The organism is Candidatus Thiodictyon syntrophicum (assembly GCF_002813775.1).
Classification (GTDB): Bacteria; Pseudomonadota; Gammaproteobacteria; order Chromatiales; family Chromatiaceae; genus Thiodictyon; species Thiodictyon syntrophicum.
Map to the genome: position 1 here is coordinate 114,435 of NZ_CP020370.1, position 115,343 is coordinate 229,777.

The 115,343-nt window shown below is 66.3% G+C and carries 88 protein-coding genes and 4 pseudogenes (2 of these 92 cut by a window edge); 45 read left to right on the top strand and 47 right to left on the bottom strand.

Going from position 1 to position 115,343, the window contains the following annotated elements; translation table 11 throughout:
* From THSYN_RS00515 to THSYN_RS00530, 4 genes are all read left to right on the top strand, one after another.
* Nucleotides 1–431, top strand: partial view of a TrkH family potassium uptake protein gene (locus THSYN_RS00515; RefSeq protein WP_100917408.1) — the 3' portion only. Its footprint begins 1,024 nt before the window's first position; only the last 431 of its 1,455 coding nucleotides appear in the window; its start codon lies off the left edge, out of view; it ends in the stop codon at nt 429–431.
* 267 nt (nt 432–698) lie between these two features.
* Entirely contained in the window at nt 699–1,943 is a 1,245-nt protein-coding gene (locus THSYN_RS00520) for an ATP-binding protein (protein ID WP_100922247.1), read from the top strand.
* Between the two features lie 408 nt (nt 1,944–2,351).
* Nucleotides 2,352–2,642, top strand: coding sequence for a type II toxin-antitoxin system Phd/YefM family antitoxin (locus THSYN_RS00525; protein ID WP_100917409.1), 291 nt, complete (start codon nt 2,352–2,354; stop codon nt 2,640–2,642).
* Nucleotides 2,639–2,935, top strand: a complete 297-nt coding sequence (locus THSYN_RS00530) for a type II toxin-antitoxin system RelE/ParE family toxin (RefSeq protein WP_100917410.1) — start codon at nt 2,639–2,641, stop codon at nt 2,933–2,935. Before THSYN_RS00525 ends, THSYN_RS00530 begins: the two co-directional genes overlap by 4 nt.
* Nucleotides 2,936–2,989: 54 nt before the next feature.
* On the opposite strand, the gene THSYN_RS00535 is transcribed toward THSYN_RS00530, so the two are convergent.
* Nucleotides 2,990–5,629 (bottom strand): tetratricopeptide repeat protein, encoded by a 2,640-nt coding sequence (locus THSYN_RS00535; protein WP_100917411.1) that lies wholly within the window; start codon nt 5,627–5,629, stop codon nt 2,990–2,992.
* A 186-nt stretch (nt 5,630–5,815) separates the two neighbouring features.
* Complete coding sequence (locus tag THSYN_RS00540) at nt 5,816–7,390, bottom strand: AAA-like domain-containing protein (RefSeq protein WP_100917412.1); 1,575 nt, start codon at nt 7,388–7,390, stop codon at nt 5,816–5,818.
* A gap of 366 nt (nt 7,391–7,756) precedes the next feature.
* Here THSYN_RS00540 and THSYN_RS00545 point away from each other — a divergent pair, with 366 nt between their 5' ends.
* The 4 genes from THSYN_RS00545 to THSYN_RS00555 all read left to right on the top strand — a co-directional run bounded on the left by THSYN_RS00545 (nt 7,757) and on the right by THSYN_RS00555 (nt 12,987).
* The gene (locus THSYN_RS00545; RefSeq protein WP_418219900.1) at nt 7,757–8,572 is read left to right on the top strand and encodes a lytic transglycosylase domain-containing protein; all 816 of its coding nucleotides are present in this window, start codon (nt 7,757–7,759) and stop codon (nt 8,570–8,572) included.
* Between the two features lie 110 nt (nt 8,573–8,682).
* The gene (locus THSYN_RS00550; RefSeq protein ID WP_100917414.1) at nt 8,683–9,060 is read left to right on the top strand and encodes a nuclear transport factor 2-like protein; all 378 of its coding nucleotides are present in this window, start codon (nt 8,683–8,685) and stop codon (nt 9,058–9,060) included.
* Between the two features lie 287 nt (nt 9,061–9,347).
* Nucleotides 9,348–10,001, top strand: coding sequence for a P-loop NTPase family protein (locus THSYN_RS34685; RefSeq protein ID WP_172965212.1), 654 nt, complete (start codon nt 9,348–9,350; stop codon nt 9,999–10,001).
* A 4-nt stretch (nt 10,002–10,005) separates the two neighbouring features.
* Nucleotides 10,006–12,987, top strand: coding sequence for a tetratricopeptide repeat protein (locus THSYN_RS00555; RefSeq protein ID WP_172965213.1), 2,982 nt, complete (start codon nt 10,006–10,008; stop codon nt 12,985–12,987).
* 269 nt (nt 12,988–13,256) lie between these two features.
* On the opposite strand, the gene THSYN_RS00560 is transcribed toward THSYN_RS00555, so the two are convergent.
* From THSYN_RS00560 to THSYN_RS00580, 4 genes are all read right to left on the bottom strand, one after another.
* Nucleotides 13,257–17,924, bottom strand: a complete 4,668-nt coding sequence (locus THSYN_RS00560) for a PAS domain S-box protein (RefSeq protein WP_100917416.1) — start codon at nt 17,922–17,924, stop codon at nt 13,257–13,259.
* Nucleotides 17,925–18,006: 82 nt separating this feature from the next.
* Nucleotides 18,007–18,405 (bottom strand): response regulator, encoded by a 399-nt coding sequence (locus THSYN_RS00565; protein ID WP_157817375.1) that lies wholly within the window; start codon nt 18,403–18,405, stop codon nt 18,007–18,009.
* 543 nt (nt 18,406–18,948) lie between these two features.
* Entirely contained in the window at nt 18,949–20,169 is a 1,221-nt protein-coding gene (locus tag THSYN_RS00575) for an EAL domain-containing response regulator (RefSeq protein ID WP_100917419.1), read from the bottom strand.
* 383 nt (nt 20,170–20,552) lie between these two features.
* The gene (locus tag THSYN_RS00580; RefSeq protein WP_100917420.1) at nt 20,553–24,062 is read right to left on the bottom strand and encodes a response regulator; all 3,510 of its coding nucleotides are present in this window, start codon (nt 24,060–24,062) and stop codon (nt 20,553–20,555) included.
* A 449-nt stretch (nt 24,063–24,511) separates the two neighbouring features.
* Here THSYN_RS00580 and THSYN_RS00585 point away from each other — a divergent pair, with 449 nt between their 5' ends.
* Both THSYN_RS00585 and THSYN_RS00590 read left to right on the top strand, forming a co-directional pair.
* A complete protein-coding gene (locus THSYN_RS00585; RefSeq protein WP_100917421.1) occupies nt 24,512–25,240 on the top strand; it encodes a response regulator transcription factor in 729 nt (242 codons plus the stop codon).
* 22 nt (nt 25,241–25,262) lie between these two features.
* A complete protein-coding gene (locus THSYN_RS00590; RefSeq protein ID WP_236848759.1) occupies nt 25,263–26,459 on the top strand; it encodes an ATP-binding protein in 1,197 nt (398 codons plus the stop codon).
* A gap of 90 nt (nt 26,460–26,549) precedes the next feature.
* Here THSYN_RS00590 and THSYN_RS00595 read toward each other — a convergent pair whose 3' ends face one another.
* The 13 genes from THSYN_RS00595 to THSYN_RS00650 form a co-directional block, all read right to left on the bottom strand.
* On the bottom strand, nt 26,550–26,909 hold the full coding sequence (locus THSYN_RS00595) for an HVO_A0114 family putative DNA-binding protein (protein ID WP_100917423.1): 360 nt from the start codon (nt 26,907–26,909) through the stop codon (nt 26,550–26,552).
* Entirely contained in the window at nt 26,891–27,178 is a 288-nt protein-coding gene (locus THSYN_RS00600) for a toxin-antitoxin system TumE family protein (RefSeq protein ID WP_100917424.1), read from the bottom strand. Before THSYN_RS00600 ends, THSYN_RS00595 begins: the two co-directional genes overlap by 19 nt.
* 415 nt (nt 27,179–27,593) lie before the next feature.
* Nucleotides 27,594–31,409, bottom strand: coding sequence for a protein kinase domain-containing protein (locus tag THSYN_RS00605; RefSeq protein WP_100917425.1), 3,816 nt, complete (start codon nt 31,407–31,409; stop codon nt 27,594–27,596).
* Nucleotides 31,410–31,447: 38 nt separating this feature from the next.
* Nucleotides 31,448–31,978: a toll/interleukin-1 receptor domain-containing protein gene (locus THSYN_RS00610; protein ID WP_157817376.1), complete on the bottom strand. Its 531-nt coding sequence runs from the start codon at nt 31,976–31,978 to the stop codon at nt 31,448–31,450.
* A 326-nt stretch (nt 31,979–32,304) separates the two neighbouring features.
* Complete coding sequence (locus THSYN_RS00615) at nt 32,305–32,505, bottom strand: PIN domain-containing protein (RefSeq protein WP_100917427.1); 201 nt, start codon at nt 32,503–32,505, stop codon at nt 32,305–32,307.
* A 36-nt stretch (nt 32,506–32,541) separates the two neighbouring features.
* The gene (locus THSYN_RS33290; RefSeq protein ID WP_157817377.1) at nt 32,542–32,724 is read right to left on the bottom strand and encodes a PIN domain-containing protein; all 183 of its coding nucleotides are present in this window, start codon (nt 32,722–32,724) and stop codon (nt 32,542–32,544) included.
* Nucleotides 32,705–32,953, bottom strand: a complete 249-nt coding sequence (locus THSYN_RS33295) for a hypothetical protein (protein ID WP_157817378.1) — start codon at nt 32,951–32,953, stop codon at nt 32,705–32,707. The genes THSYN_RS33290 and THSYN_RS33295 overlap by 20 nt, the downstream gene beginning before the upstream one ends.
* A 223-nt stretch (nt 32,954–33,176) precedes the next feature.
* On the bottom strand, nt 33,177–33,497 hold the full coding sequence (locus tag THSYN_RS00625) for a PIN domain-containing protein (protein ID WP_157817379.1): 321 nt from the start codon (nt 33,495–33,497) through the stop codon (nt 33,177–33,179).
* Nucleotides 33,498–33,549: 52 nt separating this feature from the next.
* A complete protein-coding gene (locus tag THSYN_RS00630; RefSeq protein WP_100917430.1) occupies nt 33,550–33,969 on the bottom strand; it encodes a type II toxin-antitoxin system VapC family toxin in 420 nt (139 codons plus the stop codon).
* Between the two features lie 12 nt (nt 33,970–33,981).
* On the bottom strand, nt 33,982–34,215 hold the full coding sequence (locus THSYN_RS00635) for an antitoxin (protein WP_100917431.1): 234 nt from the start codon (nt 34,213–34,215) through the stop codon (nt 33,982–33,984).
* Nucleotides 34,216–34,472: 257 nt separating this feature from the next.
* Entirely contained in the window at nt 34,473–34,820 is a 348-nt protein-coding gene (locus THSYN_RS00640; RefSeq protein WP_100917432.1) for an HVO_A0114 family putative DNA-binding protein, read from the bottom strand.
* A complete protein-coding gene (locus tag THSYN_RS00645) occupies nt 34,817–35,182 on the bottom strand; it encodes a toxin-antitoxin system TumE family protein (RefSeq protein WP_100917433.1) in 366 nt (121 codons plus the stop codon). The genes THSYN_RS00640 and THSYN_RS00645 overlap by 4 nt, the downstream gene beginning before the upstream one ends.
* Before the next feature lie 118 nt (nt 35,183–35,300).
* Nucleotides 35,301–37,598 (bottom strand): response regulator, encoded by a 2,298-nt coding sequence (locus THSYN_RS00650; protein ID WP_100917434.1) that lies wholly within the window; start codon nt 37,596–37,598, stop codon nt 35,301–35,303.
* A gap of 894 nt (nt 37,599–38,492) precedes the next feature.
* Between THSYN_RS00650 and THSYN_RS00655 the strand changes: the two genes are divergently transcribed.
* Entirely contained in the window at nt 38,493–39,416 is a 924-nt protein-coding gene (locus THSYN_RS00655; protein WP_100917435.1) for a DUF1186 domain-containing protein, read from the top strand.
* Nucleotides 39,417–39,821: 405 nt separating this feature from the next.
* On the opposite strand, the pseudogene THSYN_RS00660 reads toward THSYN_RS00655, so the two are convergent.
* Both THSYN_RS00660 and tnpA read right to left on the bottom strand, forming a co-directional pair.
* Nucleotides 39,822–40,001, bottom strand: a pseudogene (locus tag THSYN_RS00660) (endonuclease); the annotation flags it as partial.
* A gap of 433 nt (nt 40,002–40,434) precedes the next feature.
* Nucleotides 40,435–40,647: pseudogene (gene tnpA / locus THSYN_RS00665) on the bottom strand (IS200/IS605 family transposase); the annotation flags it as partial.
* A gap of 200 nt (nt 40,648–40,847) precedes the next feature.
* On the opposite strand from tnpA, the gene THSYN_RS35580 reads away from it, so the two are divergent.
* Nucleotides 40,848–41,108: a transposase gene (locus THSYN_RS35580; RefSeq protein ID WP_236849002.1), complete on the top strand. Its 261-nt coding sequence runs from the start codon at nt 40,848–40,850 to the stop codon at nt 41,106–41,108.
* 48 nt (nt 41,109–41,156) lie between these two features.
* Here the strand turns inward: THSYN_RS35580 and THSYN_RS00675 are convergent, their stop codons facing one another.
* Nucleotides 41,157–42,128, bottom strand: a complete 972-nt coding sequence (locus tag THSYN_RS00675; protein ID WP_100917436.1) for an HD domain-containing phosphohydrolase — start codon at nt 42,126–42,128, stop codon at nt 41,157–41,159.
* A gap of 448 nt (nt 42,129–42,576) precedes the next feature.
* On the opposite strand from THSYN_RS00675, the pseudogene THSYN_RS00680 reads away from it, so the two are divergent.
* Nucleotides 42,577–43,009 (top strand): annotated as a pseudogene (locus THSYN_RS00680) (HAD family hydrolase); the annotation flags it as partial.
* A gap of 52 nt (nt 43,010–43,061) precedes the next feature.
* On the opposite strand, the gene THSYN_RS00685 reads toward THSYN_RS00680, so the two are convergent.
* Nucleotides 43,062–44,699: a SagB/ThcOx family dehydrogenase gene (locus THSYN_RS00685; RefSeq protein WP_100922248.1), complete on the bottom strand. Its 1,638-nt coding sequence runs from the start codon at nt 44,697–44,699 to the stop codon at nt 43,062–43,064.
* Nucleotides 44,700–45,079: 380 nt separating this feature from the next.
* Between THSYN_RS00685 and THSYN_RS36925 the strand changes: the two genes are divergently transcribed.
* The 6 genes from THSYN_RS36925 (at nt 45,080) to THSYN_RS00720 (ending at nt 54,333) form a co-directional block, all read left to right on the top strand.
* The gene (locus THSYN_RS36925) at nt 45,080–46,186 is read left to right on the top strand and encodes an HAD family hydrolase (protein ID WP_216644652.1); all 1,107 of its coding nucleotides are present in this window, start codon (nt 45,080–45,082) and stop codon (nt 46,184–46,186) included.
* A 350-nt stretch (nt 46,187–46,536) separates the two neighbouring features.
* A complete protein-coding gene (locus THSYN_RS00700; RefSeq protein ID WP_100917437.1) occupies nt 46,537–47,691 on the top strand; it encodes an ATP-binding protein in 1,155 nt (384 codons plus the stop codon).
* A 175-nt stretch (nt 47,692–47,866) separates the two neighbouring features.
* Entirely contained in the window at nt 47,867–48,610 is a 744-nt protein-coding gene (locus THSYN_RS00705; RefSeq protein WP_100917438.1) for a transporter, read from the top strand.
* Between the two features lie 11 nt (nt 48,611–48,621).
* On the top strand, nt 48,622–49,941 hold the full coding sequence (locus tag THSYN_RS00710) for a sensor domain-containing diguanylate cyclase (protein ID WP_100917439.1): 1,320 nt from the start codon (nt 48,622–48,624) through the stop codon (nt 49,939–49,941).
* A gap of 355 nt (nt 49,942–50,296) precedes the next feature.
* Nucleotides 50,297–52,918 (top strand): golvesin C-terminal-like domain-containing protein, encoded by a 2,622-nt coding sequence (locus tag THSYN_RS00715; protein ID WP_100917440.1) that lies wholly within the window; start codon nt 50,297–50,299, stop codon nt 52,916–52,918.
* Between the two features lie 359 nt (nt 52,919–53,277).
* Nucleotides 53,278–54,333 (top strand): peptidoglycan-binding protein, encoded by a 1,056-nt coding sequence (locus THSYN_RS00720; protein WP_157817381.1) that lies wholly within the window; start codon nt 53,278–53,280, stop codon nt 54,331–54,333.
* Between the two features lie 274 nt (nt 54,334–54,607).
* Here THSYN_RS00720 and THSYN_RS00725 read toward each other — a convergent pair whose 3' ends face one another.
* The 7 genes from THSYN_RS00725 to THSYN_RS00755 all read right to left on the bottom strand — a co-directional run bounded on the left by THSYN_RS00725 (nt 54,608) and on the right by THSYN_RS00755 (nt 62,517).
* Nucleotides 54,608–55,324, bottom strand: a complete 717-nt coding sequence (locus THSYN_RS00725) for a hypothetical protein (RefSeq protein WP_100917442.1) — start codon at nt 55,322–55,324, stop codon at nt 54,608–54,610.
* Between the two features lie 120 nt (nt 55,325–55,444).
* A complete protein-coding gene (locus THSYN_RS00730; protein WP_100917443.1) occupies nt 55,445–56,425 on the bottom strand; it encodes a hypothetical protein in 981 nt (326 codons plus the stop codon).
* A 196-nt stretch (nt 56,426–56,621) separates the two neighbouring features.
* Entirely contained in the window at nt 56,622–57,311 is a 690-nt protein-coding gene (locus tag THSYN_RS00735; RefSeq protein WP_236848760.1) for an endonuclease III domain-containing protein, read from the bottom strand.
* Nucleotides 57,312–57,347: 36 nt separating this feature from the next.
* The gene (locus tag THSYN_RS00740) at nt 57,348–57,641 is read right to left on the bottom strand and encodes an EF-hand domain-containing protein (RefSeq protein WP_100917444.1); all 294 of its coding nucleotides are present in this window, start codon (nt 57,639–57,641) and stop codon (nt 57,348–57,350) included.
* A 39-nt stretch (nt 57,642–57,680) separates the two neighbouring features.
* Nucleotides 57,681–58,358 carry a DUF6946 family protein gene (locus THSYN_RS00745; protein ID WP_100917445.1) on the bottom strand — a complete coding sequence of 226 codons (678 nt, stop codon included), beginning with the start codon at nt 58,356–58,358 and terminating at the stop codon, nt 57,681–57,683.
* 255 nt (nt 58,359–58,613) lie between these two features.
* A complete protein-coding gene (locus THSYN_RS00750; RefSeq protein ID WP_100917446.1) occupies nt 58,614–61,688 on the bottom strand; it encodes a CHAT domain-containing protein in 3,075 nt (1,024 codons plus the stop codon).
* A 37-nt stretch (nt 61,689–61,725) separates the two neighbouring features.
* The gene (locus THSYN_RS00755; protein WP_100917447.1) at nt 61,726–62,517 is read right to left on the bottom strand and encodes a caspase family protein; all 792 of its coding nucleotides are present in this window, start codon (nt 62,515–62,517) and stop codon (nt 61,726–61,728) included.
* Between the two features lie 307 nt (nt 62,518–62,824).
* On the opposite strand from THSYN_RS00755, the gene THSYN_RS00760 reads away from it, so the two are divergent.
* From THSYN_RS00760 to THSYN_RS35590, 3 genes and pseudogenes are all read left to right on the top strand, one after another.
* Nucleotides 62,825–63,070: a type II toxin-antitoxin system Phd/YefM family antitoxin gene (locus tag THSYN_RS00760; protein ID WP_100917448.1), complete on the top strand. Its 246-nt coding sequence runs from the start codon at nt 62,825–62,827 to the stop codon at nt 63,068–63,070.
* Nucleotides 63,067–63,453 carry a type II toxin-antitoxin system VapC family toxin gene (locus tag THSYN_RS00765; RefSeq protein ID WP_100917449.1) on the top strand — a complete coding sequence of 129 codons (387 nt, stop codon included), beginning with the start codon at nt 63,067–63,069 and terminating at the stop codon, nt 63,451–63,453. The genes THSYN_RS00760 and THSYN_RS00765 overlap by 4 nt, the downstream gene beginning before the upstream one ends.
* 204 nt (nt 63,454–63,657) lie before the next feature.
* Nucleotides 63,658–64,755: pseudogene (locus THSYN_RS35590) on the top strand (cysteine desulfurase family protein).
* A gap of 68 nt (nt 64,756–64,823) precedes the next feature.
* On the opposite strand, the gene THSYN_RS00775 reads toward THSYN_RS35590, so the two are convergent.
* From THSYN_RS00775 to THSYN_RS00795, 5 genes are all read right to left on the bottom strand, one after another.
* Nucleotides 64,824–67,772 carry a DEAD/DEAH box helicase family protein gene (locus THSYN_RS00775; RefSeq protein ID WP_100917450.1) on the bottom strand — a complete coding sequence of 983 codons (2,949 nt, stop codon included), beginning with the start codon at nt 67,770–67,772 and terminating at the stop codon, nt 64,824–64,826.
* On the bottom strand, nt 67,757–68,368 hold the full coding sequence (locus tag THSYN_RS00780; protein WP_100917451.1) for a class I SAM-dependent DNA methyltransferase: 612 nt from the start codon (nt 68,366–68,368) through the stop codon (nt 67,757–67,759). Before THSYN_RS00780 ends, THSYN_RS00775 begins: the two co-directional genes overlap by 16 nt.
* A 271-nt stretch (nt 68,369–68,639) precedes the next feature.
* Nucleotides 68,640–69,650: an IS1 family transposase gene (locus THSYN_RS00785; RefSeq protein WP_100917404.1), complete on the bottom strand. Its 1,011-nt coding sequence runs from the start codon at nt 69,648–69,650 to the stop codon at nt 68,640–68,642.
* A 521-nt stretch (nt 69,651–70,171) separates the two neighbouring features.
* Nucleotides 70,172–71,329, bottom strand: coding sequence for an IS91 family transposase (locus THSYN_RS00790; protein WP_100917452.1), 1,158 nt, complete (start codon nt 71,327–71,329; stop codon nt 70,172–70,174).
* Nucleotides 71,322–72,170, bottom strand: a complete 849-nt coding sequence (locus THSYN_RS00795; protein WP_100917453.1) for a tyrosine-type recombinase/integrase — start codon at nt 72,168–72,170, stop codon at nt 71,322–71,324. The genes THSYN_RS00790 and THSYN_RS00795 overlap by 8 nt, the downstream gene beginning before the upstream one ends.
* A gap of 578 nt (nt 72,171–72,748) precedes the next feature.
* Between THSYN_RS00795 and THSYN_RS00800 the strand changes: the two genes are divergently transcribed.
* Together THSYN_RS00800 and THSYN_RS00805 are read left to right on the top strand one after the other, a co-directional pair.
* On the top strand, nt 72,749–72,979 hold the full coding sequence (locus tag THSYN_RS00800) for a UPF0175 family protein (RefSeq protein WP_100917454.1): 231 nt from the start codon (nt 72,749–72,751) through the stop codon (nt 72,977–72,979).
* Nucleotides 72,972–73,211 carry a DUF2442 domain-containing protein gene (locus THSYN_RS00805; protein ID WP_100917455.1) on the top strand — a complete coding sequence of 80 codons (240 nt, stop codon included), beginning with the start codon at nt 72,972–72,974 and terminating at the stop codon, nt 73,209–73,211. Before THSYN_RS00800 ends, THSYN_RS00805 begins: the two co-directional genes overlap by 8 nt.
* Before the next feature lie 688 nt (nt 73,212–73,899).
* On the opposite strand, the gene THSYN_RS00810 is transcribed toward THSYN_RS00805, so the two are convergent.
* Both THSYN_RS00810 and glgB read right to left on the bottom strand, forming a co-directional pair.
* On the bottom strand, nt 73,900–74,361 hold the full coding sequence (locus THSYN_RS00810) for a YaiI/YqxD family protein (RefSeq protein ID WP_100917456.1): 462 nt from the start codon (nt 74,359–74,361) through the stop codon (nt 73,900–73,902).
* Between the two features lie 54 nt (nt 74,362–74,415).
* Nucleotides 74,416–76,740, bottom strand: a complete 2,325-nt coding sequence (glgB, locus tag THSYN_RS00815) for a 1,4-alpha-glucan branching protein GlgB (RefSeq protein WP_100917457.1) — start codon at nt 76,738–76,740, stop codon at nt 74,416–74,418.
* Between the two features lie 361 nt (nt 76,741–77,101).
* Here glgB and glgC point away from each other — a divergent pair, with 361 nt between their 5' ends.
* Complete coding sequence (gene glgC / locus THSYN_RS00820; RefSeq protein WP_100917458.1) at nt 77,102–78,373, top strand: glucose-1-phosphate adenylyltransferase; 1,272 nt, start codon at nt 77,102–77,104, stop codon at nt 78,371–78,373.
* Between the two features lie 281 nt (nt 78,374–78,654).
* The gene (gene malQ, locus THSYN_RS00825) at nt 78,655–80,151 is read left to right on the top strand and encodes a 4-alpha-glucanotransferase (RefSeq protein WP_100922250.1); all 1,497 of its coding nucleotides are present in this window, start codon (nt 78,655–78,657) and stop codon (nt 80,149–80,151) included.
* Nucleotides 80,152–80,316: 165 nt separating this feature from the next.
* On the opposite strand, the gene THSYN_RS37115 is transcribed toward malQ, so the two are convergent.
* Complete coding sequence (locus THSYN_RS37115) at nt 80,317–80,550, bottom strand: FitA-like ribbon-helix-helix domain-containing protein (RefSeq protein WP_100917459.1); 234 nt, start codon at nt 80,548–80,550, stop codon at nt 80,317–80,319.
* Between the two features lie 112 nt (nt 80,551–80,662).
* Complete coding sequence (locus THSYN_RS00840; protein ID WP_236848761.1) at nt 80,663–81,775, bottom strand: glycosyltransferase; 1,113 nt, start codon at nt 81,773–81,775, stop codon at nt 80,663–80,665.
* Between the two features lie 365 nt (nt 81,776–82,140).
* On the opposite strand from THSYN_RS00840, the gene THSYN_RS00845 reads away from it, so the two are divergent.
* From THSYN_RS00845 to THSYN_RS00870, 6 genes are all read left to right on the top strand, one after another.
* Complete coding sequence (locus tag THSYN_RS00845) at nt 82,141–82,878, top strand: (Fe-S)-binding protein (RefSeq protein WP_100917460.1); 738 nt, start codon at nt 82,141–82,143, stop codon at nt 82,876–82,878.
* Nucleotides 82,868–84,283 (top strand): lactate utilization protein B, encoded by a 1,416-nt coding sequence (locus tag THSYN_RS00850; RefSeq protein ID WP_100917461.1) that lies wholly within the window; start codon nt 82,868–82,870, stop codon nt 84,281–84,283. Before THSYN_RS00845 ends, THSYN_RS00850 begins: the two co-directional genes overlap by 11 nt.
* Nucleotides 84,284–84,480: 197 nt before the next feature.
* The gene (locus THSYN_RS00855; RefSeq protein WP_100917462.1) at nt 84,481–85,821 is read left to right on the top strand and encodes a heterodisulfide reductase-related iron-sulfur binding cluster; all 1,341 of its coding nucleotides are present in this window, start codon (nt 84,481–84,483) and stop codon (nt 85,819–85,821) included.
* A 78-nt stretch (nt 85,822–85,899) separates the two neighbouring features.
* On the top strand, nt 85,900–86,478 hold the full coding sequence (locus THSYN_RS00860) for a DUF3501 family protein (RefSeq protein WP_100917463.1): 579 nt from the start codon (nt 85,900–85,902) through the stop codon (nt 86,476–86,478).
* Between the two features lie 14 nt (nt 86,479–86,492).
* On the top strand, nt 86,493–87,314 hold the full coding sequence (locus tag THSYN_RS00865; RefSeq protein WP_100917464.1) for an HAD-IIA family hydrolase: 822 nt from the start codon (nt 86,493–86,495) through the stop codon (nt 87,312–87,314).
* Nucleotides 87,315–87,475: 161 nt separating this feature from the next.
* A complete protein-coding gene (locus tag THSYN_RS00870; RefSeq protein ID WP_100917465.1) occupies nt 87,476–87,925 on the top strand; it encodes a coiled-coil domain-containing protein in 450 nt (149 codons plus the stop codon).
* Nucleotides 87,926–88,244: 319 nt separating this feature from the next.
* Here THSYN_RS00870 and THSYN_RS00875 read toward each other — a convergent pair whose 3' ends face one another.
* The 4 genes from THSYN_RS00875 to THSYN_RS00885 form a co-directional block, all read right to left on the bottom strand.
* On the bottom strand, nt 88,245–89,861 hold the full coding sequence (locus tag THSYN_RS00875; protein WP_100917466.1) for an NAD+ synthase: 1,617 nt from the start codon (nt 89,859–89,861) through the stop codon (nt 88,245–88,247).
* Between the two features lie 241 nt (nt 89,862–90,102).
* Entirely contained in the window at nt 90,103–91,245 is a 1,143-nt protein-coding gene (locus THSYN_RS00880) for a hypothetical protein (RefSeq protein WP_100917467.1), read from the bottom strand.
* A 59-nt stretch (nt 91,246–91,304) separates the two neighbouring features.
* Entirely contained in the window at nt 91,305–91,457 is a 153-nt protein-coding gene (locus THSYN_RS34690; protein WP_172965214.1) for a DUF5989 family protein, read from the bottom strand.
* On the bottom strand, nt 91,457–91,861 hold the full coding sequence (locus tag THSYN_RS00885; RefSeq protein ID WP_216644655.1) for an SxtJ family membrane protein: 405 nt from the start codon (nt 91,859–91,861) through the stop codon (nt 91,457–91,459). The genes THSYN_RS34690 and THSYN_RS00885 overlap by 1 nt, the downstream gene beginning before the upstream one ends.
* Nucleotides 91,862–92,147: 286 nt before the next feature.
* On the opposite strand from THSYN_RS00885, the gene THSYN_RS00890 reads away from it, so the two are divergent.
* Nucleotides 92,148–93,245, top strand: coding sequence for a hypothetical protein (locus THSYN_RS00890; RefSeq protein WP_100917469.1), 1,098 nt, complete (start codon nt 92,148–92,150; stop codon nt 93,243–93,245).
* A 96-nt stretch (nt 93,246–93,341) separates the two neighbouring features.
* Here the strand turns inward: THSYN_RS00890 and sucD are convergent, their stop codons facing one another.
* Both sucD and sucC read right to left on the bottom strand, forming a co-directional pair.
* Nucleotides 93,342–94,217 carry a succinate--CoA ligase subunit alpha gene (sucD, locus tag THSYN_RS00895; RefSeq protein WP_100917470.1) on the bottom strand — a complete coding sequence of 292 codons (876 nt, stop codon included), beginning with the start codon at nt 94,215–94,217 and terminating at the stop codon, nt 93,342–93,344.
* A gap of 10 nt (nt 94,218–94,227) precedes the next feature.
* A complete protein-coding gene (gene sucC / locus THSYN_RS00900; RefSeq protein ID WP_100917471.1) occupies nt 94,228–95,397 on the bottom strand; it encodes an ADP-forming succinate--CoA ligase subunit beta in 1,170 nt (389 codons plus the stop codon).
* A gap of 233 nt (nt 95,398–95,630) precedes the next feature.
* On the opposite strand from sucC, the gene THSYN_RS00905 reads away from it, so the two are divergent.
* The 11 genes from THSYN_RS00905 (at nt 95,631) to THSYN_RS00960 (ending at nt 114,019) form a co-directional block, all read left to right on the top strand.
* Nucleotides 95,631–97,289, top strand: a complete 1,659-nt coding sequence (locus THSYN_RS00905) for a sensor histidine kinase (RefSeq protein WP_100917472.1) — start codon at nt 95,631–95,633, stop codon at nt 97,287–97,289.
* A gap of 141 nt (nt 97,290–97,430) precedes the next feature.
* Nucleotides 97,431–98,777: a sigma-54-dependent transcriptional regulator gene (locus tag THSYN_RS00910; protein ID WP_100917473.1), complete on the top strand. Its 1,347-nt coding sequence runs from the start codon at nt 97,431–97,433 to the stop codon at nt 98,775–98,777.
* Between the two features lie 22 nt (nt 98,778–98,799).
* A complete protein-coding gene (gene argA / locus THSYN_RS00915) occupies nt 98,800–100,188 on the top strand; it encodes an amino-acid N-acetyltransferase (RefSeq protein ID WP_100917474.1) in 1,389 nt (462 codons plus the stop codon).
* Nucleotides 100,189–100,296: 108 nt separating this feature from the next.
* Nucleotides 100,297–102,024, top strand: coding sequence for an OmpA family protein (locus tag THSYN_RS00920; protein ID WP_100917475.1), 1,728 nt, complete (start codon nt 100,297–100,299; stop codon nt 102,022–102,024).
* 293 nt (nt 102,025–102,317) lie between these two features.
* A complete protein-coding gene (locus THSYN_RS00925; protein WP_100917476.1) occupies nt 102,318–103,877 on the top strand; it encodes a glycosyltransferase family 39 protein in 1,560 nt (519 codons plus the stop codon).
* 392 nt (nt 103,878–104,269) lie between these two features.
* A complete protein-coding gene (locus tag THSYN_RS00935; protein WP_100917478.1) occupies nt 104,270–105,190 on the top strand; it encodes a DUF4007 family protein in 921 nt (306 codons plus the stop codon).
* Nucleotides 105,187–108,702, top strand: coding sequence for a hypothetical protein (locus tag THSYN_RS00940; protein WP_100917479.1), 3,516 nt, complete (start codon nt 105,187–105,189; stop codon nt 108,700–108,702). The genes THSYN_RS00935 and THSYN_RS00940 overlap by 4 nt, the downstream gene beginning before the upstream one ends.
* Nucleotides 108,695–109,489 carry a phosphoadenosine phosphosulfate reductase family protein gene (locus THSYN_RS00945; RefSeq protein WP_100917480.1) on the top strand — a complete coding sequence of 265 codons (795 nt, stop codon included), beginning with the start codon at nt 108,695–108,697 and terminating at the stop codon, nt 109,487–109,489. The genes THSYN_RS00940 and THSYN_RS00945 overlap by 8 nt, the downstream gene beginning before the upstream one ends.
* An 81-nt stretch (nt 109,490–109,570) precedes the next feature.
* Nucleotides 109,571–111,214: a DEAD/DEAH box helicase gene (locus tag THSYN_RS00950; protein ID WP_100917481.1), complete on the top strand. Its 1,644-nt coding sequence runs from the start codon at nt 109,571–109,573 to the stop codon at nt 111,212–111,214.
* Nucleotides 111,207–113,060, top strand: a complete 1,854-nt coding sequence (locus THSYN_RS00955) for an ATP-binding protein (RefSeq protein ID WP_100917482.1) — start codon at nt 111,207–111,209, stop codon at nt 113,058–113,060. The genes THSYN_RS00950 and THSYN_RS00955 overlap by 8 nt, the downstream gene beginning before the upstream one ends.
* A gap of 17 nt (nt 113,061–113,077) precedes the next feature.
* Nucleotides 113,078–114,019, top strand: coding sequence for a phospholipase D family protein (locus THSYN_RS00960; protein WP_100917483.1), 942 nt, complete (start codon nt 113,078–113,080; stop codon nt 114,017–114,019).
* A gap of 67 nt (nt 114,020–114,086) precedes the next feature.
* Here the strand turns inward: THSYN_RS00960 and THSYN_RS36600 are convergent, their stop codons facing one another.
* Nucleotides 114,087–114,221, bottom strand: a complete 135-nt coding sequence (locus THSYN_RS36600; protein ID WP_257791215.1) for a hypothetical protein — start codon at nt 114,219–114,221, stop codon at nt 114,087–114,089.
* 36 nt (nt 114,222–114,257) lie between these two features.
* Here THSYN_RS36600 and THSYN_RS00965 point away from each other — a divergent pair, with 36 nt between their 5' ends.
* A complete protein-coding gene (locus THSYN_RS00965) occupies nt 114,258–114,581 on the top strand; it encodes an STAS-like domain-containing protein (RefSeq protein WP_100917484.1) in 324 nt (107 codons plus the stop codon).
* Nucleotides 114,582–114,870: 289 nt separating this feature from the next.
* On the opposite strand, the gene THSYN_RS00970 is transcribed toward THSYN_RS00965, so the two are convergent.
* A protein-coding gene (locus THSYN_RS00970; protein ID WP_100917485.1) for a 2-hydroxy-3-oxopropionate reductase crosses the window boundary here: on the bottom strand, nt 114,871–115,343 show its 3' portion. 403 nt of this gene lie beyond the right edge of the window; 473 of the gene's 876 nt are visible here — the last part of the coding sequence; its start codon lies beyond the right edge, outside the window — the gene reads right to left on this strand; the stop codon is at nt 114,871–114,873.

A 115,343-nucleotide genomic window follows, 5' to 3' on the forward strand; every position in this document is an offset into this window, starting at 1 on the left:
TGACCGCCAGTTCCGGGTCTACCGGCGGCGGTATCAAGATGATCCGCACCCTGATCCTGGTCCGCCAGTCCTCACGCGAGGTCGCCCGTCTGATTCACCCCACCATGGCCGCACCGGTCACGGTCGGCGGGTCCCAGATCCCCAACAGCGTGGTCTTCGCGGTCCTGGGCTTCATCTTTCTCTACTCCATGAGCATCATCGGGATGACCTTCCTGCTGATCTTCGGCGGGCTGGACTTCATCTCCGCCTTCACCGCCGTCATCGCCTGCATCAACAACGCCGGGCCAGGCCTGGGCGTGGTGGGGCCAGCCACCAATTACGGCGGCTTGACCGACTACGAGATCTGGGTCCTGAGCTTTACCATGCTGCTCGGGCGCCTCGAGGTCTTTTCGTTGCTGATTTTGTTTACGCCGCAGTTTTGGCGCAGGTAGGGGGCGAGGATGAGGGATGAGGGATTAAGGAGGAAAGCTGGGTTTATGGGGCGGGGTTGGCGCAGGTGGCGGCGGTCCCGTCAGGATTGGGTGTCCGCGAATGAACGCAAATGGGGACGATGGCGTTTGATGAGCAACGCGGGCTTGATCATCGTTGCGCAGGCGATCCATCAGGCCGCAAACTTTCAACTGGACGAGTCTGAAAGTTTCAAATGGACGAACCGATAACTTTCAATCAGCCGAGGTTCTGGCTTACACTTGGCCGCCATGAGCCCTCCATCTCTGCACCCCCGCTACCTGAGCCGCGCGCTGACCGAGGCCCTCACCGACACCCCGGTGGTGCTGGTGCATGGCCCGCGCCAGTGCGGCAAGACCACGCTGGCGCGCCTGGTGGGGGATGCCGCCGGCTACACCTATCTCAGCTTCGATGATGAGGTGCTGTGCGCCGCGGTTCGGGCCGACCCGGCGGGCTTTGCAGCCGACCTGCCGCAGCGCGCTGTGCTCGACGAGGTCCAGCGGGTGCCGGAGTTATTCACCTGCATCAAGTCCCTGGTGGATCGTGATCGGCGCCCGGGGCGCCTGATCCTCACCGGTTCGGCCAATGTCTTGCTGGTGCCGCGCCTGGCGGATTCGCTCGCGGGGCGGATGGAGGTGCTGCGCCTGCACCCGCTGGCCCAGGTGGAACTGGCGGCGAGTCCACCCCAGTTCCTGGATCGGCTCTTCGGTGGTGGGTTCCAGATCGACACCAATGCGCGTCTGGGTCCGGAATTGGCCGAGCGGATCCTGGCCGGCGGCTATCCGGCGGCCCTGGCCCGTCCATCCGCCCGGCGGCGAGCGGCCTGGTATCGCGACTATATCGAGACCCTGGTGCAGCGCGATGTCCGTGACCTCCAGCGCATCGCCTCGCTCGACGCCCTGCCGCGCCTGCTCAATCTGGCGGCGGGACAGACGGCGCGCCTGATCAATATCTCGGATCTGGCCGCCCCCTTTGCGTTGAGCCGCCCCACCATCCGCGACTATGTCACCCTGCTCGCGCGCGTCTTTCTGCTGGAGGAGTTGCCCCCCTGGCACAGCAACCGCTTGAGCCGCCTGATCAAGACCCCGAAGCTTCACCTGGGTGACACCGGCTTAGCCGGCGCCCTGCTGGGCCTGGATGGGCCGACCCTGGCCGCGGACCGGCCCCTCCTGGGGCAATTGCTGGAGACCTTCGTCTTCCAGGAGTTGCGGCGGCAGGCGAGTTGGCGGGAACTGCCGATCAGCTTCCATCACTTTCGCGACAAGGACGGTGCCGAGGTGGACCTGGTGCTGGAGTCCGGCCAGGCGCTCGCCGGGGTTGAGGTCAAGGCCTCGGCCACGGTGACGACGGCGGATTTTCGGGGCCTGCGCAAGTTGCGGGAGGCGGCCGGCACGCGCTTCAAGGCCGGCGTGGTGCTCTACGACGGCGAGGCGACGGCGCCATTCGGCGACGGACTGACGGCGGTGCCGATGCGCGAACTGTGGGAATCCCGGTAGCCCGCGCATCACCCTGGGACCGTTGCATGACCAGATCGCCGCAGACAGCCCGGCCGCGGGGGTGCGATCAGAACTGATGTGGTGACCGAGATCCCGGGTCCGTTGTCGTTGTCGTTGTCGTTGTCGTAATCGAACAATCCGACCACGATTACGACAACGACAACGACAACGACAACGACGCCCGGTCCGTGGGAACGTCCGGTAGCTGTAGCTGTAGCTGTAGCTGTAGGGTACGCATCGCGTACTGGGCTCCGGCGGTCGCCGCAACTTGGCGGGCACGCGGTGCGTACCCTGCGAAATGTGCGTTAACACATCAGTTCTGATCGCACCCCGCCCGCGGGTTCTGCTTGCGGCCAGGTCTGGATCGGCCTATTTTGAGCGAAATAGACCAATCTCTCTGAAATAATTATGCAAAACGTTTCCGCCCACGACGCCAAGGCCCGCTTCGGCCAACTGCTGGAGACGGCCCGGCGCGAGCCCGTGGTCATCGAGCGCGACGGTCGAGCCGTCGCTGTCGTGGTCTCCAAGGAGGAGTACGACGCGTTGAACGCAATCAAGCTCCAGCAGCTCCGCGCGGAGATCGACCTGGGGCTCGCGGATCTGGAGCGCGGTGCGTGCACCGATTATGAGGCTGAGGACCTGCCGACGCTCGCCGCGCGGATCAAGGCCGCTGGCCGCGAGCAGCTCGCCAAGAAGTGATCTATCGGCTTTCGTCCAGGGCGGAAGCGGATCTCGCCGAGATCTGGGGCTACTCCGCCGAACAATGGAATCTTGATCAGGCCGATCGGTACGTCGATGCCTTGGTGAGCCGTTTTGACTGGCTCTGCGATAACCCTTCGCTGTGGAAGGCTCGGCCGGACATCGCCGATGGGCTCTATAGCTACCCGCAGCAGAGCCATGTGATCTACTTTCGCGCCTCTGGCGATGCGCCACGGTTGATCGAGATCGTGCGCCTGCTACACGGGCGGATGGAGCCTCACGGGTACGTCTGAAGCGGGCAGACCAGCCACGCCGCCCCGCGGTCTGGCGAGAGCGGCGCTCACCCGCTACTCGGCTGGGGGGATGGCGTCGAATTCGGCCTGGGTGCCATGCTCGCCCTGTAGCCAGGCGGTTCGGAGCTTTTTCAGCGCCGGGGCGATATAATTCCGGAAATAGAAGGGGAAATCCACATCGGTCCAGACGCCCGCCGCCGCCCGTACCGAGGCGATAGCCAACCCCAGGTCCGACCGGCCGCCGCCCAGGTCTGCCCGGTACCCATAAGCCAGGCCGAGGTTTAAGCGGCTCCCGGCCCAGTCCGCCGGGTGGGCCTCGCGGGTGCGAACCTCCAGGGCCAGCCTGCAGGCCGCGATGGCTTTGCCGAGGTTCTCAACCCGGTCGCCGGTCGGCATGTGCGCCCAAGCGTTGCCGAGGTTGTTCTGGGTCATGGCCCAGTTCGCCGCGTGGGCCTCGCGGGTGCGGACCTCCAGGGCCAGTCCGTAGGCCGCGATGGCCTTGCCTATGTTCTCCGCCCGGTCGCCGGTGGGCATGTTCCGCCAAGCGATGCCTAGGTTGTTCTGAGTCGAGGCCCACTCCGCCGGGTGGGCCTCGCGGGTTAGGACCTCCAGGGCCAGCCCGTAGGCCGCGATGGCCTTGCGGAGGTTGTCCGCCCGGTTGCCGGTGGGCATGTCTCGCCAGGCGTTGCCGAGGTTGATCTGGGTCCCGGCCCAGTGCGCCGGGTGGGCCTCGCGGGTGTAGACGTTCAGGGCCAGCCCGCAGGCAACGATGGCCTTGCCGAGGTTCTCCGCCCGGTCGCCGTTGGGCATGTTCGCCCAGGCGGCGCCGAGGTTGTTCTGGATCATGGCCCAGTCTGCCGGGTGGGCCTCGCGAGTTTGGACCTCCAGTGCCAGCCCGAAGGCCGCGATGGCCTTGCCGAGGTTCTCCGCCCGATTACCGGTGGGCATCTCTGTCCAGGCGCGGCCGAGGTTGTTTTGGGTCCCCGCCCAGTCCGCCGGGTGGGCCTCGCGGGTATAGACCTCCAGGGCCAGCTCGTAGGCTGCGATGGCCTTGCCTATGTTCTCAGCTCGGTCGCCGGTGGGCATGTTCCGCCAGGCGATGCCTAGGTTGTTCTGGGTCGCGGCCCAGTCCGCCGGGTGGGCCTCGCGGGTTAGGACCTCCAAGGCCAGCCCGTAGGCCGCGATGGCTTTGCCGAGGTTCTCCAGCCGCTCGCCGGTGGGCATTTCCGCCCAAGCGTTGCCGAGGTTGCCTTGGGTCTTGGCCCACTGCGTCGGGTGCGCCTCGCGGGTCCAGGTACTCTGGGCCTGGGTCAGGAGCGCGATGGCCTTGCGCCGGTGGGCAGCGATGTCCCCCAGCCGGGCCTGCAAATGGGCGAGGGCAGCGTTGTAGATGGCCTGGGGGTCTTCGGGCCGCAGCGCAAGTGCCTGCTCATAGGGCCCGATGGCCCGATCGTATTCGCCCGCGTTGTACCAATTGTCGCCCTCCAGGGTCAGGAGCCGGAATGCCTCGGCCAGGGGCTCGCACTTCAGGTCCTGGACGATGCGGTCGGCCTCCTCGTGGTCTTTCAGCTCGATGGCGGCGCGGGCCTTCTTCTCGCCTTGGCCCCGCTCGTAGAGATCCCGGACCTTGGCCATCAGCTCGGGGGAGAGGGGCTCCTGCTCCGGGGTTTCACCGACTGTCTTGGGCGCCTGGCGTTCTCGCAGGAGCGCCAGGATCTCCTCCTGTCCGTCCTTAATCGCGGCAAGGTCGGACCTAGTCGATAGGCCGTCCTCCCGAACCGCCTCCCGATTCCGTACGCCCTCCTCCCGCACGATCTGCTCAATGCCGGTCAGCCGCTTGGCCAGGTCTGCGATCCCCGCGCCGATCTCGATCCCCTGGGCCGCCAGCCGGGGCAGCAGTTCGTCGAGCGTCTCCCGCACTGCCGCCAGGGCGGCGGCGTTCTCCGCGTCGCGCTCCAGGTTGGCGGCGGCCACGGTCAGCACCCGGTTGGCGATGTCGAGCTGCATGGCGTAGGCGGCGTGGCCGTCCAGGGCGGCGTCCTGCTTGAGCGCCTGGCGCACGGATTCGCTGAAGCGGGTCGCCAGGGCCCGGCGGACCCGCGATTCGGCGATGGCCTCTTCAAAGTTGGGTGACGTACCCGGCCGTTCCGGGTTGAGGCAGGCCAGCAGGGCGAGGGTCTGGGCCGGCGTCAGGGCGGGGCGCTCGGGCCTGGCGACGAACTCCACCAGTCGGCGCTCGTCGATGGAGCCGAGCCACCGCTTGGCACTGTCGGTGAGGGCGATCTCCGCCCAGTGCGACTCGGCCCGGTCGGCCAGGTGGCGCACCAGTGCGGCGTCCTGCGAGCCGAGATCGGGTGCGACGGCGCGCAGCACCATGCCGATGGACCGGCCCACCAGTTGGGCGAGGTCGTGATTCCGGAAGAAGTCCCGGGCCGCCAGTGCCTGGCGTTCCCAGTCGAGATAGCGCTCGGAGGCGACGTTGACCAGGATGCCGGAGATGGCCCCAACGACGGGCAGCAGCAGCCAGTCGGGGAGCCACTCCCCAAGGTTGTCGAGCATCGCCTTGCCTGGGTCCCCCGCCAGGGCCAGGGCGCCAAGTGTCAACAGCGCAAGCAGCAGCCCCGGCAGGGCCCCGACGCAGAGGCGCAACCAGCGGGGCTGATGGGCAATCCGGCGGTCGATGCGCGACGGCATTTACGCTCCCAGGCGGCGCGGGGCCGCATCCTCGGTGGGCGGGTAGGGTTTCGTCATTATGCCGGGTTGGGGCTGGGGTTGCAGCGGGCGTTGGGCTGAATGTGTTGCGGTTCCGGTGCCTGGCGGCTTGGGTAGTGGCGGATCGCCCTGCGGGCATCCGCCCGGCCTGGGCGGTGCGGCGCCGCCTCAGGCGCGCACCACCTGGATGCGGCGGCCCGCGGGGCTTGTGACCTCGCGGCTGCCGGTGCGCTCAGCGATCGGCGGCTGACCGCTGCGCCGGTCGAAGACCACCAGCCAGCCGGTGTCGAGACCCAGGCCGGCGAGGTAGCCGTCAAGTTGCTCCAGACCCTCAGCCAGCGGGTCCGGGGCGCCGTCGCGCCAGACCTTGAGTTCCATCCCGAGCGTCAGCGGACCATAGCGCAGACAGAGATCCATGCGCCCGGCGCCGATGGCGTACTCGCGCTCCAGGGTGCCGTCGCCGTTGACCACGCGGTGCAGAAAGGCCATCAAGACCAGGTGCGGGGCGATCTCGTGGTAGGGGGCGCTGCCGAGCAAGGGCTGGCCGTGGCGGCGCCAGAAGGCCAGGAAGGCGTCGAGCAGGCGCGGCGCATTGAGCGTCCCGTCGGGATCGAGCCAGGTGGGACTGATCCGGGGCAGCGAATCCTGCGGGCCGCTCGCCAGGGTGCGCGGCAGGACCTCGCGGTAGATGGGATTGGCGACCACCAGGCCGCCCGCACCGTCGCGACGCAACAGGCCCAGGTCAATCAGATAGTCGCGGTCCTCCTCGGCGACGACGGCCGGCACGGTGCCGGCCAGCATCGGCTCGATGATGCGCCGCACCCGTTCTTCGCGCAGTTTGTCGGCGAGTTGGTCCAGGTGGGTGACCCGATTGACGATCAGGTATTCCTTGGCCTCGTCGATCAGGGCCGCGGTGATGGGGCGGGTGCGGTCGCGGCCCGCGCGCATCTCGAAGCAGGCGTGGTAGGCGAGTGCGTTGACCAGCCAGGGCTGGCCCTGGGTCAGGTCCCAGACGCGCGCCAAGGCCTCCGGGGTGAAGGGCTGGCCGGTTTCCTTGGTGTGCTCAAGGAGCAGCGCGCTCGTCTCCGCGGCATCGAAGTCGCCCAGGCGCAGCGACTTGGCCTTGATGTTAAAGGCACTGCCGCCGGTAATCGGGCTCGCCTCGGAGCGGGCATGGATGCGGTAGTCCCGCAGATCGCGCACCCCGCACAGCACCACCGTTTGCGGAAAGTGGTCGGGACGCTGGGTGTAGCCGGCGCGCAACTGGCGCAGCAACGACACCAGGGTGTCGCCGACCAGTGCGTCCACCTCGTCGAGCAGGAGCACGGCCGGTCGCGGGTCCGCGGCAGCCCAGGACTCCAGCAGGCGGAGCAGCCGTTCATCCGCTGGGACCTCGGCGCCGCCGTCCCGATACCAGTCGGCCAGGCGCCCATCCTGGAGATAGAGCCGCGCCGAGCGCCCCAGCGCGCTGCACATGGCCGCCATACCCCGGTCGACATCCTCGCGCGCGGTCTGGGCGGTCTCCAGGTTCGTATAGAGCGCCCGGTAGCGGCCCTCGTGGTTCAGGTACGCCATCAGGGCCAGCAGGCAACTGGTCTTGCCGGTCTGGCGGGGGGCGTGGAGCAGGAAGTACTTTTTGCGCTCGATCAGTTCCAGTACCGCCTCGAGGTCCCAGCGCCCCAGGGGCGGCAGGCAGTAATGGTCTTGGGGCCGAACCGGACCCTCGGTATTGAAAAAGCGCATGGGGCGACTCCTGGAACCACGCGGGCTGGCCGCGCATCGGTAAGATGCCTGTCACAGTCGGCCAGCCGCAGACGGGCAAGTCGGCGCCGTAGCGGTTGACGATCGTTGCTTCAAAGTAGCATGCCCTTGCGGGCGAGGCTGCCAAGAGCGATCGAAAAATTCTTACCATTCCTTGGCGTGCGTAAACCCCGAGTCCGCGTATATTTCGCGGAATCGTTTAATTTTTTGACGAAGGCAGTTGAAATTACGACGCAACTGTCGTCTGATCCGCACCGGTGCTGGCACCACCCGCACCGGTGTCCCGGCCAACCGGTCCGACGCCGCCGGCGCCCAGCGTCTTCACCAAGCAAGAGTTCCTCCGGAGTCATGATGAACCCTGTCGCGATCCGCCCCCTGTGGCTGTTGGTCCTGCTGCTGCCGCTGGCCTGTCCCGCCGCGCCGGTCGCGAATGCGCGGGCGGCACCGAAGAAGGTCCCTGAGTTGACGGCGCCGCCGGCCCCCGCCGCGGTTGCTGCCCCGGCGCCCGCCAAGGCGCCGCGGCCCAGTGCGCCCGGCGGGGTCACGCCGAGCCGCGACCAGGTCCGGACCATGATCGACGAGGTGGCCAGGCAATACGGGGTCGAGTCGAAGCTGGTGCGGGCGGTCGTGGCCGCCGAGTCCAACTTCAACGCCAACGCCGTCTCCCGGGTGGGGGCCGTGGGCCTGATGCAGGTGATGCCGGCGACCGCGGGGGACTACGGGGTAACCTCCACCGCGGCCCTGTTCGACCCCAAGACCAATCTGCGCACCGGTACCCGTCACCTCAAACGGCTGCTGGACAAATACAAGGGCGACTATGGCCGGGTGATCATGGCCTACAACGCCGGGGAGGGCGTGGTGGACCGTACCAACAACCATGTCACTTATCAGGAGACGCTCGACTACACCGAGGCGGTGATCGGCCACTACCGCAACAACGGCGGCTCCGCACCCACCACGGGCGCCCTGGCCAAGGTCCAGGTCCTGCGCGGCATGCGTAACCGCGGCCAGGCCAGGCGCCTGCTCAAGAAATATCTGGACCCTTCGCTGTTGTCGCTGAAGGTGAAGCCGACCCTGGCCCTGCGCGCACTCAACCCCGCCCTGCACGCGGTCGGTCCGGAGAGCCGCCCGATGTTCGAGTTGGATATGCAGGCGATGCGCTGAAACCGCTGCCGCTCGCGGCGGCCGTTACGGTTCGGGTCGCGGCGTGCTGGACGAACGCGGGAAAACCCTGCACCATCGACGCACCGCACCCGAACCCCAGGAGTTGCACCTTGTCCGCCGCCCCGCTCGCCGTCGTCGAGGCCTTTTTCGCCGCCCGGGACGCCTTTGACTTCGAGCGGGCGCGCGCGCTGCTCGCCGACCAGGGATTCAGCTTTCGCAGCCCGATCGCCGCGTTCGACTGCGCCGACCAGTTTATCCAGTACGGCGCCCACGCGAGCGCAATCGTCCAGTCCGTGCAGGTCCGCAAGGTCTTCGTGGACGGCCCGGACGTCTGTCACTTCCTCACCTACCGCATCCAGATCTCGGAGAAGCTGTCCGTGAACGCCGTCCAGTGGAGCCACGTCGAGCAGGGCCGCATCCTGCGTATCGAGACGCTGTTCGACGCCTCCGTCTATCGCGAACTGTTTCCGGGTCCGGTGGTCGGCTAAGGCGAACTCCGGATAACTTTGTACCCGCACAACAAACCGGAGGTCGATGCTTCAGCCGGATGCGGCACCGCTTCGCGCTGAAGCGTCGGCCTCCGGTGGAGTCGGCCCGGCCAGCGTAGGTCGAGCCTTCACGGTACGGCGTTCTTCGGAAATCGCCTTAGCATCCGCCGCGTCGGCAGCGGGCCTGTCGCACCCAGACAGCAAAAACATATCAACAATGTTTTAAGACGCTAGCGTTTTATAGACACTCCGCCTATATTATGGACTCCAACCCCTGGGAGTCCGCCATGCCCCTCGACTTCGCCACCGCCCCCTACGGCCGCCGGGCCGAAACCGACGCCATCTTCCGTCGTTTCGACGCGGGCAAGAACCTGCTCATGCCGGGACCGCGCCGCCTGGGCAAGACCTTCGTGCTGCACCGCCTGGAGGAGCGGGCCGCCGCCCAGGGTTATGTCGTCGTCAGCTTCGATGTCTCACATCGTCAACTGGTCAGCGATCACGAGGCCGAGGCCATCGTCGCCGCCTCGGGTTGGCTGTCCGCCTATTACCTGGAGGCCTTCGGCAAACAGTTGCAGGGCCCCCCGGCCGCGGATGTCGATACCGCGCGTGAGCGGGTGGTGGAGGCCCGCAAGCGCTTGCTGCAACCGGTCAACCGCAATTACTTTGAAACCTGGCCGGAACATATCCGCAAGAACTTTGCCGAGCCGACCAGCGCCCGCCTGTTCGCCCTCCTCGCCTGTCTGGCCGAGTTCGAGACCGGCCTGTCCGCCGACGGCCTGCTGCCCGCACTGAACGATGCCGCACTGCCGCGCCGGGACCTGCTGCGCCTGCTCAATACGCTGGAAGAGGACGGCTTCATCGTCTGCAACCGGGAGGCCGACAGCTACCGCTTCCGGATGGAATTGTTGCGCCTGTGGTGGCAGCGGTATCTGCCGGAGTAAGGCGATGACCGCGATCGATGTCATCGCCGTTTATGACCCGGGTAATCTCACCCCGGCGGACCTGGTTGCCGGCTTCGTGGCGCGGGAACGCACCCTTGCCTATTTCATCAATGAACTGCGCCACCAGACCACGGCCGGGGCCAGCCCGCGCCATCATCTCATCGTCGGTCAGCGCGGTATGGGCAAGACCACCCTGCTGCTGCGCCTCGCCGTCGCCATCAATGAGGAGGCGGGGCTGGCCGCACATCTGTTGCCCCTGACCTTCCGCGAAGAACAATATAATGTCATCAACCTGCACGTATTCTGGCGCAACGCCATCGAATCGCTCCTGGACTGGCTGGAGCAGCAGGGCCGCACCGACGAGGCCGCGGCACTGGAAGCAGCACTGAACGCGGCCGAGACCGCCTATGAAAAGGACCGTAAGGGGCAAGGCGACGGCGCTGCCGCGTGGCGCGTCTTTCAGCGTGCCGCCGAGCGCCTGGGGCGGCGGCCGGTGCTCTTTCTCGATAATCTGAACCTGATCCTGGATGCCCTGAAAAAGCACGATTGGGGTCTGCGCGACCTGCTCCAGCAGGTCGACGGACCCTTGGTCATCGGCGCGGCGGCGGCCTATCCCAAGGGCCTGTCGGACCGCGGCGCGGCCTTCTTCGATTTCTTTCGCATCACCACCCTGGAGCGACTGGAGATCGCCGAGGTTCGCGCCTGTCTGCAACGTCTGGCGGCCAAACGCGGTGAGCCCGGGGCTCGCGTCAGGGACCTCCTGGCCCGTGACCCCGGACGGATCGACGCACTCACCGAATTGACCGGCGGCAACCCGCGCACCCTGGCGGTCCTGTACCTGCTCCTGGAGGGCCAGGCGGGTGAGGACGCCTTCGCCGACCTGGAGCGCCTCCTGGACCGGATGACACCGCTGTACAAGGCCCGCACCGAGGAGGCCGCCCCCCAGGCGCGCGCCGTGCTGGATGCGGTGGCCCTGAACTGGGACCCGATCACCGCCAACGCGGCGGCGCGCGAGTCCGGGTTGGACGTGACCGCGGTCAATGCCCAACTGGCGCGGCTGGAGAACGACGGCTATGTGGAAAAGGTCGAGGTCAGCGGCAGCGGGCGTTCCGGCTATCAACTGGTGGAGCGCTTCTTCAATATCTGGTACCTGATGCGCCACGGCAGCCGCCGGCTGAAACAGCGGGTGCGCTGGCTGACCTGCTTCCTGCGCGGGTTCTATTCGCCCGGCGAACGCGAGGGGCTGGGCCGCGAGATCCTGGGTTCGGGCAATTACCAGGGCCGCGCCGATTGGATGCTGGCGGTGGCGAAGAGCCAGGAAGACGGTGTCTATCGCAAAGCACTGACCCATGCCGCCGGGCGCGACCTGTGGCAGCAGTCGGAGGTCCGCGAGCGGATCGAGCGGCTGGTTGATCTGCGCGATATCGATCCGGAACAGGCGGATATGGTCGAACTGGAGCACCGGGTATCGGTGATGCAGCGGGAATGGCCGACCGGGATGGATGCGCGGCAATTTTGGGAGCTATTGGGTGGGTCGCTGGAACTCGGCGGGGCGCAGAAGCGGGCCATTGTCGAGCAATTGCCCGGCATGGCGGCGGATAAGCTCGGCGAACTGGTTGCAACTTTGCGCAAAGAGGTTGCCGATCTCTGCAGAAGCTTGAAGTTAACAGAGGACGAGTTGGCGCCTTACCGTGCCGCCGTGCGGGATGGCAGTATCCGCCACCGCTATGACTGGGAGGGCGCAAGCGCCGCCGCGCTGCACGAAAGGAATTTCGACATCGCCGCCGTTGGGTGCCTGGTGATGCTCCAACATTTCGAGCGCGACCCCGACGCGGTGGACAAGATCCGGCAACGTTTTCCGGGGGAGACGCGGGGACTGTGGGCGCGCGTGGATTCCCACCCTCGCCTTGAAAAACCAGACACCGGAATTAGTGCACGTTATCGCGGCCACCGGCTCAAGGAACTCGGATTCATGCAGGAGGCGGAAACGGCCTTCCGCCGGGCCATCACACTCGTTCCCAAGGATGCAAATTCATGGCATTCACTCGGTTCGCTGCTACAAGATCATCTGGGCCGCTACGAGGAGGCCGAAACCGCCTACCGTCAGGCCATCGTGCTCGATCCAACGTCGGCAAGCGGATGGCTCTGGCTCGGCAGCTTGTTGCAGCGGCACCTGGGCCGTTACGAAGAGGCCGAAGCCGCCTACCGCGAGGCTATCGCGCTCGACCCCAAGTCGGCAGATGCCTGGGTGTCACTCGGCTCGTTGCTGCAAGAGCTTACCGGCCGCTGCGAGGAAGCCGAAGCCGCCTACCGTCAGGCCATCGTGCTCGATCCCAAATGGGTATGCCCATGGGCCTACCTTGGCGCGTTGCTGCAAGACCGTCTTGGCCGTTATGAAGAGGCCGAACAGGCGTATCTCCAAAGTCTGAGACTGTGGGGGCAGGAGCCGACGAGTCAGCGCGGCGGAGGCAGCGGGAATGACGTACACGGCCTCCTGGCCTATCTGTATTGGTTCCACCTGGGCCGGCCCGAGGAGGCTCGCCGCTACGCCGAACTGGGACAGCAGGTGCCGGAAACCTATCTCGGTCGCCTGCTCGACGCCGCCCAACACCTGGCCGAAGACGCGCCCAAGGCCGCCTTCGACGCCCTCGACGCCGCGCTCGCCGAGGCCGACGCCAAGCTCTGGGTCCAATTCCTCGGGCGGCTGCAACGCACCCTGCGCCATGCCCATGCCAAAGGCTACGCCCCTAAGTTCCGCGAATGGATGGAGGCCGCCGACTATCCCGCCCGCTACGCCCCCCTGTACTGGGCCTTCCTGGCCCTGCTCGAGGGCGAGGGCATCCTGCGCAACGTGAGCCCGGAGGTACGCCGCACCGCGCTGCGCATCTATCAGGGCCTCGCCGCCAACGCCGCGCCGCCCCCGCCGGCCAAGAAGGCTGGCCGCCGCCGGGGCCGTGAGGCGGGGCCAGGGCGGGACGGGTCTTGAGACCAGGTCCCGCGTCTTTGGCCGCTTGCGCAAGCGACGCTGTGGGAGCGGCTTCAGCCGCGACCAGGCGTCGCAAGCGCCCGCCACGTCGCAGGTTTCCGCAGCCTATGTCACGCCCTTTCAGGGCTGATCGTCCTTCTCCCGACACCCAGGGCGTTGCCCTGGGCTGGTATGTCGCGCCCCTTTGGGGCTGCCAGGTCGGCAGCGTTACGCCCTCGTCTGATTTGCGCTTATTTGCGTTCATTTGCGGCTAAATACTCTTTTCAGGCTCACTGGACCGGCCGCACCCGCGCCCGGATCGCCGCCCGCAAGGCCGCCGGGTCGAGCGGCTTGCGCAGCACCAGGGGCCGCCCGGGGAGGTCGTCGAGGCCCGCCAGGGCGCTGTCCTGGCCGGTCATGAGGATCACCGGCAGCCCCGGCCGCTCCCGCGCCAGGTGCCGGAAGAGGCCGATCCCGTCCAGCGTGGGCATGGCGATATCGGAGAGCACGAGATCGAACCCGGAGTCCTGGGCCAGGAGTGCGAGCGCGGCCTGCCCATGTTCCGCCTGGGCCAGGTCCACCCCGCCCAGGGTCAGCAGCCGGGCCACCGCCTCGCGCACCCGCGGGTCGTCATCCACCACCAGGACGCGCAGCCCCGGGGGCAGCCCGTCGGACCCCGGGTCCGCGACGGCGGCCGGGGGTGAACGCGGGTCGGCGTCGGGTAGCGGCGTCGGCTCGCTCACGGCCGGCAACAGGAGCCGGAAGCTGGTGCCGCAACCCGGGCGCGATTCCACCACCAGCCCGGCCCCGGAGCGGGCGATGAACTCCTGCACCATGAAGAGCCCGAGCCCGTGGCCGCGCTGCTTGGCCTTGGTGGAAAAGAGCGGGTCGAAGATATTCGGGAGGATGGCGGGCTCGATGCCGCTGCCCGTATCGGTCACCCGCAACTCCACGCAGTCCATGGCCGGGCGGGTCCCGACCGCCAGGCGGGTGTCGTCGACCCCGGCGCTGGGCGCGGCCTCAATGCGCAACTCCCCGCCCGCGGGCATGGCGTCGCGGGCGTTGAGCGCGAGATTGAGCAGCGCCGCTTGTAGAAAGCCCGCGTTGGTGCGCGCCTTGAGACCGGGCGCAATGGCGATGCTCAGGCGGATGGCCGCGGGCAGGACCTGCTGCAGGATGCGTGCCAACTCGGCGACGGTCTCTTGCAGGTCCACCGGCTCCAGCGGGACCCCCCCGGCGCGGCTCAAGGAGAGCATCCCGGAGGTGATGACCTTGGCCTGACCCAGGGCGCTTTGGGTCTCTTCCAAGACCTGACGCAGTTCGGGATCGCTGTCAGCCCCCGGCAGGCCGATGCTCAGGAAGTAGATGTTGGCATCGATGACCCCCAGCAGGTTGTTGAAATCATGTGCGACCCCACTCGCCAGGTGGCCGATGGTCTCGCGCTCGCGCGACTCCACCAGGTCGTGCTGGATCTGCTCCTGATAGCGCATGGCCGCCAGGCGTTGGGCGATCAGCCGCAGCATCTGCCGCTCCGGTTCCCCCAGATTCAGGGCCGACTGGGTCCCCCACAGGGACAGGATCAGCGTTTCCGTCGGCCCGTCCGGCCGGGGGGCGTCGAAGGCGAGCCCTACGCAGGAGTGCAGGCCCGAGGTTGCCGCGGCCCCCGGCAGGCGGTCGATGCCCAGAACACAGGGGGTGCCGCGATGCGCCAGGGTCTGCGCCAGGACGGCCTGGAACATCGCCGGTCCGGGTCCGTCCGCGCCCTCACCGGGGAGTGCGATCAGCACCTGGTGCCGCTGGTCATCCTCCATCACCCCCAGGACCGCCGCCGCCGCCCCCAGGGTCCGGCAGCCGAGTTCCAGCAGGGCGCGGTCCTTGTCCGCGGGCGGCAGCGGCCGGTTGATCAGGTCCACCAGTTCCTCGAGCTGGGCGGCATGGCGGGTCTCGTTCTCGCGGATCAGGTCCTGCGCCAGGTGGCGATCGGTGATGTCCGTGTCGATGCCGCGGTAGCCCAGGAAGGTGCCGTCCGGGGCCAGCATGGGTGCCCCGCTGCTCATCAGCCATACCCGCCAGTTCTGCACCCCCAGGCAGAGCCGGTCGAAGTCCCGGATCGGCTCACGGCGCTGCATGATGGCAAAGACGGCGGCCTTGACCGTGGCCCGGTCCGCGGCCGGCAAGAGATCGTAAAAATGCTGGCCGATCAGTTCGTCCGCCCGATAGCCAAGGATCTGTTCGCAGACCGGGTTGACGTAGGTGTAGCGTCCCTGGGGGTCGATCTCCCAGCTCATGGAGCGGCTCTGATGGGCCAACTGCTCATAGCGGGCGTTGCTCGCGCGCAGGTCCGCCGTGGCGTGGGCGCGGTCCATGGCCCCGGCCAGGACGCTGGCAAAGACCTGGAGGAAGCGGATCTGCATCGGCGACCAGTCCCGCGGGGCGCGCACGGCGTCGAAGCCGACACAGCCGAGCAGCACCTCGCCGACGGCCAGTGGTGCGACGAGCATCGACTGGATTGCCTGGGCGCGGCACATCTCCTGCTCTCGGGACCAGGCCGCGGGCAGGTCCGTCACCCGGGGGATCACGACCGGCTCGCCGAGCCGCAATTGGAGCATCAATTCCGGTAGCGTCGAAATGGGGATCGCCTGATTCTGCGCCAGCGCGGGGGCCACACCCGCCGCCGCCCACTCCAGGGTGTTGGTGAGGGTGCCCGCGGACTCATCGAGCAGGATGACGTAGCTGCGGTCCGCATGGGCGAAGCGACCAACGCGCTCGAGCGCCTCCGCGGTCAAGGCATCGAGCCCCTGGTCGGGCACGCCGAGCAAGCGCACGGCCAGTGCCAGCAGTTCGTCGACCATGGCTTCGCGCTGGGCCAGCGCCGCCTCGGCCTGTTTGCGCTCGCTGATGTCCTGGTGGATGCCGGACATCAGCCGCGGGGCCCCCGCGGCGTCACGTTCCATCACCCGGCCCTGGTCCAGGACCCATATCCAGTGCCCGTCACGGTGGCGCATGCGCAGGTCGCACTCGTAGCCATCCAACTCGCCCCGGAAGTGCGCCTCCAGCAGGGCCAGGCTCCGCTTCAGGTCAGCGGGCTCCGTGAGGTCGATCCAGGTCTGGATGCTGAGCGGGGCCAGGTCGGCCAACTGGTAGCCCAGGATCTCGGCCCAGCGCGCGTTGACCAGGATGACACCGGTCTGGACCTCCCACTCCCAGGTGCCGACCCGGGTCCCGGCGATGATATTGGACAGGCGCCGCCGCTCCGCACTCAGGGCCAGTTCCGCCTCCTTGCGCTCAGTGATGTCGATGCTGATCCCTTCGATTGCGCTGACCCGGCCTGCGGGGTCGTGCTGGACGCGGGTGCGGTAATGCACGCTGCGCTCGTCCCCGTTGAGCCGACGGATCCGCACGTCATGCTCGTCGGTGAGGTCCTCGCCGGCCAGTACGGAGCGCAGTTGGCTGGTGATCAGGCCCCGGTCCCGCGGATGGACACGGCGCAGGAAGTTCTCCAGCGTCGGCGCGACGCTGCCGGGGGCGTAGCCCAGGAGTCGGTAGCCCTGGTCCGACCACTCCACCTCGTTGGTGCGCAGGTCCAGATACCAGCTCCCCATGTCGGCGATGCGCTGGGACTCGGCGAGGCGTGTCTCGCTGCGGTGCAGGCGTTCGCGCAGGCGCGCGGAGTCCAGGTTTTCCTGCGCCAGGGCCCTGAAGCTTGTGGTCAGGGATCGCGCCATCGCGGCCACCGCGTCCGCCAACTGTCCGGGCTCCCGCAACCGGCCGGGCCTCGGTGTGGGCCAGGGCCGGTCCTCGCGGATGGCGGCGGGCAGGGCCGCGGTGACCTCCACCAGTTCGCGCAGCGGGCGGACCAACTGCCGACTCAGGGTCTGGGCAGCGGCAACGCCCAGACCCGCCAGGGCCAGGAGCACCAGAAGGATTCGGGTCACGGTCTCCTGCAGCCGGTCGATCAGGGGGGCGGCGTTGAATTCCACCGCCAACAGGCCGGCCGGGGATGCGGGTTCGCCGGGGACCTCCATGCGGTAACGCGCGCCGCGCCAGCGGGCCATGCGCGAGGGGAGCCGGCCGCTGGGCAGGATGATCGTCAGTCCCGCGGTTCCGGTGGGGATACCGGTTTCCCGCCGGGGCAGCTTGCCGAGATCGCCGCCCGGCGGCGCCGACCACTGAACCTGCGGCTCGCTGCCCGCCGGGAGATGCTCGTGCAGGAGTCGATTCAGGTGCTCGCGTTCTGCTTCGCGGTCTGCCGCACTGCGGCCGTCCAGATGGTACCGGGGTCCCAGGTGATGGACCGCCAGCTCGGCGAAGAGCCCCAGCCGCTCGGCCTGTTCGGCCTCCAGGTGGCCCTTCAGGTCGCGGCTCTGCCAGGTCGTGATCAGCAGGGAGGGCACCAGCAGGCTGGAGAGCAGGACGCTGAAGAGGACCTGCGCGACCGGGAGGGCACGGCGACGGCGGCTCAGGTCGACCGCCAACAGCATGAGACCGGCGAGGGCGGCATTGAGGATGCCGTTGAGTGCCTGCTTGACGGCGACCAGCAGGGTTGGCGGCCAGCCCATCCCGAGTCCCCAGTGATAGCAGAGCAGGACCAGCGGGATGCCGATCAGGAACCAGTAGAGGGTCACCGAGACCGCGAGCGGCGGTGCGTCGCGGCCGCGGCGGCGCGTGCGCGCCCGGTGCCAGGCGACCGCGACCGCCTCGCCGACCAGGATGATCAGGGCATAGGGGTGGTCCCAGAGGAACCAGGTGTAGGCGCCGCCGACCAGGGCCACCAGCAGGCCGGGCCAGGTCCCCAGCCACACCAGGGCCAGCAGCACCGCAATCGAGCCGAACAGGACATCGACACCGAAAAACAGCGGCAGATTGACATAATTGCCGAGCAGGGCGAGCAGCGCCAGCGCGGGGGTGGCGACCAGGACCCGGGTCAGGCCCGGTCCGGGCGGGGCCGGGAGCGGCACCGGGGTGTCTATGGCGGTGTCGATGATCGCAACTCCTGCCGTCTCCCGGGCGACCGGCCGCCGGCCCCTGGCCCGGTGCTGGTCAAGCGGTCGACGCCGGGGCGCACAACTGCCCGAGCAGGGTGCGCAGTTGTTCCGGTCGGAGCGGTTTCTGGATGGTCGCATCCACCCCCAGTTGTTCGCTCACGGCCAGGACATGGGTCGGGTGGCCCCGCACGATGTCCCCGCTGATGGCGATGATCCGGGTCCCGGGGGCGATCAGGCGCATGCGCGCGATCACCTCGAAGCCGTCCAGGTCCGGCATATAGATGTCCACCAGCAGCAGGGCGGGCGGGTCCGCCGCCATCGCGGTCAGGGCCGCCCGGCCATCGGTAAAGGTCTCGCAGCGATAGCCCCAGGCCGCGATCAGGCGGGCGGTGGCGGCGAGCAGGCGTGGGTCATCGTCGATCAGCACGATGCGGGGATTGATGGTCGCGGGCATGGGGTCGGCCTCCTGAGGGCGCGAGCGGGCCGGATGGATCTCAAAGCAACTCAAGAGGATTTGTCCGCAAATAAGGAATGGTTCGCTAATAAGTTAAACAAGTCCATTTGGGAATGCCTTTGGCGTCGTTGTCGTTGTCGTTGTCGTTGTCGTAATCGGAGAAACGATGCAATTTGGCGTGCGAGAGAATCCGGGGCGCTACGATAAACTCGACAACGACAACGACAACGACAACGACAACGACAACGAGTCGAACTAATCCTGTCAATCCGCTCTGATATCCTGGCTCTTGCTCGATCGCCGGACTGTTATCGAGACGTCCGCTTCGCGGTACCCGTGATCCTAGAAAGAGCAGTCATCCACAGATGAACACAGATGAACACAGATTATTCATTGGCTTACGCTTGGTCTGGGGCTCACCTTGCGGGTGATTGCGACAGTAGCGATAAGCGCATGACAATTTGAAGAACATCTGTGTTCATCTGTGTTCATCTGTGGATTTTAGGGTGATGCGCCGGCGGCTGCGCGCCGCAGCCTGGATCCTCAGGCCGGCAGTCCCACGCGGGCCTCGACCACCGCCGGGCCATAGGCGCGCGTCAGGGCCGCGATGTCCATCGGGCGGCCGAACAGGAAGCCCTGCGCCAGGTCGGCGCCGGTCTCGATCAGAAAGCGGCGCTGCGCCTCGGTCTCCACCCCCTCGGCCACGACCTTGAGCCCCAGGCTGTGGCCCAGCGTCACGATCGCCCGCAGCACCGTTTGGGCCTTGGCGGAATCGAACATCTCCGAGACGAACGACAGGTCGATCTTGAGGGTGTCGAAGGGCAGTTCGGTGAGGGCGCGGATGGACGAATAGCCGGTGCCGAAGTCGTCCATGGAGAGCGAGGCACCGAGCAGGCTGATCCGGGCCGTGAGGTCCCGGGCCGGCGGGGAATCGGCCATGGCGGCGGTTTCGGTCATCTCCACCGCCAGTCGGCAGCAGTCCTGGAGCCCGGCCAGGAGCCCCCGCACCAGGGCGATGGCGCGGTCATGGTCCAGCGCGGCGGCGGACAGGTTGACCGACAGAAATCCGAGCTTAAGCGGCATCAGTTGCGGTTTGAGCCGCAGGACGCCGGCAAAGAGTGATTCGCTCAGCGCCATCAGGAGCCCCGCGGACTCCGCCAGCGGGATGAATGCAGCGGGGCCCAGGACCCGTCCGGAGGGCAGCCGCAGACGGGCCAGGACCTCGGCGCCGCGCAGGCGTCCGTCGCCGGGTTCCACGATCGGCTGGAAGTAGGGTTCGATGCGGTCCTCCCGAATGCAGCGGGCCAGGTCGCCGACCGTCAGTAGCTGCGCCCCGGCGGCCTGCGTGGGCGTCGGCACCGGCACCGGCACCGGCACCGGCACCGCAGGTGCGCTCTCGCACCGGCCCCGCGCGAGCAGGGGCGGCAGGTCGCGCACGATCCGGCCCTTGCTGACCACCCCCAGGACCTCGATCCCGCTGGCCCGGGCGATACGCCGGGCGGTGTCGAGCAGGTCGTCCCCGTGGCCGGAGAGCAGGATGAGGGGCGCCCGGGTCTGCGCCTGGGCGAGCCAGTGGATGATGTCGATACCGTTCTCCTGGCCGAGCTCCAGATCGAGCACGATCAGGTCAGGGGACCGCGCCTGCACATCGGTCTTGAAGCTCGCGGCGGCGGTATGAAACCGTACCGCATGGCCCAGGCGTACGGCGAAGCGCCGTAGGGCAGGCTCCATCCGGGGGTCATCGTCGAGGCAGATCAGGTTCATGGGCGCCAACCGGCGTTCAGCCGTGAAAAAATGGGTCTGGCCTACGCCAGGACAAGCGTGCCCGTGTCACCGGGCGCCGGCGTTGGATCAGGGTCCGGGAGCTTGTTGACTATTGCCCCAGCGGGGCGATTACGCCAGTAAAAAACTGTAAAACCGCAATGACATAGGCGTGGCGGCCCGGGTTTCCGACCAGCGGTCGGGCGCGCCGGGCGGCCGCAACCCAGAAAGAGCAGTTTGGCCGCAAATGAACGCAAAAAGACGCAAATAATCAAAAATCTGGACGGTTCGCCCCGTTCATCGGCCGAAGGCTGCGATGAACATCGCAACGATCTGATTTATTTGCGCTTATTTGCGTTCATTCGCGGCCGATTACTTTTTCTTGATCAAGGCCCGCGCGGCAGCCGCTCCCGGATGCGTGACAACAGGATCTCGGTCACCAGGGGTTTGTACAGAATCACCGTGTCCACCGGCAGCCCGGCGGCCTGGACGCTCTGATGATCGTCGGCGGTCATCAGGATCACCGGCAGGCCCGGGGCCGCCCGGGCGAGGCGCCGGTGCAGTTCGATCCCGTCCATGCGCGGCATGACGATGTCCGACAGCACCAAGTCGCAGGGCGCCCCGCCCTCCAGCAGGGCCAGGGCCGCGGCCCCATCCACCGCCTGGTCGACCTGCAAACCATGGTTCTCCAGGATTCGGCACAGCACCGTGCGGATGCCGGGGTCGTCATCCACCAGCAGGACCCGGGCCGGCGGCGTCGGCAGCGCCTCTGCCGCGGCCGGCCCCGGCGTCGGCGCCGCCGCCGCGGCGGCCACCGGCAGATAGACCAGGAAGCGGCTGCCGCACCCCGGTTTGGTCTCGACCGCTACCCCGCCGCCGCAGCGGTCCGCAAACTCCCGGACCATAAAGAGCCCGAGACCGGTGCCGCGCCCGCTCGACTTGGTCGAGAACAGGGGTTGGAAGATGTGTCCCAGGACCTCCGCCGACATGCCGACCCCGGTATCGGAGACCGCCAACTCCACATAGTCACCCGGCTCCAGGCGCCCCAGGGTCAGCGGCAGGGCGACGGTACGCGTCACGCGCGTGAGACCGATCCCGAGCCTGCCGCGCCCCCCCATGGCGTCCCGGGCATTGATGCACAGGTTGAGCAGGGCGGCCTGCAGCAGGGCCTCGTCCGCCAGGGCGGTGAGCTCGGGGGCGATGTGGGTCGCCACCTCGATCTGCGCCGGCAGGATGCGCGCCAGGGTGCGCACGAAGCGCTCCACCACGGCCGAGACGGGCGTCGGTCCGGTCGCCAGCCGCCGCCCGCGGCTCAGCGACAGCAGGCCGGCGGTGACCATCTGGGCGTGCCGGGCGGCGAGCCGGGTCTCCTCCAGCACCTCGGCCACCTCCGGGGCCTGCCCCCGGGTACTGAGCAGATCCGTCAGATAGTCCAGGTTGATGTCGACCACGCCCAGCAGGTTGTTGAAGTCGTGGGCGACACCGCTCGCCAGGTGGCCGATGATCTCGCGCTGGCGCGACGCCAGCAGTCCGTCCAGGACCGCGCGTTCCCGCAGGCCGGAGGCGATGCCCTGCCCCACGAGTTGAATCACCTGGAGCTTCTCGGGCGTCGCCGCGGCCACCCCCTGGCCGGGGGCGAAGGACAGGGCGCCCAGGTGGGCCAGCCCCTCGGCGTCGGTCCAGCGGATCAGGGCGGCAGCGGCGAAACCGCCGTGGGGGGGCAGGGCGCAGGGCCGCGGGGCCAGCGGTTGCTGGTCCGGCGCGGCCTCGCCGGAGCGCTCCAGGTCGCGGATGCCGGCCTGCTCCGCCGCACCCAGGGCCAGGACCGCGCCGGGCGCCAACACCGGTTCCATCCCGAGCCCCGCCGCCCCGAAGCTGGTGAGCAACCGGTAGCTCGTGCCTTGGATCTCCCCCAGTGCCGCCGCACTCGCCCCCAGGCTGTGACAGGCGAAATCGAGCAGGGCGCGGATCTGTTCGTGGGGCGGGCGGTAGCCGGCCATCAGGTCCGAGAAGCCCTCCAGGTCGGCGTTGTAGCGCCGCAGGGCGCGGGCCGCGGCGTCCCGTTCGGCCTCGACCCCGCGGCGTTCCGCGGCATTGCGCAGGGCGATGGCGGCCAGATTGGCCGCTACCTCCAGCAGGTGCGCCTCGCGCTCGGAGGGGCCGTCCGGGCCGGTAGAGAAGATGGCGAAGACCCCCTGGAACTGGCCCCCGGGGCCGGGGATGGGGTGGCACCAGCAGGCCCGGGGCGCGGCCTGGTCGAGGGCGTGCGGGGCCTCCCCCGAGGTCCCGACGGCGACGCCGTGGGTCGTCCAGTAGGGTCGCCCCGCGGTGGCGTCCTGATCCTGCGCGCCGCGGCCCAGGAGCTCAGCGACGGCCGGGACCTGCGCCGGGTCGACGGCGGGGGCCGCCAGCACCCGCAGCGGCACCGGCCCGCCGCCGGTGGCAAGCATCGAGCAGTGCCCGGGGACCAGCGCGTCCACCAGGCGGCACAGGCGCTGCGCCATGGCCGGCAGGTCCGCCGCGGCATCGAGCAGGACCTCCAGGCCATGCGCCTGGAGGGTCAGGGCGGCGCGCTGGGCCTCCTGGCCCTGCTGCTCTTGCGCCAGTGAAGCGAGCATGCTGTGGAAGGCCACGGCGAGCTGGTTGGTCTCGCGCAGCAGCCCCGGCGGCGGCAGGGGCGGGGGCGCCAGTGCGCGGAACAGGGCGGGGTCGGCCGATTGTTGCGCGAGGTGCAGGATCGGCGCCGCAATGCGTCGACTCAGGTGATAGGCCCCCAGGGCGGCGCCCAGACAGATCACGGCGAGCACCAGGAGTTGCATCCCGATGGTCCGCTGCAGGGCCAGTATTCCGGGCTCGGCGCGCACCATCACCAGCAGCCGTGTCCCCGGGGCCGCCGCCGCCAGCGGCTGGTCCATGAAATACTCGCCCGCCCGCCATTGGGCCAGGCGTATCCGCACCTGCTGCCGCGGCATCCGCAGGTGCAGGTCCCGCTGCAGGTCCAGGACCGTCATGGTCCCCGGGCCGCTCGCTGGGGCGCCGGCCAGGGTGTTGCCCGCCGCGTCCACCACCGCGATGGAGACCCCCAGGGCCGCCGGGACCAGTTGCCGGATGCGGGTGGTCACCTCCTGGAGCCCGGCGTCCGAGAACCGCGCCCCGCCGTCCTCCGGCGGCAGCCCCGGGGTGCGCGCGGGCGCGCCGGCCGCGTCCAGGGCGTCCCGGGCCAGGGCGGCGGAGAGCGCCAGGGTGGACGCGACCCCCGCCTCCATCTGGACGCGCGCCGCGCTGGTCTGGAGTACCGTCAGGGCGAAGGCCGGTACCAGCACCGCCGGCAGCAAGGCGCTGAACAGTACCTCACGCAACGACACGCTGGCGGGCCGCCGCCGCAGCCGATTGGTCAGGATCACCACTGCCCCGGCCAGGGCGGCATTCAGCAGGCCGTTGGTGGAGAGCTTCAGGGCAATCAGTCCGGCCTGCAGCCACGGCATCTGCGCCGGGCCATGCAGCAGCAGCAGGGTCAGGGGGATGCCCAGGAAGAGCCAGAAGAGCCCGTCCGCCAGGGCCAAGGGCGGCGGCTCCCCATGCAGGCGCAGGCGCCGCAGGATCAGCCCCACGGCTCCAGCCTCCACCACGAAGATGAGCAGGCCGTAAGGGTGACCCCAGAGCCACAGGGTATAGAGTCCGCCGATCGCCGCCACCGCCATCCCCGGCAGGACCCCCATCCAGAGCGCCGCCAGCAGGGCGGGGACCGAGCCGAACACGAAGGCGACCCCGAAGAACAGCGGCACACCGAAGAGGTTGCCCGCGAACGCCAGGGCGCACAGGGCCGCGAAAAGGGCCGGCCGGGCGGTGACCGGGTGCAGGGGTGCTGTCCCCGGTGGGGCGGCAGCCTGCGTCAAGGCCGCGGGCGCGACCGCGCGGCCGACGAGCCCGGCCCAGCCCCGGATGGCACTGAATAATCTGGTGATCTTCGCGTCCTGGCTGGTGCACTGCGCGTGCGGGGACGATCAGCGTAATAGCCGCACCGACACCCTGTGAAGTAAAGTTTCTTTAACACTCGGAAACAACAAAATTGGCTCGGAATGATCGCGCTCCTACAGGCAAAATGGGGACGGGCGGTCCGGTTCCGGTGTCGCGGGCGTCGGGGCGCCGCCGCCGCCGGGGGGTGTCCGGCCCGAGCGGCCCTTGCCCCCACCGCGGGACCCGTGGTATTCAATTGCGTGGGTGACGCGGCCCTCAGCGGTATTGGCATTGATTTTATAACGATTATTCAGCAAGGCGCGGCGGCGCCCCGCCCTGGGGCACCGCCGCACCAGCGCCCGCACGACGCCGACTGTCAGGAACGCCCATGACCGAACCAGCGCGCATCATCATCGTTGAGGACGAGGTCCCACTGGCCCGGGCCATCGCCCGCTCACTGGAACTCGACGGCTACCATACCGCGCTGGCGCCGAGCGCGGCCGAATTTCGCCGCATCTACCGCAACGAGGGGGCCGATCTGGTGCTCCTGGACCTCAACCTGGGGGCCGACGACGGGCTGGACCTGGCCCGGGAACTGGCCCAGACCACCGCGGTGGCGGTCATCATCCTCACCGGCCGCGCCGACCCGGACGAGCGCATCCGCGGCCTGGATGCGGGCGCCGACGACTATGTGACCAAGCCCTTCGAGGTCGGCGAACTGCGCGCCCGGGTGCGTGCCGTCCTGCGCCGCCGCCGTCCGGGGCCCAACCCGGAGCTGCGCCTGCGGGTCGGCCCGGTGGTCCTGGATCTTGTCATGCGCGAGGTACGCAGCGACGGCGGCCAGCCGGTGGAACTGACCGAGACCCAGGCCGACATCCTCGCCCAACTGATGCGCCATGTCGGTCGGCCGGTCGGCCGGGGAGACCTGCTGCACCGCGCCAACTGGGGGCCGAACAACCGTTCCGCCGATGTCCATGTCGGCCATATCCGCCGCAAGCTCGAAGAGGCCGGGATCGACGCCCTGGTGATCGCCGCCGCCCGCGGGCGCGGCTACAGCCTCTTCCTCAAGGGCGAGGAGGGCGCGGCACCGGTCCCGGAGGCGGACAGCGCTGAATAGAAACCTGAACCAAGAAAAAGCAGTGTTGAAGGAAATGCGCTTCGCCGGCGAGCGGGTCGCCGCGCCCCACCGCGACGGGCTTGCCGATGAGTTGGCCGCACTCGCCAACAGCCGCGGCGGGGTCTGTGTCCTGGGTGTCGACGATCGCCGCCAGGTCATCGGTATCCCCTTGGAGCGGCTGGATCGTGCGGAGCAGTTTGTCCGTGAACTGTGCCTGGATTCAGTGACGCCGCCGCTCGCCCCGGTGATCGAGCGGCGGCGCCTGCCGACCGCGGCCGGGGAACTGGTGCCGGTATTGAAGGTGGAGGTACCCCGCAGCCTGTTCGTGCACAAGAGCCCCGGCGGTTATCTGCACCGGGTCGGCAGTGCCAAACGGGAGATGGCCCCCGAGTTTCTGGCCCGGCTCTTTCAACAGCGCAGCCAGGTCGGGATGATCCGGTTCGATGAACAGGTCGTGCCGCGCGCGACCCTGGACGATCTCGACGCACCCCTCTGGCAGCGCTTCGTCACCCCGCGGACCAGGGATGACCGTGACAGTCTCTTATTCAAGCTCGCCATGGCGCGCCCGGACGACGCCGGGACCCTGCGCCCGACCGTGGCCGGGGTCCTGATGGGCAGCAGCGACCCGCGCCCCTGGCTGCCCAACGCCTTCATTCAGGCGGTGGCCTATCGCGACACCGCGGCGCGTCCCCGCGGTGACGAGTGGTACCAGATCGATGCCGCCGACCTCGTCGGCCCCCTGGACCGGCAGGTCCTGGCGGCCTGCCAGTTCGTGCGCAAGAACATGCGGGTGGCCGCCAGCAAAGGCGAGGGCCGTCGGGACCTGCCCCAATTCGACCTGACGGCGGTCTTCGAGGCCGTCGTCAACGCGGTGGCCCATCGGGACTATTCGCTCGCCGGGTCGAAGATCCGGCTGCGCCTGTTCGCCGACCGGCTTGAACTGTATTCACCCGGCGGCATCGCCAACACCATGACTATCGCGAGCCTCCCCTACCGCCAGGCCGCGCGCAACGAGGCAATTACGAGCCTGCTGGCGCGCTGCCCGATACCCTCCGCGGAGGCTGGCTTGACGGATCGCAGCGCCATGATGGACCGACGGGGCGAGGGGGTGCAGATCATCCTGGAACGCACCGAGCAGTTGTCCGGGATCACACCCGTTTATCGCCTGATCGACGAGTCGGAGGTGTTGCTGGTGATCTATGCGGCGAGCGGCCGATGAGACGCGCCGGTGCCGCTGGGTTGATGCCGGGGTATGGCGTCATGCCGGTCAAACGGCGAAACGGCCTCCATCGTATCGCGACAGGGCAGGCTAAACCGCCTCGCGCAGATGCATATCCACATGAATGTCCGCGAAGGGACAGAGCACGCCGCCGCGGGCGGTGCGCTCCAACAGACCCAAGTCGGCCAAGGCCGTCACGTCCTCGTGAACGCGCCTGACATCGCGCCCCGCCCGGTGCGCCAGGTCTCGAACCGTTACCTCCCCTGTACCCTGCAAGAGGCGCAAGAGGGCCCACCGCCGTTGCGTCAGTTTTCCGAAGAAGGCCCCCGGCGTCTCGAAGTTGAGCGACTCCCCTTGATAGGTCTCGGCACTGAAGGCTTGACGCGCCAGGGTCCGCAGGGCGCCTTGCCAATCGGCATCGACCGTGATGGTCAGTGTCCGCTTTTCCACTTTTCCACCTCCCGGATGAAATCGTCAATCAATCGGTCAACATCGACAAACACATAGGGGGCCTCCTGATGACCCAGATGCATGTGGTCGCCCTTGCCGCGCTCGTTGTCGAAACCAACGGCACGTTCGCCGTTTACCACATAGACCAGCCGGTACTTGTAGCCGTGCCCCGACGGCGGCACCGGTGCCGGTACGCGCCAGACCACCATTTCGATCCCGTTCCCCGCATCGGAAACGTTACGGAAACGGGTGATCAGTTCAGCTTTCATGTTGGGGAGGTTGCCAACCCAGGCGGCCGTTGTCAACTCTCTCGAACGCTGTTCCGGGGCGGGAGCGTGCACCGACGACCACGGGGTACCCGACCGGCCTGCTAATGCATCCAACCGGCACCTTGCCGCGCCTTCGCCTGAGGCGCAGCGATGCGCTGGGAGTCATGCAGCCATTCACCAACGGTTCTCTGGATGCCGGACCAACCGCATTGCTTGACGAGCTTGGCGCCTTGGCGTGAGCAATTGCCGGATTCGGATTCAGGACGGCGGCGCGGCGCGGAAGGCGTCCATCGGGTGGTACATCCAGTGCTTGCCGTCCGGCAGCGGGGCGTGCCAGCCGAGCCAGCGCCAGGCGTCGCGGCTCCAGTGGACCCAGCGGCGGTTGGGGCCGTCGGGGTCGTGTCATCTGAAACGGTTATGCCAACCGGCACACCTCGGTGAGCCCCCCGCAGAATTCGTCGACCGACTGATACCGTTCGCTAGGCTCCAAAGCCACAGCGCGGCACAAGACCTTCTTGACCCTCGCGGGCACCGCCAAACGCTTGATGAATGCCTCGGTGTTGCGTAGAACCTCGTTGCCGGGTAGGTCCTTGCCGTGAAAGGCGAAAACGGCGGTCATTCCCAGTGAATACACATCGGCGCGCGCGTCCACATCCTGCGGACGCTGCATCATCTCCGGTGCCGCGTAGACATAGGTACCCATCATGCCGGACTCGGTACCGCCGGTGGTATCGGCGGCCCATACTAAATCGAAGTCTGTGAGCTTTGGCGCCCCTCCCGCGTCGAGCACGATGTTTGCGGGCTTGATGTCCCGATGAATCAACCGGCGTCCATGGGCGAAGGTCAGGGCACGGCCTACACTCAGGATCAAGTCCGCGGCGCGATCCGGACTCACAACACCGCTAAGGACGGCCTGGCGAAGGTCCCCGCCGGGCAGATATTCCATGACGAAGAAGTAGTGCCCCTCCTCTCCGCGGCCGGAGTCGAGGACCTGAACTATACCCGGGTGGTGTAGCCCCCCCATCTTGCGAGCACCGCGGAAAAATCGCTCCACCCGGCTCTTATCGTCACCGTGATGACCATGCAGCACCTTGATTGCGGTCCAGCGCTCCAAACGGTGGTCGTACGACTTGAAGATGGTAGCGAATCCTCCCTTACCGAGTGTGTCGACCAGCTCGTAACGGCCATCGAGCAGGTCATCACCGACGCGCAACAAGCCACCTGCGCGCAAGTGACGCTTCAATTCGACGATTTGCTCATCTACCCCACTGGTATCCTTCCCCTCCCGAGCAAGTTGTTGTTTTCGGACGCGGGCGGCGGCTAGGACGTCCGAGAGTGATTGGCTCTGCGGGTCTGGGCACCGGCTCTTGGAAACAGCGACCGCCCCGGCCCGCTCGGAAGGTGCGGGCACGGCCGGAGCCGACGCCAGAACTGTGACCGGTCCGAGCGGCGCCTTGACGGCCTCGGGCTGAGCGGTCAACAGACGATAGAGCCGTTCGTAGCCCGAGTCCCGGCTGTCGAGCCCCCGGACGCGGCAGAATGTCCAGCCGCGGACCATGACCGGGATCGACTCTTCGGGCTCGTCGTCAAGTAACACCGGCACGAAGCGCCGGTTTTCCTTAGCGCCATAGATCTCGTCGTCGATCAACGCCCCTTCCCAGAACACGCCTCTGCCGGTCCGCGGATCGACACGTCCATCTAGACGGTCACGGTAGAGCCGCGAGCAGATCATCAACACCCAGTCCGAGCGTTCGGGCCGCAACTGCTCCAGACACCACCTGGGCCAGTCGACGAGTTCGTGCTGGTGAAATTGATCAAGCTCGACGTCGATGCCCTGTGCGCGAAGGGCCTGGGCGAGCGCCAGCACCCGCTGCGAGTGCGAATCTGAGAATTGTGCATAGCTCATGAAAATCCGGCGCCTCCCCATCGACTCGAGCGTCCCCGCCAACCCGATGTACGCGGTTCGTTCATTGTCGTGCAGGAACTCTACCTGGGCGGGGTCCGCAGACAGGCGCTCGGAATCTGCTTCGCCTCCAAGTCCGACGCCGCTCCGGTCCAGCGCCTGCAAGTCAACACGCACAACCTCACGTCTTCCGTCCGCTGGACGCGGTTCCAGCCCCGGGATACGGAAGCCGGTTAGCTCGATGCCGGGCATACCATGTGCGAGCGCATGGAGATCGTACGCCAGAGCCAGCTCGCTCACCTTGGGCCGGTACTCGGCGAGAATACGCCTCAGCCCGGCCAGACAGGCGCCGGTGTCCCGGCCGGCGATGAGTCCGCCCAGGAAATCCAGAGTCTCATAGTTTGGCCGCGGGAGTGCCCAGTCATCCAGCCGATCATCAACCAGTGCCCGGTGCAGTGCACGGGCCAGGAAGAACTCCTGGATGGAGGTATGGGCGAAGCGGAACCGGTCCTCGCCCTCCCGGACCAGGAAGGTCGCGTTGCGCAGGTCCTCTTCCAAGACCTCCATACCGCCGTCGCGGGCGAGATAGGACTGGTACTCGACCTCCCGCCAACCGGGCTCGGTGCGGATCTGCGCGACCAGCCAGTCGTTGAGTGTCTGGTAGCCGAGGTGCTTCTCCCCGCCGGCCCAGAGGCGCAGCGCCAAGCGCTCCATGAGGAGCAGCTTGTGGTCGCGGTTGAGTCGGTGCTTGGGGTCGTCGCGGCGCGTCCACTGACCGACCAGGCCCTCGTAGAGGTCGGCAATCGAGACCCGGCGTCCCTCGCGCCGGATCTGCTCCAGCTCGTCCACCTGGTCCTGGATCAGGCGCAGGTTGTAGGGGCGGCTGCCCAGCTCTTTGAGGTCGTGCACCTGGTCCAATATGGCGATGACTCGCTCGGCCTGGGCCGGGTCGGCGGCGAAGACCTGGCGGAAGTAGGTCTCGACCTGGCGTGCGTCGAAGGGCAGGAGGGTGGCCCAGAGGTAATCGGCGCGGCCGATCGGTACCCGCTGCTGGCCGCTCAGAGCGTTGACCTGGTCCTGTACGGTCTGGAAGAAGTGGCTGCGGCAGGTCATCAGCAGGCGCCCGACGCCGGGCGGGCGACGCCAGGTTTGGACCTGCTCTGGAGTTAGACCGGGCGGTGGCTTCCAGATCATGGGGGGCAGGACGGACCAGAGCCGCTCGATGAAGAGCCGACACTGCTCCGGGGTGAGTCGATTCATCACCTCGCTGAGTCCGTCGCAGAGGATGAGCCCCCCGCCCTGCTGGGCCAGGCGGGCGATGTCCGCGGCGCTCGGGCGGAGTTCATCGACGCCCAGGTCATAGGCGGCGGCAACGATGTGCTCCAGCATGTCCGCGAGCGGCGGGGCGCCCCTGGACCAGTCCCACTCCATCGTGTTGACGGCGCGCAGATCGAGGTAGACCGGGAGCGGCAGGGACTCGCCTGCATCCCGGCCCCTGAGCAGGTCGCGGGTGAGGCGTTGGCACAGGGTGGTCTTGCCCATGCCGAGTTCGCCGAAGACGGCACACAGGACGCTCGCTTGCGGGTCGGCGAGCCAGTCACGCAGGAGTTCGATGGCGACCCGGCCCGCGGGCGCCCCGGGGACCTCGGTGTGCTGGTGGACATAGTGGCCGTCCGGGAGGTCGCCGAAGCGCTCCCAGTCCGGGCGGCGGAGCCGGGCGAAGGGGTCGGGCGCGCGCTCGGGACGGCGGATGGCTGCGAGCAGCCAGGCGGCGGCATCGCGGACCCACTGCTTGCGGCCGGAACCGCTGCGAGCGGTCCACGGGTCGGCGCCTTGGGTGGCGAAAATCGGCAGGCCGGCGAGCGGCGTGCCACGGCATTGGTCGTCCGTGACCGTACCCAGGGCCAGGATCAGCAGGGGGCGGTCCGTCTCCAGCGCGAGGCCGCGGTTCTTGAGGTCGTCGATGAGCGCCGGGCTCGCCAGGACCAGGACGAAGCGGGCGTCGCGTAGCCAGGCGCGGCGGGTAGCCTCGATCGGATCGCCGGCGTCGGGTCTGTGCCAGTCACGGGCGGGCCAGGAGCAGTCGCGGGACCCAAGCTCCGTGGCGAGTGCCTGGTGGAGCGCCGTGGCGTCCTTCTCGTCGCGCTGGGCATAGAGGAGCAGATAGAAGGGCTCGACCGTCTCGGCACGGACGGCGACATATTGCTCTGCCTCGGTCCGGGGCAGGCCCAGGGTGGCGCCCTCGGCGGAGCGGGCGAGACGGATCTGCGCGTCGTCCGGGATGGCGGCACCGGGCCATGAATCGGCGGGTTCGGGGGTCTGGGGCATCGGCAGGTCCTCGCCTGGTGCGGTGGATGCGGGGCGGTTCAGGGCGTGTCCTGGGGCCAGATCCGCCGCAGCTTGGTGAGCATGGCCGCCACGAGTTGGTCGGCGAAGGCGTCGGCGGTGTGGCCGCGGGTCTCGGTGAAGGCGCGCCGCTCACGGTCGCGGAACAGCTGGAGTTGATCGAGCCCGGCCAGGTCAGCGCTGCCGTCGAGCGGGATGGGCTTGAGCATCACCGGAACCAGGGGCTTGCGGATGCGGGTCTCGGCCTCGCTGCCGGCGCCGCCGCCGGGATTGCTGATCCGCTCGATGAAGGTCGGCAGTTCCTCGCGGCGGATGAAGCCGCTGGCGAGGAAGCTCGGGGATAGGAGCAGGAGGCCGAAGTCGCAGCCCGCGAGTACGGCGCCGATGGCGTCGGTCCAGCGCTCGCCGACGGCGATCCGGTCATCGATCCAGTGACGGAAGCGGTAGCCGCGGGCGATGGCGAGTCGGGGCGCCAGCAGGTCGAGCAGCCGGCCGGTCGGGGCTTGGTCGGCATGTGCATAGCTGACAAAATAGGTCAGTTCAACGGTCACGGCGGGCCTCCGCGGCTGGTTAGGGCCGGAGTATACCCGCCGCGGCCGGCGTAGGGTCCGCTGTGCGGACCAAGAACCCGAAGGTTGGCGCAGCCGCCGGAATCAGGAGTGATCGGCCTGCGGGCCACGGGCGCCTGCGCGGTCGCGTCGCGGCTGAAGCCGCTCCCACCGGGTCCCGGCCGGACTTTTGCTCGTTCCCACTTCGAGATGGTCCTGCTGGCCAACCGGTCCGGCATCGGCCGGACAGCATTGCTGGAGTAACCCCAGTTCAAGGGGCGCTTCCCGCGACGCCGGCGCGAGGTCCCTGGGCCGCCTGCCTCTGGCATCTAATGGCGTTCGTACCACCGGATCAATTCAAACGGATGCCCGCCTTGGAGGCGGTAGACCTGGAAATCGGTTTCATCGACAGTCAGGATGCTTCTCTGGCCGCTTTGACTCGCCAGCCAGACCAGCGCCGCATCCGCGAAATCAATATCTTGATCGGCGTATTTCCGGATGTAGGCCGCCAGGTCCGGGTAGCTGCTCACCGGGATGTCCGTGACGGCTAATCCTCCCTGCGCGATCTAAGTCAATAGAGCGGCTTTTCCAGGTGCGTCCAGAAAGAAGCAGGTTTCCACGATCACCGGCGCTGCCGTTTGCAGGGGCGACTGGTTCTGTTGCAGATAAGCGACGGCGGCATGGTGCAGGTTGTCGCCGCGAATGTAGAGCGCGACCAGAAAGCCGGTATCAACGAGTAACGGGGTCACGAAATCGCTCCCGCAGGATCTGACGGCTATTTTTCGCGATATCGCCGGAATGGGTCTGATCCGCGCCAAATCCTTCTTTGCCGAGGGCATAGGGTGTGAGCGAGGGGGGGGCGCTCAACAGCTGCTGAAGTGCCCGCTGGATCGCTTGATCTTCGGTGATACCGTGTGCCCGGCAAAAAGCCGCCAGCCGCTCTTCAAGAATCGCTGGCAAGTGGATGGAAAGGCTCATATCGCAGTCTCACTGGCGTTCTTTGGTTGATCGGGCAGCCGGCGATGGGTCCCGCCGTCCGGCCGTGTGCAGGCGACCTGCTTGAAACACGAATTCCGGAGTCCGTCGTGTCTTCTGCACGGCAACCGGGAATCGCCTCCGCGAAAGCATGTTGGTCGATGGCCGTGGCGTTCTGCCCAGGTTCGCGCCCCCACGGGATCATGATCAAGGCCGCCGACAGGACTTACGCCACGATCCTGAACTCGGTTGTCTTTGCTACTGGACGCACATGATTCTGCCGATCACGATTGCTTTCATCGCCGCTTGATCTGAGATCAGGGCCAGGGCCGCGGCGCCGTTGTCCGCGATTTCCACGCTCAGCCCCAGCTTGCGCAACATGCCGCAGGCGACCTTTTGGTTGACCAGGTTGTCCTGTCTCGGGCTCGGCCGCAGCGGATGCCGCGAGCGGGCGGATCCAGTGTTCCAGCAGCAGTCCATCGACGCGATTGTAATGCCGCAGGTTGCCCATCACCACTGTTGCACCAAAGGCGATGGCCGCGATCATCAGGTCGGCATCGGCGACGGTGATCGCGGCATGGCGCAGACGTGCCTTCTGGCTACCGGCCTTCGTGATTCAACCAGTTCTCGACCACCAGCCCCGGCACGCGGCGGAACTCGTCCTCGTTGGCGGTGACCAGGATCAGGCCGTGTGCAAGGGCGTGGGCCGCGATGAGCAGGTCGTTGGTGCCGATCGGCGTGCCCGCGCGTTCGAGCGCCGCTCGGATCTCGCCGTAGCGGCGATCCGCGGGCTCGTCGAAGGGCAGGATGTCCAGGGCCGTCAGCACGGTCTTCAGTTGGGCGGTCAACCGCTGCGAGCCCTTCTTCGCCGCGCCGAAACGCAACTCCGCGGCGACGACGATGCTGGTGCAGACCCGTTCCTCGCCGCGCGCGGCGATGCAGTCGCGGATGCTCCCCGCGGGCCGACGCACGAGATCGGAGACGATGTTGGTGTCGAGCAGATACGCGGGCTTCGGCATGGCGGGAAACCGCTAGAGATCGACCGGCTCCGGCGCCGGGTCCTGGATGTCGGGGAAGGTGTCGTCGATGGGGTCGAGGGTTGCCAGCACCGCGAGCAGTCTCGGCGGGGGCACTGGCTCGATGATGAGGCGGTCGCCTTCCTTGTGGATCAGGGCTTCCTTGCCGGGCAGTTCAAAGTCCCGCGGGATGCGAATCGCTTGATTGCTGCCATTGATGAAGAGGGTAGCGCGGCGGGATGCGTGCATGGGGAGTGATCGAGTGGGCATAGGTTGCGGCATAGGTTAGCACAGGGCGCACGACGCGAGGCGATACGGGGGCCTCGGATCGACACCGCCCGAGCCCCGACGTGAAAAGCAGTCCAGCGGCCTCGTCGATATGCTGTCCGTCGTGTCGTCTGCACGGCAACCGGGATCGTCTTCGCGAAAGCATGTTGGTCGATGGCCGTGGGGTTCTGCCCAGGTTCGTGCCCTCACGGGATCATGATCGAGGCCGCCGACAGGACTTACGCCACGATCCTGAACTCGGTTGTCTTTGCCACTGGACGCACATGATTCTTTTCCCGCCTCATCTCCACCAGACCGTAGTTCGACATCGTTCTCAGCGTTCGCGAAAGATTGCCGGGCTTGCGTCCGGTGAGTTCCGCCAAGGATGAGATCGATTGTGGCTTTGCCTCCTGGATCACCTTTAGAAGGGCACGGTTCTCGTCGCTCAGAACTTCGGCCAGGGAGCGCATCGAGGTAAACCAGATCTTTGGTTCTGAAGGCTTGGGCTTGTACTCGCCGCGCGCGATGGACAAGACGCGCTCGCGAATTCGCTCCTGCGACATGATGCCGATTACGATTGCTTTCATCGCTGCTTTATCTCCTTTAGCACTCGATCGACCTCCCCGAAGAAGTCGGCCAGTAGTTGGTGTGCATCCTGGAATTCGTAAGGTATTCCTTGGTCACTGACATGCCTGTGTTTGTGATCGTAGACCAGCCGTCGGCCGGCGAACTTGAACTTCTTGGGCAGCTTGATCATATGGGCGTTGTCGTAGCCAAGAATGCGCTTGCCATGCGGTTCATGGAGTGTCAGTGAGTAACGTATGCCATGCGGCACTTCCTCGGAGGCCGCGGCCAGCCACGCCTCGATCTTGATCCAATAACCTTCGCCCTGATCAATAATCTGGCCGTGTAAGTCGATGAGAGTGCGAATTCCAGGGTCTTCACGCATTGTTCAGTGTATCAGCCGTTGATAAAGCTTGCCACCCCCCGCGACGAGTTTGTTGTGTCAGCGATCCACCCCAGATAGCGAAACGCTCGGGGCGGGACGCCCCGGCTCCTTTCGCCCCTCACTGCCCCGCCCGCACCCACTGATCCAGCACCCGATGCAACTCCGCCAGGCGCACCGGCTTGGAGAGATAGTCATCCATCCCGGCCTCAAGACACAGGTCGCGGTCGCCGGACATGGCGTTGGCGGTCATGGCGATCACCGGCAGGCGCGGCCCCCCGGCTTGGCGCTCGCGCTCGCGCAGGGCGCGGGTGGCCGCGAAGCCATCCATCACCGGCATCTGCACGTCCATCAGCACCAGGTCGTAGGGCCCGGCGGCGATGCGCTCCAGGGCCGCGGCGCCGTTGTCCGCGACCTCCACGGTCAGCCCCAGTTTGCGCAACATGCCGCAGGCGACCTTTTGATTAACCAGATTGTCCTCCGCCAGCAGGACCCGGCCGGTGAGCTGGGGCGCGGTGGGTTCGGGCCGCGGGGGGGGCGGCTCCGGGGTGCGCCCGTGGACCAGTTGGAACAGGGCGTCGCGCAGCAGCGCGAGGCGCACCGGCTTGTTCAGGGCGAGGTCGATCCCCGGCAGGTCCGCCGCGGCGGGTTGACCGGCGGAACTCAGGAGCACCAGCCGGGTGGGGGCGATGAGCGGGTCCGCCCGGATGGCGCGGGCCAGCGCCAGGCCGTCCATGTCCGGCATCTGCATGTCCAGGATGGCGACCGCGAAGGGCTGCCCGGCGGCGGCGGCCCGGCGCAGACGCTCCAGGGCCTCGGCGGGGCGGGTGACGCAGGTGTAGTGCACGCCCCAGCCGCGCAGGTAGTGGCCGAGGATCTCCAGGTTGGTCAGGTGGTCGTCCACCGCCAACATATGCAGCCCGTCGAGCCCGTTCGGCGACGGCGCCGCGCCCGCGTCCGACTGGGGCAGGAAGGGGATGCTGATCAGGAAGCGCGACCCCTCGCCCAGGGTGCTCTGGACCTCGAGCGTGCCCCCCATCAGCTCGATCAGGTTCTTGCTGATGGTCAGACCGAGCCCGGAACCGCCGAAGCGGCGGGTGGTGGAGCCGTCGGCCTGCACGAAGGGGCTGAAGAGCCGCGCGCGCTGCTCCGCCGACATACCGATGCCGGTGTCGTTGACGGCGAAGCACAGGGTCAGGTGCCCCGGGGTCGCCGGCCCTTCGCTCACATGCAGCAGCACCTCCCCCTGCTGGGTGAACTTGACCGCGTTGCCCAGGATGTTGGTGAGCACCTGGCGCAGGCGCGTCGGGTCCCCCAGGACCCGGGTCTTGACCTGGGGCTCCACGAAGCAGGCCAATTCGAGTTCCCGGGTCTGGGCGCTGGCGCTGAAGAGCGCCGCCACGTCCTCCGCCAGGAGGCGGGCGTCGAAGGGGATGGCCTCCAGGTCCAGCTTGCCGGCCTCGATCTTGGAGAAGTCCAGGATGTCGTTGATGACCGTGAGCAGCCCCTCGGCGGAGTTGCGGGCGATCTCCACATAGCCGCGCTGGACGGTGTCCAGGTGCGATTGGCCGAGCATCTCCAGCATCCCCAGGACGCCGTTCATGGGGGTGCGGATCTCGTGGCTCATGTTGGCGACGAACTGGCTCTTGGCCAGGCTGGCGGACTCCGCCACCTCTTTCGCATGGATCAGGGCCTGCTGGGCACTGCGCCGCTCCTCGACCTCGAGCGCCAGTTGGTCATTCAGATCGGCGATCTGGTGCTTCTCCCGGGTCAGGTCGGCCACGAGATCCAGATTGGCATGGCCCAGTTCCAGGGAGCGGCGCAGGGTCTCGTGGTAGCGGCCGGCATTGATCCACATGAAGAACCCGAAGAGGATCAACATGAACAGGAAGGTATAGGCGAGCTGATTGTCCAGGACCGCCAGGTGCACGCCGAAGGGGAGCAAGGCCGTGAGGAGGTAGGCGCGGTAGGCCAGGAGATGGTGGCTCAGGGTCGGGATGGCGCCGGCCACCATGCCGGAGAGCACGAACCCCAGAAAGACCTGATAGGACAGGTCCCGACCGGGCAGGAGCAGGGTGGCGAGCCCCCAGGCCATCCCGGTGGCGGCGGCGCCCAGGGTGAAGCGCCGGGTCCAGGCGGCGTCCGCGGCCGCGGCGCGGTCGCGGCGAAAGCGCCTCAGCAGCAGGGCGCGGGCGGCCAGGATCAGCAGCAACGAGGCGAACCAGGTCCAGACCGCGAGCGGCTCGGCGACAAAGCCCATGGCCGCGGTCACCAGGGCGGCGTTGACGGCCGTGAGGACGAGCCCCGGCGGGGCCTGCTCGAACAGCAGACGGGTCAGGTCCGCCTGGACCTGCCGCTCCTGGTCCGCGCCCAGGGTCGGGGACCTGGTCGGCGCGCTATGGTCGATGGGCTTACGCATGGCTGAGGTCCGGGGGCTCCCGCAGGGGGCGGCGGTGGACGATGGTCGCACGACCCGGAGCGCGCGCCCGTTCCCAATCGGCGCGGACTTAGGTCCAGGCCCATTATGTCCCAAGGGTGCGCGTGGTGTCTGCCGACCCGGCCGCGGGTCGCCACGACCGGCTCGCCGGGCCGCTCCAGACCAAGGGGGAGCACTGAGGGAATTCGGGACTTGAAGGGCGTAGCTCGTCCGCCATCCCGGCCGCCGACAGGCGCAGGCAGATGCGGCACGCTCAAGCCCAGTCCCTGGCCCGCAAGGATCTGGCGGGCGACTGTGGATATCGCCAGGTTCCCGCGGGTCGTGCGCGCAGACGCGTCGCGATCAAGCGCCCCGCACCTGGCATGCACGAATTTCTCCCGCGGCTTTAGTGCATAGGTTACCGTGAAAGTCTGGCGGGGGTCTTGTGGGAGCGGCTTCAGCAGCGCGTAGGGGTATCGGCTCAAACCACGCCGCTGGATAAAGGTAATCTTCGCCTGAACGCGGTGTTTGGCGTACTAGCCAGATTCGGTCCAGCTCCAGATCCCCCCGCCTCCAAGCGCCCGATCTCCCGGCCCTGCCCTTGGCGTCGGCGCCCTCTTCCCATCCAGTTCCCCAAGAGCCTAGCCCAGGCCCGTCAACCCGTCAACCTACGCGGATAAAATCTCTCTCGATCGGGGGCCGCCACCGGCAGAACGCGCGACGAACCAACCACGCAGGAGCCCGCTGACCGCTGGCGGTACGCGGCGCCGAATCGCGCAGGGCCTCAGCGTGGGCCGCAATCGTTGTGTTAGCCACGACCGGTTCCGGAGGTTTCGGCAGAGGACCGAGCCTGTATCATCGCCGCTTGTGTCTACTCTTCGACCCTCAAGAATCCACATGACCCCCGACGAGATTTTCCAGGCACTCGCCACCGCCGGCCCCGGCCGCTTCCCCCGTGCGGCACTGATCGAGGCCGTTGAGCAGCGCCAGGCGATCACACCCTTGCTGCTCGGCGAGCTGCGCCGACAACTCGACGCCGGGTTCGCGCCGGCCCTCGCGACCAAGGACTATTGGCGTCACCACTTCGCGATCTACCTGCTGGCCTATTTCCGCGAGCCGGCGGCCTATCCGCTATTCGTGCAGATGGGTACCTTGCCGGGTGAGACCTTGTTCGACGTTATCGGAGATACGGTGACCGAGAACTACGGGCGCCAACTGGCCGCGGTATGCCACGGCGACACGCGCGGCATCGAGCGCCTGATCGAAGACCCCGCGCTCAACGAGTACGTCCGAACCGCGGCCATCCGTGCGCTGGAACTCCTCTTTGCCATCGGGGAACTGGATCGTGATGGGCTGCGGGAGCGCCTGGGCCGATTTGCGAGGCCCTGGCTGGACGCGGCGGAGGCTGGGAAGCGGCCTTCCGACGCGACCGCTTGGGTCTGGGCCACCCTGGTCTGGCTTGCGGCCGACATCGACGCGCAGGAACTGGTCCCAATGATCCGCCGGGCCTTCGAGCTTCAGCTAGTGGACCCCTGGCTTGCCGGGGGTGCGGAGCGCTTCGAGGCTGCCATGGTGGAGCACAGGGACCGCCCGGAGCCTTACAAGCCATCGCCCGGAGTCAGGCTGCCCGGACACCCGGTGGACGAGTTGGGGCATTGGTATTGCTTTCAGACCCCAGAGCAGCGTAAGCCTATCGATCCCAAGCGGCGGCCGGTCGTTCGCCAGGTGCCGACGCCGGCGCGGGCGGCCCCGAAGGTGGGCCGCAACGAGCCTTGTCCTTGCGGCAGCGGCAAGAAATACAAGAAATGCTGCGGGGGCTGAGAGGCCTGCAATCGTCCAAGTCGCCGGTGTCCGCGGCAGCGTGGCGGATCGCCCTGCGGGCATCCACCCTGCGGACCGACAGCCCTTAAGTTAAGGCGCACTCGCCGACCACGTCGCCTTTGCCTGGAGTCCAAGGCTTCAGCCTTGGCGCGCTCCAAGGCTGAAGCCTTGGACTTCATGGGCTTGGGCTGCGGCGCTTAACTTAACGGCAGTGACCCGAAGGTCCTGCTCCGGACCAAGGGGGAGCACCGAGGAAACCGCGAAATTCAACGCCGCCGCGATCACGGCGGGCGGCGCAGCCAAAGGACGATGGGGCCACAGACGCCTGGCCTGCGGTGCGTGCACCCTGTTCGACGAACATCATCCTTGATATTTCGGCCTCGATCACCGAAGGATCGCCTCGGCCGTCAGCGCGATGCGCCCGGTGAGGCGTGCCAGGGCCCGCTCCACGTTGGTCCAGGCGGTGTTCTGGGTCAGCGCGGCACCGACCATGACCTCGAAGGGGGTCTGCGCCGGCCACCACCCCTGGGCGCCATAGGCGGCCTCCAGGGCCGCGTAGACCGCACGGCAGCGCTCGGGATTCACGGTCCTGGGATGCCCTGTTCGGTCATGACCGCGCCGCTATTTGTTCTTGTTGGTCACGCGCATGACCCGCTCGACATCTTCGTCCTCGGTGATGGCGCCGTCCTTATTGACATCCCAGAACCGGCAGCCAGTATGTAGTGTGGGATGCCGACCAGGCGCACAACCCCCTACCAGGTGCCGAGCGCCGCGCAGAAGACCAGGGTCGGCAGCCAAATGCGGGCGGGTGGTGCCATCATTGGCGAAGCGCCGCGCCCATTTGCTCCAGCGTGGCGTTTTCCCGGTCGACGACACGGAAACGTGGCCGCTTTTTTTCCGAGGATGTTGTCGCGGCGGCTGGGGGCGGCCACCAACCTATTACCCGTCTTGCGCGAAAAGCCCCGTCGTTCAGGGCGGGGATGGATAGCGCCGGACGGTGGACCCGTCCGACTGCCATTTAGGTTGGAGTCTGTTGCTGTTCGATGTACTGGCGCACGATAGAAATCGGTGCGCCCCCACAGGAGGCGGCGAAGTAGGAGGGCGACCAGAGGACGCCCTTCCAGTAGCGCCGCTGGATGTCCGGGCGCTCTTGGCGTAGCAAGCGGCTGGACACGCCCTTGAGGCTGTTCACCAGGGCGGACACCGCCACCTTGGGCGGGTACTCGACCATCCCAAGCCCTGCAACAGACCCTCAAAGACCTGGAGCGGGCCTATACCAACTTCTTCTCCAAGCGCGCCGACTTCCCACGGTTCAAGAAAAAGGGTCGGTCCGGCGACAGCTTCCGCTACCCCCAGGGCTACAAGCTCGACCAGGGTTGGTTCGAGTTCCGTCGGCAACTGGACTACAAGACGGCGTGGAGCGGCGGGCACCTGGTCGCGGTGCCCCCACAGAACACCAGCCGGACCTGTCCGTGCTGCGGGCATATCGCCAAGGAGAACCGGCAGACTCAAGCCCGGTTCGCGTGCGTGGAATGCGGTTTCGAGGAAAACGCCGATTTGGTCGGCGCGATCAATGTTCTAAGGGCGGGACACGCCCGGTTAGCCTGCGGAGATGCTTCGCTCGTTGGAGCGTCGGCCCAGGAACCCGCCGAAGCGACTATTCGCGAGCAAGCTTTGCGCGTAGCGCCGTAGGAATCGCCGTCCTTCAGGTCGGCGAGGATGTCAAAAAACAGCGTATTCTCAATGTGGCGTAGGGATCATCGCAGCGTCCCCCACGGGCAGGGACGGAAGGATATCGAGCAGTGCCTCGACTACCCGAGGATCGAACTGTGTGCCCGCGTTGCCGATGAACTCGTGGCGCACGAAGTCGAGTGATTGGGCGCTGCGATAGGTACGGTGCGAGGTCATCGCGTCTAAGCTGTCGGCCGCTTGGATGATGCGGGCGTCCAGTGAGATCTCCGTACTCTCCAGCCCATCGGGGTAACCGCGGCCGTCGAACCGCTCGTGATGCTGCCGCACCGCCGGCAGGACGTCGGCGAGGAATTGCAGCGGCGCGAGAATCGCTTCGCCGTCCGCCGGATGCCGACGGAGTAGGGAGACTTCCGCGGCGTCGAGCGGTCCGGGTTTACGCAACACTGCGTCCGGGACGCCGATCTTGCCGATGTCGTGGAGCCGTCCGGCGATGCGTATCCGTTCCTCGTCTGCGGGTCCCAGGCCAAGTGCCCGGGCCAGCCGTTCTGCCGTCTCCGAAACGCGACGGGAGTGATTGGCGGTATAGCGGTCTTTCTTGTCGACCGCCTCCGCCAGCGCGGTTATGGTTTCGAGATTGATTTTCCTCAGGTAGCTGGGATCCAGGTCGCTGCCGATGACGAAACGGAACACCTGACCGCCGAAGGCTACCAGATCCCCGTGGGCCAGGCGCTCGTTCTCGACGCGCGTGCCGTTCAGGAAAGTGCCGTTCGCGCTCCCCAGGTCCTGCACATAGTAGCGGTTGTACACAACCAGCAACTTAGCATGTTGGCGCGACACCGTCCGGTCAGGAACAAATAAATTCATCCCCTGGTCACGCCCGACGGTGCACTGCGGTGCATCCAGGGCGAACGGCTCGCGGTTGCCCGCCAGCGAGATCAAATGTGCCGTGTGTTTCGGGTCCTTGAGGCTGTCGATCGGCGGTAAAGGCGCAAAATGGGTCGTGTCGTCGTTGGAAGCCATGGTCTTGCTCGGCCTGCACCAGTGCGGGTGACGGGACTCGCGGAGCCGCAAGCCTTCCTTTCCGGTGTGGGGATAGGAAATCCAACTGCTCGGGCACGGCGGCTGGGTTCAGGGCGGGGATCAGGGGAAACGTAGCATCGAAGGAGGGTGCTCTGCAAGGGTACAGTGCGAGCCGACGGGGCTCGGCGGGGAGCAAACCGCTGTGTGGGAGGGCGCCGGGCGGGCTTGCCGCGTGGCTTGGCGCTGCTTTCCGGGGGTTTCACGCCATCCCCCGACCGCCTGCCTCAGCCATCATCCGCGTTGCCCGATCCTGGCCGGGCACCTTCCGCGCGGCTAAGATCGGGGCCATATCCGGTCTCGGGCGCTTGAATTTCCTATCCGTATCCGTCGGAGCGAAGGACCCCGCTTGGTAAGGCAGTCGTGGGCAAAACGCAATAGGTGCAATGTTATGGTCGCATTCGCGGCACTCTTGTTCGATGTCGATGGGACCCTGGCCGATACCGAGCGCGACGGTCACCGGCCAGCCTTCAACGCCGCCTTCGCCGAGGCCGGCCTGGATTGGGACTGGGATGTGGACCTGTACGGCCAACTGCTGGCCGTCACCGGCGGCAAGGAGCGCATGCGCTACTACCTGGAGCGCTGGCGCCCGGACTGGCGCGGTCCGGCCGATCTCGATGGCTTCATCGCCGGGCCGCATCCCGCTGCGCCCCGGGGTCTTGCGGCTGCTGCGCGAGGCGAGAGCCGCCGGGGTCCGGCTGGGAATCGCCACGACGACCACCCCGGAGAACGTCACCGCCCTCCTGGCGAACTGCGGTGAGCCCGGGGTCGGCGACTGGTTCGAGGTGATTGCCGCCGGCGATGTGGTCCCGCAAAAGGTCCCAATGATCCGCCGAGCCTTTGAACTCCACCTGGTGGACCCCTGCATGGAATCGCTCAGGCGCTTCGGGTCCCGGCGGTGGGCGCCCGGTGGTCATAAGGCGGTGCGCTCTGGAGCCGCGGGTCGTCCACCGGGGTCCCGACCGTGAAGTGATAGAGCGATTGCCAACGGGTGTCGCTGATCCCCAGCAACTGGTGCATGGCGTCGTCGAAGAAGCAGCCGATGCCGGTGCCGCGCACGCCGGCCGCCTCCGCCTCCAGGTAGAGGACCTGCCCGAGCAGTCCGCACTCCCAGAAGAGTTCCCGGTAGCACCAGGGACCCGCCGCGAGCGCGCCGTCGAAGTCCGCCAGCATCCCCACCGCGAAGGCGCTGTCGGCGGCGATCTCCTGATGACAGGCGAGCTGGCGCGCCGCCGCCCGAGCGTCGCCCAGGGTCAGGGCGAAGAGGGGCAACTGGGCGGGGGCGCCGGGCACCGGGTCCCAGCGCCAGTCTTTATGCAGGCCCGCGCGCAACGCCGGGAGGGCCGCGGTGTCGCGCGCCAGCAAATAGAGTCCGGGGGCGATGTCCGTGACCCGGTGGACGAAGAGCGCCAGGTGGACTCGCGGCCGCCCGCCCCAGGCGTCCAGGGGCGGCACCCCGGGGCGCGGCAGCAGTGCGTCCAGGATGGCGAACCAGCGCCCCGCCGACAGGGGGGTGGTGCCGTCGAAGGCCTGGGCGCTGCGCCGTTGGCGGATCAGGTCGGCGGCGCTCAGTGGACTGGGATTGGGACCCTGCGGCGGCCACTGCGCAGACGCTTCCCGGGCTGATCCGCCGCCCGGCTGCACCCCGGTAGGGCGCTCGCAGGCGGCGGCGACGGTCGCAATGCCGGGCCAGGGGCGCGGGTCGTCACTGAGCCGGTTCGCCCGGCCGGCGAAGGTCCGCCCGGTCGCGGCCAGGCGGGCGAGGTCGCCGGCCGCCGGTGCCTGGGGGCCGACCCAGAGGGCCAGGTCCGGCGCCTCCCCCTGGCCCGGGTCGAAATCGCCGGGCCGGTCGAGCCCCAACCGGTGGGCCAGCTCCGCGTCGCCCCAGGGCAGCACGCCCACCCGCCAGCCCAGCACGGCGGCGGCATAGGCCAGCGCGCCCAGCGCGTGGCCCAGGTCGAGTTGGCAGTAGCGATAGGCGCGTAGGCCGTATTTCCAGGCCTCCCGCCACTGGATGCTGGTCAGCGCCAGGACCAGGGGCGTGTCGAGTGATGCCGGCGGGTGCGCCTGCACGTCGTGCGCCCGGTGTTCCAGCCGGTGGTCGCGGCTGACATAGTGCCAGACCCCGCCCGGCAGCCCCGGCCGCGGGTCGGTAATCAGATAGCACTCGGTGGGGTGCAGATTGCCGCTGGAGGGGTTGCAGCGCAGGGCCCAGCGGGCCTCGCCGACGGACTTCCAGGCCGCCAGGCCCAATGCCAGTTCCAGGAGCACCCCCAGGTGTGCCAGGTCCACCGGCGCCGGTGCCGGCCGCGCGCCCGCGCGCACCCGGTCAAAAGAGAGTGTCTGGGCATCCGCCCCCAGCGGCAGGTCGATGGATCGGGTCCCCGCGAAGACGCGGAAGGGGTCCGGCTGATTGGCCCAGTCCAGGCCGCCCGGTCCCGGGGCATAGCGCTCGGGCTGGTGCTTACTCGCGCGGTGATAGGCGTGGACGAGTTCCAGGTCGGTGGCGGTCATGGGGGCCTCGGGGTTGGTCCGGTCCGCTCGGGCCCGTCGGATCAGGTCGGCCTCGCGGCCCTGGTGGTCCGATCCGATGGTCGCGGCGATGGACGGCGGCGGCTCCAACGGGTCAGGGTTTCGCGGCGGCGAGTGGTCGTGTTCATTTATCAGAGGGGGGCTTGCTGGTCAAGCCTGTCCGCTGTCCGTGACCGCCATGCACCGGTGGCGGTCTCCGAACAGTAGCGCAAGGTCCGTGTTGCCGATCCTTGCCGGGCACCTTTTGCGCGGCTGAGATCGGGGCCATATCCGCTCTCGGGTGCTTGGATTTCCTAATTCCTCGGAGCGAAGCATCGCCCTTTGTAAGGCAGTCGTAGGCAAAACCTGATAGGTGCAATGTTATGGTCGCATTCGCGGCACTCTTGTTCGATGTCGATGGGACCCTGGCCGATACCGAGCGCGACGGTCACCGGCCGGCCTTCAACGCCGCCTTCGCCGAGGCCGGCCTGGATTGGGATTGGGATGTCGACCTGTACGGTCAACTGCTGGCCGTCACCGGCGGCAAGGAGCGCATGCGCTATTACCTTGAGCGCTGGCGCCCGGACTGGCGCGGTCCGGCCGATCTCGATGGCTTCATCGCGGGGCTGCACCGCAGCAAGACCCGGCACTTTGTCGATCTGCTGGGTGAGGGGCGCATCCCGCTGCGCCCCGGGGTCTTGCGGCTGCTGCGCGAGGCGAGAGCCGCCGGGGTGCGGCTGGGAATCGCGACGACGACCACCCCGGAGAATGTCACCGCCCTCCTGGCGAACTGCGGTGAGCCCGGGGTCGGCGACTGGTTCGAGGTGATTGCCGCCGGCGATGTGGTCCCGCAGAAGAAGCCGGCGCCCGACATCTACACCTGGGCCCTGGAGCGCATGGGCCTGCCGGGAGCCGCCTGCATCGCCCTGGAGGACTCCGACAACGGGGTGCGCTCGGCCCTGGGGGCTGGCCTGGGGGCGATCCTGGTGACCGAGAGTTCCTACACCGTTGGTCAGGACTTTACCGGGGCGGCCTTGATCCTCGATCAGTTTGGGGAGCCCGGGTCCCCGGCGCGGGTCCTGGGGGGGCGGCGGCCGCGGCCGAGCTCGTTCAGGGGCACCTTGACCTCGGGGCCATCGAGCGGGTGTTTCGGCACCTGCACCCCGGCGGGGCGGGTTGAGTCTGGCCCCGCTGTTCCCCGCCGCGGCGCTCGAGCCCTTGCATGTCATGCGCATCCTGGCCCGGGCCGGGGCGCGGAACTGGTACCTACGGTTGTCGTTGTCGTTGTGGTAATCGGAGAAGCGATGCACTTTGGGGTGCGAGAGAAGCCGGGGTGCTACGATAATCTCGACAACGACAACGACAACGACAACGACAACGACAACGACAACGACAACGACAATGACAACTCAAGAACCCACACGACCCCCGACGAGATTTTCCAGGCACTCGCCACCGCCGGCTCCGGCCGGTTCCCCGCGCGGCACTGATTGAGGCCGTTGAGCAGCGCGAGGCGGTCACACCCATCAAGTTAAAGCGCACTCGCCGACCACGTCGCCTGTGCCTGGAGTCCAAGGCTTCAGCCTTGGCGCGCTCCAAGGCTGAAGCCTTGGAATCCAGGGGCTTGGGCTGCGGCTCTTAACTTAACGGCAGTGACCCTACGGCCCTGCTCCGGACCAAGGGGGCACCGGGGAAACTGCGAAATTCAACGCCGCCGTGAGCGGGGCGGGCGGCGCGGCCAAAGGACGACGGGGTCACAGACGCGTGGCCTGCGGTGCCTGTCCTCTGTTCGACGAACATCGTCCTTGATATTTCGGCTTCGATCGCCGAATATTCCAGCATGAAACGTGACCGATACCTGTCGAAGATCGCGGCCCGCTTCGCGGTTGCGCCGGTGGTCGCGCTGCTCGGCCCACGGCAGTGCGGCAAGACCACGCTGGCACGTATGTACGCCGACCGCCTGACCGACACCTCGGTCACCCGCTTCGACCTGGAAGACCCGACCGACCTCGCGGCCCTGGCCGAACCCAAACTGGCCCTGCAGGGGCTGGGCGGGCTGGTCATCATCGACGAGATCCCGCGTGCCCCGGAGTTGTTCCCGCTCCTGCGCGTGCTCGTCGACCGCCCCGGGAATCCGGCGCGCTTCCTCATCCTCGGCAGCGCCTCGCGCGACCTGATCCGCCAATCCTCCGAGACCTTGGCCGGGCGGATCGGCCATCTGGAGTTGACACCGCTGCAACTCGGCGAGACCGGTGCCGAATCGCTGTATCCACTGTGGGAGCGGGGCGGCTTTCCGCCGGCGTTTCTGGCGACTGATGACAGCGCCAGCCGGCAGTGGCGTAAGGATTACGTCGCCACCTTCCTGGAGCGCGACCTGCCCGCGCTCGGCATCAGCATCCCGCCACAGTCCCTGCGCCGCTTCTGGATGATGCTGGCGCACTACCATGGACAATTACTCAACCTCTCGGAGTTGGGGCGCTCGTTCGGCGCCGCGGATACCACGGTGCGGGGTTATCTGGACATCCTGGAGGCCACCTTCATGGTGCGCCTGCTGCAGCCCTGGTACGAGAACGTCGGCAAGCGGCAGGTCAAGTCGCCCAAACTCTTTTTCCGCGACTCCGGGTTGCTGCACACCCTGCTCGGCATCGCCGACCGGGACGCCTTGCTGCACCATCCCAAGCTCGGCGCCTCCTGGGAGGGGTTTGCCCTGGAGGAGACGATTCGCGCCCTCGCTGTCGGCGCAGAAGAGGTCTGGTTCTGGGGAACCCACGCGGGTGCCGAACTCGACCTGCTGGTGACGGCTGACGGCCGCCGGCTCGGTTTTGAGATCAAATACACCGCCGCTCCGCGCGTGACCAAGTCGATGCGCGCCGCCATCGATACCCTGCGGCTCGACCGGCTGGTCGTCGTCTACCCGGGGGACCGCCGGCTGGCCCTGGCCGATAACATCGAGGCGATTGGGCTCGCCGACCTGGTACAGGCGGTCTCTGCGTAACACGACCGGATGAACTTGCCGCGAGTATCTGTTCTCTTAGGAACGGTTCACCAGGGGCACCAAGGCGCGTCGCCCGAGACCGCCGTTGCCGGACGCGTCGGGCGGCGAAGCGCGCCGTCATCCGCCCGCTGGCATCGCGCCCGCGGTCCTCGGGCTTCCCGACACCAGGTAACCCATGACGCCAAAGCCCCGTTCAGTGACCGCCCTACTGGTCGCCGCCTTGCTCCGGCCCGCCCAGGCGGTGGACCTGTTGCCGACGGACGTGATCGCACCCCCGCCCGGCATCACCACTGCGCAATTGGCCGAGCGCCACCTGGAGCCCGGCGGCGCCCTGTCGTCTCTGGAGCGCGGCTCCGGTCTCGGCGATCTGACCTTGGTCCTGGCCACGTGGCCCTATGCCGACCGTCAGGCCGGGCGCTATGCCGCGGTGGCCGGTTATGTCACCCTGCCCACCGGCAGCTACGACGCCAGGCGCACCCTGTCGCTCAATACCAACCCGGGTGAGAACCGCTACCAGGCGGCCGTGCAGGCCGGGTACAGCCACCGCCTGGGGTCACGCGTCAACGCGATGACGGCGTTCGATGTCCAGTGGTTTGGCGATAATGACGGGTACCGCCGGGGTGCCGGCCGGATCGGCACCCTCGAACAACAACTGCTGTACAATTGGCAAGTCGCGCTCAGCTACACCCCGGCCGCACCACTCACCCTGGGCCTGAGCTATTTCTACAGTCAGGGCGGGGCCTCACGCATCGACGAAGCGCCCTGGGACAACGTGCTGCGGGTGCAGCGCTATACGCTGTCGGGCATGATCAAGTTGCCATTCGCAAGTCTGATCCTGCAATACGGCGGCGACCTCAAGACCGACAACGGCCTGTTTGAAGACCAGCGCTTCGCCCTGCGCGTACTCACCATCTTCTGACGAGGACTGACTTGCCGCTCCTGCATATCCCCTCGCTGCTCCTGACCACGGCACTGCTCTTCTTTATCATGCCGGCGGTCACCTATCTGGTCTTGAACGGCCGTCGGCAGCGGGCGGTGACGCTGTGGTGCGGCGGCGACCTGCTGCTGGGCTTGTCTATGGTCCTGTTCGCCCTGCGTGGTCAGGCTCCGGAGTGGGTGACCTTTGCGTTCGCCAATGTTCTGATGTTCGTCGGCGTCATGATGCGTATCCAATCGCTGCGTCGCGAACTGGGTAGACCATTGCCGCTGATCCTGATGGTTGCCGCCGTATCCTTGTTCATGCTTGGATTTGAAGGCATCCGTCTGGGGTTGCGCAATGATTTGCTGCGCCTGCAATTCCATCATGCAGTCTTTGCCGTTCTGTTTACCTGGTTGGCCGCACTGGGCTGGCGGATCGCACAGCAGGAGCAAAGCCGCGGCGCCCGCTGGATTGGCGGGGTCTACCTGCTCTTGGCCGTGTCGTTTCTCCATAGCGTGATCGGCCTGTCGCTGGGGCGAGTCCCCCCCGTGTTGATGGACGCGAACTCGGCGCGCATCTTTACCATGCTGGCCGGCATCTTAACCGCCGTGATCGCCAGTATCGGGTATGTCGGACTCGCGTTCGAGCGCTCCCGCCGCCAGGCGATCCAGGCCGACCAGGAGTACCGCGCCATCATCGCTACCAGCCTGGACGGGTTTTTCCTGTGCGACCGGGACGGGCGCTTTCTCGACGTCAACCAAGCCTACTGTGACCTGATCGGCTACCGCCGCGAGGAATTGCTGACCAACCGGCGTTTGCTCGATGACCGTCTGGGTCAGGTGCGGGCCGCCGCCCACCGCAGCGGTTGCTATGGTGCATTGCTCCTGTTGGATTTGGACAATTTCAAGCCGCTCAACGACACCTACGGGCACGCCGCCGGTGATCTGCTGTTGATCGAGGTAGCGCGCCGCCTGACCCTGACCCTGCGCGCCGCCGATACCGCGGCACGCCTGGGTGGCGATGAGTTCGTGCTGCTCATCGGCGACCTGAGCACGGATGAGGCGGACGCCGCCCGGCAGGTCGGCCGCCTTACCGAGCGGGTGCGCCGCCGCTTATCCGCACCCTATCGCCTGAACATCACCCGGCCGGGGCACGCCGACACCGTCATCGAACACCACTGCACCGCCTCGCTGGGCGTCACCTTGTTCAATGGCAAGGACGGCACCGCCGAGGACATCTTCAGACAGGCCGATCTGGCGATGTATCAGGCCAAGGCGAATGGTCGCGACCAGGCCCGGGTCTATGACGCCGCCGGTGCCGAAGTGGCGTAGGCGGTCCCTCACCAATAGTTCCAGGCACGGGATTGCGGCCGCCTGCCGAGGCCTTGGTAACGCGTCAAGAACAAGCTAAACACAGATACAATCGTTGTCGTTGTCGTAATCGGAGAAGCGATGCAGTGTGGCGTGCGAGAGGGTCTTGATCATAACTCCGGCCACAGGCCCTTGCGGCAACCCGTCGCGGCCTGGGGGCCGCTCCTACGCCGCTTGGCGCCGACCTTGGCATCGTGGTCATCGCGTGCAGCCCTTTTTTGGCCCCGTGGTCTATACTCCAGTGCTTGTACCAGCTCCAACCGGTGCGTGCCGCCGACGCGGCGACGCACCGGCAGTTGCCAAAGAGACCCCAACGATGCACACCAGATCCCTCCTTGCCCTAGGCCTGCTGGCCCTGAGCCCGACCGTCCTGGCGATCAATCTGCTGGTCAGCCCGGGCTTTGAACCCCCGGACGGCACCACCGGCTGGATCGGCTACGGCGGCAATCCCCTGATCGCCCCCAGCACCGAGGCGATCCACGGCGGGGCCCAGTCGGCCCTGATCGTCGGGCGCACCTCGACCTACATGGGCATTGCCCAACACATCCTGGACAAGGTCCAGGCCAATACCGCCTACGACCTGCGCGCCTGGGTGCGGGTCCGCCAGGGCGGGCCCATCGCCGTAGCCCTGGGGGTGAAGAAGGTCGATGGCGCCGGGACCAGCTATACGACCCTGGACTCCCGCACCCTGCCGGCGGGCAAATGGGTCAAGCTTGGCGGCTACTACCGCTACAAGCCGACCGGGACCGCGACCCAACTCCAGGTCTATGTCAACAGCCCGACCGCCGGGGTGGACCTCTTTGTCGATGACCTGAGCCTGACCCCGCCGGTGGCCTACACCCCCACCGGGGGGCCGGACACGGACTATGTGCACGCCGCCGGGCGCGACCTGGTGGTGGGCGACCCGGCCGCACCCCTGCGCCTGATCGGGACCAATTTCACCGCCTATGGCGACACCGGCGAGTCCATCGATACCATCCTGGGGGACAAGAATTTCGACCAGGAGGACTATGCCGCCGTCGCCGCCGCCGGCATGAACGTCGTGCGCCTGAACCTGTGGTACCTGATGTTCGAGAACGACGCCGCCCCCTACGTCTACAAGCAGGAGGGCTGGGACTGGCTGAACAAGCAGATCCTCTGGGCCCGCCAGGCCGGGGTGCGCCTGACCCTGTCCATGATGCACGCCCAGTGCGGCTATCAGAGCAACGGCTATACCGGGACCTTCTGGACCGGCGGCAGCGGCACCGGGTCCTGCCAGGACCGGTTGCGCGCCCTCTGGACCGCGATCGCCGGCCGCTACAAGAATGAACCGACGGTGGCGAGCTTCGACCTCATGAACGAGGCCCTGCCGTCCAACCAGGCCCAATACACCGCCTACATCCAGACCCTGGTCAACGCCATCCGCACCCAGGACAGCCGCCACCTGGTCCAGGTGCAGACCTGCTTCGCCGGCGACTGCGAGGTCCCGCCGCTGCTGACCGACTCCAACGTGCTCTACGATTTCCACCACTACGACTCTTGGCGGGCCTCGTCCCAGTTGAGCTACGGCGGGGGCAATGGCGACTCCAACATGCGCTACGGGGACGCGACCTCCCTGGTTCTGCCCTACACCAACGACACCACCGTCGGGACCCTATGGGAGAACCCCCCCATCCCCACCGGCACCACGCCTTGGACCTGGTACGAGGGCGCCCTGTTCACCCTCAACAGCCCCAATGTGATCCGCGTGATGCCGGTGTTCATCGCCAACACCAACAGCGGCAAGGTGACCTTCGACGACTTCCAGGTCAGCGAGTACGACCCCTCCGGCAACCTGGTGCGGGTAGTGCATAACGTCGATCCGGAGAAAAAGCCCTCCACCTGGTACTTGCTGGACACCTATGACCCCTTCCTGTCCTACACCAGCCTGACCACCACCCAGCGCCTGTCCGGGACCACCGGCGGCCGGGTGATCGAGAACACCGGCCACCGCGGCACCGCCTCCATCAGCATCTCCAACGCCAACGGCAAATACCTGGTCAAGCTGCCCAACCTCGATTTCTCCGGGCGCCAGGGCTACAGCTACCGCATCTCCGGCTGGATCAAAGGGACCAATGCCACCGGCGGCACCGGGGCCCTGGGCTTCCAACTCCAGAACAACAAGTCCTATGTGGTCGCCACCCCCTATGACCGGGACTTCCTGGAAGACAGCCTGCTGACCTACGGCTTCCAGTTCTCCATCGACCACAATGTCCCCATCAATATCGGCGAGTTCGGCCAGAGCCCGCGCAACTTCACCCCGGAGCGCGGCGGCCTGGCCTGGATCGCCGACACCCTGGACCTGATGGCCGAGTACGGCGCCTCCGGCCAGATCTGGACCTGGCACGGCAGCGCCTTCGGGATCTACACCAACATCTACGGCTATCCGGACCCGGATGCCGTCAACCAGCCCCTGCTCGACCTGTTTGCCGCTCAGGACACCGGCAGCGGCAGCGGTGGCGGCAATCCGCCCCCACCGCCGCCTCCGCCCCCGCCGCCACCCCCGCCGCCGCCCCCGGTGGGCACCGAGGTGATCGTGGACAACCTGGACGCGGGCTTCAACAAGGTCGGAACCTGGAACGAGTCCAGCGTCAGCGGCGAGTACGCGGCCAGTTCCCTGGTCAACGCCACGCTCGGCAACACCGCCACCTGGACCGCCAACCTGACCGCCGCCGGCAACTATGCCGTCTATGCCTGGTGGGGGGCCTCCAGCAACCGGGTCGCCAATGCCCCCTATGGCATCGCCACGGCGGCGGGGACCAGCACCGTGACCGTCGATCAGAAGGTCAACGGCGGCAAGTGGAACCTGCTCGGGACCTACGCCTTCAATGCCGGGGCGACCACCGTGACCCTGGCCCACCCGGGCGGCACCGGGCTCTGGTCCTCTGCCGACGCGGTGCGCTTCGTCCCCGTGCCCTGAGCCGAGCCGCCGCCGCAGGCTCAACGCCACTCGAAGCGCAAGGACGCGGGAGGCGCGCAGTCCGTGTTTCCAGGCCTCGCGCCAATGCCTCAGCCTTGGTCCTGTGCATCCAAGGCTGAAGCCTTGGACTCCGGCCCGGGGCGGTCGGAACGCTGATCAAGTCCCCGGCGGATACACTTGCGGGCTTCGCCAGGCCACCCCCAGTTCGCCGGTCTGAGCCGTCAGCCGTCTTGCCCGGCACCTTCCGCGCGGCTAAGATGGGGACCATATCCGGTCTCGGATGGTTGCATTTCCTATCCGTTATCAAGCCGTTGCAGGGTTCTATCAAGTCCCCGCCGACAACCGCAAAAGAGGAAATCATGGCGAAAACACTGAATGCGCTGTGCTGGAGTCGTAACGGTTGCCGGACGCGCGAAATTGTCTTCCCCTCAAGCAATAAACCAATAACATTGAGTGGGAAAGTGGGGCTCAATGGCGACAACCTCAAGACCGATGTATCGACAATCCAGTCAGCTTTAAATGATCTACCGCCCGGTCGCGGCGGTCCTGCGGTGCCGCTGAAAGTGGACGGCATCTGTGGACCAAAGACGCGCGCGGCAATCTACGGATTTCAATTTCATCATGGGTTGGTGGCCGACTCACGCATCGATCCCGGCAAGGCGACGCTACTCAAGATCAACGAAATACGCAGTCGCCTTCCTGCCGTACATACGAACGACGAGGCAATCGTGCGCGTTTATGGTGCCCTGGGGCAGGCGGCGAGTTGGACCTGGGCTGCGCAAAGGCATTTGCGTGAAGCGCGTGACTATCTCACGCAGCCCAAGGCCAGTGCCGGGTTTTCCGTCAGGGCGGCAGGCTATGAGCGTGTCAACACCTATTTCAAGCTGAGCCAGTTGGGGAACGCAGGGCCACAAGTCGACGCAATCGACCGACTCAACTCGACCTATCTGACCATGCGCACCGTGATCGGTCACCATTCACCGCTGACCATGGTCGGTAGCGGAATTTTCCAGGTTGATCCCACGACCAACAACAAGCAGGACGGACCTTACTCGGCCTTTACCTTTTCCGGTGGCTGGACACGCCGTGATATTCGGACCGGACTACCGAAACATAGTCAGGCCGATGGTTATGAGGGAGGAGATTTTCGCGAAGACACTATTTTTATCGCCACGAACATGGTGACGAACTGGCTTGATATAAACATCGCGACACTGGTCATTCATGAGCTGGCGCATTTTGTCGGTCCCGAACTCGGCCGTGCCGGAGAGATCGGGGCTGATATCGCTTATAGCAACACCGCGAATTTCAAGACGCTGACCCACTGGCAAGCGATGCGTAACGCGGACAGTTATGCCATCTTCGCGAATCATGCCGGTCTGGGGCACCCACACTGGTATGTGGGTAAAGTCTGAACAAAGTAACCCGCAGGACCTCCTTGATCCGCTCCCGGACCGGGACGCGCATCCGGTCTCGCGTGGCGCTCCAGTCCAGCCTCAGACCGCCCGCCGCCGCAAACCCGCCCCGTCTTGGGTATCGATGCTCAGGCGCGGTCCTACGCCCCGGGAGATTGGTTCAGACCTCGGCGCGCAATGGCGGGCGCCGACACGGGGCGGTTGCCGGTGGTCTCGGATCGTTGAATTTACTATCCGTTCGCCGCAGATCAATGCTCGCGCGTTCGCTCGCTCGCTAGCCGGCGCCGAGCAGGCCGCGTACCTCGGCGGGGTCCGCCGGCGCCACATGGACTCGCGAGGGACTGATGTCGAAGAGCCGCGCGATCAGGCGCACGATGGGGTCATCGGTGTCGTTGCGACCATCCGGTTTCAGTTGCAGGGTCAATTGGTCGTTTTCGACTCGTGCCGACCATTCAAAATAGTGCGCCATCATCAGGCGTCGGTTCGGAGGCGCCTCGCCGGATTCCAGGATCCTATACTGGCGCACGCGCAGCCCGACGGACCCGGTCCACAGGTTGCCATTGCCCCGGCGGTCCGGGGTGATGATGATCGACCAGTTCGGATAGAGCCCGATCTCCAAGATGCCCGCGCCGACCAGGGGCCGACCCTGGGGCTGGAGGGCCGCCGCGAAGCCTTGCATCGGCTGGCCGGGGCTCGGGCCTCCATCGATCGAGAAGCGCACATAGAGATCACTGCCGTTGATCAGGGCCTCGCGGCCGAGCATGGCGGTGACGATGTCGCGCAACTGCCCCTGTCCGGTCTGGTCGAGCATCATGATTCCGGACTGCGGGTCCACCTCTCCCTGGGGGGTCATCGGCCAGGATTTGCCCTGCGCCGCGGTGGCCGCGAGGGCGAACAGCAGCAGGGCCGGGATGCGGCACCGCCGCGGCCCCCTGATGTCGCGACGCTGCTGGTTCGGCGGTGGTTGGTTGACGCTGGAGCGGGTTCTCATCTCGCACCTCCGCTGGTGTTGGTTGGGTTAGGGGGGAACCTAAGGGCTTGATCGTCGGGGATGGCTTCTACCGATGCATCTCGTGATCGACGGGGCCGCCCCGTGGGGGCGGGCAACGGGTCAGAAGCCGCTGATTGTGCCCTGACCGGTCGGCGAAAGGTCGACGTTGATCTGCCGCAGTACGACGCGGCCCTGGGCGATGGCGTCGAGCAGCTCCGCCTGCCAGGTGCCGGGGATCGCCGTCTTCGGCTCGGGAAAGCGGCCGCGCATGCTGGTCTTAACTTCGGTGATCACGACATTGCTCACATTGCCTGCGTCGTCGAGCACCGCGGTGATGAAGTCGGTACCCGGCACATTGGCCCCGGCCGGCTGTTGCAGGCCGATTTCACCACGCTGCAAGGCCTCGTGATAGGCCAGGCCCTCGCCCTTGTTTGCAGCCGTGGAGGTGGCGTGGGAGCGCGGCGTGCGCGAAACCCCCATGACCCGATGGCGATCCCCGGTGACCGGGTCCACATGATACTTCCCTGCCCAAACATCGGCCCCAGCAGACTCCCGCATGACGGCGCGGGGATTGACCGGTGCCGGCAGCGATCGGTGGGGCCTCGGCGGGCGCTGCATTGGATTGCCGGCGGGGGCGGCGCCGCGGCTGCCGCGGGCACGCGCCGACCAGAGTCCGGCGTAGGTGCAGAGCCGCCGCGCCAGGCGTTCGCCGTGGGCGCGGGGGTCCTGGGCCTCGCCGACGACGTTTGTCGTCAGGTCCTGGGCCAGGGCCTGGATGAACTGCGAGGCGAGGTCGCCGTGATCGATACCGAGCAAGTGCTGCGCGCGAACGAAATCGCCGTCGGCCATCGCCCCGGCGGCGGCGACCAGGGCCTCCGCCTGATCCGCGCAACGACGGCTGCCATCGCGCAGGCCGGCAAGGAAGGGATCGACACCCTCATCAGGCGCCACCGGCTGCGGGGCCGGGCCGTAGTTCGGATTCGGCCAGCAGATCAGTCGCTCACGACAGGCCCCGCAGCGAATCCAGGCCGCGCCGTGGGATTCGTGATAGACGCGCTGGGCCTCGTCCACCGGCAATACGACGGCGGTGCTGCCTGCCAAGCGCGGACGCGACGGAGCTGGGGATTTGCAGCCATGACCGGCCCTCGGGTGGCGAGCGGGACGAAGCGACACAAAACCAAGTTAACAGGTAGGAGTTTAGTCCGGCAACGGCGAGTCCGCAAGATCCCCACCCCGTCCCGGCAAGCCGACGGATAACGGATAGCTACGGGAACACTCGCCCAGTTCCACAGCGGTGTCAGGGGCGCGAACGCGCATTCGTGAGCAAGGCATGATCCTGCTCATCGGCCGCCGGGCAGCCGCCGCGCAGACAGCAGGTGTCGCAGCGCGGGTGTTTGCGGCAGACCTCCTTGCCGTGGCGCACGATCAGTGCGTGATAGGCGTTGAAGAGCGGCACGTCCGCGCCCAGGGCGGTCTCGAAGGCGGTGCGGATGGTCTCGTAGCCCTCGTCGCCGCGCAGCAGGCGCAGCCGGGTGAAGACGCGCCGCGTGTAGGCATCGACCACGAAGACCGGGCGCGCGAAGGCATAGAGCAGCATGTCGTCGGCCGTCTCCGGTCCCACGCCCGGGATGGCCAGCAGGTGCCGGCGCAGTGGCGCGGTGTCCAGGGCGGCGAGCCCCGGCAGTCCGCCGCCCGCCAGGAAGCCCTCGCAGAAGGACCGCAGGCGTCGCGCCTTGATGTTGAAATAGCCCGAGGGGCGCAGCGCATCCGCCAGGTCGGCCTCATCCAGGGCCAGGATCGCCTCGGCCGTCAGCGCGATGCGCCCGGTCAGGCGCGCCAGGGCCCGCTCCACGTTGGTCCAGGCGGTGTTCTGGGTCAGCACGGCACCGACCATGACCTCGAAGGGGGTCTGCGCCGGCCACCAGCCCTGGGGGCCATAGGCGGCCTCCAAGGCCGCGTAGACCGCGCGGCAGCGCTCGGGATTCACGGTCCTGGGAGGCCCCGTTCGGTCACGGCCGCGCCGCTATTTGTTCTTGTTGGTCACGCGCATGACCCGCTCGACGTATTCGTCTTCAGTGATGGCGCCGTCCTTATTGACATCCCAAAACCGGCAGCTTTTCTCTGAGATCGCCGGATCAGTGAAGATGGACCTGCACTCCGCGACTGAAATGGTTCCATCCTTGTCGGCATCCGCCTGCACCAGCAACTGCGTATACACCGCCCTGACCGTCTCCTGCGACGGTGCCGCGGCCTGACCGGCACCGACCAGGCCCGTCATGGCGACGAGCACCAGCCCTGGGGTTGTAAAGCCTCTCATATTGTTCTCCCCTGTGGACAAAACGCGCTGTGTCAGCGGCTATTTGGTGAGGTAACGTGCGTTGCCGTGGACCCAGCACAGGTGTAACTGCACGCCGTCGCAGACGCCGGCCGCGGCGACCTGCCCGACGGTGGGCGCAGCCCCGAAGAGCGCGGCAAAGGCGGCAAAGTCGCCAAACCAGCGCCGCTCGCGGCTGAACGAGTGGATCAGCAGGACGGCGTGCGGCGCTCCGAAGCGTTTGGCCTCGATGACGGCGGACGCGCAGCGGTGCAGCAGTTGATAGCGTAGACCCGGCGGCAGCGGCGCGCCTAGACCAAGTATGCGCTGTAGCGAGGCCAGGCGCGCCTGCTTGCCGGGCGAAGCCCCCGCGAGCCAGTCGCCGAGCGTGGCGCCGAAGGCCTCGGCGACCTTGCCCTCGACCGCGATCGAGACGAGGTTGGCACCGGCGCGGGCCAGCACCCACAGATCGGTCTGGGATGAGTGACCCGCCCCCGGTAATGATACCCGATGCTCCGGAAACGCCAGCAGCAACTCGATGCCCTGAAAATCCGCCGCGGTCGCCAGGGCCGCCGCGACCTCGCCCGGGAACCCGTCGGCCTCTTGCCAGGCGTAGGCGAGGGTGCGTGCCGAGAAGCCCGTGCGCCAGTGCTTGGCGGGTGCGGCAAGGCACTGGGCCCATTGGTCGGCAGTGGTGGCGGGGAGGTAGATGTGGGGCATCAGTCGTAATCCCAGAAAGAGTATTTGGCCGCAAATGAACGCAAATAAGCGCAAATAAATCTGCTGGTTAGCATCGTCGCGAGCGTCACCCGGAGGGCGCACCTACCGTAAAGGCCAAGTCTCTGATTATTTGCGTCAATTTGCGTTCATTTGCGGCTAAACTGCTTTTTCTGGGTTGATCGTCTCGGTCGGCGCCATGGTGCGCACGGCGCACCCTACGGCCGCGGTGAGGTCGGTGATTTCCATCGAGCGGTATCAGAGCGCCGCCCGGATCTCGCCGAGGGCGCGGCGCACCGGCGCGGGCAGCCCCTCGCCCAGGGCGATGAGGAAGTCCAGGTATTCCAGCATCGTGGCGATCTCCCGCGGGCTGGCGCCGCCGCCCACGGCGGCCCGGTAGAGGTCGATGATGCGCGGCGCCGTGGCGGGGTGCGGCTCGCTCTGGGTCAGCAGCAGGGCGGTCTCGTTGTCGGCCACGGCCACGGCGTTGTTGAAGCTGGGCTCGGCGGCGTGGCGCGCGACGGCCTGTTGGATCATCGCGTGCAGGTCATCGGGCAGGCCAGCCTGCCAGTCCTCGATCCGGCTCGGGTCCCGGGTCAGCAGCTTCACCGCTGCCCACAGGGGGAAATAGCGTGGACTGGGCGCCGCCGACTTGGCCAGCGCCTGGGCCAGATAGCCCTCCATCTTGACCAGGGCCGCGCGGCGCGCCGCCCACTCGTTATGGAGCCAGGCGCGGTAGCGCCAGGCGTTGCCCAGGGCGCTCAGGCGCTCCACGGTGGCGGCCCGCCGACAGACCAGGGTCAGTTCATCGATGCTGGCCTCGATCTGTTCGACCAGGGCGGTCCGCCGGTCCTCCCGCGGCCCGTCCGCGGGCTCGTTGCGCAGGGCCTGCCAGTGCTCGCCGACCAGCCGGACCCGGAAGTCGTTGCACAGTCCCAGCACGCGCAGCGCGCAGTCACCGGTCTCCGCCTGGAGCGCCCGTTCCAGCCAGGTCACGGCCTGGGCGTAGTCGCGCGTCTCGCCCCAGGCGAGCCCCAGGGCGGCGGCCAGGTCCGCCCGGGCCAGCCAGACCTCAGTCTCGGTGTCCGGGATGGCGGCGACCAGGCGCTCGATGTCGGCGCGCCGTGCAGCCGTGGCCGCCGCGTCGTCGCGCCCCGCGCGCACCTGCATCCGGATGCCCTGAATCAGGTTTTGCAGGTCGGCGACCAATTCGGCGGGGTCGTGATAGGGTCGGCGGACGGCGGGCACGCTCTCCACTGGCTGGATCCGCAGGCGAAAGGCGGGGTCCCCGTAACACTGGTAGGCACCCCAGGTGTTGACGTCGGGGAAGCGCCGCCAGACCTGCTCCCGGGCCTCGCGCACGGCCTCGCCGAAGAACTCGCCGGCCAGGAGCCGGGTGTAGAAGCATTCGGCGAAGCTCAAGCTCGCCTGATCGTTCACCGCCCAGCCCGCCGCGATCACCGCCTTGACGCCCATGCCGATGAACTGCACCGCCAGGTTCGCCGCCAGCTCGTTGTAGCGCGGCGGGACGCTGCCCTGGGTCTTGCCCAGGTGGCAGCAGTTGATGAAGACCAGTTCCGGCACCCAGCGCATCTGTTCCACGTCGCCGGGGGTGAGGAAGGTCTCACGGCCGATGACCATCCCGGAGCGCCGCTGCGCGCGTGCCGCCGCGGCCTGACCGCAGGCCGGGCAGGCGGCGGGGGCGGCGACGGACACCGGGAACTCGTGAACCCCGTGGCCAGCCAGGTGCAGGATGCGCCAGGCGTCCTTGTGCAGGCCGCTCAGGATGGCGTCGGCCTCCTCGTCGATGCAGTCCCGGACCTGATAGTCGTTGGCGCGCAGCAGCCCGATCACCAGGTTGGCCTCGTCGCGGGCGCCGGGCAGGTCGCCGAAGGCGTCCCAGTCGGTCAGGTTGGGGTTGCCCACGACAAAGGCGCGGGGCTCGGTGGCGTGGCCGGGGTGGGGGCGATAGCGCGGGGTCTTGAGTTGGCGCACCATCCCGGCGCCGACCGCGGGCGGGCGCCCGCTGTCGCTCCAGCGGTCCTCCAGGAGTTCCCAGGGGAAACGGGCGGAGGTCTCGTCCACCAACAGCACCAGGGCGCCCTGCCGGGGTGCCAGTTCACGCAGGCGACTGGGCAAGAGCATCTCGAACAGGGTCTTGGCCGCCTCGGTGTTGGCGGCATCACTGCGTGAGGCGTGCGCGATGAAGCTGTCGGCCAGCCGCAACTGACCGGCGGCCAGGGTGACCTCGGCGCGCGCCCGGTCGGTGGAGGCGATGAAGCGCAGGGCCTCGCCGCCGTCCTGACCCGCGCCCTCCTGGATAATCTCCAGGCGCTGCCACCAGTCCGGGGCCTCTTCGCAGCGGATGCGCCGCTGTCCGCCCTCGCCCGCCTCGATCACCCGTCGCGGCCAGTCCACCCGCGCGGCCACCGCGGCGTCCATGAGCGCCCCGTCCAGGGCCCGGGCGGCGGCAATCGCCAGGTCGTGATAAATCTCCAGAAACTCGAGGTGGTCGATGACCACCCGCGACCCCAGCCCGGCCTCCCGCAGACGGTCCGCAGCGGCCAGGGCGCCGCGCAGGATCGCCTTCACGGAGTCGGTCACGGTCATGCCCCCGGCCCCGGAGCCCACCAGCAGGCAGGAGACGCCCGCGGACCTGACCGTGTCGGCGGGGCCGAAGCGCCCGTCCGGCCACCGCGAGATGCGCAGCGCATAGTCGATCAGCGTGTCCCTGACCACCGTCTCCAGGAGCCCGGGGGCCAGGTCCCCGACCTGACCGAGCCCTACCACCAGGGCCCCTGCCGGCCGCCCCCGCGGGCCCGCGCTGAAGAACAGGGCATGGGTGCCCGGCCGACCCGGGTAGAGCCCGAGTTGCATCCGCTCGCTCAAGGCCCCGTTGAGCCGCTGGTCCAGGACGCGCTCGGCACTGACGATGGTATCCCCCAGATAGTGCCCCACCAGGACCGGATAGTGTGCATAGCCCAGGTCGCCGTGGCGGACGCCGACCCGGATGACCGGTGCCGCCGCCGGGGACTCCGGGTCCGGCGCCGCCGCGGCGTCGGGGTCCGGCGTTGCCGCCTGGCCCGCGTCGGGATTGACGGCGGCCGGTGCGGTCGCGAGCAAGGGCGAGGTCGGGTCCCCGTCGGGCGCGCCGGCCGCCCCGTCTCCGGCAATTACCGCTGGGTCAGCAAAGGCGGCCGCGTCCGGGAGGGTCCCGGGGGCGGGCGCCTCCTGCACCACCGCCGACCGGGCGGGCGGGGCATCCTGGTCGGCGGCGGGCGTCCCCGCCGCCTCGATCGCACCGCGGCTGCGGCGGGTCCGGTTGGTGGCCATGGCGGGGTCTCCTCTATTTTCCGGTTACAGCCGCGAACTATGCGAACACCGCGAAGCGCCGTGCGGTCGCGCTCCCCATGATCTGCGGGGTCTGGGTCAGTCGGCTGCTCGGCAGATACTGCCGGATGGCGTTGAACCAGGCGTCGTAGTTGGCTGGTTTGAGCTCGCGCAGCGTCTTCAGGGCATAATAGGTGAAGGCCCCGTTGGGCCGACCCTGGAAGCTGGTGTCGTAGGAGTATTCGGTATCCTTGCAGCCAGCCAGGAGCAGGTCGCCGCCGGTGCGCCTGATCCCGCTGACCACCCGCGGGGCCGCGGCGCCGGCCGGGGGCAGCTCGTCCTTGGGCATCCAGTCCGACAGCGGCATGAAGCGGGCGCGCGTCTTGCCGACGTCCAGGTCATCCTCCCGCCCGCGGATCACCGAGCCGGAATGGCAACTGTCGGAGATCAACAGGATGCGCACCCCGGTGCCGGCGGACCTGAAGAGGATGCCGATCTCGTCGTCCAGGAGCGGGCCCTTGGTGCCGATGTCATAGGGGCAGAGCGCCTCGTCGCGCCCGTCCGGCTCGTCGCCCGAGCTGTCCGGCACCCAGGTGCCGTGCCCGGAATAGGTGAACAGCAGGGTGTCGCCGTTGTGGGCGGTGCTGATCAGGTCACGGATGGCGCTGATCATGGCCGCCTTGGTGGCCTGCCCGTCCAGCATCTTCGCCACCGTGAAACCGCGTTTGCCCAGTTCCGCCGACCAGTCGTTGGCGTCGTTGACGCAGCCCTTCAGGTCGTTGGCGGTGCCGGGATAGTCGTTGATACCGATGCACAGTGCCTTCTTGCTCATGGGGTTGGTTCTCCGTCGTTTGCCTTGGGTGATGGATCGCGACCCGCGGTCTCAAGGTAGCGGCGCGCTACCCGATCCGCTCCCACAGAAGTTTGGTTGGTGAGGGCCGGTTGTGCAATGTCCGGGGGCGCGGATGGCGGTCAGCGGATGGCGGGTGGTGGGGTCGGAAAGGGCCTGGCGGGCGGGGGCGAAAGCCTGGACCCGCGGGCGCGGGTGCGCCGCCGATCGGAGTCCGCGGCGTCCAGCTTGTTTCTGGCCGAGTCCGCGCGTATTGTTTGGTCAAGCCAAACCAAGAGCGCCAGGTTCTATGTCGGAAACCGTCCTCAATCTCTATCAAGCCAAGACCCTGCTCTCTGAGCTGGTCGATCGTGCCGCCGGCGGGGAGGAGATCGTAATCGCCAAGGCTGGCCGGCCCCTCGCCAAGCTGGTGCCCCTGTGCAGCCCGCGTGACCGGCGCAGCCCCGGCGGCTGGCAGGGGAAGGTCCGGGTCAGCGAGGACTTCGACGCCCCGCTGCCGCCGGACCTGATCGACGCCTTCGAGGGTCAGCCGTGACGGGCCGGTCGCGGCTGTTGCTGGACACCCATGCCTTCCTCTGGTGGAAGCTGGATGATCCGCAGTTGAAGATGGACGCTCGCATCGCGATCACCCAGGCCGAACTGGTGTTCGTCAGTGCCGCTTCCGCCTGGGAGGCCGCCATCAAGGCGCGCTTGGGCAAACTGGACCTGACGGTCGACTTTGCGCAAGGCGTCAAGGAGAGCGGCTTCGAGCGCCTGCCCATCGGCTTTCAACACGCCGCCGAGACCCGCAACCTGCCGGACCACCACCGCGACCCCTTCGACCGGATGCTGATTGCACAGGCACGCGTCGAGCGTTTGGTGGTGGTAACCCATGATCCACTGTTCGAGCCCTATGGGCTGGATTTGATCTGGACCTGACGGACACGGCGAGGTCTTCCTGACACACGAGCCTTGCGTCCTGCCTGTGGGTGGAACAAAATCGAGCCCGAGCGCGACGCGGCGTAAACCCGTGTTGCGCACCTGTTGCACCAGGAGGACGCCATCATCGGCATCGGTGTCACCCAGCCACTGTACTTCGACACCGCCGCGACGACCCGGGTCGCGCCCGAGGTGCTGGCCGCCATGGTCGCCCAGCTCGCCGGGGCCGAGCGCTTCGCCAACCCCTCGTCGGCGGCCCATAGCCCCGGCCGCGCCGCGGCGGCAGTGGTCGAGGGCGCGCGCGCCGCCATCGCCGCCGAGCTGCGCTGCGAACCCGACGAGATCATCTTCACCTCAGGCGCCACCGAGTCCGACAATCTCGCCCTGCGCGGGGTCGCGCTGGCCCACGCGCAGCAGGGTCGGCACCTGATCACCTCGCGGATCGAGCACCAGGCCGTGCTCGCCTGCTGTGCCGCGCTGGAGACTGAAGGCTTCCGGGTCACTTATCTGTCCCCCAACCGCCAGGGGTGGATCGAGCCCGCGGCCGTCGCCGCCGCGCTGCGCCCCGACACCCTGCTGGTCTCACTGATGCACACCAACAACGAGACCGGCGTCATGCAGCCCATCGCCGAGGTTGCCGCGCTGGCGGCCGAACGCGGCGTCTTGCTGCATGTCGATGCCGCCTAGGCGGCCGGCAAACTCCCGATCGATCTGCGCCAAATGCCGATCGACCTGCTCTCGCTCTCGGCCCACAAGTTCCATGGGCCCAAGGGGATCGGCTGTCTCGTGGTCCGCAATCGCCGCCGTCTCCGGCTGCAGCCGCTGATGTATGGCGGCGGCCAGGAATTCGGGTTACGCCCCGGAACGCTGCCGACCCATCAAATCGTCGGCCTGGCGACGGCCCTGACGCTGGCCGCCCGGCACCGTGCGACGGATCTGGCCCATGTCGCCGAACTGAGGCATCAGTTCGTCGCCAGGCTGCGCGCGCGGCTGCCGATCCAGGTCCACGGTGAGGGTGCCGCGGTGTCGCCCTACATCGTCAACCTCTCCATCCCCGGCATCGGCAGCGACGCCCTGATCAACCAGGTCGCACACGGACTCGCCATCGCCTCCGGCTCCGCCTGCTCCTCCGGCACCGTTGAGCCCTCCGCGGTGCTGCGGGCCATGGGGATCGAAGGCGACCTCTTATACGGTGCGGTCCGCGTCAGCTTCGACCGCACCCATTCATTCAACGACGTAAGTAGCGCCGCGGACCTGATGGTCGCGGCGGTGCAGCGGATTCGGGAGTTGTCAGTGCAGTGAAGCTCACACGATCCACATCCCCCATTCGCTGCACAAGAGCATCAGCGAACGTGCCCGTCGCGACGGGATTACCCTGGATCACTGCGTATGTCTGCATCGCCGATGAAGGTCAAATTCTCTGGACTCAAGACGACACGTAGTCGCGCAAGTGTGCGCATGGACTCATCTGCTTCGTAGTCGGGATACTCCGGATTGGTCGCCTTGAGAATATAGCGCCCATCTGGCGTTTTGGTCACTAGGCGCAGCAAGTATTGATCGTCACCGCCTGCGTCTTGTCGTTCAACGACCATGACCTGCCCGGTAATGGAGCCTGCGTGCGCCGGGTCAAGTAACTCCAGAAGCAGGTAGTCGCCGTCCTGGACGGGCGTCCTGCCGCCGTTCATCGAGTTTCCGATTGCGCGGGCCACAAAGTGTCGTGAGGGATCGAGGCGGCCATACTCCGAGCCGATACGGCAGGTGGCGTCCACATCGGTTCGTCCGCTTCTGAAATGTCCGCAGGCGATACGCAGGTTCGGAAAGTACGGGATCGTCCGGCCGGTCGTCTCCGGCGCGGGGGTCGGCCGGCGGAACGGGATGACCTTGGCGCTTGGTACGGTGGGCTCGTTCGCCTCGGCGGGCTCGGCGGGACGGTCGAGTCGCGGCTCGTAGGCGGCGAGCCGGTAGTCGACCAGTTCGCGAACCATGGATTGAAAGGTCTGGATCTCTGCGTCCGGTACATCGAAGTTCGGTTGGAATCGGCCTTTCCGAACGACGAACCAATTCGTTGCGTTCCCTGATTTGTTGCTCCCGGTCCATGCATTGATCGGGTTTCTCTTCCAGTGACCGAGCCATCCGCCCGGGTCGATGCTGTCGAGGTCGCGCAGGGCGCTGGGTAGGTCGCTGACAAAGCTGCGGCGGCGGCGAAAGACGGTCAGGGCTTGCACGGCGAGATCTTCCAGGCGGGGCGGGTCGCGAAGGCCGTCGTTGTCGAGGAGAGACTCCAGCAGCACGGCCTTGTAGCTGCGCGTCATGTTGGTGGTTTCGACCTCCCGGAAGAATGCCTCATGGCTGAGCAAGCATGCGGATTCCGCCGGGGCTAAATCTCCCTGGTCGCGCACCAGGGCCCACCATTGACTGTGCAAGCGGCGCAGGTCCGCAATGCTGGACCCGCTACGGTAGAACTCGGCCAAGGTCGGGCGGCGACCCAGCGACTCCTTAAGCGACTGGTAGTCAGTCGCGGGTCCACGCCCCTGGAGACGAGTCAGGAACTCGATGATCTCGATATCGTAGTTTGCGTAACAGCCCGGTGGAAGGATCAGCGTGCCGTCGCGGGCGCGGCGCGCGAAGGCGGCCAAGGCCGAATAGCTGGTGCCGGCGCCGAAGAGTGCCTGGGGTTTGTTCAGGAAGCCCTTGTGGTTGCCGATGAAGTCCAACACCACCAGGCGTTCTTTGTCTGGATGCTGGCGCAGGCCCCGGCCAAGCTGTTGCAGGAACAGTACCTTCGACTCGGTAGGACGGAGCATCAGGACAGTGTCGATGGCGGGCAGATCGACACCTTCATTGAACAGGTCGACTGAGCAGATGACCTGCAGTTCGCCGCGATCCAATTGTTCGAGCGCCGCGCTACGGTCGAGTGGGGAGCCATGGTAGACGGCAGCAGCGCGGATCCCTTCGCGGCGGAAGCGTGCGGCCATGAAATCCGCGTGGCGCTTGGAGACACAGAAGGCCAAGGTCCGGCCCTGGGCCTTGGCGCGCCAATGGGTCAAGGCATGGCGCGCACGCCCCAGGGTAGCCAACTTGTTGGACAGGGACTCGGGGTCGAAACGCCCGTTGCGCCAGGGGATCTCTTGGTAGTTGACGGTTTCGTCGTAGATGCCGTAATAGTGAAAGGGGCAAAGCAATCCCAGTTCAATGCCATCGAACAGGTGACGGGTGTAGACCAGATTGTCATCGCACAGGCTCAAGATATCGGACTGGTCGGTCCGCTCCGGCGTTGCCGTCAGTCCGAGAAGGAACCGTGGCCTGAAATGCTGAAGCAATTGACGGTAGATCGGGGCGGAGGCGTGGTGGAATTCATCCACCACGATGTATTCAAAGCGCTCCGGTTCGAACCGTTCCAAGTGACGGACCTGCCCCAGCGTTTGCACAGACGCAAACAATAAGTCCACGTCCGCGTCTTTCTGTTCGCCAGTGTATCGACCCACCCGCCTGCGAGGGTGAACGCGCTGGAAGCTGCCCTCGGCCTGGAGTAGGATCTCTTCCCGATGGGCAACGAACAGGACGCTGCTCGCGTGCATTGATGCACTGTCGAACGCCGCCAGGTAGGTCTTGCCGAGTCCGGTCGCCATGACCACCAAGCCGCGACGGTAGCCCGCGTCCCGCGTGGCGGCCAAGGCGGCGAGGGCCTCGCGCTGCACTTCCGTCGGCCAGGGTGGGGGATCTTCTTGATCGTTGCTCCCCGGGGCAACGGGGAGCCGCTGGACCTTGCGGCGCTGCTCGTAGCGATCGATCCAATCATGGTCCAGCGCGTGAACATTGGGATGCTCGAACAACACCTGGCACTCGACCTGGATCTCACGGAAGCCAAGCGCGTGAGAGGCGGCCGGGTCGTCGGCCCAGTTCACCCGATAGTTCCATTCCAACCCGTCGGTGAGTGCGGTGCGGCTGATGTTGCTGGAGCCGACGAACGCCGCACCCCAAACCTCGCGTCCCTCCTGGTTCTGGACGCAGATATACGCCTTGAGATGGAAACTCTCGTCCTCGGCCTGAAATACGCGCACGTCGGCGCCGCGCTCGGCGAGGAGCAGGAGCCGACGTAGGGCCGGTGGGTCGGTGACGTCGAGATAGTCGCTGGTCAGGATGCGCAGTTGCGCACCGCGGGTCTCGATGGCGTCTGCCAGTGCATCGAAGAGTAACGTCAGGCCGCTCGACTTGATGAATGCGACCGCCAAGTCGATCCGGTTCGCATGACGGATGGCGGTAAGCAGCCGCGGCAGGAACGGATTGCGGACGCCGCCGGTGATCAGGTACTGGGGCACTTCGACTCAGTCCTAACGAGCAGAGTGTTCAGCCAATATTCGGTCTCGCGATCCGGCCGCAGATCGGTCGTGATCCAGGTCTCCAACGCCTCCAAACTCCGGACTACTTGGAGCAGCGCGGTGAGGCCGGCCTCGTTAAGATCGGTGAAGCGCCGGCCGTTGTGGTCTCGCTCACCCTGGCCATACTTGAACGACGCGTAGATAACGCCCTGCGGCTTCAGGGCGCCGCCCATGCGGAACAAAACATCCGGGAGTTCGGCCGCACCAATGTGCAACAGGCTGGCACAGGCCCAGATGCCATCGAATCGACTGTGCCATTCCAAGTCCTCGAAACGCATGACCTCAACGCGAAGTCGGCAATAGGCTGCCGCGAGATTGGCGAGCGTCGGTGAAGCATCGAAGGCGGTAACCTTGTAGCCGCGTTTCCGAAAGGCGAGGGCATCCCGACCGGAGCCGCAGCCGGCGTCGAGAATGCAGCCCTGCTTCGGTAATCGCCACAGAAAGCGTTCGTACAGGGGCGACATATCGACTGCGATGGTATCGTCGAAAAACTGGCGCGCATGACTCTCGTAATAATCGCTAGTTGACGCAGGCATTGCAGATTTTGGTATCAGGGACACGAGTGTCGTTATGCATCGACTCTGTAAGGCAATTGGCTCGCCTAGGCGGACTAATATTAACATGAGTGTCTCGCCGAGGCGGGTCAGACACAAGCGGGCGTCCTAAGAGCCTGTCGGACTTTCGGTGACGGTGAAAATCGAGCACAAATTGACCGATCTTGATCGCCTGCGCGAAATTTGGAGCACTCGAAACCCGCGGCACTGGTTCAGTTTGGTTCTTCCTTATCCTTATGTTTTTGTAGTATTTTTATAACCTGGGCTGTCGAACTCTAAGGACCTCATCCCACGAGAGTCCCTGCTGGAGAATCCCCAGAGCCACCGCAGGAACCTGTTTTGTCGTGAAGTGGCTGCGAATAAAGTTATGGACAATCCACAACATATCCAATGTTCTTTGCAAACCAGAAATGCTCTTCGCGTACGTATTCGTTCGGCGGCGATAAGCAGAATTCTTTCGCCGAAATGAAGCGTTCGATGCTTCCAAATGATTAGCATGAATATCGGCTGGCGTCACATCTTGATCGGTTTCTGGATGCTCCGGATGAGGGGTTTCGTATTTGGGACGCGAGTGCCCCGTTCTATCAGTTCCTTTCCCTTTATTCTTAAGGCGCACCTTCACACCGCGACGAAGCACTTTCGGTGGGCGGCCGCGTTTTCCGGTTCGCAATACTTCGTGGCAAATTTCAAACAGGAGATTGCCATACCGACGTTCCCCGTCGGTGACTAGAGTGACATCGCCAGTACGCAGGATGACATCTCTAAGTATTTGTATGGCATATGAAAATAGGCTGCGATCCTTTTTCCCGCACTGAAGCGCCCAGATAAATCGACTTGCCCTTTCCATCAGTACGATCGTCCAGCCTTCACAATCCTCCGGGGGGACATTCCTATTCACTTTCGTATAAAGCTCATCACCTTCGATCAGTTGCTCAATAAAGGTGTGCGTCAGGGCATATATGACCAGCACATCCTTGCAATCGGCCAGGCGACGCTCCCATAGGAGCAACGTATTCTTCGCAATCGCGAAGGCCCGGCAGGCGGCGTTCAAGCCGATCCCCTCAGTGCGCGTTTTGAGCACTTGAATGATGAAGCTGGTCGGTTTCCTGAGCCCCTCGATAAGGGTGGCTTTGGTCTCGGAAAAGAGCCTATTGCAACTTTGACATCGCCACAGCAAACGCGTACCGTTATGACCGGTTTGATACGTCTTGTGATGCCGACAATTCTGTGAATTGCAATGAGGGCATGTCCATTGTCCGTTCAAGAAGTTCTCACTTATTCAAAAAGTGACGGAAACCCGCGCCGAACTAGATATATTACATATATTTCAATGTCTTGTAAACAGGAATTAAACTGAACCAGTGCCAAACCCGCGAAAGGCTCCAATTTTCGCGTAGCGTAGCGACGCGTTGCGAAGCTATGTCTGACGAATAAGCGTTTATCCGTCGTGCGCGCCCAACTGACCCCGAGTCGGAGCGCGACGCCGCGCGCGCACGACGGATAAACGTTTGTTGGACTAATCCGCTCCTGGCACGACGCCTGCTGCGGCCGCGGTCCTCTTTAAGAGAGGGAATTGTATCCCTGAGGCCGGGGCGCCGGTCGGTCCCGGACCACGTTGCAGCACCCGGATGCCGCTCGGTGCGGCACCAAGCGGGCCTCCGCAGGGCTCCGCGGGGCTGGACAACGGGCTATTGAGGACGAAGTGTAGCCCATTTCCCGGATGTTGGGCGAGCGCGAACGCAGGCCGCGGGCGGCCTGTCCCGGACGGCCGGCGGGCGCTGAGGCTTAGCAGGTGGCGGGCATCAGCGAAACCCCCTGACCACGCCGTAGCGGGGCCAGGTGCGCGGTGACGTGCAAGCGCCCAGTGCGGCACTTGGGACAGGGATAGCCGTCAAAGGGCGCCGTCGCCGCCGGTGCCGTGGCGGGTTCCGGCGTCGGCGGCGGGGCCGCCAGCGCCGCACGGATCAGCGCCAGACAGCGCGCCCGGCAGCGGTTGGCCAGGAAACCGAAATGACGAACGCGCATGAACCCTTTGGGTAAGACGTGCAGCAGGAAGCGCCGGATCAGTTCCTCGCCGGTCAGGGTCATGACCTTGTTGCGACTGCCGTCGCGGTAGTCCTTGTAGCGGACGTCCACCGTGTCGTCCTCTTCATCGAAGGCCAGCAGCCGCCGGTCCGACAGGGCGATGCGATGGCTGTAGCGGCCCAAATACTCGATCACGGTATCGGTGCGCGCCAGACAGGGCTTGGAATAGACCACCCACTCGGGCTGCATCAGGGCGTTGAGGACGCGGTCAACCTCCGCGGCCGTGAGGCGCGACAGTCGCCCGTCTTTGAAGGCCCGGCGCAACCGGCTGACCAAACCGCCGCGGAAGTGCCGCGACAGCGCCCGCACCGGGAACAGATAGGTACTCTTGGCCGGATGCCAGGTCCCGTCGGCGCCAAAGGCCCCGCCCGGCACCAGACAGTGCAGGTGGACATGGCGTACCAGCGTCTGCCCCCAGGTGTGCAGCATCGCCGTCATCCCCAACTGCCCGTCCAGGCGCTTGGGGTCCTCAGCGAAGGCGGACAGGGTCGCCCACACCGTCTCGAACAGCAAGGCGTAGATCACCTCGGGGTGGACCTCGACCCAGCCGTTGAGGGTGTCGGGTAGCGTGAAGACCAGATGGTGATAGGTCACCGGCAGCACCGCCGCACGCTGGCGTTCGACCCATTCCTCGGAGGCCCGGCGTTGGCAGCGCGGGCAATGGCGATCACGGCAGGCGTGATAGAGGAAGGGGCAATCCCCACACTGGTCGCATTCCAGGGCGAAGCCGCCCAGCGCGGCGGTACGACAGTCCAGGATGTGATGACAGACCTGCCATTGGTGCGGGCTCAACGGGTGATGTTCGGCATAACCGGACAGGCACGCCGCCATGACCGCTTGCAGGGAGGTATTAGCCATGGCCGGCCTCCAATTGGGCAAGCAGGTCCAGGGTCCCTTCGCCCTCGCTGGCACTGGGCAGCCAATGCACATAGCGCAGGGTGGTCTGGATGCTGCGGTGGCCCATCAACCGTTGCAGGCGCTCCACCGACAACCCGCCCGCCAATTGATGGGTGGCGTAGGCGTGGCGCAGCCCATGGATCCCGCCGACCGTGGTTACGCCGGCCTGGCGCTTGGCGTCGGTGAAGGCCTTCTGCAAGCCGGTCGGCGACAGCGGCGTCCCGGCGCGCCCGGCGAACAGCCAATCCGCTGGCCGATAGAGGCGCCAATAGTCCCGCAACGCCTCCAGCAGGGTCGGTGAGAGTGGGACCAGGCGGTCCTTCGCCCCCTTGCCCTGGGTGATCCGCAGCAGTCGGCGCTCGCCGTCGATGTCCTGCACCCGCAGGGCCAGGACTTCGCTCAGGCGCAGTCCGCAGCCATAGCAGACCGTCAACATCATGCGGTAACGCGGATTGTCGCAGGCGGCCAGGATGGCGGCGACCGCGCCGCGGGTGAGCAGCTCCGGGATGCGCTGCGGGCGCTTGGGTAAGGTGACCTCCAGGTCGACCGTCGGCCAGCCGAGCACCCGCAGATAGAAGAAGCGGATGCCGTTGTACATCAGCCGCACGCTGGCCGGGGCCAAACTGCGCTGCACCACCAGATGCTCGAAGTAGCGCGTGAGATCGGCGTGCTCCAGGGTGTCCGGGGAGCGCCGGGTGAATTTGGCGAGGTCACGCACCGCGTCGAGATAGCTTTCGTGGGTGCGCGGCGAGAAGCCATGCATCTGCATGGCCGTGATCATCTGCTGACGCAGGGGTGTCATCGTCTGGTTCTCGGTCAACGACCCGGAGTGGGCCGTTACGAGTGTGGACGATGGGGGACGGGGCGGGGCCGCGGGTAACCGTGGGACGGCTGGGCTTATCCGCGCTTCATTCGCTATTCAATGGCGCTGCGGGATGGCCGCGGAAGGCCCCGCGGAGCGGATTAGTTCAACAGACTACTAGACAATCGCGAGGGGCGAATCCCTTCCACGCCTTTACCCCGACCTTCCAGGGTGTGCCGCCTCAGTCTTGTTTCGCGCAAACCGGGGACTAAGTCTAAACGGGGGCACCTGAGTAGTTATCGCCTGTGCTGCTTAACCAAGGAGTCAACCCATGAGTATTAAGAATCAACAACCTACCGATCCGGACCTGCGAGGCGTGTCTGCTGCACTGCTGCGCGCCTCCGAGGCTGCGCGTCGTCTGGCACAGCAGACCGGTACCCCGTTCATTGTGCGGCAACCCGAGGCCGTGGCTGCTGAGCAGCCGCCACCGCCACACCACCCGCCCGCCCGGCCTTCCGAGTCCTGAGGTCATGACCTGGTGTCAGCGGTTCCGGGGGGTAGCCAGCCAGAGGTAACCCATGTCCAAGCAAATACAGATCGCTGTACCCGATTTCGTCGACCTTGACGCCGCCGAAATGCGCTTGCTGCTGGCCGCAGCACTCTATGACCAAGGCCGACTCTCGCTTGGTCAAGGCGCCGAAATGGCGGGCCTGTCCAAACGGGCCTTCATGGAGTCGCTAGGCGGCTGCGGGGCCTCAGTGTTCAATCACTCACCTGAGGATCTCGCGCGGGACCTTGCCAATGCCTGATGTGGTTGCTGTGATCCCCGAGCCGGGCCACTCGTTGCGCCTGACCTTCGCGAACGGCGAATGCCGCCGCTTCGACATGACCCCCTATCTCGGCTATCCGGTCTTCCAACGCCTGCGCAACCCCGGGTTTTTCGGCCTGGCGCGGGTGGACTACGGCACCGTGACCTGGCCTGGCGAGATCGATATCGCCCCTGAGACCCTCTATGTCGAGGGGGTGCCGGAATACCCGTGAAAGTGACATGGTCCAGTGGCTTCGCGACAGTCAATATCGCCATGAAAGGGAGCACGAGCCTCCCGGTACGGTAAGGGGTGTTCGGTCGCCTTACCACGGCGCAAGTTTCTGGATCGTCCGATTACGCTGATCCGGCAGCCGGTCCGGAAGCTGACTGGTCGCGAGGTCGCTGGTCCGCACAGCGGACCCTACAGGCGCGGAGCCAGGCCGCAAGGGTTCGTGGTGCGGACCGATCGCCGCTCAGTTGGGCTCTCTGTTGCGCCCTTCTTGGGGCGGTTGCTTGGTGCTTGCGCGTCGGAAAAACGAAAAAACCGCCCGAAGGCTGCTTTTTCTCCCTAAGCCAGACGCGAAGCCGCGTGCGACAAAGGGTGGATCAGTGATCAAGATGCGGCGCTGACCGGCGGAGCGCAACCAGCGTTCCACTGCCATTGGGTTAGGCTGCACTCGCTGACCGCGTTCCCTGCGCCAGGAGTCCAAGGCTTCAGCCTTGGCGCGCTCCAAGGCTGAAGCCTTGGACTCCTGGCGCTTGGGCGGCGCCTAACTTAATGGCAGTGAACCAGCGCTCCGCCGGGCATCTGGGAGCGCCCCACCCCAGTGCGGCGCGATCTCGCGAGCGACTGCGGCCTTGCGTGTTGTGGATAGGCCGCGCCGCACTGGGGTGCGGCGCTCCCAGGGGCCGGACTGATGATCAAGGCCCTTCCTGGGGGGCGTGCTTTGCGAGCCAACTGTCCAGCGCATTGGCGAAGGCCTGCCGATCGCGCGGACCCAAAGGCGGCGGGCCGCCGGTATCGATGCCGCTGCCGCGCAGCGTGTCCATGAAGTCGCGCATGGTGAGACGCTCGCGGATGTTGTCCGGGGTGTAGCGCTCGCCGCGGGGGTTGAGTGCGTGACCGCCCTTGGCGATGACCTCGGCGGCCAGCGGGATGTCGGCGGTGATGACCAGATCGCCGGGGGCGAGCAGGCGCACGATTTCGTTGTCGGCGACGTCGAAGCCGGGGGCGACGCGGATGCTGCGGATGAGTCGTGAGGGGGGCGTGGGGATGGGCTGGTTGGCGACCAGGGTCAGCGGGAGGCCGACCCGTTCCGCGGCACGGAACAGGATGTCCTTGATGACCTTGGGACAGGCGTCGGCGTCGACCCAGATCTGCATGACGGCGGTGCTGCCCGGGCCCCGCGCGGGGCCCGGTCGTTGCGGCTGCGGCGGCTACTCGTCTTCCGCGGTGGCTGGTGCGATCACGGCCGCCGACGCGAGGGGGCCGGCATCGACATCCAGTGTGTCCAGGTCCGCGGGCGGCGCGTCCGTGCCCGCGCCCTTGACGGGCGGCAATTCGTCGCGGTGTGACTCGTGGACCAGTATCAGTCCGCCGAGCGGGGGCAGGGCGATGGGGATGGAGTGGGGGCGGCCCATCCAGCTCACGTCCTCGGAGCGGACCCCGCCCTGGTTGCCGACGTTGCTGCCGCCGTAGAACTCGGCGTCGGAGTTGAGCGCCTCGCGCCAGAAGCCGGCCTTGGGGACGCCGATGCGGTAGTTGTTGCGCGGGACCGGGGTGAAGTTGAAGACGGCGACGACCAGGCGCCCGCCGGCCTTGTCCTTGCGGACATAGCTCAAGACGGACTGGGATGAGTCGTGGCAGTCGATCCACTCGAACCCGGACCCCTCGAAGTCCACCTCGTGCAGCGCCGGCTGTTCACGGTAGAGCCGGTTCAGATCCGAGACGATCTGCTTGATCCCCTGGTGCTGGGGGCGCTCCAGCAGTTCCCAGTCCAGGGCCTCGTTGAAATCCCATTCCTGGCCCTGGCCGAATTCGCACCCCTGGAACAGGAGCTTCTTGCCGGGGTAGCTGAACATGAAGGTGTAGAGCAGGCGCAGGCTCGCGAAGCGCTGCCAGGGGTCGCCGGGCATCTTGTCCAGCATGGACTTTTTGCCGTGCACCACCTCGTCGTGGGAAAAGGGCAGGACGAAGTTTTCGGTGAAGGCGTAGAGCAGGCCGAAGGTCAGCAGGTCATGGTGATAGTGGCGGTAGATGGGGTCCTTCTCCATGTAGGAGAGGGTGTCGTGCATCCAGCCCATGTTCCACTTCATGCTGAAGCCCAGGCCCCCCAGGTAGGTCGGGCGCGAGACCGCCGGCCAGGCGGTGGACTCCTCGGCGATCATCATGCTGCCCGGGTGCTGTTCATGGGTGACCATGTTCAACTGGCGGATGAAGTCCACGGCGTCCAGGTTCTCGTTGCCGCCGTATTTGTTGGGAATCCACTCGCCGGCCTTGCGGGAATAGTCCAGATACAGCATGGAGGCGACGGCGTCCACGCGCAGCCCGTCGATGTGGAACTCGGAGAGCCAGTACAGGGCGCTGGAGAGCAGGAAGTTCTTCACTTCGTTGCGGCCGAAGTTGAAGATCAGGGTGCCCCAGTCCTTGTGCTCACCCAGGCGCGGGTCCGCGTGCTCGTAGAGGGCGGAGCCGTCGAAGCGCGCCAGGGCATAGGCGTCCTTCGGGAAGTGGGCGGGGACCCAGTCGAGCAGCACGCCGATGCCCGCCTGGTGCAGGTGATCGATGAAGAAGCGGAAATCCTCCGGGCTGCCGTGGCGGCTGGTGGGGGCGAAATAGCCGGTGCACTGGTAGCCCCAGGAGGCGTCGAGCGGGTGCTCGGTGATGGGCAGCAGTTCGACATGGGTGAAGCCCAGTTCCACGGCATAGGCCGCCAGTTGCACCGCCAACTCCCGGTAATTCATGAAGTCGCCGGCGGCGTCGCGCTGCCAGGAGCCCAGGTGGACCTCGTAGGTGGAGAAGGGCCGGCGCTGCCAGTCCGATTCAGCGCGCGCCTTCATCCAGTCGCCGTCACCCCAGTCGTAGGCGCTCGGGGCCGTGATCAGCCCGGCGGTCTCGGGGCGCTCCTGGAAGGCATTGGCGTAGGGGTCGATCTTGACATGGGCATTGCCCACGCGGTCGCGCAGTTCGTACTTGTAAAAGCCGCCCGCCCCGATGCCGGGGATGAAGAGCTCCCAGACCCCGGTGGCACCGCGGACCCGCATGGCATGGGCGCGGCCATCCCAGCGGTTGAAGTCACCCACCACGCTCACCCGGTCGGCGTTCGGCGCCCAGACGGCGAACTGGACGCCGCTGATCCCGTCCACTTCCTTCAGGTGCGAGCCCAGGAAGCGGAAGGCGTCCCAGTGCTTGCCCTCGCCGAAGAGGTGCAGATCGAAGTCGCGCAACTGGGGCGGGAAGCAGTAGGGGTCGTAGGCGGTGCCGCGGTTGCCCGCCTTGTCCTCCCAGGCCAGGCGATAGCGCTCCGGGACCAGTGCCGCATCTCCCTCCCAGGTGAAGAGGTCGGTCCCCTCGGTGCGGATCATCTGCGCCTTCGCCTCCAGGATCTCGACCCGCTCCGCCGCGGGCAGGAAGGCGCGCACCGTCACCCGGCTGCCGGTGACGTGCCGCCCCAGGACCTCGAAGGGGTCGTGGTGACGGGCCTCGACGATACGTGCGAGCGGCTCGGGCAACTTGGCGGCGGTGCTGGTGGGGGCGACCATAGGGGTTCTGTTCTCCGGGAGGGCTTGTTATGTGCGGCGGGGGCGGCCTGCGGCGTACCGCGCGGCCCCTGCGCCAGTGGTGATTCGGTGATCGCGGGTCCCGCGCCCCGCGCCCCGGGGACCTGTCGTGCGTCGGCGCGGGCCGGCGGGCGGCCGGCGCGGACGACCGGTGCGTCGCTGCGGGGGCGCCGCGCGGACGCGGGTCGGGACCGGCGCCCCGGGGGTGGGCATTCGCAACGTGTGAGAGGGTGCGCCACCGATCGGTTATGGGTTCCGTGATCCCGTCAGATGGTACCATAAGCCCACCGGCGGGCACTCCAGAACGCCCAACGCCGGACTAAAACCACCAAGAGGAGGATCCATGCCGGCATCGAACCCGCGGTTCGTCAGCCGCCTGACCCGCAACACCCTGGCCCTGATTCTGGCCGGCGGTCGCGGCTCGCGGCTCAAACACCTCACCGCCTGGCGCTCCAAGCCCGCGGTCCCCTTCGGCGGCAAGTTCCGCATCGTGGACTTTCCGCTGTCCAACTGCATCAATTCGGGCATCCGCCAGGTCGGCGTGCTCACCCAGTACAAGGCCCACTCGCTGATCCTGCACATCCAGAAGGGTTGGGGCTTCCTGCGCGGCGAGTTCGGCGAGTTCGTCGAGCTGTGGCCCGCCCAGCAGCGGGTGGTGGAGACCGCCTGGTACGCGGGGACGGCGGATGCGGTGTTCCAGAACTTAGATATCATCCGCAACCACAACCCGGAATATATCCTGATCCTGGCCGGTGACCACATCTACAAGATGGACTACGGGACCATGATCGCCCACCATGTCGAGACCGGCGCCGACATGACGGTCGGCTGCATCGAGGTCGAGAAGGAGCGCGCCGGGGAGTTCGGCGTCATGACCGCGGACGCCGAGGGCCGGGTGCGCGGCTTCGAGGAAAAGCCCAGGGACCCGGTGACCATCCCCGACCGCCCGGACCACTGCCTGGCCTCCATGGGGATCTATGTCTTCAACCGCGGCTTCCTCTTCGAGCAGCTCATCAAGGATGCCGACACCCGCGAATCGTCCCATGATTTCGGCAAGGACATCATCCCCTCCGTCATCGACCGTTACCGCGTCATGGCCCACCCCTTCCGCGACCCGCGCAGCGGCGAGCAGGCCTATTGGCGCGATGTGGGCACCCTGGACGCCTTCTGGGAGGCCAATCTGGAGCTGATCGGCGTCACCCCGCCGCTGAATCTCTATGACGAGCAATGGCCCATCTGGACCTACCAGGAGCAGCTCCCGCCCGCCAAGTTCGTCTTCGACGACGAGGACCGGCGCGGCATGGCGGTGGACTCCATGGTCTCCGGGGGCTGCGTCATCTCCGGGTCCAAGGTGCGGCACTCGCTGCTCTTCTCCAACGTCCGGGTGAACTCCTATGCCACGGTCGAGGACTCGGTGATCCTGCCGAACGTGACCATCGGGCGCAGTTGCCGCATCCGCAATGCCATCATCGACCGCAATTGTCAGATCGCCGAGGGCAGCGTGATCGGCTTCGACAAGGCGGCGGACCGGCGCGCGGGCTATTACGTCACGGAGCAGGGCGTCACCCTGGTGGCGCCAGAGATGCTGGGGCAGGGCATCAACTTCGTCCGTTGAGGCGGGCCGCGCGGGTCTGGGGTCCAAGGCTTGCGCCTTGGGCCCCGCCGCGTCGGAGCGGTAGCCCGTGGCGCAGTTCCCGATACCAGGCTCGCAGGTCCACGAACCGGGGATGCGATCGGGCACCATTGGACAGAATCAACAGCAACATGCAGGATTGACAGGATTATTGCCTTGGGGGCACCGTGATGCGCATCCTCTTGATCCTGTCTATCGCCGCCTTACCCTGGGTACTCGAGTGGTATCGGGCCCGGTGCTGCCGACACGAGGAGTGTGACCCCATGACGCCGTCCGCGCTACCGCCTGCCAAGCCGCCGCAAGACCGACGCGCCGGGGTGATGCTGCACCCCAGTTCACTGCCCGGCGGCGGGGTCTGCGGGGACTTGGGCGCTGAGGCTCGCTACTTTGTCAATTTCCTGGTCGACTGCGGCCTGTCGGTCTGGCAGATGTTGCCGGTCGGTCCCACCCTGTCGGAGGGTTCGCCCTATCAGACCAGTTCGGTCCATGCCGGCAATCCGCGCCTGATCGCCCTGGAACCCCTGCTCGCGCGCGGCTGGCTGCTCGGCCTGCCGGATTACACACTCGAAGACCCCTATCGCGCGCAGTCGACGGCCTTGGGCCACGCCTTCGCCGGATTCCAGGCCCACGCGGCGGCGCAGGAACGCGCGGCGCTGGACGCCTTCAGCGCCGAGCATGGCTATTGGCTCGCGGACTATGCCCTGTTTCGTGCCCTCTGGGAGGAGCAGGGGCGGCCCTGGTGGCTCTGGCCCGAGCCCCTGCGTGATCGCGACCCCGAGGCCCTGGCGGCGGCCCGCGCGCGCCTGGCGGCGGCCCTGGCGTACATCCACTTCGAGCAGTTCCTCTTCTTCAGCCAGTGGCAGGAACTGCGCGACTATGCCAACGGGCGCGGGGTCCGGCTCTTCGGCGACCTGCCCATCTTCGTCGCCCACGACAGCGCCGAGGTCTGGGCGCGGCCCCAGGACTTCGACCTCAACCCGGACGGGACCACCCGCACCGTGGCCGGGGTCCCGCCCGACTATTTCTCCGCCACCGGCCAGCGCTGGGGTAACCCGCTCTACGCCTGGCAGCGCATGGAGCAGAACGGCTTTGCGTTCTGGATCGAGCGCCTGCGCACCCAACTGCGCCTGTTCGACCTGATCCGCATCGATCACTTCCGGGGCTTCGAGTCCTTCTGGGAGATCGACGGGTCCGAGCCGCTCGCGACCAATGGCCGGTGGGTCAAGGCCCCCGGTGCCGCCCTCTTCACGCGCCTGACGGAGGTCTTCGGCACCCTGCCCCTGGTCGCGGAGGACCTGGGGGTCATCACCCCTGAGGTGACCGCGCTGCGCAAGCAGTTCGGCCTGCCCGGCATGAAGGTCCTGCAATTCGCCTTCACCGGCGAGCCGGACAATCCCTATGTCCCCTTCCGCCATGAGCGTGACGCCGTGGTCTATACCGGCACCCACGACAACGACACCACGGTCGGCTGGTTCGAGTCCCAGAGCGACGGGGCCAAGGGTTACATCTATGAATTTCTCGGCCACTCGCAGGAGGCCATGCCCTGGCCCCTGATCCGCGCCGCGCTCGCCTCGCGCTGCGACCTGGCGATCCTGCCCATGCAGGACCTCCTGGCCCTGGGCAGCGAGCACCGGATGAACGTACCCGGAGTGGCCGGCTACAACTGGAGTTGGCGTTTCACCTGGCCCATGGTCCCGCCGGAAACCCCGGCGCGGATCAGGCGGCAGTTGGAGATTTATCAGCGGCTGGCGCCGGGGTAGGGGGCGATTTAGTCCGTCGAATAGATGAATGGATTGACGAGTTCCAGCCCGCACCCCTCGAAGTCGGCCAGATTGCGTGTACCAAGCGCCATCCCGTTCGCTAGGGCGATGGCCGCAATCTCTGCGTCGCCATGACCGCCGAGACCACGTTGGTGTCGAGCAGGATCATGGTTCAAAATGAATTGGTTCGTGGGGATCCCTTGGGGGTAGCTCCAAGGTTACCCCATGGGCTGGCCCGAACAACTCACGCGCCAAGTCGCTGATTCGCTCCGGGGCCGCGACCGCGCGTTTGAGTATCCGCCGCGCCTCCTCTTCCATGGATACGCCCTGATTCTCGGCCCGCCGCCGCAGGCGTTCGTAGGTTTCGTTATCGAGTCTTCGCACGCTCAGGCTTGGCATACAGGCTTTTCTCCACCAGTGATTTCATCGCAGACTGGAGGCTGTTGGGCACAGCCCTGCCATCACATGCTAGCACTCGCCGACGAATCCATCCATGTGGCGAGGGGCGCCGTCATGGAGTCAGCCCCATCGCCTCCAGATAGTGTCGCGCACTGCGTCCCTGTTCGTACTCACTGACGGCGGAGCGCAGAACCGCCGCGGGCAGGGGCCGGTCCAGGGTCGCTGCCATGGCCGCAGCCATGGCCTGCACATCACCGACCGGTACCAGGGGGCCGAAGCGGCCCCCGTCCAGCACCTCGGCGGGACCGCTCGGGCAGTCGGTGGCGACCACCGGGACCCCCAGCGCCAGGGCCTCGGTCAGCACATTGGGCGAGCCCTCCCAGGCGGAGGAGAGGACGAATAGGGCGGCGCGGGCCAGATAGGGGTAGGGGTTGGACTGGAAGCCGACCAGGGCCACTTGGTCCGCGAGTCCCAATTCGGCGATCAGGGCCGCGAGTGCCGGGCGGGCATTGCCCTCACCCAGGATCAGGAGCCGGCAGTCGCGCCCGGCCCGCACCCGGGCGAAGGCGCGGATCAGGGTCGGGAAGTCCTTCTGGCGTTGCAGCCGTCCGGCGGCGCAGATGACGGGCGGGCCCGGGGCATTGAGCCAGGGGTGCGGGCAGGGTTGTGCCGCCTGGGCCGCCAGTTCCGGGGTGATCACCGGATTGCGGATGACCGCGATGGACGCCGCCGACAACCGGGCGATGCGCGCGGTGTCCTGCGCCACCCCGGCGGAGACCGCGATGATGCGGTCCAGGCGCGGATAGAGCAGGCGGATCGGCAGATAACGCAGCCAGCGCGAGACCGCGGCGCGTCCCGCCATGGCGGTGGACAGATTGGTGCCGAGCCGCAGTGCCAGCGGGGTGCCGGTGCCCGCCAGGGCGCGGGCGAGCACGGCGGTGCGCCCGGCCCGGTCCTTGGCTGCCAGCAGGGCCGCGGGGCGGCGCGCGCGCAGGTAGCGGGCCAGTGCCGGTGCGGCGAGCAGGGTGTGATTGGTAGCAAGCTCAATGCGCCTGACCGACTCCGGCAGGCGCCCAAGGTGCGGACTCTCGGCGCGCACCAGCACCAGGTCCACTGCCTGGCCCAGGTCCACGAAGCCGCGGATCAGGTTGATCAGCATCCGCTCCACCCCACCGGTGCCGGAGAAGGAGGCGAAGACGGCGAGTGGACTGGGGGTCGGCGGCATGGGAATCGTCGCAGGGTTGGGGCGGGGTGGTTGGCCATGATCCCAAGAAAGATCTGTTGTCCGCAAATGAACGCAAATGAACGCAAATTCAAAAAGGGCCTTGACTCGCCATGCCCCGGCCGGACGCTGCTAGAATCCCAGTCTATCCCGGAGCGTGGGAGCCAGAAGGATCTGACTCGATGGCCGTGACCCTACGGGTCCCAGCAGAGCATCGACAGACACGGCAGGTCTTTGATCCACTATCTTTTTTTGCGTTCATTTGCGGACACTGATTCTTCTACTGACCCCTGACCCCTGACCCCTGACCCCTGACCCCTGACCCCTGACCCCTGACCCCTGACCCCTGACCCCTGACCCCCGCACCCATGCCCGACACCGTCTATTTCTTCGGCACCTGTCTGATCGACACCCTCTTCCCGCGGGCCGGGCTCGCGGCCATGCAACTGCTGCGGCGCGCCGGTGTGCGGGTGATCTTCCCCCAGGGGCAGACCTGCTGCGGCCAGCCGGCCTACAACAGCGGCTATCGGGACGAGGCGCGAGCGGTCGCCCGTGCCCAACTCGACGCCTTTCCGGCGGACCTGCCGGTCGTGGTGCCCTCGGCCTCCTGCGCCGGGATGCTCAGGGTCCAGTATCCGCTGCTCTTTGCCGACACGGCGGATGCCGCGCGGGCGGAAGCCTTCGCGGGGCGGGTCGTGGAACTCGCCGATTTTCTGGTGCGGGTGCTGGATGTACGCCTGATCGACCTGGGGCCGCCCATCCGGGTGGCGGTGCACAATTCCTGCTCGGCCCGGCGGGAGTTGGGGGTGGCCGACGCGACCATGGACCTCCTCGGGCGCCTGGCGCGGGTCGAACTGGTGGAGCCGGAGCGCGCCGCCGAGTGTTGCGGCTTCGGCGGCGCCTTCTCCGTCAAGCAGCCGGAGATCTCCGCGGCGATGGCGGGCGACAAGGCGCGCGCCATTTTGGCGACTGGGGCCGCGGTCCTGGTGGGCCAGGATTGCGGTTGCCTGATGAATCTGGGTGGTACCCTGGCCCGTCAAGGCGGCGGTCCGCTGGTTCGCCATCTGGCCGAGTTCATTTGGGAGCGCACCCACCGTGACGACTGAGTTTCGCCTCGCCATCGGGGCCGCACTGCGACAGGACCGGGTGCGGGGGAACATCCGCCGGGCCATGGACGGGCTGGTGACGAAACGGCGCGAGGCCTTCCCGGACCCGCAGGAGCGCGAGAGCCTGCGCGACGAGGGCGCGGCCATCCGCGCCGAATCGGTGGCGCGGCTGCCGGAACTGCTGGAGGAACTGGAGCGCACCTGTACCGGCAACGGTATCCAGGTCCACTGGGCCGAGACCGGGGCGGACGCCAATCAGATCGTCCTGGGCATCCTGCGCGCGGCGGGGGCGAACGCCATCCTCAAGGGCAAGTCCATGGTCTCGGAGGAGATGGGGCTCAATGAATTCCTGCAAAGACAGGGCATCGAGGCGCTGGAGACCGATCTGGGGGAAATCATCATCCAGCTCGCCCACGAGGCCCCCTCCCACATCATCGCCCCGGCGATCCACAAGGACCGTGCCGAGGTTGCCGCCCTGTTCCGGAAACACTTTCCGGACCAGCCGCCGGCGCAGCAGATCGAGGAACTCACGGCGCTCGCCCGCACGGTGATGCGCGAGCGCTTCCGCGGCATGACGGCGGGGCTCTCCGGGGTCAACTTCGCGGTGGCCGAGACCGGCACCCTGTGCCTGGTGGAGAACGAGGGCAACGGGCGGCTCTGCACCACGCTGCCGGACGTGCATATCGCGGTGATGGGGATCGAGAAGGTGGTCGCCCGCCTGGACCAGGTGCCGACCCTGCTGACGCTCCTGACCCGCAGTGCCACCGGCCAGCCCATCACCACCTATGTGAACATGATCAGCGGCCCGCGCCGTGCGGGGGAGAAGGACGGCCCCACGGCGGTCCATCTGATCCTGCTGGACAACGGGCGTTCGCGCATCCACGCGGACCCGGAACTGTCCGCGACCCTGCGCTGCATCCGCTGCGCCGCCTGCATGAATCACTGCCCGGTCTATGCCCGCCTGGGCGGTCACGCCTACGGCACCGTCTATCCGGGCCCCATCGGCAGCATCCTGGAGCCTCAACTCCAGGGCCTGGCCGTGCGCGGGGAGATGGCGGAGGCCTCCAGCCTGTGCGGCGCCTGTGCCGAGGTCTGTCCGGTGCGCATCCCCATCCCGCGGCTCCTGAATCGGCTGCGCTATGAGGCCGTCAGCACCCGGGCGGCCTCGCCGACCCTGGGACACGGCAGCCGCCGGCTGGTCGTCCAGTCCGGGATCTGGCGCCTGTGGTCCTGGACCTGTGCCCACCCCCGCGCCTACCGCGCCCTGACCCGGCTGCTGGGCCTCCTGCGCCGGTTGCAGCCGACGCGCCTGCCACCCTGGACCGATACCCGCGAGGCGCCGCGGCTCGCCCCCGAGAGCCTCCACCGCCAGGCCCGTGCGGCCGGCTTTTCCGACCGAGCCTGACGCGCCGCCCTCATGGCCACTGGGCACCTCGTACCGGACAACCGCCGACCGGTGGTGCGCGCTCCGGCGATGGGCGCACACGATTGCCGCGATCCGTTCAGCCCATTTTGTGAAAGCCGTTGGGAGACTCACTATACTGGCCCGGGTTGACGCGCAACCGCGCTCCGGACCCAGTGACCCCCAGGAGCCGAACGCCCATGCCTGCACTGCCACCCCGTGAGGGCAGCCTCGAAGCCCCGATCCGTCACCCGCTCGACTGGCGCAACCCCGCGTTTTACGACGAGGGTTCGCTGTTCGAGGAACTGGAGCGGGTCTTCGATATCTGTCACGGCTGTCGGCGCTGCGTGAGTCTGTGCCAGTCCTTTCCGACCCTGTTCGACCTGGTGGACTCCAGTGAATCGCTGGAGGTGGACGGGGTGGCCCAGGTGGACTACTGGAAGGTGGTGGACCACTGTTACCTGTGCGACCTGTGCTACATGACCAAGTGTCCCTATGTGCCGCCGCACGCGTGGAACCTGGACTTCCCGCACCTGATGCTGCGGGCCAAGGCGGTGAAATACCGGGCGGGCGACGTCAAACTGCGCGACCGGGTGCTGACCAGCACGGATCTCGTGGGGTCCCTGGCCGGGATCCCGGTCGTGAGCGCGGTCGTGAATGCGGCCAACGAGAACGCCCTGGCCCGGCGGGCGCTGGAGGCGGTGCTGGCGGTCCATCGCGACGCCTGCGTGCCCCGCTACCAGAGCAAGACCCTGCGCCGCGCGGAGCCGGGGCGCATCGGCCGGGCGGCGACCGGCGAGCCGGCGGGCGCCACCACCGGCAAGGTGGCCCTGTTCGTCACCTGCTACGGCAACTACAACGAGCCCGATATCAACGCCGACCTGATCGCCGTCTTCGAGCACAACGGCATCCCGGTCACCCTGGCCCGACAGGAGCAGTGCTGCGGGATGCCCAAGCTGGAGCTGGGCAATCTGGCGGCGGTGCAGGCGGCCAAGGAGGCCAACATCCCGGTGCTGAAGGCCCTGGTGGATCAGGGCTGGGACCTGGTGGCGATGATCCCGTCCTGTGTGCTGATGTTCAAACAGGAATTGCCGCTGCTGTTTCCGGATGATCCGGACGTGCAGGCGGTGAAGGAGGCGATGTTCGATCCCTTCGAATATCTGATGATCCGGCACAAACACGGCAAGTTGAACCTGGGATTCAAACGGCCTCTGGGCCGCGTGGTCTATCAGGCGTCCTGCCACCAGCGGGTGCAGAACATCGGGCAGAAGACCCGCGAGGTGTTGGCCCTGGTACCGGACACCCGGGTGGATGTCATCGAGCGCTGCTCCGGCCACGACGGGACCTACGCGGTAAAGAAGGAGTGCTATCCCGTCGCGATGAAGATCGTGAAACCGGTGGCGGTTCGGGTGGCGCAGGCGGCCCCCGACCACTTCGGCAGCGACTGCCCGATGGCCGGGGCGCACATCGCCCACGCCCTGGGGCAGGACGGGCGGCAACAGCATCCGCTGACGCTGTTGCGTATGGCTTACGGAATCTAGGCTATGCCTCGCTCTTGAATCCTCTCACTCCGTGTCTTTGTGAGAGATTATTCTTACATTGCAACAGTGTGGTCTACCATGCAACTGACAAGAGCCGATCTCTATAGTCTCGAGGAGTACGCGCGGTGCCGCCCGCAATTCCGCGCCCGGGTCATGGCCCACAAGCAGGACCGGCGCGTGGCCCTGGGCGCCCATGCCACGCTCTATTTCGAGGACCGCCTGACCATGCAGTATCAGGTCCAGGAGATGCTGCGGGCGGAGCGGATCTTCGAGTCCGCCGGCATCCAGGACGAATTGGACGCCTACAACCCGCTGGTCCCGGACGGGTGCAACTGGAAGGCGACCTTCATGATCGAGTACGACGACGAACAGGAGCGCCGCGCGGCCCTGGTGCGCCTGCGCGGGATCGAGACGCGGGTCTGGGTCCAGGTCGCCGACCAGGCCCGGGTCTACGCCATCGCGGACGAGGACCTGGAGCGCGAGGACGCGACCAAGACCTCCGCGGTACACTTTTTACGCTTTGAGCTCACCCCGGCGATGGCGGCGGCCGTCACGGCGGGGGCGCCGATCGGCATCGGCAGCGACCACCCGGATTACTGCTGTGAAACCCAGGTCAGCCCGCAAGTGCGCGCCTGCCTGGCCGCGGACTTGGCGTGAAGCCCAGGAGCACCATGACCCGCCCGCCCCCGCAGGCACTGCTGATCGACCTCGACGGGGTCCTGTTCCAGGGGGACCGGCCCCTGCCCGGTGCCGCGCGCCTGCTCGGGCGGCTGGCCGGGCGCCCCCACTGCTTCGTCACCAATAACCCGATCCGTACCCCGGAGCAGATCGCCGCGGCCTGCGTGGCGATGGGGCTGCCCCGCCCGGACCCGCGCTACATCCTCACCTCGGCCCTGGCTACCGCCCGCTGGTTGAGCCGCGAGCGGCCGGGGCTGCGCTATTTCGCCGTTGGGGCCGGCGGGCTGGAGGCCGCCTTGAGCGCGGTGGGCAGCCGCGACGAGCGCGACGCCAACGCGGTGGTGGTCGGTGAGGGTGTCGGGCTCGACTTCGCGACCCTGACGACCGGGATCAACCTGATCCTGGGCCGCGGGGCACGCCTGATAGCCACCAATCCGGATACGACCGTGGACGGGATGCGCGACGGCCAGCGGGTGGTCCTGCCCGGCTGCGGCGCACTGGTGGCGCCCTTCACGGCGGCCACCGGCGTCACCCCGACCTTCATCGGCAAGCCCGAGCCGCTCCTTTATGAAATGGCGCTGGCGCAACTGGGCCTGCCCGCCGCCGCCTGTCTCATGATCGGGGACCGGCCGGACACCGACATCGTCGGGGCCGTGCGGCTCGGAATCCGGACGGCCCTGGTGCGCACCGGCCGCTTCCCGCCCGGTCGGGACTGGGTCGCCGGCCTGCCGCGACCGGACTTCGATGCCCCTGACCTGGATCGGCTGATCGAGGCCCTCGACAGGGCCTTTCCCGGGTTGCTCACCCCGCTCTAAGAAAAAGGAGCGGGGGCGTCCCGCCCCCGATTTCCCGTCGCCTGGTGCGGATGACGTCGACCGCTGGCCGCCTGGAGTCCAAGGCTTGCGCCGCGGTCGCATCGATTCAGGATAAACTGTCGCCAGTTTTCCCCTCAATTCCCCCCGGAGGGACGAATCCCATGGGCTCTGTCGTCGAACTTTACGAAGCCCTGGCCAGCGCGCCGGACGAGCGGGCGCGGGCGCGGCTGATTGCCGCAGCCTTCGAGCGTCTGGAAGAGCGCTACCCCCACTTGCCGGACTTGGTCACGCATCAGCAGTTGCGCGAGACCGAGGTGCGGCTCCAAAAGGAAATCGAGCAAGTGCGCGCGGATCTCAGCTTGCAGATCGAGCGTCTGCGCGGTGAAGTCAAGACCGAAATCGAGCAGTTACGCGCGGAGGTCAAGACCGATATCGCGCAATTGCGCGGCGAACTGCGCGAGACTGAACTGCGACTCCAGAAGGAGATTGAGCAATTGCGCGGTGAAGTCACGACCGCGATCGAGCACAGCCGCAATACACTGCTGATGTGGATCATCCCGCTCATGTTCGCTCAGGTCGGCGCGCTGGCGGCGCTGGTCAAGTTGCTTTGAGGGCGGTCGGCGCCGGCCCCCGCGGTTTCGGGAACCCGTTGGTTCCTCGCCACAGATATGTCACGCCCTTTCAGGGCTGCGTATTCTCTTCGACACCACCCAGGGCGTTGCCCTGGGCTGGTATGTATGACCCCGTTGGGGTCAGCATGATTGGCGTCACCCCAGATTCCGGGAAGGAACCGGCCCGAGCCAGTGGCACAATCCACAGCCCCGCAGGGGCATGACATACCAGCCCAGGGCAGCGCCCTGGGTATGTGTATTGGGATCTTCAGCCCTGAAGGGGCGTGACATAAGGCGGCAATCGAACGACGGCTGCGTTTCAAAACCCACTGGTAATGGGATAACGCCGATCCCGCCCGAAGGCGCGCTGCGAAATACGCACGCCGGGCGGGGCCTGGCGGCGTTTGTACTCGTTGCGGTCCACCAGGCGCGTGACCTTGCGCACCACGGCCTCGTCGAAACCCTGGGCACAGATGGCATCGACGCCCTGGTCCTCTTCGATATAGAGCCGCAGGATGGGGTCCAGAATCTCATAGGGGGGCAGGCTGTCCTGGTCGGTCTGGTCGGGGCGCAGTTCGGCGGAGGGGGCGCGGGTCAGGACGCGCTCGGGGATGCTGGGGTCCAGGCCGTTGCGGTAGCGGGCCAGGCGGTAGACCAGCGTCTTGGGGCAGTCCTTGATCGGTGCGAAGCCGCCGGCCATGTCGCCGTAGAGGGTGGCGTAGCCGACCGCCATCTCGCTCTTGTTGCCGGTGGTGAGCAGGATGCGGCCCTGTTTGTTGCTCAGCGCCATGAGGATGACCCCGCGGCAGCGCGCCTGGATGTTCTCCTCGGTCACGTCCGGCGCCCGGCCGGCGAAGGCGGGTTCGAGCATGGCAAGGAAGCTGTCGAAGGCGGGGGCGATGGGGATGGTATGGGTCCGGACCCCGAGCCGCCGCGCCTGCTCCAAGGCGTCCTCGTTGCTCATGTCCGCGGTGTAGCGTGACGGCATCAGGACCGCCTCGACCTGGTCGGCGCCCAGGGCGTCGACCGCGATGGCCAGCGTCAGGGCCGAATCCACCCCGCCGGAGAGGCCGAGCACGGCGCCGCTGAAGCCGTTCTTGCGCACATAGTCGGTCACGCCCAGGACCAGGGCCTGGTAGATCGCCGCCTCGTCTTGTGTGTCCGCCCCGCTGGTTACGCCAGTCGCGGTGCCCCCGCTGGGTCTGCCGTCGTCGTCCAGGTCAACCAACAGGGCCTGTTCCTGGAATTGGGCCGCACGGGCCTGGACCCGACCGTCCCGATCGACGACGAAGGAGGCGCCGTCGAAGACCAGTTCGTCCTGACCGCCGACCAGGTTGGCATAGAGGATGGTCAATCCGTGGTCCAGGGCACGGCGGGCCACCAGGCCCTCGCGCTCGGCCCGTTTGCCGGCGTGAAAGGGGGAGGCGTTGAGGTTGATCAATACCTGTGCACCGGCCGCGGCGGCCGCGGCGGTGGGGCCGTCCTGCCAGATGTCCTCGCAGACGCTCAAGCCCAGGCGCAGCCCCCGGTGCTCGAAGACGACGGCCGCCCGGCCCGGCTGAAAATAACGCTTCTCGTCGAAGACGCTGTAGTTGGGCAGTTCCTGCTTGGCGTATTCGGCCACCAGGGCGCCGTCGCGGATGACACCCGCCATGTTGAACAGTCCGGCCGCCGTTGCCCGCGGATAGCCCAGGACCAGGGTGATGCCCCGGACCTCGGCGCAGACCCGGGCGAGGGCCGACGCCACCCGCGCGATCAGTTCGGGGCGCAGCAGCAGGTCCTCCGGCGGGTAGCCGGTCAAGGCCAGTTCCGGGAATACCACCAGGTCCGCCCCGGCCGCCCGGGCCTGGTGCGCCGCGGCGATGACGCGGCCGGCATTACCGGCGACGTCCCCCACCCGCAGGTTCAATTGAGCGATTTGGATGCGACAACCCACGGTGAACTCCGGATTGGTGTGAGGCGAAACCAGGCTAAGCAACGAGTCATGAACAAGTCAGACACAAACACCGGCGTTGTCGTTGTCGTTGTCGTTGTCGTAATCGTAATCGGAGAAACGATACAATTTGGGGTACGAGAGAATCCGGGGCGCTACGATAACCTCGATTACGACAACGACAACGACAACGACGCTCAAGGCATTCTTTAACGTCCTTGTTTAACCTATCAGTGAACCGCTCCTAGCCGCTTGCTTTGCTAACGATTCTGTCTTTGATCCGCAGAAAGATGCCGGTGGCGATCTGTTCGTTGCCCCGGTCGCCGAAATGATAGGAGTCCAGGAAGATCTCTTCCTGCTCGCCCGCGCCATCGAACAGGCCCGAGAGGTCGACGAAGCGGAAGTGCTCCTCGTGCAGGTCCGTCAGCGCGGCGGCAATGCGCCCGTAGCACTCCCGGAAATAGTCGCGCTGCACCAGTCGTGCGCCTTCGCGCCGGGTCAATTTCTTGTTGCTGGCGGCCAGTGTCGGCTGGAGCACGAAGACATAATCGATATTGGCGGCGGCCAGCACGAAGGCGCTGATCCGGACGTTCTTAAGCAGTCGGCCGGCGATGACCGCAGGGGCGATCGGCCCCGCTTCGATCCGCGTGTTTTCCGCGATGGGCGGTTGGCCGGTGAGCCTGTAGACCGCCTTGATCAGCGACAGGAAGAGTTCGTCGGCATAGGATCGGAACCACAGCACATTGCGGCCCAACGCGCCCCAGTGTACGTCGTTGTTCCCGGACACGGCGATCACCATGTCGGGCTCTAATTCCGACAACAGGTTCTCGATGACGATGCGTTCCTGGGTCGAGGCCCAGGCCGAGTTCGCCATCGTAAAAACTTCATAGTTCAGGCCGGTCGCGGGGGCCAGTTCCCGGGTGAGGATGGTATTCAGATACCCGGCGATGGTCGTGTCGTCACTCGGCGCACCGTTGCCGAAGGCGGTGGAGCCCCCGGTAAGGAAGATCCGATAGGTGCGTGCGGGTTTGGGCATCGCGACCTCCCGAGCGGCCCGGAATTGCATGGTATTGATATGGGCATTGCCCTGCTGCCCCGGTGCGGGGGCGCTCCCCACGAAGGGGGTGGGGATGTTGGGAACGGCCCATGAGAGGGTGTCCAGTCTGGCCAGCGCCTGCTCGCTGTCGTAATAGGCGCTGGCTACTGCCGTGCGTTGCTCCGGCTGGTCTTTCAGCAGGCGTCCCAGGGTGTAGGCCTGGGCGTCGCTGTCGATCTCTTGGTCAAAGACTTTTATGGTCAGGTAGCGGCAGGTCAGAAAACCCGCGCCGACCAACAGGAGCGCGATGATGGAGGGCGCCACCGTGGTGAGCAGCTTTCTTGGTTTCATGGGTCAGCCCGGCCCGGCGGCGGTTCCCGGGCGCCACCTGATAAGGAACGGTTCATCACTCAAAACAGTGCATAGATGAATGGCGCGACCGCCGAGCCGGGCGCGAAAACGATCAGTGCGCCCAGCAGGAGCGACACGACGATGATCGGTGCCAGCCAGAATTTCTTGCGTTCGCGCATGAAGCCCCAGAGGTCTTTGAGAAGGTCCAGCATCAGAAGGGTCTCGTCATGGATTCGCGCGTCGCCGCATGGCTTGGCACGCGATAGGTGGAGGCCTCGGCCGGACGGCGGCGGCGCAGCGGGTCCTGCCCGGTGAGGCGCATGATCAGGCCCATCGGGACGAACACCAGGGTGAACAGGAGCCCGAGGATCAGCGGCGTCGTTACCCGGTTCATCAGCAAGCCGAAGCGCATCCAGCCGCGATAGACCGGGCGCAGTGTCACGGGCGCAATCAGCCCTGCCAGGATCAGCGGAGCGGCCGCCACGAAGGGCCACCAGGGGAGCGGCCAGCTGAACAGCAAGGGCAGCGCCACACCGAAGGCCCCGGCGATCAGTCCGCCCGTGGTCAATGCGAAGCGCCGCAGTCCTTGGGCGTCGAGGTTCGGAATCTCGTGCATCAGTCGCCTCGGCGCCCTCGCGCTTGAATTGACCTGTTCCGGATCGGTTCCGGATCGGTGAGTCGGCGACTAGTCTAGCAGGGTTGGGATGCGTTTCGTAGCGGCCGCGGCGGGACCTCCGGGCGGCCGCGAAGCGATTGCAAAAACTAAAGAAAAATCATACCCTGGCGGCCCGTCAGCGAGGACTTCCCGGCGTCGGGCGGCAGCCAATGCCGTTAAGTTGAGCCACGCCGGCTCCCACGCTCCTGCGTGCGTGCCGGCCTGCAACGACTGGAGATGATGTCGCGTGAAACAGATTGCGTTGCCGATCATAGCGGTGGTGCTGGGGCTGGCCCTGCCCCTCCTCGTCGCCGAGGCGCTGCTGCGTCTGTTGCCGGTGGCTACCGGGGTCTTCGCCGAGCCCGTCAATGCGGGCGCACCGGTCTTTCATTTCACCCCCGAGCGCGACTTCCTCTGGTCCCGGGATTGGAACTTCAGCATCGTCAACCGGGGGCGCATCAACAACGCGGGCTTCGTCAACGATCAGAATTATCAGGCGCAAGACGGCCGCCCCCTGATCGGTGTCGTGGGTGATTCCTATGTCGAGGCGCTCATGGTGCCTTATCCCCAGACGTTCCACGCTCGGCTGGCCGCGGACCGCTCCGACAGACTGCGCTCTTACAGTTTCGCGGCATCGGGGGCGCCGCTCAGCCAGTACCTGGTCTGGATGCGATACGCCCGCCAAACCTATGACGCGCAGGCTTTGGTGGTGGTGGTGTGCGGCAACGACTTCGACGAATCGCTGGCGGAGTTCAAGACCGGCCCCGGTCTGCATCTTTACGTCGAGGAGGGCGGGGACCTGATGCTGCAGCGGTTTGATTATGCGCCCGGGGCGATCCGCCGTGTGGTGCAGGTCTCGGCCTTGGCGCGCTATCTGCTGCTCAACCTTCATGCTGACGTGACGGTGTCGCGGTTGCTGGAGGGCCGCGTCATCGGATCAGCACAGGCGGCGGTGCCGGCCTTTGTCGGAAATGTCCCGGCGGCAGTCGACGAGCACCGCCTGGTCCAATCGCAACGGGCGGTGGCCGCCTTCTTTCGCGACCTGCCCGCCTATGCCGACCTGCCGGCCCACCGGATTCTATTCGTGGTCGACGGACTACGCTATGCCGCCAACGCGTCCGCCGGCGACAGCTATTTCGGACTCATGCGCGGACATTTCATGGCGCAGGCGCGCCGCCGGGGCTATGACGTGATCGATGCCGATGACTATTTCATCCCCTACGCCGCCGCCCATCCCGCCGCCCGCTTTGAATGGCCGACCGATAACCACTGGAACCCGCTCGCGCACGGTTTGATCGCCCAGGCGATCCGCGACTCCTCCTGGTTCGCGTGGCTTGGGCCCTGACCGCCGGGGCCGCGTCGACTCAAGCGCGCTGGAACTCATCCTGCCAGGGCGCTGCCCCGGACCACCGCCGGCGGTGGCGATTTACTCGACAGGAAATTATCGACCGCCCAGCAATTCGGCCATGCGGCTGCCCATCCGTGCCGGCGAGTGTACCGTGACCACCCCGGCCGTCTCCAGGACGGCGAACTTGTCGGCGGCGGTGCCCTTGCCGCCGGTGACGATGGCGCCCGCGTGGCCCATCCGCTTGCCGGCCGGAGCGGTCACGCCGGCGATATAGGCGACCACCGGCTTGGTCATGTGCTGCTTGATATAGGCGGCCGCCGCCTCCTCCGCGGTGCCCCCGATCTCACCGACCAGGATGACCCCGTCGGTGTCCGGGTCCCGCTCGAAGAGGGTGAGACAGTCGACGAAGTCCAGTCCGTGGATGGGGTCGCCGCCGATGCCGATGCAGGTGCTCTGGCCCAGACCGGCGTTGGTGACCTGAAACACCGCCTCGTAGGTCAGGGTGCCGGAGCGCGAGACGATGCCGACCCGCCCGGGGGTGTGGATGCTGCCCGGCATGATGCCGATCTTGCATGCGCCCGGGGTGATGATACCGGGGCAGTTGGGGCCGATCAGCACCGCCGGATGACCCTGCAGGGCCGCCGTGACCCGCAGCATGTCGAGTACCGGGATGCCCTCGGTGATACAGACGATGACCCGGATCCCGGCGTCCGCCGCCTCCAGAATGGCGTCCGCCGCATAGGCGGCCGGCACATAGATCATCGTGGCGTCCGCGCCGGTCGCGCGCACGGCGTCATGGACGGTGTCAAAGACCGGGCGGTCCAGGTGGTGTTGGCCGCCTTTGCCGGGGGTCACGCCGCCCACCAGGTTGGTGCCGTAGGCAATGGCCTGTTCGCTGTGAAAGGTGCCCTGCCGCCCGGTGAAGCCCTGGCAGATGACCCGGGTTTGGTGATCGACAAGAACGCTCATGCTCGCCTCCTCACTGTGCCGCGGCCGCGGCCGCGACCACCTTGTCTGCCGCCTCGTCGAGACCTTGCGCCGTTTCTATCTTAAGCCCGCTCGCGGCCAGCAGCGCGAGCCCCAGCGGGGCATTGGTCCCCTCCAGGCGCACGACCACGGGGATCTGCGTGTGGACCTTGCGCACCGCCTGCATGATGCCCTCCGCGATCAGGTCGCAGCGCACGATGCCGCCGAAGATGTTGACCAGCACCGCCCGCACCTTGGTGTCGGAGAGGATGAGCGCGAAAGCCTCGGCCACCCGTGCCGCCGTGGCCCCGCCGCCGACGTCCAGGAAATTGGCCGGTCGGCCGCCGTGCAGCTGCACCAGGTCCATGGTCGCCATCGCAAGCCCCGCACCGTTGACCATACAGCCGATGTTGCCGTCCAGGCTGATGTAGCTCAACTCATGGGTGCGCGCCGCGGCCTCGCGCTGGTCCTCCTGGGTCGGGTCGCGCAGGGCCTCCAGGTCCGGGTGGCGGTAGAGCGCGTTGTCGTCCAGGTTGACCTTGGCGTCCAGGGCGAGCAGGGCCCCGGCGCGCGTCACCACCAGCGGATTGATCTCCACCTGGGTCGCGTCGCACTCCATGAAGAGCCGATAGAGTCCGCCCAGGAGCCGGCCGAGTGCCTTGATCTGCTCCTCGCCGAGACCCAACCCGTAACCCAGCCGACGCACCTGGAAGGGTTGCAGCCCGGCCGCCGGGTGGACGCGCAGCAGGATGATCCGCTCGGGGGTCGCGGCGGCCACCGCCTCGATGTCCATGCCGCCCGCCGCGCAGGCCATCAAGAGGACCTGCCGGGTCGCCCGGTCCACCAGTGCGCTCAGGTACAGTTCCCGATCGATCGCCGTCGGCTCCTCGACCAGCAGGGTCGCCACGGGCAGCCCCGCGGGTCCGCTCTGGTGGGTGACCAGGCGGCTGCCGAGCAGTCGGCGGGCCGCGGTCGCCGCCGCGGCGGGACTGTCCACCTGCACCACGCCGCCGGCCTTGCCGCGTCCGCCCGCGTGGACCTGCGCCTTGACCACCCAGCGGGTGCCGCCGAGGCTGCCGCAGGCCGCCGCGACCGCCGCGGGTGTCGTCGCCGTCACACCCGCGGGGACTGGGATGTCGTATTCTTGGAAAAGTCGTTTCGACTGGTATTCGTGCAGGTTCATCGGTGCTCGGGCGGTTCCCTGGGACGACGGCCACATGGCCGCATCCGCCCTATTCTGATCTAATTCGGCAGCGGCTGCCAAAGAAGCCGCCCGCGAGTCGCCGCCGCGCACCGAGGTGAACCGAGGTGCGGTGCCGATCCCCGCCGGCGGATCGACGCAGCGGCGGCCGCTCACCCGCGCGGGCACCGGCAGTGCCCCCGCACCTTGCGCCTTTTGTTACGAGAGCCCACCTCATGCCAAGCGACAAAGACCAGGACCCAGGCGCCCCCGGCCCCAGCCCTAAAACGAGCCCGCGCCCGGCGGGTCCATCCGAGCGCGAGCGCTGGAAACGCGGCCGGTTCCCCACCTGGGAGTCTCTGCGTTGGCTGTTCCTGTTCCGTCTGCTGATGGTGGTGGGGCTGGTGCTGGTCTTCTCCCCGGCGGTGTCCGACCCGCTCATCGCCGGGCTCGATGTGGACCTGGCCTGGCGGGTCCTGGTGGTCTACGCCGTCCTGGTCCTGGCGAGCGGGATCAATCTCTATGCCCAGTGGCCGAGCCGGCAAAGTCAGGTCCATCTGGCTATCTTTGTCGACCTCATCGCCTTTACCCTGGTGATGCACGCGGGCGGGGGCGTCGGCAGCGGGCTTGGGGTCCTGTTGGCCGTCGCCGTGGCCGCGGCGGCCCTGTTGATGGAGGGCCGGCTGTCACTCCTGTTCGCCTCCTTCGCCGCGCTCGCGGTCATCACCGAGCAGACCTACGCGCTGCTCACGGGCGGGGCGACGATCGCCTCGTACACCCAGGCCGGCATCCTGGGCCTGATGTTCTTCGCGGTCGCCCTGCTGGCCCATGTACTTTATCGCCGGGTGCGCCTCGCCGAGGAACTGGCGGCCCGCCGCAAGGTGGACATCGACGACCTGTCCAAGCTCAATGAGTTCATCATCCAGGACATGGCGATCGGCGTGGTGGTGGTGGACGGCGAGCGTAAGGTCAGGCTCATGAACCAGGCGGCCAGGGACATGGTCAATATCCCGGCGCTCGCGCCCGAGGCCCCCCTGCGGGAGGTCTGTGCGGACCTGGAGGACTGGCTCTTGGACCATATCCGCCCGACCGCGCCCCAGGTGGGGGTGATCCGGATCGGCAACCGTGAGCTCAAGCCCGCGCGCCAGCTCTTGGGCGATTACCGGGCCGCGGGCGTCATGCTCTACCTGCGCGATAACCAGGAGCTGATCAAGGAGGCCCAGCAGATCAAGTTGGCGTCGCTCGGCACCCTCACGGCCAGCATCGCGCACAATATCCGCAACCCCTTGAGTGCCATCTCCCACGCCGGCCAGCTCCTGGGGGAGGCCAAGGGCCTGTCGCCCGACGACCGCCATCTGCTCGACATCATCCGGCGCAATTGCGGGCGCATCGACGAGATCGTGCGCAGTGTCCTGCAACTGTCCCGGCGCAACCAGTTGGACCCCCAGCTTACCGAGTTGGTCGCGTGGCTGGAGGAGTTCTGCGACGAGTTCCGGGAGGCCAACGGCCTGCCTGCCGACCACTTGCTGCTCGAGTTCGAGCCCCCGCCGATCAGCGTGGAGGTGGACCCGCGCCACCTCCACCAGATCGTCTCCAACCTGTGCGAAAACGCCCTGATTCACGCGGGGAGTCCGGATCAGCCCCCCCATATCCTGCTGCGCGTGGCCCGTGCCGAGGGTCAGGACCGGGCCCGGATCGAAGTCACCGACGACGGCCCCGGGGTCGACCAGGACTCCGCCGGGGACATCTTCAACCCCTTCTTCACCACCAAGTCCAGCGGCACCGGGCTCGGGCTCTACATCGCCCGGGAACTGGCGGAGACCAACGGCATCCGGCTCGAATACCGGCGGGAACGGCCGCGGGGCAGTTGCTTCCGTCTGGTGTTTACGGCATGACGGCGCCGGTGACCCCGCGCGGCGGGGCCGGACCGGGCGCGGCCCGCGTTCGACTGGCGGTCCGGCAGGCGCCAACCGACGCCGCGAACGGCTACAATCGGCAGACGATCGGCAACTCAGCAGCACCGGGAGTGCACCGGCATGAATAAGGCCCACGCCCTCGTCGTCGATGACGAGGCCGACATCCTCGACCTGCTCAAGATCACCTTGGGTCGCATGGACGTGCAGGCAACCACGGCCATGACGGTGGCCGAGGCCAAGACGGCGCTGCAGGCACGGCGCTACGACCTGTGCCTCACCGACATGAACCTGCCGGACGGCAGCGGGATCGATCTGGTGCGCTTCATCGTCGAGCGCCACCCCGATCTGCCGGTCGCCATGATCACTGCCCACGGCAGCATGGAATCGGCCGTCGCCGCGATGAAGGCCGGCGCCTTCGACTTCGTCTCCAAGCCGGTGGATTTGCAACTGCTGCGCCGCCTGGTGGGATCGGCGCTCAAGTTGCGCACCCACGGCGGCGCGGCGGAGGCGCGCACCGAGAGCGGCACCCGCCTGCTCGGGGACTCCCCCAAGGTGGAGGAGATCCGCCGCCTCGTCGCCAAGCTGGCGCGCAATCAGGCGCCGGTCTTCATTACCGGTGAGAGCGGCACCGGCAAGGAACTGGCGGCGCGCCTGATCCACGCCCAGGGCCCGCGGGCGGAGGGCGATTTCGTGGCGGTCAACTGTGGTGCCATCCCCCAGGAGCTGGTGGAGAGCGAACTGTTCGGCCACAAGAAGGGCAGCTTCACCGGTGCGGTGGCGGACAAGGAGGGGCTGTTCCAGGCGGCCGAGGGCGGCACCCTGTTTCTGGACGAGGTGGCTGACCTGCCGCTGCCCGCCCAGGTCAAGCTCCTGCGGGCCATCCAGGAGAAGAGCGTGCGGCCGGTGGGGGCCCAGCAGGAGCTGGCGGTGGATGTGCGCATCATCAGCGCGAGCCACCGGGATCTGAACGAGGAGGTGGAGAAGGGCCGCTTCCGTCAGGACCTCTTCTACCGCATCAATGTGATCGAGATGCGCATGCCCGCGCTGCGCGAACACCCCCAGGACATCCCGGCCCTGGCCGCGCGCATCATGGAGCGCATCGCCCGCCAGCACGCCGACCGCGAGGCCATGAGGCTCTCGGAGGAGGCGGTGGAGGCGCTCGCCCGTCACCCCTTCCCAGGCAATGTGCGCGAGTTGGAGAATGTGCTGGAGCGCGCCACCGCGCTCTGCGACGGCTCCATCATCGGCGCCCATGACCTCTACCTGCCGCAGACCGAGGCCCAGGTCGCGGTCGGGTCGCACGCGGACCCCGAGGTCCCCCTGGAGGACTACCTGGGGGAGATCGAGCGCCATGCCATCCTCAAGGCCCTGGACGACACCCGCTGGAACCGCACCGCGGCCGCCAAGAAGCTCGGCATGACGCTGCGTGCCTTGCGCTATCGCCTGGCCAAGCTCGGGATCGAATAGGCAGCGTTCCGGACCATTCGTTATGCCCGATCCCACCCCGGCCCAGGACCACCCCCGCCCGCACGACCCCTTCGTCGACTGGGTACGCCAGGCGACCCCTTACATCCACGCCCACCGCGGCCGCACCTTCGTCATCTGCTTCGGCGGGGAGGCGGTGGCCGACCCCGGCTTCGCCCACCTGATCCATGACATCACCCTGCTCCACGGGCTCGGCGTGCGCGTGGTCCTGGTCCATGGGGCGCGGCCCCAGATCGAGGCGCGCCTGACGCAGCACCACAGCGAACTGCGCTACGTCAACGGGCTGCGCATCACCGACGACACCGCGCTCGGCTGCGTCAAGGAGGCCGCCGGGGTGGTGCGGGTGGAGATCGAGGCCCTGTTCTCGATGGGGCTCGCCGACTCCCCCATGGCCGGGGTGCGGATCCCGGTCGCCTCCGGCAACTTCGTCACCGCCCGGCCCCTCGGGGTGCTGGACGGGGTGGACTACCGCCAGACCGGAGTGGTGCGGCGGGTAGACCGCCAGTCGCTGGTGCAGCGCCTGGACGCCGGGGCCGTGGTCCTGATGCCGCCGCTGGGCTATTCGCCCACCGGCGAGGTCTTCAACCTCAGCGCCGCGGACGTGGCACGCTCCGCGGCCATCGCGCTGAAGGCCGACAAGCTGATCTTTCTGACCGAGGAACCCGGGGTGCGCGACGCCGCCGGCGCGCTGGTCTCCAATGTCCTGAGCGGTGAGGTCGAGTCACTGCTCGCCGCGACCCCGGGTCCGGCGCCGCACCAGGCGGCGGCGGGCGTGCCCGCGGGCCTCACCGAGGACCTGGCACAGGCCCTGCGGGCCGGGGCCGACGCCTGCATCCAGGGGGTCCGCCGCGTCCACCTCATCGACCGGCACCGCGACGGCGCCCTGCTGCGCGAGCTCTACACCCGCGACGGCAGCGGCACCCTCATCACCGGTCAGCCCTACGAGGGCCTGCGGCCGGCGCGCGCCGAGGACGTGACCGGGGTCTTGGACCTGTTGCGCCCCCTGGAGGAGCGCGGGGTCCTGGTGCGGCGCTCCCGGGAGCGGCTGGAGTCGGAGATCGACCGCTTCTTTTTGATGGAGCGCGACGGGCTGGTCATCGCCTGCGCCGCGCTCTATCCCTATCCGGATCAGGGCATGGGCGAACTCGCCAGTGTCGCCGTGCATGCCGACTACCGCGGCGGCCGACGCGGCGACAAGCTCCTGGAGCATCTGGAGACCATCGCCCGCACCCGCGGGCTCAAGCGGCTCTTCGTCCTCACCACCCAGACCGCCCACTGGTTCCAGGAGCGCGGCTTCGCCCCCGCGCCCCGGGATGCCCTGCCGCCGGAAAAACAGGCGCTCTACAACGAGCGGCGCAACTCCCTGGTCTTCATCAAGGACTTGGCGGCCTGACCAAAATAAGGTTGTGCTCCCCTGCCGGAAGCCCCCGCGCTTCGGCTATCCTCTGCGTCCGCCAAGCGGCGCCATACTCCACCACCCAGGCCCCCGGAGACCATCCCCATGTCCGAATCCCGTCCCTCGCTCTACAAGGTCTTCACCTGGGTCCTCCTGGCGGCCTTGATCGGGGTCTACGCCCTCTACAACTGGTACACGGGTACCCTGAACCAGCGGCTCGCCGAACAGGCCGCGGCGGTCAGCGAGACGGCGCTCAAGTTGGCCGACACCGACAAGCAACTCCAAGGCCTGACGCAGAGCGAGCAGGGCCTGCGCACCCAACTCGCGACGGCCGAGGCGGGCCTCCAGTCGGCGACGGGGCAACTCGAGGAGGCGACCGCCCAGGTCGCCGCCCTGACCAGGCAGATCGAGCAGGACAAGCAGGAGAGTGCCGCGGCGGCGGAGCGCGAAAAGGACCTCCAGGCCCACATCGAATCCATGGGCGCCGAGCACGAGGGGGCGCGTAAGGAACTCGTCGGCCGGATGGAAAGCATCCACAAGGCGCGCGCCGACCTGGAACTCGCGCACCAGGCCAGTCAGAAGCGGATCAAGGACCTGGAAGGGGAGATCGCCCAGCTCAACCAGCGCATCGCCGACGCGGACGCTCGCTATGCCGCCAAGGCCAAGGAACAGGAGGCGCGGCTCAACGAACGGGTCAAGTCCTACCGCCTCGCCCTGGAGGGCAGTGACCCCGAGCGCGCCGCCCTGGTGAGCCAACTGGAGCAGCAGGCCGCCGCGGAGCGCGCCGCCCTGGTGCAGGCGCAGGAGCGGCACCAGGCGGACCTCGACGCGGCCGCGCAGGCGCGCACGGCCGCGGAGGCGGACCTGTCCGCCCGCCTGGCCGAGGTCCAACAGCAGGCCGAGGCCCAGGCCCAGGCCACCGCGGCGGCGCAGGAGGCCAAGGCGGCCGCCGACGCGGCTTTGACCGAGGCGCGCGGTAAGGTCGCCGCCCTCACCGAGGAAACGCAGGGCGCGCGCGACGCCCTGGCCGCGCTGGAGCAGAAATACGAACAGACAATGGCCGAGTTGCGCGCCGAACTCGACCAGGCCGGCCAGGCCCTGACCACGGTGCAGGCGCAATTGAGCGCCGCGGTGGCCGCGGCGACCCAGGACCGCGACGCGCGCGACGGGCAGGCCAAGCTCGCGCAACAGCGCATCGACGAATTGGAGCAGGATCTGAAGACCGCCCAGTCGCGCTATGAAGAGACCCTGACCGAGGCGCAGCGCACGCTCGAGCAGGCGCGCGCCGAGGCCCAGCAGCAGGCCGAGCAGACCCTGGCCGCGGAGCGGGCCAAGGCCGAGGCGGCGCGCGCGGCAGAACGCGACCAGGCCGCGCAGGCGCTCGATCTGGAGCGCCAGGCCAAGGCCGCGGTGGTCAGCCAGGTGCGGGGGCTCAGCAGTCGCTATGCACAGCTCAAGGCCCAACAGACGGACCGGGGCATGTTGGTCAACCTGGGCGATGAGCAACTGCACTTCACCACCGGGGCGGCAATCCTGCCCAAGGGGCAGATCGCAAGCCTGGACCGGATCGGCGCCCTGCTGGTCGAATATCCGACCCTGACCGCCCGCCTTGAGGGCTATACCGACAGTTCAGGCGCCGACCAGACCAACCTCACCCTGTCCCAGGCCCGGGCCGAGGCAGTCCGGGCGGGCCTGATCGCGCGCGGCGTCGCCGCCGAGCGGCTCAGCGCCGAGGGCTTCGGCAAACAGCGCCCGCTCACCGAGAACGCCACCCCCGCCGGCCGCCGCAAGAACCGCCGGGTCGAGGTCTATCTGATCGAACCGGCGCCCTGAGGCGGAAAAGATGGCCGTCCGCAAATGAACGCCAATAAGACCCGGTAAGGCGGCGCGGTTGGCCATGACGCGGCCAACCCGTCGCTGCCGCGTCATCCCGCGCCCTGGAGTCCAAGGTTTCAGCCCCGGATGAAGGGCGCCAAGGCTGACGCCTTGGCCTCCAGGCGTGATTGCGCAGGTGTTACGCGCCCGGCGCCCGTTCCCCGGAGAAGGATCGTCAAGACTCCGGCTTCTGTCTTATTTGCGTTCATTGGCGTTCATTTGCGGACAAATACTCTTCCTTAGGATCAGCCATGCCCGTCCATCCCCGACCTGCCCCGTCCCCCTGGCCGCTCGTCGCCGGGCTGATCCTGGCGATGACCCTCTGGCACCTGGGCGCCGCCGTCCTGTTGCCGGTGACCCAGGACGAGGCTTATTACTTCGACTGGGCGCGCAGCCTCTCCTGGGGCTATTTCGACCACCCGCCGGGGGTCGCCGCGGTCGGGCTCGGCACCCGGCTCGCCGCCGGCTCTGCCCTGGCCGCGCGGCTGGGCGGACTCCTGGCCGGCACCCTGACCCTGGTGCTGCTCGCCCGCCTCTACTACCACAGCGGGCTGGTCCGCCGCGACGACCTGGGGCTCGCCCTAGTGCTCGCCTTCGCCACCCTGGCGGGACTGGCCGGCGGTCTCCTCACGACCCCGGACACGCCGCTCGCACTCGCCTGGGCCCTGGCCCTGCACGAGGGGGAGCGCGCCCTGGCCGGCCAGCGACGGCGCTGGCTCACCGCGGGCCTGGCCACCGGCCTGGGGCTGCTCGGCAAGTACAACATGGTACTGATCGGCCCGGTCTTCCTCTGGGCCATCTTATGGTGCGACCCGCGCGCTCTGCGCACCCCCTGGCCCTGGCTGGGGGGCCTGCTCGCGGTGCTGGTGTTCGCCCCCAACCTGCTGTGGAACCTCGACCACGACTGGCTGACCCTGCGCTTCCAGTTCGGCCACGGCTTCGCCCTGGACCCCGGTGCCCTCGCCGGCACCGCGTCCGCGGCCATCGAGCCGGCGGCACCCGCGTCCTGGTGGGGGCGCATCGGCGGACTGCTCCGCTATCTCGGGGGCCAACTCGGGCTCTGGGGGCTGCTCGCCCCGGCGCTGATCGCGCTCGCCGTCACGCGAATCGGCCGACGGGCCGATCCGGGCGGCCCCGGGCCCGTCATCGCCGCCCACGCGCGCCCCCTGCTCCAGGCCGCCGCCCTGTTCCCACTCGGGTTTTTCGCCCTGGTCGCCCTGGGCAGCGAGGTCGAGGCCAACTGGCCGGCGGTCTACCTGCTCGCCGCCCCGGCGCTCCTGGCCGCACCGCTACGCGGACTGCGCCGCTGGGTGCTGGCCGGCGCCGCCGCCAACCTGCTGCTGGTGAGTCTCTACGTCTACCACGGCGCCACCGGCGCCCTGCCGCTCCCCGACAGCCAGAACCGCATCCTGCGCGAGAGCCACGGCTTCCGCGACCTGGCCACACTGCTGGCCGGACTGGACGCCCCGGTCTACGCGGACCGTTACCAACTCACCGCCATGCTGCGCTTCTACCAGCCGGGACTGCCCATCAGCCAATGGCCCGGCCTCACCCGCCCGTCCGAGTACCTGCTGGGGCAGATCGCCCCGCGGGTGGACCCCGCGACCCAGCCCGGCCCCTTCTGGCTCGTCACCCGCCGCCCGGTCCCCCCGACCCTGCCCGGTTTCACCAGCGTCGGCAGCCGCACCCTCTACGACTGCGCCGGCGCGCCGCTGGCCGAGGGCGCCGCGCCCCCCTGCGCCAAGCCGCTGCACGAGTGGCACCTCTACCGGTTCGAAAAATCGCCCGCTGGGCGATTTTTTGAACCATGAAGGGAATAGGAAAAAGATGCGGGAAAGGCCGTTCCGACTTAGGCCGATTGTGCTCATGGCATCGCAAACCGGACGGAGATGATGTAAGAAGGTCGTCAATAAACCACAAAATTATACCGCCATTCAGGTCTTGCTCTGTCATGTAACATGAACTATGTTATGTCACATAAGAATCAGACTAGTGATAGCTCAATGGCCGTTGGACCCAGTGGTCGGATTGTCGTAGAGATCGACCCCGAACTGAAACAAGAACTTTACGCAGCCCTTGAACAGGACGGCGTCAATCTGAAGCAATGGTTTCTAGAGCGTGTCGGGGAGCATCTGCGGTCCCGCGGTCAATTGTCTCTGCCCCTTACGATATCGGACGGCGATGCGGCGGATAGGAAATACCGATGAGATTCAACCCAGACAAGACCGCATTCGGACGCCACGAAACCTTTGCCCTGCGTTTCGGTTGGCTCACGAAAGGTACCCAGGCACTGATGGGCGGGGACCCGGTGTTCGAGGCCGATGACGCTACTGTCCAACTCGGCGTCGGCAAGAACATGGTTTCGTCCATCCGCTACTGGCTCCAGGCTGCGCGGATCATTGTCCGCCAAGGGGACGCCTGGGAACTGACCAAAACCGGGACCTACATTTTTGATGACGATGGCTTCGACCCCTACCTGGAGGACGAGGCGACGATCTGGTTGATCCACTGGCTGATTGCCTCTAACCCCGAAATGGCGACCACTTGGTGGTGGTTTTTTAACCGCTTCCACAAGCCGGAATTTACCTCCGCCGAGCTTGCCGCCGCCTTGCAGGACTTTGCACAAGCACAAGTCAAGGGCCGACACGCCGGATCCACCCTCAAGACCGACGCCGCCGTACTCTTGCGCATGTATGTCCGGTCCAGTGTCGCAACCGGAACTCCGGTGGAAGAGGCACTGGACTCGCCCATGTCGATCCTTGGATTGATCTCCGACTTGCAAGGCTCGAAAACCTTCGAGTCGCGTCCGGCACGGCGCGACTCGCTTCCCGCCCCCATCCTCGGCTTCGCGATCCTAGAGTTACTCGACGCCCTGGGTGAGCGGCAGATCCCGATCGAAGACGTGATGCGTGGACGTACCGGCTTGCCCGCCATCGGCGCCGTGTTCCGTCTCACCGAGGCCGCCCTGCTCGCCAAGATCGAGCGCCTTGTCCATGATCTACCCGACCTTTTTGCCCTGCGCGAAACGGCCGGTATCCATCAACTCTATGTTTTTGGTCGGTCTGCACCCGCCGAGATACTTGCCGCTCACTACGCGGACACATTTGAGGAGGCCGCAGCATGAGCCTCGCCGACAAGATCATGGTCAATGCCCACTACACCCGCTCCGTCAACCTGGAGCGCGATTTTGGCTCCGCGGCAGTGGTTCGCGGCTATATCCCCACACCCCGCGCCATCCAGACCCTCGCCCGGATCGTCGACACCCTGATCCCTGAGGCCGCACCGCGCGCTTGGTCGCTGGTCGGGCCTTACGGCGCCGGAAAGTCCTCCTTTGCCGCCTTTCTAACCCATCTGCTCGCACCCCAAGGTGATCAGGTAGAAGCCGCGATTGATGTGCTGGAGCGTGCGGAACCGGCGTTGGCCGAACGTTATCGGATGATCGAGTCCGTCGCGGCCCCCGACCGTCGGGGCCACTGCGTCGTCGTGCTCACCGGTACCCCTGAGCCATTCGGACGCCGGCTCGCCCAGGCTTTATCCGAGTGCGCGGCCAACCACTGGGCCAATCGCATTGGCCGACGCCCGGACGTAATCGAGGTTTTTCGTCGACTCGCCAACCTGGACCGCGTACCGGCAAGCGAACTGCTCGCCGCTGTCGCTGCCCTACAAGACGCGCTTGCTCGGGGCGGCAGCCAAGGGTTACTCATCGTCATCGACGAGCTAGGCAAGTTCCTGGAGTACGAGGCCCGTCACTACGGTGCCGACGACATCTATTTGCTTCAAGCTCTGGCCGAGCGTGCCAATGCCGCGCATCCCGCCAAGCTTACCCTGATTGTCCTGCTCCACCAGGCGATGGATCAATATGCTCGTGGACTCGGCGACACATTGCGCAACGAATGGGCCAAGGTCCAAGGCCGATTCGAGAGCATCCCCTTCGTCGAGTCCGCCGAACAGGTTCTGCGCGTCGTCGCAGCCGCCTTCACCCACCGTTTCACCGACGACGAGCGCACGCGCATCATCCGCTACTGCGCTGAGATCGCGGACCAGCTCGCGGCGACCAGCGCCCTCCCCAAGACCCTGGACGCCACCACCGCCGCCGATATCTTCGCGCGCTGCTACCCGCTCCACCCCTTGAGTGCGATGCTCTTGCCGACCCTCTGTCAGAAGGTCGCCCAGAACGAGCGCACCTTGTTCAGCTACCTCGGTAGCCACGAGCCGCACGGACTGGGCGACAGCCTCGCGCGCCTGTCCGGCGTCGACGATTGGGTCATGCCCTGGGAGGTCTACGAATACTTCATCCTCAACCAGTCGGCTGCGGTTGCTGACCACTACACGCGCCGTCGCTGGATGGAAGTCGTTACCGCGGTCGAGCGCTTGGGCGACGCCCCGGAGCGAGATATCCGGCTACTCAAGTCCATCGGGCTTCTAAACATCGTTGGCGCCCAAGGTGGCTTTAAGGCATCGCGGGAGGTCGTCGCCTTGTGCGCCGACCCACCTGGCACGGCCGTAAATACCGTCCGCAGCCTTGCCGCCAAATCGGTCCTCCAATTCCGCAAGTTTAGCGGCGAATACAGGGTGTGGGAAGGTAGCGACTTCGATCTGGACGCGGCTGTTGCCGAGCAGATCGAACGCATCGGGCGGTTCAACCTGGCCGGCGCCTTGAATAAACGCAAGGTCTTGGAACCCATCGTCGCGCGGCGCCACACCATTAAGACTGGGACCTTGCGATATTTCATGCCGATTTTCGCGGACCCGGACTCTTTCCGCCGACTCCCTGAGCGGGCCAGCGGGCCGCGCGTCATCTTCTTCTTGGTCAGAAGCCAGGTTGACCGTCAGCGTCTCGCCGACGAAGTTCTCGGCTATTTCTGCGAGTCCGATATCGTTGTTGAGTGCCCGGACGCAGACCGGCTGCGCCAAGTCATCGCCGAGGTGATGGCCCTAGACCTGATACAGCGCGAGGCGCAGGCTCTCAACACCGACCCTGTCGCCCAGCGTGAATTTAAGGATCGCTATGCCCTTGCCACCACCCGTGAGCGCGACATGCTCCGCGCCCTCGCGGACGATCCGAAGGCTGGCACCTGGTATTGGCGGGGGGAACCGCTTTCTGTAAAGACCCGGCGCGGCCTGCAATCTGCCTTGACTGACGTACTCGACCGCGTTTACCACGCAAGCCCCGTCATCAGGAACGAGCTAATCAACCGCGACAAGCCATCATCCCAGGCTGCGGCGGCTCGCAACAAACTCCTCGCGGCCATGCTGCATCACCAGGCAGAGGCGGACCTGGGGATTGATAAATATCCTCCGGAGCGGGCCATCTACCTGGCCCTGCTGCGGGCGCCAGGAATTCATCGGCAAGTCGAGGGACGCTGGCAGTTTGACCGGCCCGCCACTGCCGGGGCTTACAACTTGGGACCTGTATGGGATCGGATCGACCAGTTCTTGGCCGATACCCAGAAGAAACCCCAGCCCTTCACCGCCCTAGATGAGGTACTTCAAGCATCTCCCTTCGGCATCAAGCGGGGCGTTCTCCCGATCCTCTATATTGCCGCCTACCTAGTAAACCAGGACGAAGCCGCCTTATTTGAAGAAGGCCGCTACGTGCCCTATCTCACGGATGACCAGCTCGAACGCTTCGTGCGCCGACCGGGCGACTTTGCCGTGCAGAGCTTCCGTATCGAGGGGTTGCGGGCATCACTGTTCAAGGAATACTCCCGCATCCTGTTCGGTGACCCTGACTGCGACCGAACCATCCTCGCCCTAGCCCGGCCGCTAGCCAAGTTCATGGGCGATTTGCCGGAGTTTTCGGCGAGCACCAAGCGAGTGTCTATCACCGCGCAGCGGGTGCGTAGCGCCTTCATGCTCGCCAAGTCCCCCCAGATACTTCTTTTCGAGCAGTTGCCCGAGGCATGTGGTCTCCCAAGTATCCAGGACACGCAACCCGACGAGCGCCAACTCAAGACATTCTCGGACCGCCTTAGAGACGCTTTGCGCGAGCTCAAGAGCGCCTATCCGGATTTGATAGCCCAGTTTCAGCGACTCCTTGCGCAAGCGTTCAACCTAGAGCGCATCTGCACCTTGGCCGATCTGCGGGCCGTCCTGCGCGGGCGCGTGGAGGGCCTAGACCGTTACACAATTGATGCGGATGGCCTACGCGCCTTCATCCGTCGAATCTCTAAATACGAGGGAGACGATGAGGATTGGCTCTCTAATCTCTTGTTATTTCTTGGGCATAAACCATCAAAGAAATGGACCGACACAGAGGCCGACGCGGCGGAGTTTCGGCTTGCAGATCTCGCGCGTCGCATGCACGATCTGGAGAGGTTGCGTGTACACTACGACGGGCAACGCCAGACCCGAGATAAAGATTTCGATGTTGTCCTGTTACGCGCCGTCCGTAAGGGCGCATCCGAACGAGATGAGGTCGTGTGCATTGACTCCGCCACACGGGCTGCGATCAAAACCACTAAGGCTGCCATCGAGGCGCGACTCGCTGAGCTTCTTGGCAGAGACTTGCAGATCGCGGTGCTAGCCGAAATCGTCGATCAGGTTTTGGACAGAGAACGCAGTGTCGTGCCGCATCAAGAAGACGCAGACTACGACAAGCCACTGACACTTGCCATCGGAGACGACAATGGCTGAACCAGCAAAGGCCGTTAGGCACGTACTTGGACTTTCTGGAGGCAAGGACAGTGCCGCCTTGGCGATCTATCTCAAGGACAAAGGAACCGTGCCCGACATCGAGTATTTTTTCTGCGATACCGGTGCGGAGCTTCCCGAGGTCTACGCCTTTATTGACCGCCTTGAAGACTATCTTGGAAAAGAGGTTGCGCGCCTCAACAGTGGCCGAGACTTCGACCACTACCTCAAGCGCTTCGGCGGCTTCCTGCCATCGCCTAGGCAACGCTGGTGCACGCGGGTCATGAAGATTGAGCCATTTGAGCGCTTTATTGGCGACGACGAGGCGATAAGCTACATCGGAATCCGCGCCGACGAGGACCGCGAGGGCTACATCAGTACGAAGCGTAACATTAAGCCAGTCTTTCCTTTTATTTCCGATGATATCGTGAGAGACGATGTATTTCGCATCCTCGAAGAATCCGTCGGCATCCCCGACTACTATCGCTGGCGCAATCGCTCCGGGTGCTATTTCTGCTTCTTCCAACAACGACGTGAGTGGCTGGGGCTTAAGCGTGAGCATCCTCAACTCTTTGAGGATGCCAAGCGTTATGAGAACGCCAAGGGCGGGTATACCTGGGTGAACGGTATGACCCTAGATGAACTTGCCGCCCGAGCCGTGGAAGCGGCATCCGGTACCTCGGAAAGTTTACCAAGCGCATCAGCTTACATGAGTTGGCAGGATCTATTGCGATACGCAAGCAGCGATGACGATCCTGAAGAACAGGCGTGCCTTATTTGTTCGCTTTGATGTCGGCTTTCGGGCGAAGCATTGACTTATGTCCGTAGCCCGTGACCTGCAATATTCTTCAAGAGTGCACTGACGCCTTCAATGTCAATCTCAGAGATTTCTGCGGAACGAGGTCCCGGACAGAGTCTGGAAGCGTTGGTAAAACGCATACCAGCCCATGACCTGGAAAGCATTATTGGCAAAGAAGTTATAGCTTTACTTGAGCACTTTGTTCCAGGTAGACAAATAGACTCACTACGAGTCGTCGCGCTCAATCTCTTGAGAGGATCATTTCGTTCCTATATGGAGGACCAGAAAGTACGGGCGATATGCTTCGATGCGATGTCGCCGGGGAAGTTGCGGGAGCTCGCGTCGCGCGTTGGCCTCAGCGACCTAGATAATTTACGAGCGCTGAACCCAACCAGTGATAGTCAAATATGGGCTAGCTTTTTGGGCTTTTTTGGCATTGATTCCCGAAATGCACTTGAGTATCTAGGCGATCCGGAAGAAGATCGAATCGCGGCTTCTTTTGCGCTGTTTTCCCATCAGCGTCGTGTTGCGGAGCAGGTCTATGCCGTGATCAAAGACGGTTACGAACGAGTGCTTCTCCATATGCCTACAGGGTCAGGCAAGACGCGGACCATGATGCATGTGCTCTGTCGCTACCTGGTAGCAGCAGAACCGACGGTCGTAGTTTGGTTGGCGTCAAGTAAGGAGCTGTTGGAGCAGGCGGGCGAAGCGTTTCGGGAGGCATGGAAATCGTTGGGCAATCGTGAACTATCCATCTTGCGGTATTGGGGTGACTACGATCCCGATATTTCGGCATGTTCAGATGGGCTCATCATCGCAGGTTTTCAAAAAATCTATGCTCGTTCTTTACGCGAACCCCTTGAAGTTCTGAGGCTAGGTCGACGTGTCGGGCTAGTAGTAGTTGATGAAGCACATCAAGCGATCGCGCCATCATACCGAGAGGTCATAGATCGCCTAGTTGAGACAGGTTTTCACAGCGGGTTGGTCGGGCTTAGTGCAACCCCCGGGCGGTCATGGACTGATATCTCCGCAGATGCCGAGTTGGCAAAGTTCTTTGGGTCGAGAAAAGTCATGCTCCAGGTGGTTGGATGGCAGAATCCGGTTAATTATTTAATCGAAGAAGGGTATTTGGCAAAGCCGACGTTTACCAAGATTTTTAATCCCGCGTCTGTGGGCCGCGTAAAGCGTACTCGCGGCGATGTTACCGATCCTTCTGATTACAATCCAGAGGTTCTTGAGTTACTTGCACGGCAGACCGTCAGAAACGTAGCAATTGTGTCCGAAGTACAAAGACTGCTTGCTGCAAAGCACAGGCGCATTATCGTTTTTGCCGCAACGGTGCAGCACGCAGAAGTAATGGCAGCCACTCTGACGGCACTGGGAATCGATTCGAATGTGATAACTGCCGCATCTTGCTCGACTGACCGGACACGCATAATTAAAGAATTTCGAAGAGATACCGAGACTCCGATGGTACTCTGCAATTTTGGTGTATTAACGACAGGGTTCGACGCGCCTAAGACAAGCGCTGCCGTGATTGCGCGCCCAACGAAATCTCTTGTTCTATACAGTCAGATGGTGGGTCGTGCGATCCGGGGACCTCGAGCGGGCGGAAATGCCGCGTGCGAAATTGCGACTGTCGTTGACACAGCACTTACCGGCTTCGGTGATGTCGCCGACGCCTTCACTAACTGGGAGGATGTTTGGAATGAATGAGACCGTCCACACCGAGACGCAAGTGCAGACTCCCGCGCAATTCATTCCGGCGTGTCTGGCTATTCGGGCTATGAGAGATTCCGGATACAAGAACACCGCCTATGCTCTCGCGGAACTGATCGATAACGCGCAACAGGCTAACGCATCTCTCATTGAGGTATTCTGCCTGCAAAAGCGAGAGGTCGTAGAACAGCGTGAGAGATCGAGGATCGTCGAGATTGGTGTTCTTGATGACGGCGATGGAATGGATGCAACGACGCTTCGCATGGCACTGCAGTTCGGCAACGGAACGCGACTGAACGACCGATCAGGAATCGGGCGTTTCGGTATGGGGCTTCCTAATGCATCCATCTCGCAAGCGGCTCGCTTGGATGTCTGGAGTTGGCAAAACGGGCCGGACAATGCGCTTCATACATTTTTGGATGTCGATGAGGTTGAGTCTGGCGTTACGGAGTACGTTCCAGAGCCGGAGCACGAGCCCGTTCCCAGTGACTGGAGAGATTTGTCGGCGCAGCTTGGTAATTCAGGAACGCTCGTCGTCTGGTCAAAAATAGACATTAACCGCCTCACATGGAAGAGCGCCCGATCGACTTTGCTAAACACGGAACGTTTGATCGGACGTATTTATCGGCGTTTCCTGCTCGATGGTTCATTGATCATTAGACTCGTTGCTCCAGATGTTGGCGGCGGCACCAGTTTTGACAAGGAAGCCTGTTTTGACGACCCGCTGTATCTAACCCCTGCCGCTAAAGTCCCGGCGCCGTTCGACCAGACGGCGATGTTCGAGTCGGTTTTTGAGGACCCCCAGGAGATTGAGTTTGGCGGCAAGAAGCACATTGTTAATATGCGATTTTCTGTCGCAACAAAGAAGACCATTGACGAAGCCGGGTCGGCGGATCGCGGCCAGACGGCCTATGGTAGGCACGCACGTAACAATATCGGGGTGTCTCTTCTGCGCGCCGGGCGTGAGCTTGTGTTAGACGCAGGGTGGTGCATTGGATACGATCCCCGAGAACGCTGGTGGGATGCGGAAGTGGAGTTCGACCCGGCGCTTGACGAGCTTTTCGGCGTGACAAACAACAAGCAAGCTGCAACCCATTTTTCTGAACTCGCGACGACCGAGTGGGAGCAACTCGCCGAAGAAGGAGAAAATTTTTTGGATGTTGTTAATCGCCTGAAAGCTGAAGGTGATCCACGGGGTTGGTTGCTGGTTCTGAGCGATAGTCTAAAGAGAAACCTCAAGCATCTTCGCGAATTGATTAAGGCCCAAGCATCAGGAGGCCGTTCCACACGGAGAAAGAGACATCAGGAGCCGGACGACGTAACTAACACCGTCAATAAAGGGTGGAAAGATCGATCTAAAGAAACGCCAATCGAAGGCGAAGACACGCCGAAGACAAAAGAAGACTTCGTGGAGATAAAGGAAGACCTTACGCAAAATAAGAAATACTCTGACGAAGCTGCGGATGAGTTGGTGTCTTTAATCAAGGATGCCGACCTTCGGGTGGTTTTTTTGGAGGCTGCGTTCCCTGACTCCTACCACTTGTTTAATGTCGAAATCAAGGGAAAGGTGACAGAGGTCACTTTTAATCGGTCGCACCCCGCGTTCGATGATATTTTTGGCACAATTAACACCGTCGATGAGGACATCACCGACCTTACTCGGGAGGAGGTTCTTAGCAGGCTAATGCGAGCAGTGAATGCGACAAAGATCATTTTCGCTGGGTGGGCACGGTATGAGCGTGAAGCGGGAATGGAACGTGCGCGCGCGTTGCAGAAGGTGCGATTCGAGTGGGGACAGATCGCAGCGAAGTTCCTCGATCCTGACGATAATCTGGCATTATAGGGCAGCGGAAGCGGGACATGGTCGTTGATGGAGAAAGGCTGAAGGTACTGTTGAGCAGAGCGCAGCGTGAGGTTGTGCTCTGCGCACCATTCATTAAAGTGGCGGTACTGGAGACTCTATTTGAGAGCATTCCCGAAGACGTGGAGGTTAGGGTTTACACGCGTTGGCGCGCGGCGGAGGTTGCGGCTGGCGTTAGCGACTTAGAGGTTTTCGAGTTGGTAAACGAGAGAGCCGGAGCAAGATTATTTATCCTTGATGCTTTGCATGGAAAGCTGTATACCGCGGACAGCGAGTGCATGCTAGGATCGGCCAACCTTACCGGGCCGGCGCTTGGATGGAGCCGAAAGAACAATATCGAACTTATGGTGCCAATGGCTATTGAAGCGCCGGAGGTACAAGCGTTCATGAAGCGACTTAATGAGGCGGTTCCTGCGACCTACACTCTAAGAAAGCAGATCGAGGACGCGGCGAAAGAACTTGTCGCACACCCCTTAGAAGAAGGACAGGCAATGGACGAAGATGATGTGCAGGGGCGGCGGGGCCAATGGCTCCCAAGATGCGCGGCGCCCGAGAAGCTCTATGCCATTTTCTGCGACGAAAATACGAATGCTGTGGTTAAAGACACGCTTCGAGACGGCTTGCAGGATTTGCGCGACCTATCATTGCCCCCGGGACTGTCGGCGGCGGAATTTGAAGTTGAAATACGGAATGCGTTGTTGTCGATGCCATCCTTCGCGCAGATCACCGCGCGAATACCAAGTCGGATCACAGATGGGGAGGGACGCAATCTTGTCCTGCAATGCAAGCCGCACCTGGACGGAAGCGACGCGGCATATCTCTGGCAGATCGTGCGCGGGTGGATCAGCGTATTTTTTGCGTCTCAGTATGAAGTTGCGGCGGAGAGCTATGTGGTGCGATTGAGGTCATCGCGTAAGTCGAAGGTAGATTCTTCAGAGTGATAGTTGAAGGGTGCTACACGCTGATCGCTTTGTAGGCCGAAGCGACAACAAGTGTCGATGTAACTGATCACGCATCCTCTAGCAAGAGGTAGCCATCGCCTTTGACCTGCGGCGGGACCGGCTTGGCGACATACGCATCGCCGAGTTGCTTCCAGCCCTCGAAGGCATGGCATCTATCCCCCTTCGATTCGAGTAGGTTCACTTTACTTTTTCGGGGTCGCGGCCCCATGATCGCACCATGAACACCCATGAACACCGCACCCACCTGACACTGAGCACCCAGACCCAGGGTCGCCTCGCGGCCGTGCGCTCCATCGCCGTACCGGTCCGTGAGCAGGCCGAGGACGCGCTCGCGCATGGGCGTGAGGTAGTCTTTGATTTCGCTGGGATCGAGGTGACCCAGTCTTTCATCGACGAGTTGGTGGGCGCCCTGATCCTGCGCCAAGGCCCCGCGATCCTCGAGCGGGTCGTCTTCAAGAACTGCTCGGACGACACCCGTGCCATCATCGAGTTTGTCGCGACCGATCGCTGCGACCAGTACTTGCGTACCCGTGCGCACTGATCCGCGGACCATACCGATGGTGTTGGCGTGGCGGGAACCGTCGAATTTTCGCTCCAGTGCGGGAAGCGGCCTGCGGACTTGATCCTGGTCCCGCCCCCTCTCCGATCGGCGGGATCGCCGGTCCGCGCAGCGGAACCTACGCATGGCGCCGGGCGTCGTGCGATCCGCGGCGTCGTCGGTCCGCACAGCGGACCCTACGGGCTCGCCATGACCGCCGCCCGTGCTGCATGAGCGAGCGACAGCTTTCCTTTCCCCTCAAACAGTGAAAAATCGCCCAGCAGGCGATTTTTCAATGGTTCATGGACTCCAGCACCTTGTAGATCGCCGCTGAATCCAGTTCCCCCAGCCCTTGGTCGACCAAGGCATCGAGGTACTGGGCAATGCTCGCGGCGGTCGGCAGGCCGAGCCCCAATTGCGCGGCCGCCTCGCCGACGATCCGCATGTCCTTCTGGTGCAGGCGCGCCTTGAAGCCGGGGGCAAAGTTGCCGTCGATCATGCGTTGGCCGTGGACCTCCAGGATGCGGCTCGCGGCGAAGCCGCCGAGCAGGGCCTCGCGCACCCGCGCCGGGTCCACCCCGGCGGCGCGCGCCAGCAGGATCGCCTCCGCCACCCCGGCGATGGTCGCCCCCACCACGATCTGGTTGCACGACTTGCAGACCTGGCCGGCGCCGTTCGTGCCCACATGGACGATGTTGCGCCCCAGGACCTCCAGCAGCGGGCGCACCCGGTCGAAGACCGGCACCGCGCCGCCCACCATGATCG

Excerpts from the sequence above, each read along its gene's own strand:
- THSYN_RS34690 (WP_172965214.1), bottom strand. The coding sequence starts at position 91,457 with ATGCTGGACCTTCTCAAAGACCTCTGGGGCTTCATGCGCGAACGCAAG.
- THSYN_RS00925 (WP_100917476.1), top strand. The coding sequence starts at position 102,318 with ATGCCCGTCCATCCCCGACCTGCCCCGTCCCCCTGGCCGCTCGTCGCC.
- THSYN_RS00555 (WP_172965213.1), top strand. The coding sequence starts at position 10,006 with ATGACCGCGATCGATGTCATCGCCGTTTATGACCCGGGTAATCTCACC.
- THSYN_RS00725 (WP_100917442.1), bottom strand. The coding sequence starts at position 55,324 with ATGAGAACCCGCTCCAGCGTCAACCAACCACCGCCGAACCAGCAGCGT.
- THSYN_RS00870 (WP_100917465.1), top strand. The coding sequence starts at position 87,476 with ATGGGCTCTGTCGTCGAACTTTACGAAGCCCTGGCCAGCGCGCCGGAC.
- THSYN_RS33295 (WP_157817378.1), bottom strand. The coding sequence starts at position 32,953 with ATGAGCCTTTCCATCCACTTGCCAGCGATTCTTGAAGAGCGGCTGGCG.
- THSYN_RS00645 (WP_100917433.1), bottom strand. The coding sequence starts at position 35,182 with ATGCGTGAAGACCCTGGAATTCGCACTCTCATCGACTTACACGGCCAG.
- THSYN_RS00705 (WP_100917438.1), top strand. The coding sequence starts at position 47,867 with ATGACGCCAAAGCCCCGTTCAGTGACCGCCCTACTGGTCGCCGCCTTG.
- THSYN_RS00720 (WP_157817381.1), top strand. The coding sequence starts at position 53,278 with ATGGCGAAAACACTGAATGCGCTGTGCTGGAGTCGTAACGGTTGCCGG.
- THSYN_RS00535 (WP_100917411.1), bottom strand. The coding sequence starts at position 5,629 with ATGCCGTCGCGCATCGACCGCCGGATTGCCCATCAGCCCCGCTGGTTG.
- THSYN_RS00955 (WP_100917482.1), top strand. The coding sequence starts at position 111,207 with ATGAATGAGACCGTCCACACCGAGACGCAAGTGCAGACTCCCGCGCAA.
- THSYN_RS00860 (WP_100917463.1), top strand. The coding sequence starts at position 85,900 with ATGCAACTGACAAGAGCCGATCTCTATAGTCTCGAGGAGTACGCGCGG.
- THSYN_RS00790 (WP_100917452.1), bottom strand. The coding sequence starts at position 71,329 with ATGGCTAATACCTCCCTGCAAGCGGTCATGGCGGCGTGCCTGTCCGGT.
- THSYN_RS00885 (WP_216644655.1), bottom strand. The coding sequence starts at position 91,861 with ATGCACGAGATTCCGAACCTCGACGCCCAAGGACTGCGGCGCTTCGCA.
- THSYN_RS00810 (WP_100917456.1), bottom strand. The coding sequence starts at position 74,361 with ATGCAGATCTGGGTCGACGCCGACGCCTGTCCCAAGGTCATCAAGGAC.
- THSYN_RS00965 (WP_100917484.1), top strand. The coding sequence starts at position 114,258 with ATGAACACCCATGAACACCGCACCCACCTGACACTGAGCACCCAGACC.
- THSYN_RS00630 (WP_100917430.1), bottom strand. The coding sequence starts at position 33,969 with ATGCCGAAGCCCGCGTATCTGCTCGACACCAACATCGTCTCCGATCTC.
- argA (WP_100917474.1), top strand. The coding sequence starts at position 98,800 with ATGCCCGATCCCACCCCGGCCCAGGACCACCCCCGCCCGCACGACCCC.
- THSYN_RS00865 (WP_100917464.1), top strand. The coding sequence starts at position 86,493 with ATGACCCGCCCGCCCCCGCAGGCACTGCTGATCGACCTCGACGGGGTC.
- THSYN_RS00855 (WP_100917462.1), top strand. The coding sequence starts at position 84,481 with ATGCCTGCACTGCCACCCCGTGAGGGCAGCCTCGAAGCCCCGATCCGT.
- THSYN_RS00760 (WP_100917448.1), top strand. The coding sequence starts at position 62,825 with ATGTCGGAAACCGTCCTCAATCTCTATCAAGCCAAGACCCTGCTCTCT.
- glgB (WP_100917457.1), bottom strand. The coding sequence starts at position 76,740 with ATGGTCGCCCCCACCAGCACCGCCGCCAAGTTGCCCGAGCCGCTCGCA.
- THSYN_RS00800 (WP_100917454.1), top strand. The coding sequence starts at position 72,749 with ATGTCCAAGCAAATACAGATCGCTGTACCCGATTTCGTCGACCTTGAC.
- THSYN_RS00565 (WP_157817375.1), bottom strand. The coding sequence starts at position 18,405 with ATGCCCGCGACCATCAATCCCCGCATCGTGCTGATCGACGATGACCCA.
- THSYN_RS00845 (WP_100917460.1), top strand. The coding sequence starts at position 82,141 with ATGCCCGACACCGTCTATTTCTTCGGCACCTGTCTGATCGACACCCTC.
- THSYN_RS00960 (WP_100917483.1), top strand. The coding sequence starts at position 113,078 with ATGGTCGTTGATGGAGAAAGGCTGAAGGTACTGTTGAGCAGAGCGCAG.
- THSYN_RS00715 (WP_100917440.1), top strand. The coding sequence starts at position 50,297 with ATGCACACCAGATCCCTCCTTGCCCTAGGCCTGCTGGCCCTGAGCCCG.
- THSYN_RS34685 (WP_172965212.1), top strand. The coding sequence starts at position 9,348 with ATGCCCCTCGACTTCGCCACCGCCCCCTACGGCCGCCGGGCCGAAACC.
- THSYN_RS00625 (WP_157817379.1), bottom strand. The coding sequence starts at position 33,497 with ATGATCGCGGCCATCGCCTTTGGTGCAACAGTGGTGATGGGCAACCTG.
- THSYN_RS00905 (WP_100917472.1), top strand. The coding sequence starts at position 95,631 with ATGCCAAGCGACAAAGACCAGGACCCAGGCGCCCCCGGCCCCAGCCCT.
- THSYN_RS00795 (WP_100917453.1), bottom strand. The coding sequence starts at position 72,170 with ATGACACCCCTGCGTCAGCAGATGATCACGGCCATGCAGATGCATGGC.
- THSYN_RS00880 (WP_100917467.1), bottom strand. The coding sequence starts at position 91,245 with ATGAAACCAAGAAAGCTGCTCACCACGGTGGCGCCCTCCATCATCGCG.
- THSYN_RS00685 (WP_100922248.1), bottom strand. The coding sequence starts at position 44,699 with ATGACCGCCACCGACCTGGAACTCGTCCACGCCTATCACCGCGCGAGT.
- malQ (WP_100922250.1), top strand. The coding sequence starts at position 78,655 with ATGACGCCGTCCGCGCTACCGCCTGCCAAGCCGCCGCAAGACCGACGC.
- THSYN_RS00650 (WP_100917434.1), bottom strand. The coding sequence starts at position 37,598 with ATGCGTAAGCCCATCGACCATAGCGCGCCGACCAGGTCCCCGACCCTG.
- THSYN_RS00525 (WP_100917409.1), top strand. The coding sequence starts at position 2,352 with ATGCAAAACGTTTCCGCCCACGACGCCAAGGCCCGCTTCGGCCAACTG.
- THSYN_RS00600 (WP_100917424.1), bottom strand. The coding sequence starts at position 27,178 with ATGAAAGCTGAACTGATCACCCGTTTCCGTAACGTTTCCGATGCGGGG.
- THSYN_RS00750 (WP_100917446.1), bottom strand. The coding sequence starts at position 61,688 with ATGGCCACCAACCGGACCCGCCGCAGCCGCGGTGCGATCGAGGCGGCG.
- THSYN_RS00740 (WP_100917444.1), bottom strand. The coding sequence starts at position 57,641 with ATGAGAGGCTTTACAACCCCAGGGCTGGTGCTCGTCGCCATGACGGGC.
- THSYN_RS00545 (WP_418219900.1), top strand. The coding sequence starts at position 7,757 with ATGATGAACCCTGTCGCGATCCGCCCCCTGTGGCTGTTGGTCCTGCTG.
- THSYN_RS00655 (WP_100917435.1), top strand. The coding sequence starts at position 38,493 with ATGACCCCCGACGAGATTTTCCAGGCACTCGCCACCGCCGGCCCCGGC.
- THSYN_RS00840 (WP_236848761.1), bottom strand. The coding sequence starts at position 81,775 with ATGCCGCCGACCCCCAGTCCACTCGCCGTCTTCGCCTCCTTCTCCGGC.
- THSYN_RS00910 (WP_100917473.1), top strand. The coding sequence starts at position 97,431 with ATGAATAAGGCCCACGCCCTCGTCGTCGATGACGAGGCCGACATCCTC.
- THSYN_RS00780 (WP_100917451.1), bottom strand. The coding sequence starts at position 68,368 with ATGCCTGCGTCAACTAGCGATTATTACGAGAGTCATGCGCGCCAGTTT.
- THSYN_RS00950 (WP_100917481.1), top strand. The coding sequence starts at position 109,571 with ATGTCAATCTCAGAGATTTCTGCGGAACGAGGTCCCGGACAGAGTCTG.
- THSYN_RS00700 (WP_100917437.1), top strand. The coding sequence starts at position 46,537 with ATGAAACGTGACCGATACCTGTCGAAGATCGCGGCCCGCTTCGCGGTT.
- THSYN_RS00605 (WP_100917425.1), bottom strand. The coding sequence starts at position 31,409 with ATGCCCCAGACCCCCGAACCCGCCGATTCATGGCCCGGTGCCGCCATC.
- THSYN_RS00940 (WP_100917479.1), top strand. The coding sequence starts at position 105,187 with ATGAGCCTCGCCGACAAGATCATGGTCAATGCCCACTACACCCGCTCC.
- THSYN_RS00675 (WP_100917436.1), bottom strand. The coding sequence starts at position 42,128 with ATGGCTTCCAACGACGACACGACCCATTTTGCGCCTTTACCGCCGATC.
- THSYN_RS00520 (WP_100922247.1), top strand. The coding sequence starts at position 699 with ATGAGCCCTCCATCTCTGCACCCCCGCTACCTGAGCCGCGCGCTGACC.
- THSYN_RS00920 (WP_100917475.1), top strand. The coding sequence starts at position 100,297 with ATGTCCGAATCCCGTCCCTCGCTCTACAAGGTCTTCACCTGGGTCCTC.
- THSYN_RS37115 (WP_100917459.1), bottom strand. The coding sequence starts at position 80,550 with ATGCCAAGCCTGAGCGTGCGAAGACTCGATAACGAAACCTACGAACGC.
- THSYN_RS00540 (WP_100917412.1), bottom strand. The coding sequence starts at position 7,390 with ATGCGCTTTTTCAATACCGAGGGTCCGGTTCGGCCCCAAGACCATTAC.
- THSYN_RS00805 (WP_100917455.1), top strand. The coding sequence starts at position 72,972 with ATGCCTGATGTGGTTGCTGTGATCCCCGAGCCGGGCCACTCGTTGCGC.
- THSYN_RS00745 (WP_100917445.1), bottom strand. The coding sequence starts at position 58,358 with ATGCCCCACATCTACCTCCCCGCCACCACTGCCGACCAATGGGCCCAG.
- THSYN_RS36925 (WP_216644652.1), top strand. The coding sequence starts at position 45,080 with ATGGTCGCATTCGCGGCACTCTTGTTCGATGTCGATGGGACCCTGGCC.
- glgC (WP_100917458.1), top strand. The coding sequence starts at position 77,102 with ATGCCGGCATCGAACCCGCGGTTCGTCAGCCGCCTGACCCGCAACACC.
- THSYN_RS00575 (WP_100917419.1), bottom strand. The coding sequence starts at position 20,169 with ATGAACCTGATCTGCCTCGACGATGACCCCCGGATGGAGCCTGCCCTA.
- THSYN_RS00585 (WP_100917421.1), top strand. The coding sequence starts at position 24,512 with ATGACCGAACCAGCGCGCATCATCATCGTTGAGGACGAGGTCCCACTG.
- sucC (WP_100917471.1), bottom strand. The coding sequence starts at position 95,397 with ATGAACCTGCACGAATACCAGTCGAAACGACTTTTCCAAGAATACGAC.
- THSYN_RS00635 (WP_100917431.1), bottom strand. The coding sequence starts at position 34,215 with ATGCACGCATCCCGCCGCGCTACCCTCTTCATCAATGGCAGCAATCAA.
- THSYN_RS00935 (WP_100917478.1), top strand. The coding sequence starts at position 104,270 with ATGAGATTCAACCCAGACAAGACCGCATTCGGACGCCACGAAACCTTT.
- sucD (WP_100917470.1), bottom strand. The coding sequence starts at position 94,217 with ATGAGCGTTCTTGTCGATCACCAAACCCGGGTCATCTGCCAGGGCTTC.
- THSYN_RS00640 (WP_100917432.1), bottom strand. The coding sequence starts at position 34,820 with ATGAAAGCAATCGTAATCGGCATCATGTCGCAGGAGCGAATTCGCGAG.
- THSYN_RS00945 (WP_100917480.1), top strand. The coding sequence starts at position 108,695 with ATGGCTGAACCAGCAAAGGCCGTTAGGCACGTACTTGGACTTTCTGGA.
- THSYN_RS00755 (WP_100917447.1), bottom strand. The coding sequence starts at position 62,517 with ATGAGCAAGAAGGCACTGTGCATCGGTATCAACGACTATCCCGGCACC.